This window comes from Pseudoalteromonas sp. XMcav11-Q (assembly GCF_040104525.1).
Taxonomy (GTDB): Bacteria; Pseudomonadota; Gammaproteobacteria; order Enterobacterales; family Alteromonadaceae; genus Pseudoalteromonas.
The window spans coordinates 1-115343 of sequence record NZ_JBECOX010000010.1; the positions used below are offsets into that span (position 1 = coordinate 1).

The following is a 115343-nucleotide window of genomic DNA, read 5'->3' on the forward strand; positions in this document are numbered from 1 at the left end:
GTGGTGCAGTGGTTTCTGCTATCGCTAAATCCAATTACTTTGTTAAAGCAACCCGCGCATTGGAAAAGCTCACTCAAGCCACCAAGTTAAAACGCTTAAATTACACTCGCTCGGGTACAACTGAAAAGGTACAACCAGACCGGATTAGAAAACTAGACACCAGTATCCGTGATGTAAAAAAAATCAATCATGGTCCATCAATAAGAATAACAGCTGAAAAGCATAGGACATCTTCAAGGTTAAATACTCGCCAGTGGAAACATAAAACGATGTTCGATGGGCGGCTTGTACACCAGCGTAATGACTTATTCGATATCAACAAGAAAGACCTTAATGGTTTGACGAACCTTGAACGAATGATGAAAGGACGACCTCCTATTGGTTTCGACGGTGAGCCGGTAAACCTCCACCATTTGATTCAAAAGGAGCCTGGTACAATTGCAGAGGTTGGTGGTAAACTGCATTCAGAGCGGACAAAAATACTACATATTCCTCAATACGAAAAAAGAAATGGCGCTTGGCTTAAGAGGAAGAATTATAGCTTTAGGGCTCATAACGGCAGGAAATCAACATGGCCAAGCACTCAGTTTGGTAATATCAAGAAAACTGAGGCAGAGAAGATATTTATAAAGTGGAGCTCGGAGTACTGGAAATATAGAGCCAAAGGATTTTAATTATGAAAAACTTTACACATGATGAGTTAAAGCAAAGATTAGAGTCACTAAACGAATTTGAATATCAAGGTAGTCATAGTGACTTAGAAATAAAAGAAGCTGAGTCAGTGCTCAACCTTCGTCTCCCAGAAAGTTTTAAAGACTACTTGAAAGCTTGGGGAAATATAGCGATAGGCCCGATTGAAATCTTAGGTTTAACTAAAACACCTAATTTTATAAATGCAGAATATCCGAATTTTGTTTGGTTTACTCTTAAAAAGAGGAGTAATGACCAACTCCCAAAAGAGCTTGTAGTTTTCCATAGCGTGAACAATGAGTTTCTTTACTGTATCAACTGCTCGAAACCTCTCAGTAATGGAGAGTGTGTAATTACAGTTTGGAACAATTTAGATAAAATTGTAGAGCAAGAGTATCACGTTGGGTTTAATAACTTTATTTTGGGCATATTAGAAGACGAATAGTACTTTATTGTGCGTTTAGCATATCTATTCTGACACTGGCTTTAGTTAGCCTTAAAGTACTAATTAAGTGTAAAATAGCACACTTATTTTGAGAGCTACTTCATATGCAAATGACGTAAGCTCTCAAATTTTTTTACAGCCCACGGCATCTACATTTCCTTGAGCGTTATATAAGCTCCTTCTTTTAAAAATTAGATACCTTTGGTTTACCACCTCCAGCAAGCACTAGTGAATTTATATAGAAAATTGAGAATGCCCCGCCCGGTCAATATACCGTGCAATATGGTGAGGACAAACGCGATTACCTACCAGAAGATAATCGCCCTAAAAATCCACTGTATGGACAAATCACCCCAGCGCGAGCGGCTGAAATGGTACGCAGCGGCAATACCGCACCACTGATAGAAGCCAATGGCATTGCAACCCAAGCAGGTGATTGGTTATGGGGCACACTACAAGGCGACTTTAATCAAAACCCCTCTACGTCACAAATCGTGGTAGGCACCTTGATTTCCATGATACCGATTATCGACCAAGTCATGGATTTACGAGATATCATTGCCAATGTCATGTTACTGACCGACGATGATGAAGCCAACGACACCGACGCTTGGCTTGCTTTTACCCTAACGGGTATTGGTTTAGTACCAGTTGTGGGCTCAGCAGTCAAAGGCGTGGGCAAGGTTATCTTAAAAAATACCGGAGAATCCCTTTCTGCTGCGCTTGCCGTACTACGCAAGCTCGGCAAAGGCGACCCAGTTAAATACCTAAGAGACATCAACTGGCAAGACCTAGGAAAACAATCCGCCACGGAAGTTAACAACATCGTCAAAGGCCTACGCGATTCACTCGATGACATGTCTACCAGCTGGCACTACGACCTACTACTCCCAGACGCCGCCATCGAAGGCATGCAAGCCACGGTTAAACGCCTAGACGACGTCACCCCCAAAATCGACCAGCATATGCAACAAGCCGCCCAAGAAATCGGACAGCGAGTTAATAAAGCACTGGATGAATATCAAGGCCAACCACCAATTCGAGGCGTTACCGACAAGCCCACCAAAGCCAAAGCCGATGAATTGGAGCCGCCAAAAGGGAATGAGTTGCCGGGGGGGAAGGGATTGCACCCTCTCAAAGCAGGCATGAAAGCATACAAGGTCCCCTGTTTTAAACCAAGTGATAACTTAAGGAAAAAACATAAGGGCGACTTACGTGCTTTAGAACAGAATTACGCAAGGCAGCTTAAGTATCAAGAAGCAGGCTTAAATGATTTAACCATTGGTGAATACAGAGAAAACCGCGATCGATACAAAAATATGAAGCGTAAGGGGACTGGAACTGCTCAAAATGGTTTTAGAGATAAGTTCAGATACAAACTATATAAATCTCTCAAGAAATCATACGGTAGAAACAAATCACGTACTGAAGCAAAAAAATTAGCCGCGCAAAGAACAACAGAAATTATGAACAATTTACATGCATTACATGACCCTGATATGGGCGCTGGCGGTTATGATAATGTTACTCGTCTGGGTGATAAAAGAGTTAATGAATCTATAGGTCCGCAGTGGGCTAAAGCGCCTATAGGAAGTAAAAAAGGAAGTAAAACACGCGTTGAATTAATGGATGAGCAAGTTGAAAAAGCATTTAAAGAATATGGCCCAGATGCTAAGTTAAACATTAAACTTGAGCGCTGCCCGTTAAACAAAAAGTAGAGAACCCATGATAGAAACTAATGATGACGATTTAGCCTTTTTTTTAAGCGAATTTGGCCAACCAACAACAATTGTACCCGCGACTACCGCTGATATAGAAGCGTATCGAGGGAAGCTCCCTGATCAGCTACTTGAATACTGGCAAATACTCGGCTTCAGCGGTTTTGCCGATGGTTTATTTTGGTTGACAAACCCCGCGGATTATCAAGACATCCTTGATCGATTTTTAGAAGATACCCCGTTTGAGCAAGGTGATATTTATTATGTTATAGCGCGCAATGCTTGGGGTGAACTTCAGATTTACGGCGAAAAAACAGGTGAATCCCTAGAAATCAGCCCGCACCTTAACTGGATAACAACAAGCGAAGGAAGCGAGCAAGATATTGCAGCTGGTAAGGCTAACCAAACTGCAAAAGATTTTATAGCGCTTCAAGAGCCTGAGCAACTTGATATTAAAGATAACCAAGGGAAACCACTTTTTCCTGCGACATTAAAAAAACATGGCCCACTCAATGCCGATGAAGTGTACGGCTTTGCGCCATTTTTATTTATGGGTGGCGAGAAAAAAGTCAAGAATATTGAAAAGTGCGATATTTTTGCCCATTTGAATTTAATTGCCGATATGGGTGATATGGAAATTATTGATATGGCTTCTATGGTACGTGGCGCTATTAAGCAGCACGAATAACGCTGTATGCAAATGTGATTAGTAACGGCACACATCACTTAATGAATCATCAAGATGACCGTACCCCCGGTTACGCATGATGATTCATTAGACACGTTTTTTAATATTAACTTACCAGTTAGCTAGGGCCGGATTCCACTTTGCTCATAGATTAACAAAGAATAACTCCGTCCTAGAATCACCGTTCCAAGTTGCTCCTCTTCTCAGGGCAAACACTAGTTAACTTATCAGTATTGGTTTAGTGCCAGTAGTGGGCAAGGTTATCTTAAAAAATACCGGAGAATCCCTCTCCGCTGCGCTTGCTGTACTGCGGCTTTTTACCCAAAGAAAAGTCGACAAAGGCGACCCAGTTAAATACCTAAGAGACATCAACTGGCAAGACCTAGGAAAACAATCCGCCACGGAAGTAAAAAACATCGTCAAAGGCCTGCGCGATTCACTTGATGACATGTCTAGCAGTTGGCACTACGACCTACTGCTTCCAGACGCCGCCATCGAAGGCATGCAAGCCACGGTAAAACGCCTAGACGACGTCACCCCAAAAATCGACCAGCATATGCAACAAGCCGCCCAAGAAATCGGACAGCGAGTTAATAAAGCACTGGATGAATATCAAGGCCAACCACCAATTCGAGGCGTTACCGACAAGCCCACCAAAGCCAAAGCTGATGAATTGGAGCCGCCAAAAGGGAATGAGTTGCCGGGGGCTAAAAACAATAGTTCAAATAATACAAAAACTAAGAAAGCTCGTAAGATATCGAACCGCTTGAAATACCTTGGAAAAACACCAAGTAAAACATCTCGCACCGGTAAAGAAGTCATTGCAAGAATGAAAGCGCAAGGTAAAATAAGAGAATCATTCGAAGGTACTCAATTTAAAGCAAGTAATGGTAGATGGTACCCTCTATCTCAGGCAGACATGGCTCATGACCCGACAGATGCAGTAAAGTGGTGGAATACTACGGGCCGACAATACGGCGCAAAATCAAAGGAAGTGCGAAAATGGATGTTAGATCCTGATAATTATACTCTCGACCATTACGCAATTAACCGCTCTGCTGGTGCTAAGCTTAACGATAGATATTTACCTCCTAAAAAATAAGGAAAGATAATGGAAAATTTACCCATAGACTTGCGCGATAAAATTGATGCTCTCTACATTTCTGCATACAAGGCATTAGAAGTCAAAAATGTTGACATCGCCCAAGAAAAAGCTGAGGAAGCATGGAGGTTATTACCTGAACCGAAATTTGATTGGGATGTCACTCTCAGTTTTGTTACCGGAATTTGTAAAATGTATCGAGAATTAAGCTTACACGAAAAAGCCCATAATATTATTAATGAGCTTTTAGACTCAGACTATTTAAATGACTATGATGATGGGCCATTATTTTTAAAAGGTACATTATACTTTGAGCAAGGAGAGTTTAAACAAGCATATGAATGGTTTGCTAAAGCCAATTCTATTTCACGGGGTAGATGCTTTGTAGAACAACCTAAGAAATACAAAACCTTCTTTAAAGAGTATAACCAATGAACGTACATGACCAGATAGAAGAGTATTGCGAGCAAGGCAATGACCTTTTTGATGAAGAAGATTTTCAAGGCGCAATGACACTCTGGAAAAAAGCCTTCGATTTACTCGCTGATCCAGATGAAGATTGGGAGCAAGCCGTTTGGCTTAAAGTATCTATTGGGGATAGTTATTATATGCTTGATGAATATCAACAATCCCTAGATTCAATGCTGGATGCATTAAACTACCCTGAAGCACTCGACAACCCATTTATTCACTTTAGAGCTGGCCAGTGTCATTATCAGTTAGGTGATAAAGAGCGCAGTAAAAATGCTTTACTTAAGGCCTATATGTTAGCCGGGAAAGAAATTTTTGAAGACCATGGAGAGGATGGGCTTTTTTATTACGACTTTTTAAAGTCCGAAATCAAGTTATAAACCAGTTCTACGCAAAGGACAGCACATGACAGTTAGCATATACATCGTGCAATATCTTGTTCGATATATTTACCACAAAATTCAAGAGCCTTGGCTTAAGCTCCACACAAAATATCACCCTTAAGGCGGTTCGCAGTCATCGCAGTGTTATCCAAAGCGATATCAACCTCAAGGCAGACAACAATCTTACCATCACCGCTCCCGCGGGAAGTCAAATCATTCAAAGCCAAGGCAATATCACGATTAAAGGCAGTGGCTCTGGCAACCTCACCCTTGCCAATGGTGGCAGTGAAATCAGTATTGACTCAAGTGGTAACGTCAACATCTTTGCAGACAAGTTACTGACCTTAAAAGGCAAAGCCATGACCGTGTTTGACGGCAGCATGGAGCAAGATATTGGTGGTAAACAAAGCGCCACGATGCCGAGTGTACCGCAAATTCAAGCGCTCTCTGAGAATGCTCGACTCTCACTTGCCGCCGATGGCATTGCCACCATGATGAGCAGTACCATTGAGTTGTCTTATACTTATCAAGATGGCAGCCCAATTATGGGCGCACCTTATACCATTCGATTTGCAAACGGCACAGAGTTGACTGGTACCTTAGACGACAGCGGTAAAGCAAAAATTGAGAATGCACCACCTGGTCAATATACCGTGCAATATGGTGAGGACAAACGCGATTACCTGCCAGAAGATAATCGCCCTAAAAATCCACTGTATGGAAAAATTACCCCAGCGCGAGCGGCTGAAATGGTACGCAGCGGCAATACCGCACCACTGATAGAAGCCAATGGCATTGCAACCCAAGCAGGTGATTGGTTATGGGGCACACTACAAGGCGACTTTAATCAAAACCCCTCTACGTCACAAATCGTGGTAGGCACCTTGATTTCCATGATACCGATTATCGACCAAGTCTTGGATTTACGAGATATCACCGCCAATGTCATGCTACTGACTGACGATGATGAAGCCAACGACACCGACGCTTGGCTTGCCTTTACCCTAACAGGTATTGGCTTAGTGCCAGTTGTGGGCTCAGCAGTCAAAGGCGTGGGCAAGGTTATCTTAAAAAATACTGGAGAATCGCTCTCTGCTGCGCTTGCCGTTTTACGCAAGCTCGGTAAAGGCGACCCAGTTAAATACCTAAGAGACATCAACTGGCAAGACCTAGGAAATCAATCCGCCACGGAAGTTAAAAACATCGTCAAAGGCCTGCGCGATTCACTCGATGAAATGTCTAGCAGTTGGCACTACGACCTACTACTCCCAGACGCTGCCATCGAAGGCATGCAAGCCACGGTAAAGCGCCTAGACGACGTCACCCCAAAAATCGACCAGCATATGCAACAAGCCGCCCAAGAAATCGGACAGCGAGTTAATAAAGCACTGGATGAATATCAAGGCCAATCACCAATTCGAGGCGTTACCGATAAGCCCACCAAAGCCAAAGCCGATGAATTGGAACCACCAAAAGGGAATGAGTTGCCAGGGACTGGAACAACTCAAACTGATAAAACAAAACCCAAATTAACTAACCGTAAAGACAATAAATTACAACTTATTGATGGAAAGCCCCCTCGGAACGCAGAATTTGCAGGACAAAACTACAGTTTAGATATACATAAAAATACGATCTTGAAACAAAGGCTAGATGCAATGCAGCCAAGAAAAAGGAAAATCAGGGAGTTAAAATTAAAAGAGCTTGCTGAAAAGTATCCTGATGGTGTTAACTTTACCGAAAAAGGTTTTGCGGATTTCAGACCTTATATTATGAAGTATAAAGGTTATCTTGTAGAGGTTGATATAAAAAAATTAAACCCAGACCCTACATCTGGTAGAGGAACATCAGGTTCACAGCTGGACATGAGAAACGCGAATCAATTGATGGAAAATATAGATCCAGCTTGGAAGCAACCGTCGACACATACCTGGCATCATGTAGAGAACTCCACAAAGCTGCAATTAATTCCAAGTGACTTACACTCAACAGTAGGTCACTCTGGCGGTCGAAATACTTACTCATTTTAGGAAATTAGAATGAACTTTGAAAACAGTTATCCAAAAACAAGCTTACTTGAGATTCAAGAGCTCTGTCATGAGCTTGAACTTCAGTTCCCCAAAGAATATGTTGATTTTCTTCTAAAGTTTAATGGTGGTCAGCCTACTAAAAATCAGTTTACTAAACAAAATTCTGACGGTGAATTACTTTTTGACTTTGACATTAATGTTTTATTTGGAATTGGTAAAAATGATACTAGCTTTGATTTGTTAACTATGTTCTCTATTTATTGCGATAGGATTCCTGAAGAGCTACTGCCTATTGGTAATGATGGTGTTGGTAATGTTATTTGCATTGGTGTAGATGGCGCGCAGAAAGGAGGAGTATTCATATGGTGGAAAGATAAGCAAGTTGATGAAGGTGCCGATCCCGATTATGAAAATGTAGATATACTTGCTCCATCATTTACTGACTTCTTAGCAGGCTTTAACGTTTCCTAATTTTCTAACTGAGTTGTAAAGCTAGTAGTTAGCTTTACAACCCTTCCCATCTAAATAGTAAAAAGTCGGTGATTATTGATGCAGCAACCAACCTAGACGTCACCGCCAATCAAATTGACGTCAGCGCCGAACAAAATATCACCCTTAAGGCGGGTCGCAGTCATCGCAGTGTTATCCAAAGTGATATCAAACTCAAGGCAGACAACAATCTCACCATCACCGCCCCGGCTGGAAGTCAAATCATTCAAAGCCAAGGCAATATCACAGTAAAAGGCAGTGGCTCTGGCAACCTCACCCTTGCCAATGGTGGCAGTGAAATCAGCATTGACTCAAGTGGTAACGTCAACATCTTTGCAGACAAGTTACTGACCTTAAAAGGCAAAGCCATGACCGTGTTTGACGGTAGCATGGAGCAAGATATTGGTGGTAAACAAAGCGCCACGATGCCGAGTGTACCGCAAATAGCGCAGATAGCAGCAAATCAACGCTTGTCGTTAACCGCTGATGGCGCGGCATCACTTGCTGATAAAACCATTGACCTTTCGTATTTTTATAGCGATGGCACACCAGTAGAAGACATTGATTACGAAGTCGTGATGGATAACGGCAAAATATACACCGGCCAGCTTAGTGGTGGTACCGCAGAAATCATTGATGTGCCTGCGGGAAATTATACCGTGAGTTACATCGGCGAGGACGAAGAGAAGATTATTTCGTTACGCCAAGAGCTTCGCACGGCCCTTGACCAAATGGTTGCAGAAATCCGCAAGCAAGCTGACATTCAAGAGCGCCTGATTGATGACGAAAATCTTGGGATGCAAGGACTTATCTATAGCGGTGCTTTCTTATACGGACTTTATCAGCAAGGAGAAAGCATTGTAACGGGAGTTGCAGATTTAGTAGAAGGCACAGCTGGCGCAATTTATGATGTTGGCGCAGCAACTTTCCGTATTTTGGGCCACCTTGCAACTGGCGATGTGGAAGCTATGCGGGCAGAGTTACAGCAAATTATGTCAACTGCCTCAGAGTCCATTAATGGCATCGTTGAAGCGTTTGAAACATTAGTTATTATTGCAGAAGATGAAGAAGCGCGTACTTTGCTGGCAGACTTCCCAGCGCGTTACTTTAATGCTCATTCCAGTGTTGAACGCACCAGAATGGCAGGTCGCTTGTCGTTTGAAATACTGCTTGCCCTTGCCACCTTTGGTAGTGGTGCAGTGGTTTCTGCTATCGCTAAATCCAATTACTTTGTTAAAGCAACCCGCGCATTGGAAAAGCTCACTCAAGCCACCAAGTTAAAACGCTTAAATTACACTCGCTCGGGTACAACTGAAAAAGTACAACTAGACCGGATCCCAAAGGTCGAAACCGACATTGACGACGTTAAAAGAATTGAGTCTATCGCACCCGTCTCAGTTGCATTAAAAGTTAACCCTAGGACGCATGTTCAAATATTATTGGATGACTTTTTAAGTGATGCCCCTGAGCATGTAAAGAATAATTACCGGGTTTCATTACGAGATGGAAAACCGTATATAACAAGACGAAACCAAACGGTCAGTGACCAATTGCAGTATGTTGACGGCCAAATTGTTTTCGCCTCGAATAGAATTGATACACCTAATAAAGTCTTGCAACGCTTGAAGGTTGACCACAAGTCACTCACTCCAGCGGCAAAACAAAAGCTTAGGACGCTAGAAGCACAAAGAAATCAAGCCATCGCCAAACGCGATGCCGCATTAAAGTCTGGTAATGCAGAGCACCTTAAAGCAGCATATAAAGATATGCGTGCAGCCAGTGAAGAGCTGGGTGAAGAAGCCGCCCGGATCTTCGTAGAACAAAATTACCCAGGAGCAACACCACTGAGATCAAAGTTACTCACAGATGGTAAGCAAGGACAATTTGACCAATTATATCAAACCGAAGACGGTAGACTCCTAGTTATTGAAGCCAAAGGGGGTAGCGCAACTTGGGGGAGTCGAATGGCCGGAACAAAGCGTGCTCAGCAAGGCTCAAGAGCCTATATGGATTCAATTTTTAAGAATTATGAAAAGAAACTAATAGAATATAAAGCTGATCCGAAATATGGTGACCCAAATGAGGCTAAGTTTAACGAGCAGGTTAAAGAATTGAGTAAAATGCTTGATGAGTATGAGAGCGCTATTGAAATGGAAGATTTTATTGACAACCCTATCGAATATATTGGTGTACAGCAAAAAGTCTCGGGTACAGAGGTAAAAGGAGCTATTGATGCAACCATTTTTGATATTAAAAATATTTGAAGGATAGAAAATGATTAAGAATCATTACACTTATGCACCTGACACCTATAAAAGAAGTCAAGAACTTTACAATAAATTGTCAGATAACAGGGTTATTGAGGGGATCAAGAATAAACCCCACACTGCCATTTCTAGGCTGTATAAAAAGAACTTAAAAACGCTTTTTATTGAAGCTCTTGAGCATCCAAATAGCCAAAATGCGTGGAAATATCTAGTACGTGCACAAGAACTAAGCTTAGGAATTTTTCAATCCAATGATAACCCTGGAAAGCCATTCAAACTTTGCTATGATAACCAACTAATTGAGCTCAATGGTGCACTAGACTCGGAAGAAGCCGATATATTTAACTGGCCTACCGCCATGTACCTCGCAATAATTACGCGAAATCAAGATGCGATTGATTATCTAATTCAAGTTGATGATTCAGTTTTTAAAGCGGCTAACTATGCTGAGCAATTCACTCCTTTTGATTACGCGCTAGTTGATTTGCTCAAGTCCATTTTTACGCCTGACGCAGACTTAGCCTCGGCAATTGAAAAAGCACTAATTACCAGTAATCCAGACGATTACAAATACGATGAGGCTTATCACTATGCTAGTAGACTCTACTGGCCCGTAGTTTCTGTCATTTTAGGTATATTTACCGATGATGGTGGTGTGGAGTTTAACCAAGCGATTGAAAAAGCGACGCTACTTCATAAAGAATTCTACGATACCAAAGAAGAGAAATTTGAAATTGATGGCGCACTATCCATCCCGCTAATCGCAATGGCTGCATTAGCAAAAGACATTAAAGGCTATGACTTGACCACAGAAAATGGCTATATTCTTCAGTGGCTGGTAAACCCTAATCCACCAAAATGATTAAGGTAAATTAAAAAAAGAAGTCTAATTTGCTAAACCACACACTTTAACAACATGGACGTTACAAGGCTAGGTTCAATCACCTTCCTAGCCTACACTTCTCACCAAATTTCTTCTGCTGCTTTCATGTACATTTTTAATTAGAGAAACCACGGTTGTTAATCTTTAACTACTCTACTGAGATGGTATGCAGTGGTAAGACAAAGCCATAAATAAAGACCCAAGACATATCATAACCATAGACAAGGTTATCTTAAAAAATACCGGAGAATCCTTCTGTGCTGCGCTTGCCGTACTGCGGCTTTTTACCCAAAGAAAAGTTGGTAAAGGCGACCCAGTTAAATACCTAAGAGACATCAACTGGCAAGACCTAGGAAATCAATCCGCTACGGAAGTTAAAAACATCGTCAAAGGCCTGCGCGATTCACTCGATGACATGTCTACCAGTTGGCACTACGACCTACTGCTCCCAGACGCCGCCATCGAAGGCATGCAAGCCACGGTAAAACGCCTAGACGACGTCACCCCCAAAATCGACCAGCATATGCAACAAGCCGCCCAAGAAATCGGACAGCGAGTTAATAAAGCACTGGATGAATATCAAGGCCAACCACCAATTCGAGGCGTTACCGACAAGCCCACCAAAGCCAAAGCTGATGAGTTGGAACCACCAAAAGGGAATGAGCTGCCCAGTGGTCAAAACAAGTTGTTAGCAGCTGAAAAACTAGAGATACGAGCTTCCGATTATGCGAGTTTAATTAATTCAAATAAACCTTGGTCTTGGAAAGATTTTCCAGAAGGCGATAAGCTTACTATTAAAGAAAAAAGAGCAATCAAGCAAAAGGCTATTGATAAAGGCTTGGTTCCTAATGTTTCGTTTAAATCTGGAACAAAATACCCTGACGTTGCGTCAGCTGGTTTAATTAAAGCAAAGTTAGAATTGCCAGAAGGACTATGGAAAAAATCAGATTACATTCAATTTAAGTGGCTCGATGAAAAGTTGCCTGTAGGTATGAGAGATGGTAACACTTGGCATCACTCAGAGATTCCTGGTGTTATGGAGTTGGTTCCTTTTGGTCCTCATAATATGATTAACCACCAAGGTGGAAGGTCGAAAGGCCATTGGGCATACAGCAAAAAATAGAGGTTATATATGATCACTAAACGTAATGACTCTTATGAGTTAAATAACTCAAGCATATTTGAATTGGAAAGCTTTTGCAGAGTTAAACTTCCACATTCATTTATCGAGTTTTTCCGCAACAACAATGGCGTTGCTTTTGAAGGGTTAACTTACGACATAGACAATGAGGAGCGGTTGATTGAGCGAACACTTCTTATCACAAACGATTCAAATTTGTCAGACGATATTATGCAATACGAAATAAAAGTGGTGCTCGCTCAGATTGAAGAGCGCCTAACCGACAATGAAGATTTAATGGGTGCTGAGCTACTTCCTTTTGCTCATGTTTTTGGTGGAGACTTTTTATGTTTAAACTTCAAAGATAGCGTTATTGAGCCGTCAGTTGTACTCTGGGATCATAATGAATCAGATGAATTAAGTCCTGTTTTTGTACTAGTTTCGGATAGTTTTGAAGCTTTTGTTGAACGTCTCTGCTAGGCTGAATTATAGGTAATATAAACGGTTAGTCTGCGTCCCCCTTATTAGCATTGGGTATTAGATGTCGTAATTAAGAAAGGTGCTTGTCAGAAAAGTGAACCAATTTCGGCGGAAAACCGCACTGTTCAGACCGGTTGTTTATAACTTTGTAAAACACACTGGTCGTGAAGATTCGATACGTCGCAAATATGTACGAACCTCAATTGACGATGAACTTGAGGCTGAGCTGACCTTCAGTGTTAATGGTAGTTAACACTGTATGCTCTCACCCTGGGATCGAGAGCTCCAAACTCGAAAAGATCTACAATCAATTGCAAAAAATAATAAAAAGATCTGAAAGTCTAGATCCTTAAAAACAATATCAGAAAGTGGGTTGAAGGTGGTTATATTTCATTGCCCAAGGGATTTCATAAATAAGGCGCACTAAAATGACCAAAGAGGAATGCCTAGAAGAAGACGACTATTATACTCAAGGGTTTGAAAAAGAAGGTGTCGTTTCTATATGGCTTGGAGTTGAAGCTGCGGATGAATCTATAGAAGTTGATGTTCTACAAGATCTGTGTGGCGTTGGTTATTATGACTTAGCAAATCAAGAATCTGAGTATATAGAATCAGGAATTGTCGATATTGCAGAACTTTTTACAGAAATATCTTATGCAAGTTCCTTTGAAAAAAGTGCCATAGACTCTGCTAAGTCAATCGGTATTACCAAAGCAAGGTGGCTTATTTGTCAGTTTGATTTTGATTATGACCCTAAAAAAATAACACGCTCTGTTCAAAGTGACCCTGTTTTTATCGGTTCATTTGCTTATGAGGAAGATGATTAGAATCTCAAGTGGATGTGAATCCATATCTATTTATTAAAAATAACGTGAGTATTTTCTAAGTAAGTTAACTTATCATTAAAAATATTTTTATTAGTCATGATTAACGAAGTAGTAATAGTAGTTATACGCTATCAAAGTAAAATTCGCTGGTTTAAGGGTGAACGAGAGTTATGGATATTAGATTTGGTAAAACTAAGAGACGCTTTTATAGAAAATGGATCTCAAGTTCCAGAGCTTGACGACTCTGATAGGTTTGGCCTCCATACTTTAGATGAAAATAATGTAGAAACTTTTCTGGATAAAATTCAAGGTAATGAAATAAGTTGCAGCGAACTAAGTAAGAGACTGGCATCTAGGTTCCCATCAGCTAGATCTTGGTGGGATGTTGCTGATTTATTCCCTATCATGTTTATCGACTTTGATGCTAAAAGTGTAGCCGCATTTTATCATGAGGGCGTGCAAATGGAAAAGTACATACCACAACATTGGAACGGTGAATTTATAGATTTTGCAAATGAGTACCCAGAGAATATTTTTCCTGATGATGACAAGTTCTGGGTAAAAGGCGATTCTGACTTACTTAAAGTTCTAAATGAACGAGCTAGAAAGCAATGATATTATTCGAAAGCTGTGTTCGCTGATTTTCGGAGAATATTAGTACAACACATCTAAGATAAAAGCTTTTATTAAATAGTCAGGATCACCAGCTCAACTCATAACTTCTTAGCGCTTCGCGTGTCCGAGTTAATTGAAAATACTAACATCGTTTCACTACCTTCAAAATCAGAGGCTGTAGGGGTTATTCAAAGCCACCAATAGAGGCCCAAGACATGTCAAAACCATAGACAAGGTTATCTTAAAAAATACCGGAGAATCACTCTCCGCTGCGCTTGCCGTTTTACGCAAGCTCGGCAAAGGCGACCCAGTTAAATACCTAAGAGGCATCAACTGGCAAGACCTAGGAAAACAATCCGCCACGGAAGTTAAAAACATCGTCAAAGGCCTGCGCGATTCACTCGATGAAATGTCTAGCAGTTGGCACTACGACCTACTGCTTCCAGACGCCGCCATCGAAGGCATGCAAGCCACGGTAAAGCGCCTAGACGACGTCACCCCCAAAATCGACCAGCATATGCAACAAGCCGCCCAAGAAATCGGACAGCGAGTTAATAAAGCACTGGATGAATATCAAGGCCAATCACCAATTCGAGGCGTCACCGACAAGCCCACCAAAGCCAAAGCCGATGAGTTGGAACCACCAAAAGGGAATGAGCTGCCGGGGGCTAATGTTGTCAACAGAAACACAATTATAGATCCCGATAGTGTAAATAAAATAAATGATTTAGCTAGAAAGCCTAAATTCACTTCTGATGGCAAGGTTATCCCTATTGGTGGACAACCCTCTGACGCAATTACAATTAGAAATAAAAATAACTTGGATGAAAATGGGTACTTACACCGAAAAGGAAAGAAATTACAATATGATTCGAATGGTTTCCCCATATTTGAGAGTAAATTTGATACTCACATATCGGATCATCATATAGGCTCTGGCAAAGCCACAGAACACTTTAAAGAAGCAAATAAAAATCTTGCTATACAATTAGAGAAAAACCCAAGTCTAGCCAAGACTCTAGGTTTAAATGATGAGCAAGTAGCACATATAATGAAAAAGCCACCATCAAAAGATCCTGCAGATGGTTTGACATGGCATCATCATCAAGACACTGGCAGAATGCAGCTTATTGACAGAACTACACATGATACCTTTAGACATACAGGTGGTATGTCTATTTGGGGAGGAGGATATTAATTATGTTTAAATGTGAACCATATTTGTGGAAAGAAAATAAGCCGACTTATAATCCAAGTTACCTAAAGGAGCTTGAGTTAGAACTTCAGATTAAATTTCCGGTAGAGTTTTTGAACTTCATGGAATTATACTTTGGAGATAAGCCTGTTTATTCATCTTTTGAAGTAGGAAAAGGACATTGTTCAATCGCACACTTTCTTCACTGCCAAAATTTAGTAAATGATGATTTCGAAATTTATAGTATTTCAGATCAAAGAGAAGAAATAGATGAGTTTCTATCAGATAAAATAGTACCTTTTGCTATAACTTTTGATTCAAACCTAATCGCTTTTGACTTTCGTCATAAAATAACTGAGCCTGAAGTTATATTTATTATCTCTTCGCAACTTGAAGATGGAAATAAAGCAATAAGGCATATTAGCTCAACTTTCCATGAGTTCTTAGCTATCCTAGAAAAAAATGAAGACAAACTTTGACCTAGCAAAGTAAAAGCCACGGGATATGGCTTTCTTAGCAGACCTTGGAGAGAAGCGTGTTATGGCCGATATCGTTGCGCTATCTAACCAATTACCCCATAACCAATAGCACTTTTTTAAGTCCTTTAAATACATAGATGTTGCAAGGCTAGGTTCAATCATCTTCCTAGCCTACACTCCTCACCAAATTTCTTTTGCTGCTTTCGTTTTAAAAATGACGCACTATGAAACAATAAACGTCGATTGGCCAATTCCCGAAGGTTTGGTTTATCCTAAGTGAGATGATGATGAGCGTACTAATCAATTTGATCTGTCAGATTCGAATAATAAAACTCAATCAAATCTGACAGTCGCATATGTGCCAACAACTGCCGCTCTATAGCTCTTAATATCTCAAATCTAATTGTGATAGCGGACGCTCAAACCAAACTTTTTTGGATATAGCAATTTTTAGCCAATCGGAAGCCTAGAGGAAGCTTTTAATTCTCGCAGTGATAAGCTTGAACGAATAGACGAAACCCCTGGTAATTTACGTAAGGTATTATCGATGAACTGGCTATAGTCATCCAAATCTTTTGCAACAACTTGTAATAGGAAATCAGCGTCACCTGTTGTATTGTGGCAAGAAAGTACCTGATCGCAATTTTGGATAACTGCTTCAAAAGTGGTGGTTGTTTGACTGTCATGCTCTGTACAAGTGAGCTGTACGAAGGCCAATACACCAAACCCTAGCTTACGTCTGTCTAAATTGGCTTGGTAACTTTCGATATATCCTTCCTCCTCTAAACGCTTTAACCTTCGCCAACAGGGGGACTCACTCATCGCCAGTTCGTTGGCTAACTTCGCATTCGTCAAGCGACCATCTCTTTGCATATGCCACAAAATATCATTGTCTATCTTGGTTAGCTTACTCATAGGGAGACTCTTTCTTTAAGTGGGTTATATATGAAAGAGTATTTCCTTATTTGGCAGCCTTCAAGTTAATTTAGCAAGGTAATTTCAGTTTTAACTCGTAGTATAGTCCGAGGTAACAAACTCGATACATAAGGCGGTTGGTGATGAAAGCAGTTGTTTACGAAAAATTTGGTCAAGCACCAAAAGTAATGAATGTTAAAGAGCCGGAATTGGCTGATGATGGCGTTATTATCAATGTTAGAGCTACAGGCGTGTGCCGCAGTGATTGGCATGGCTGGAAAGGTCATGACTCAGGTATTGAGTTGCCTCATGTGCCGGGACATGAATTTGCTGGCGTGGTAGAAGCGGTTGGCAAAAATGTTCGTCACTTTAAGGTGGGTGAACGTGTAACTGTGCCGTTTGTAAATGGTTGTGGAAGTTGTCCGGATTGTCATTCTGGTAACCAACAGGTTTGTTCAACCCAAACGCAACCAGGTTTTACTCATTGGGGGTCGTTTGCCGAATATGTACCGATTAATAATGCCGATACAAATTTAGTTCACTTACCTGACGATATGGATTTTGCTACAGCAGCAAGTCTTGGTTGTCGATTTGTAACTTCATTTAGAGCCGTGGTCGACCAAGGTAAAGTGAAAGCTGGGCAGTGGGTTGCTGTTCATGGCTGTGGGGGCGTTGGATTATCTGCCATCATGATCGCCAATTCCATTGGTGCAAATGTTATTGCCGTCGATATTGCTGAAGATAAACTTACGCTTGCTCGCTCTTTAGGCGCCGTTGCCGTCATTAACGCAAGTAAGGTTGACGATGTTGCTGAAGCAATTATGTCACTTACCCGAGGTGGCGCTCATGTCTCGCTAGATGCACTTGGCCACAGTGTGACTTGTGTCAATTCAATCAAATGCCTGCGCAGCTTAGGTAAACACGTCCAAGTAGGCTTGCTGCTGGGGGATCAAGCAGCTCCCAATATCCCTATGAGCAAGGTAATTGCTCAAGAGCTAGAAATCATTGGAAGTCATGGTATGCAAGCTTTCCGTTATCAAGACATGTTGGCAATGATGCTTTCTGGGAAACTGGCACCTGAAAAACTAATAGGTCAGCGCATTAATCTTGAGCAATCGATCGATGCTTTAACCACCATGGATTCATCTTCTGTACCTGGCGTAACTGTAGTTACTGAGTTTTAAGTGGCAATGTGAATAATTTAACTGCTTGAATCAGGTTGATTTCATTAATTTGGAAAACATGGCAACCAGTATGAACACAGGTTTAATGGCTCATGGTGTTATTGCCATTAATATTGTTATTTCCAAATGTTCTGATAAGAAACGTTAGCTTCTACAACCACAGCTTGTTTTAGCGACAATAACGACTTCAGTTAACTTTTAAGGTGATGTTAGTAACTTGGCTGAATGTCTGCTTTGTGGAAGTGAGCCAATGACACCAAATAACTGCGACCGTCTCAAATTCGCTCGAAACTGTCTGTCAGATAAAGTCAAAACCTATTCATCGAAACTGTAAGATCAGATATGAGCTACTACACAGGATTACATGAAAAGTTACCCGCTTCAATCGGTGACTGCCACTCTACGTGTTAAGCGGGTAAATTGAGAAGCCCTGTAGTGCTTCTTATCAATGCCCTAGTTGATCGAGTAAGTCCATTACTTCAACGCTGGCATGTTCCATTTGGTTAAGCTGTTTTACTGCGCCTTGAGAATCGCCTGCTTTAAACTTTTTCATTGCTTCTACACCAGCTCTATGGACTTCTTTATGCGGAGCTTCTAGGCGTTTAAACGCGTTGTGACCGCCAAACTTTTGGGCGCCATCGCCACTAAACCACTTGCCTAAGCGGCACATCGTATGATCGGCAAAGTCGCTGATATTTTTATGGCTATTGCCAATAATAACGTTGTATACGTCTCCTTTCCAAACGACATGATCGAGCTTTACTGTCTGGATAAAAGTTTGAGTGGTAGAAACCAAAATGGTGTCTTTCATTGAATCACAACAACTTACAATCCCTTCGTATTCATCGTTTAAGTGTCCAATACTGTCAGATAGCGTGATATTAGACGCTTGAATTTCTTCCACGGCACTCACGGTTGTGTGAGTCGTATCGATGATCTTCTTGACCAAATCGGAGACTTCGTTTGCGGATTCGTTGGTGTTGGTTGCCAGTGCGCGCACTTCATCGGCGACAACCGAAAAGCCACGGCCAGCTTCACCCGCTCGGGCGGCTTCAATAGCAGCATTAAGCGCTAGCAGATTCGTTTGATCTGAAATTTTTGAAATCGTCGTAACAAAGGTATTAATGCTATCGGCCATCTGCGATAGGCCAGAAATATTGGTGGTCATTCTGTCCATATTACCGCCGAGCTGCTCCATTCCCGTGAGTATTTTACGCAATGCGGTTTCAGATTTAGAAAAGGCGGAGTTTACTTGCTCAATTGAATGGCTTTCTTCTTCAATACTCATAAAGCTCGCAAGAACGGTTTCGCGGATCCCTTGCACTTGGTTTAACCCAGTCAATGCACACTGCAGTAGTTGATTGTCAGTATTATCATTGAGCGCAGCTTGTGAGCTTACAACTTCTTGTTTTAATGACTCATTTTCAGCAACTAATTGCGCATTCGCATGTTTTAAACTGGCAATCTCTTGTTGCGCGGCTAATAAGGCTTGTTGGGTTTCATTGTTTGTAAATAGTTTTGCAAACACGTTATTTTCCCTTGTAACTTGATATTAACGCAAGCTTAGCAATCATTGGAGAATAGTGCTACTTCTTTAGCTTTTAAAAAAGCTATAAATTTAGAGAAGTTAGCGTAGAATTGTGATTGGATTTTGGTGCGCTGAGCGTCATTGAAATTTAACCAATAAAACAGTGCTATAGTGTTATCCTCGAGCACTAGATCTGAGTGATTTACCGCGTTTATCGCCATACATATGCTCATCGGCTTCGTGGATGATGAGATCAGCTTGTTTAGCTGGGTCAACTTTGACCATTCCAATACTGACGTTAATTTTGTAATCATGTAATCCCTTTAATAATGCCGCTCTTACTTCGTCTGTATCTGGAAGCACAGCATTAATATAGGCAATAAATTCGTCACCCCCGATACGAAAGCTGTAATCTAAGCCAAAGTAATCTTTCATATTCTGCGTAAACTTAATCAAAACCTCGTCGCCAATATGATGGCCATAGTTGTCATTCACTTGCTTAAAATTATCTAAATCGAGGTAGAGTAGCCATTGATCATCAAAGCGGTGTGTTTGCAAGCCTTCAAAACATGCGCGACGACTACCCACGCCTGTCATCGCATCATGGTCAGCTTCATACCGCATCCGCTCTTCTAACAATCTTCTTCTCTCTACTTCTTTTTTTAGCTCTGTAATGCTGGCTCTTTTATTGGTGATCATGCAGTAAAAACCAAAGCTGATGAGTAAAAAGCCGATATTTTTCAAAGAAGTGTCAAAGTTAAGTAAGGGAATGGAAAAACCGTCGGTGAAATTATCAATAATATCAAGGAGTAGGCCCACACAATACACAAGTAGGGCAATGCGTAAGAACGAATTTGCGATTTCTCTGGTGATCAAATTGAACAAAGTGAAAGAAATGCCGAACCAGAACAACTCTTCGTAGCTCTCGTATTCGTAGTGACCAATATAGTACATGTAGCCACCAAAAAAGATGATGGCTATCCATATTACTAAGGGGGGTAACGCGCGTTTGATCAAAATACTTTGGCTTCTGGTGCTTCAGTTATCTTTAGTTATAGTTAATTGAGCTTCAGAAGCAAGCCACTTATGCGCTTAACTCAAGTGCTTGAGCAATCATAAATAGATGACTAACAAAAACGAGAGAAGTCAGCACCGTTCGCATTTTTTGATAGTCTTTATGATAGTCACTCCAGCGGGATGAACTGCGCTCTATAAAATATACGAGCCAATATGCGATAGCGAGATAGAGAAGCAACCATTGTGGTGCTGCAATACTAAGTAAGGGGTAAGGGATCACGACAATCACGGCCAGTATCGCTTGTTTGTAGGTTTGCTCTCCTGCACGCCATAAACTTCCGGCCATAAAAGCTAGAATCCCCAGACTGTAAAACTGAAAAGCATGAAGCACGTCACTCGATGCACCTGTCATTAGCGTCCACGCGATACAAGCCAAAAAGGGAATAAAGCCAAAGTAACCAAGTTGAATATGATTGAAGTACGGGTGCATAGTCACGCTCTGCTGTAGTTAATTGCTGGGATCATACCGTAATTATCTTATTTTTATACTCTTATGCTGAATTAGTTGATCACTTATAAGAGAGCTATCAGTTTTTCCGATTACAGTGATTCAAACAATCCATTTTATTTAATCAGCACTTCCCCTTATCTTTGTACTCAAGCCAAGGCGAACAGTAATCGCCAACATTATTTAAACTAAACAACAGTGAGGAAAGCGATGAGCACTTCATTAATCAATACTAAAATTCAACCATTCAACGCAACTGCATACCATGGTGGCGACTTCGTAGAAGTTTCTGAGCAAGACCTACTAGGTAAATGGTCAATCGTATTCTTTTACCCTGCGGATTTCACATTTGTATGTCCAACGGAGCTTGGTGACTTAGCTGACTACTACGCACAGCTACAAGAAATGGGTGTAGAAGTTTACTCTGTATCGACAGACACGCACTTCACGCATAAAGCATGGCACGATGCGTCAGACACTATTAAGAAAATTCAATTCCCAATGATTGGTGACCCGACAGGCCGTATTACTCGTAACTTCGGTGTAATGATCGAGGAAGAAGGTCTTGCACTTCGTGGTACTTTTGTTATCAACCCAGAGGGTGAAATCAAAGTTATCGAAACGCATGACCTAGGTATTGGTCGCAGTGCTAAAGAGCTAGTACGTAAAGTACAAGCTGCTCAATACATCGCATCTCACGATGGTGAAGTATGTCCAGCTTCTTGGCAGCCAGGTGAAGAAACACTAGCACCTTCACTAGACCTAGTTGGCAAAATCTAATTTGTCTGGGGAGTGCGGCATGCACTCCCATCTCAACCATCTAGATGAATCAAATTCATCGTTTTTGCGAATTTTTACTGTAGTTTCTGCAGAGGGTTACCTTATATGTTAGACAACCAAATTAAAACTCAACTACAAAGCCATTTTAGCTCTCTACAACGTCCGATTGAACTCGTCATTACCGTTGATGACAGTAAAAAATCGCAAGAGCTAAAAGGGTTAGCACAAGACTTAGCGTCATTGAGCGACAAAATTACTTTATCTGAATCAATTGAAGGTGAACGTATCCCACAAATGGTGGTGCGTGGTGTTGAAACAAAGAGCGAAATTACGTTTGCTGGTGTTCCTATGGGACATGAGTTTACCAGTTTGGTACTTGCATTATTGCATTCAGGCGGTCATGCAACTAAAGCATCGGCAGACGATCTCGAACTGATCACAAGTATAGATAACGCATTGAACTTTGAGGTTTACATCTCACTGAGTTGCCAAACTTGTCCGCAAGTAGTGCAGGCTTTGAATCTCATGGCGGCTGTTAACCCAAATATTACCACCACCATGATTGATGGTGCTTTGTTCCAAGAAGAAGTGGAGTCACGCAACATCATGGCCGTGCCAACCGTGTACTTAAATGGTGAGCAATTTAGCCAAGGCGCAGTGAGCTTAAGCGATATTTTATTAAAACTTGATAGTAAAGCTGGTGAAAAACAAGCGGCCTTACTTAACGAGAAAGACGTGTTTGATGTGCTCGTTGTAGGTGGCGGCCCTGCTGGTGCTTCAGCTGCAATCTATGCTGCTCGTAAAGGGTTAAATACAGGGGTAGTTGCGGAGCGTTTTGGCGGCCAAGTTGCCGATACTTTGGGTATTGAGAACTTTATTTCAGTGCAAAAAACTGAAGGCCCTAAGCTGGTTGCACAGTTAGAAGAGCATGTTAACCAGTATGGCGTTGATGTGATGAAGAACCAGCGTGCAGCGGCAATTAACAAAGGCGAAACCATTGATATCACGCTTGAAAGCGGTGCGGTATTAAGGGCCAAATCTTTAGTATTGGCTACAGGTGCACGATGGAGAAGCATGAATGTACCCGGCGAAACCGAGTACAAGGGTAGAGGCGTAGCATATTGTCCACATTGCGATGGTCCGTTATTTAAGGGGAAACCTGTCGCGGTTATTGGTGGCGGTAACTCGGGTATTGAAGCAGCTATCGACTTGGCAAATATTGTTGAACACGTCACGGTATTAGAATTTGCCGATACGCTTAGAGCTGACGAAGTGCTGATCAAAAAGGCGAAAAGTCTTGCTAACGTTACCATTATTAAAAACGCACAAACCACTGAAGTAGTTGGAGATGGTAGTAAAGTAACGGGTCTTAATTACATAGACAGAGTCAGCGGTGACGCTCATTCGTTGGCACTGGCTGGCATTTTTGTACAAATTGGGCTTGTACCAAATACTGAATGGTTAAAGTCGAGTGAAGTTGCTCTTAGCCGCTTTGGTGAAATCGAAATTGACAGCAAAGGTGCGACAAGTCTAGCGGGCGTTTACGCCGCAGGCGATGCAACCACCACACCGTTTAAGCAAATTATCATTGCGATGGGTGGTGGGGCGACAGCAAGCTTAGGCGCTTTTGATTACCTAATTCGGCTAGGACAAGACGACGAGCAAGCTGCTTAACTTATCGCATTACTGGAAAGAATCATTGCAACAATACACCCATGCAATGCTCCCAAGCCACACTCCAGTAGTGTGGCTTTTTTTGCTTAGACTTCGAAGATCCATCGCTGCGTAAAGCAGCTCCTACTCTAACGTGTAGAGTGCCCTGTGGGAGGAGGCTTATCCGCCGAGCAGTTACTAGCTTAGCTAATAGGATTTTGGTTGAATAAGAAACACAAGATCGCTGCGTAAAGCAGCTCCTACTCTAACGTGTAGAGTGCCCTGTGGGAGACGGTTTACCCGGCGAGAGGTTACTAGCCTAGCAGAGTGACTTATCTTCCACACAAGATCGCTGCGTAAAACAGTTCCTTCAGTCCTACTCGCTACCAACGCGTTGTAATGGCGCTGCCGATATAAACTGCTCAAAATGTTCACACCAAATAATAGCGCTCTGAAACTGGGCCAGATCGACTTGGCGATATTTACGCTGCACGAACTGCGAAAATTGGTTTATGTTAGCAATTTCCACCAGGGTGTGTTTTTGTGCTTTAAAGTCGGCTTCTGTCTCAATAAATGTTTTGGCGAGGTAAAGCCGATAATCAGGCCCTGGGGCTATCTCACCCACAAATGCAATATGATTATCCGTAAAATAAATTTCACCAGTGGCGTAGTGTAATGCGTCTGAATCTTTAAGCTCCTTCTTGAATTGGCCTTTGTATGTTGCGGCTTTACTGATCGCCAGTATTTCTGTGTGGCTAGCCGCCGGAGGTTGCGTCATTATAGGTAGAGTGTACACACCCATAATAAACCCTGTGATAAACACCACAATGAGCAATAGTAACGTAAATAGCGTCCGCAAAATCATTTCCAAGTGAGCAGCAAAGTCAAAGTATAGCCAAATTATAAGGCTCTAGTAGAAAAATTGACTGCTTAAAAAGGGTTAATTTTTTTGATAAGAATAAAGTGTTTTTATTAAATGTAATCTAGTACCCAATGTAGATAAAACTTTACACATAGTAGCTCCTTCTGATTGTTAATTATTAGGGAATAGAGTATTTCAATTGTTTTGGTTATTGTAATAGTCAAAGTAAACAGGTGTTTAGGCCAAAATTATGGTGTAAAGGTATTTTTAACTTAACCATAAAGTACTGAATGTAATTAATAATCTCAGCTATTGTTATTGATTTGTGCTTGAGTAAAATGCCTCGAATTCGAGTTGATTCTTACAATAAAATTAACTTGGATACTTTTCTATTACAAAAAATGAAGGCGAGCATGCCATGGACGTGCAAGAACTTATCAGTTGTTAAAAAATGACAGCGTTGTTTTTTACTGTCGAAACACAGTAGCGCGAACAAGATAAGTTGTGTTTATCAACGTGCGAAACCTAGGTGCACAGAACAAGGTTGAATTTCGTGTGGCAAGCATCGATAGACTCTCGCTCATTCTAATCTTAATCGAAGTGGCGGCGGCTACTTCTCTAAAACGAGTAGAAGAAAATGAAAAACTCAATGTTAACAGTCAGTATTGGCATGGCACTTGGTATGGCAGCATCGAACGCATTTGCACATGGTTATATGGATAGTCCAAAGGCAAGACAAGCAATTTGTGAAGAACAGGGGGGATTTTGGTGGCCAAAAGATGGAAGCAATATCCCGAACGCGGCATGTCGAGCAGCTTACCTAGCGTCTGAACATATGCAGTTTGTTCAAAAGCATGAGTTTGCAGCGAATGTTCCCGATTATTTTAATTTGCAAGCTGTACAGGCTGCTGTTCCTGACGGACAACTTTGTGCGGGTGGCGATAGAAATAAAGCGGGCATGAATATCGCGTCGAGTGAGTGGCAAAGGACCGCGATAACGCCAAATGCTCAAAACCAAATTAAAGTGAGATTTCGTGCAACAACGCCTCACAACCCTAGCTTTTGGCAGTTTTATCTCACCAAACCGGAGGCGGATATTCAGTCAACGCCCCTAGCGTGGCAAGATATAGAGCTAGTGCAAGAGTATGGCAATGTTGACTTCTTCGTTGCGCCAGATGGTAAACGCTATTATGAAATGCAGGTCGCGGTGCCGAGTAAATTTAGCGGAGATGCTATCTTGTATACGCGTTGGCAGCGTGATGATGTTGTAGGTGAAGGCTTTTACAATTGTAGCGACGTCACTATAGTGCGTGATATTACACCGACTGAGCCGGTAAGTTGGACGCCTGCTGGATTTTTAATTAAACCTGGCCAACAAGCCAATGTAGGCGATACGGTATGGCTACGTGTGTTTGATGGTGATGGCCAAGAATTGGTACAAGAAAAACTGTCGATAACACAAAGCAATATCACTCATTGGACTGCGCAATTTGCTAGCACACTAAATAATAATCATGCGAATACGCTGCAAATTGGCGTACAACAAAGTGACGGCAATATTGTATTTGATGCTGCGCAACTCGCTGCTAATCAGCTGTTTGTAAGTTTTCCCCAGTACACTTTTAACCTTTCAATTCTAGCTAAGCCACAAAACCGCGCCCCTGTGGTTCATACCCCTGCCGATATCACGCTAAAAGAAGTCTCAAGCACATCACTTCATGTTCATGCGTTTGATGATGACAAAGATCCGCTTACCTTTGCATGGCAGATCCCATCGCCACTGAGCTACAGCGGTAGCGGTGCAACTATCACGTTGACTGCGCCTGAGGTCCAGCAAAATACCGACTATCAAGGGCAAGTCACCGTTTCTGATGGCACATTTGAGAAAACTGTTAGCTTTACCATCACAGTGACTAACCAAACCGCACCACCAAGTGGTGACACATGGCGTGCCGATCAAGTTTATACCGCTGGCGATACCGCAGTGTATCAGGGCAAAAGCTATCGCGCTAAATGGTGGGTAAAAGGCCAAAAGCCCGATCAAAGTGATGCGTGGGAGCTGGTAGATAAGTCTGATGGCAGTAACTCATGGAGTGCTAATAAGGCATACACTGGCGGCGACAAAGTGAGTTATCTAGGCGTTGAATATCAGGCGCGCTGGTGGACGCGCGGTCAGCAACCTGGCACTGACTCAGTGTGGCGTAAGCTTTAATGTAAAGCACCTCTAACAAAGCACTGGCAGATATCGCTGCCAGTGAGATCAAGTTTTCAATGAGTTACATCATCTAACACTGAGCAAAATGTTACATCAGCTGTTGTGGTTTGATTTCAATATTAGCACTATCAGAGCTTACCCATACTTCGCCATCTTGAATGGTAATAGTGAGCTTGATACTACGATCTGCTAACTGAGCTAAAGCCTGAGTCGCACTATAATCCAAGCTGAAAATACTCAGGTTTTTAAAGTCGTATAATTTCGGCTGGTGTTTTTGCCACCAAATCGCCTGATTATTTTCGCCATAAGTATAGAGGACCACTTGCTTTGATTTATTACACGCTTTCTTAAGGCGCTTTTCGTCAGGCAGTCCTAGTTCAATCCAAAGCTCAATCTCTTCGCTGTAATTCTTAACCCATAGTTCAGGTTCATCATCAGCGCATAAGCCTTTAGTAAACTCAAGTCCCTCACACGCATTCAGTGCATAGGCAAGTAAACGGATCATTAACCGTTGTTCGTTTTCAGAAGGGTGTTGAGCTAGCGTTAAATTAAAGTCTTGGTAAACATGTCTGTCCATATCACTGAGTGATAGTTGGGCTTTAATGATGGTGGATTTGAGCGCCATAAATTTGCTTAAAAAATTTTTGCGCTAGTATAGCGGGTTGAAATAACAATTTACAGAAGGCTATTGTGGAAATAAACACAGCCTCGCAATGAGGCTGTGTTTATTTGAATTGCTTAGCGTTTTAGCTCTTAATTACAATTGCTCGATATATTCCAAAGATTGGGTAATGACTCTTTTAGTTTGCCTATTTGAGCACAGTCGATGTCTGGATTTCCCCATATGCTTAGGTATCGTAGATTGGTCAAACCGAATAGCGGTGACAGATCTGAAATGTTGCTATTGTCCAACTCTAAGCGGGTAAGTTCGGTGTAATCTTTAAGTGAACCATAGTTTGTCAGCTTGGTATTATCCAAGTCCAAATAAGTTAAGGTAGTAGGCAAGCCAAAAAGCGCGAAGTCATATACGGTTTGGCTATTTGTATTTAACTCAAAGGAGATCAATGATTGAGGCAGTGTAGCTTTAGCTGTTAGTTCACCCGTGAGTCTATAGATATCTAGACTCCGTAAAGTGTGGAGTTGAGCTAAGCTAGGATCACGTAACAACGAACTGTCAACTGAGCCACTTAGTGTTAAAGTCTCAATTCCTTCAAACTGTGTAATTCCATTTAATGATTCAATTGCTGAGCCATCGCAAGAGAGTGAGTTAACACTGCCAGCATCTTGATACCTTCGGTCTAGCATACACTCTTTAAGTGCCGCATCTGTAATTAAGCTCAAATCGACCGGCTTTATAATACAGTAAGAGTCAGAAAGATTTGTTGTTACACCATCGAGAGATTTTAATAGCTCCTGATCATCACAATAAATGGCACTACTTTGTATTTCAAGTCTTTCCAGAGTGTTTAAACTGGCAAGCATATCTGCTCTAAAAAACGTAGAAAAGTTGCTTAGTGTTAATGACTTCAACTTGGTTAATGATGCGATGTCAGAGATGTCAGCCGCTAGAGAATAGTTAATAGAGAGAGTTTCTAAGTTTTCAAATTGAGATACATGGGTGATATCTTCTAGTTCAGTAAAGCCGCTGACCTTTAACGATTTCAGGCTCGTGTTTACACCTAAAGAGTCTAGTGTTGTGATTTTGGTTTCGTTACTATAATGGTATTCTTTTAATAACTCGGCTGATTCGAGCGCAGGAAAGTTAGTCAAGTTCACCATGTTTGAATATCGGTTACTTTTTACGTTTAATGTCTTTAAGTTCGGTAAAGTTGCCTCAGTTGAAGCCTCAAATAAACTAACCTCTAGGTTAAGTGTTTCTAATGCTTGCATTTTACTTAACGTATCTAGTGCAAAGTTTGAGTAATCGTTGTAGACGGTGAGGTCGCGCATATTTTCAAGCTCAGATAATGCGCTAAAATCTGTGCTATTATCCAATTCACGAATGTACAATTCGGTTAGGTTTGGTGTGAAACTTAGCCAACCTAGATCATTAACGCTGCGTAACTGATTGAGCTTCAATGATGTTAACTTCGGCATCATTTGCAAAAACCTAAGAGAAGAAAGGTTTAACCACTCCAAAGACAAGGATTGTAGTTCCGTAAAAGTTGATAGCTTGCTGACATTATCTACGGTTAAATTGTTTAATGACAAAGAGGTCAGCTTCGTATTACCACTGATGTCCGCGATATCAAACTCAGCATTACTATAATAACTACGAAGACCTAGTTTTTCCAACTCACTAAACTTTTCTAAGAATGAGAAATCTTCAATCTGCGTTCCGTTGAGTTCAAGTGTTGTCAGATTTGTTTTAGCTTCTATTGCCGTTGAGTCAGCGGCTTCGATAATATTAAGTGTTAATGCTGTGAGGTTAGGTATAGAGTTTAAAAATGACAGCGAGCTCAGATCTTGTATATATGTCAAAGATAAACTTTGCAAGTTACTAAAGCGTTTTAGAGTATTTTTATCATCAATGTTTAGAGTACTTAGAGCCAAACGAGTGAGCTTATCACTTGGAAGTTGACTAAGCTGTATAGTTTCATATTGGTTACTTTCGTTGTCTATTTCAAGCGTATGAAGCTGTGCAAAGCCTGATAAATCTAACAAAGAAAAATCTAGGCGCTTACTATAATTGTTACTTTCTTGGGCTTCAACAATAGACAACGACTCAAGTTTATTGAGCTTACTAATTTGTTCTAAATGTGCATCATTATTTGAGCTGTTCTGGGCTGCGGCAAACGCGTTATCGAGCTTTAACGCGGTGAGCGTAGAAATTTGAGCTAACTCTTCGAGATTATCCAATTCTGCGTTTTTAATAGACACCGTAGATAAACCACTAATACCAGAGAGCCCCGCTAATGTTGCAATTGGGTAGTCTGTGCATTCAACAACCGAAATACCTACGTCTTGATGTGTATCTGATAAACATTGCGCTAGCGCTGCGTCTGAAATCGTTAAGCTTGAAAGTGGAGCGTAAGCATTTAGGTTGACAGTTAATTCTTGTGAGCTTGCGCTTCCTTTATCGTCTGTCGCAGTTAACTTAAAAGTTAACGTGGTCGCTTCATTGATGTCAGGTGCACGAAATTCGAGCGTTTCGTTATTATCGTTGATCAGCTCGACAGTTGTTCCTGCCGTTTGCTCCCACAGCAAAGTATCAATCGCACCATCTTCATCTGTTACGGTGGCAACGGCTGTGATTGAGTCTCTTTCCATTGCTGTAATTGGTGCCATGCTTGCAATTACTGGGGCTTTGTTAGTAGGTGTGATTGGTTTGTCAGTTCCAGTATCATTGCTGTCGCTGCCACTTCCACCGCCACATGCGACTAAAGTTGATGCAAGCAATGAAGTTACGATTCCTTTGTATATAGCGCTTTTAATCATCTTGATATCTTGTTTTATTGAATAGTCAGAAAGCGCAGAAGTGTACTTTATTTAGATACTAGTTTCCAATAATTACACATGTTTTCTAGCAATGGTATAGCTCTGTGCTCTAGATATGGACTTTAAAAACGAAAAATCAATAGACTAAAAGGAAGCAGTACATTTTGCTAGAGCCATTATAACTCATTGATAATTAAAACGAGAAGCGAGGCTATATAGCCTCATTGGTTGGAGAACAAAATAATAAGGACGAGTGAATAACGGAATAAGCGTGTTGTTTAATCAACGTTTGCGATTGCCGATTCAATGCGGTTCTCGCATAGAGTCGTGCCAGGCAGAGTCGCACAGTATTCGCCAGCTTGCTCGAGCCCAATGCGCTGAGAATTGCGAGCTGTAATACGAGCTGTAAGCTGTTCGATTTCAAGCGGGTCTTCAGACACAGCTTTAAATGCACTCAACCTTTCTATTTCGTCATACACTAAATCTTGATAACTTCTGAGTCTGGCGGAAAGTGCAATATAGCGGTTAGGTATTGCTGTTTGACCAGCATAGGCGAGATCATAATGGCCAGAGTCTTCATAGCTTTCGACTTCGTACTTTAAAACGTTTAAATGTTCGTCTTTAAGGTCGTCGACATAATCACCACCGTCTAGTAAGTAGCTAAATAGATTGTCGGCATATGTAATACAGGGAGTTAGGTTATCTGTTTTGCAGTGCATGGTGCCATTTTTACTGAGTCTAGCGAGTTCCGGCGTCATACCTCCATCGGTATTCACCTGAATCGTATAGACGGCATCTTTGGTTGCCTCTTGAAATACTTTGGTTTTAGTAAAAGTTTTACTGAAAAATAGAAACTTCACTTTGATTTTGGTCTGAAACCATTCGTATTTTGTGCGATCTTTAAAATGGAGCTTTGCGGTAATATAGATACGAGAACCAAGTTTGATATTGTGGATGAAGCTGTCACCACAGCGGTTTCTTACCTGAGTTGGATCTGTACTGAGCAGCTCGACAAAAGCGGGTTTGGTGGTTCGATTTTCAAAGTTATAACTTCCTTTTTCATAGGTTAACTCGACCGCTGAGGCAGCTGAATTTCTATTTTTGGTTACTTTCCTGCGCATGGAAAACTTGGCTGAGCCACCAAAAATAACTAAGTTGATACCAGCCTTTACACTACCTGTAATAGTATTGATCATGGTGTCGGAGTCAAAATCGCCACGATAAGCCAAGTCGCCCATGCTACCACCTTGAAATTGCCACTGACCATCGAGGCACGATTCAAGCGGTATGCCTAATTCCTGTTCAAATCCCTGTCCGAGTTGTTCATGCTCAGTATTTAAAGAGTAATAGGTATGTGCATTTGTATAGAAGCTTAACAGGCCACAGAGCACTATTAATATGGTTCTTAAGTGCATACATAAATTCCTGTAGATGGTTTACTGTGGAAAAGACGTGGAAGTAATAATTCAATATTCTACTGTTTATTACTTGCCACGCCTCAATTGGACTAATTGAGTCTTAGTGTTTTTACGACACACTAATTTTCAAAAGCGGTTCCATAAGTTGGCAGGGCTGATTTACATGGTAGCCAAACCATCACGCCCGCAGCAGGGTCATTTGCATCAACAAAAGAAGGCGCCCAGCCCAACTGTCTAAACCCAAGTGATACATGATTTTCTTCAACCCCAAAGTTTGCTGTTGCTTCTCGGGCATTTTCACATTTGAAGTATTGTGTCATGTTATCAGCTGGTATATTCAGATCGGCAAGCGTGTAGTTTTGTATGCAGCCGACGCCACTACCACTACAGGTATTTAGGTAATCGTTCCACGCATCTGTACAAGCTGTACCATAAGGATTATCGCGACAAACTCGAGCATATTGCTCATAAATCCATGCATTGTTGTAAGCCGCTTCTTGTACACCTTCTGCTTTTTGACGTTGTACATCCGTCATCCAACTAGCGTATTGCGCAAGTACACCACGCGCACGGTGTTCATGATTAACCGACTTTTTGAATTGATCTTCAAGCCATAAAGTACGGTAAGTGGTTTCAAAGCGAATATCTTTATTACCTGAATCTAAACGACGTACATCTTGTGAGCTGATCTCGTAAGGCGTAGCCTTGTAACGCACTACGTTGTAATCAGATAATGCATTAAACTGATTACCAAAATCGTTCTTCGCATAGTTCACTGCTTGCTCAAATAAAGTAAAGCAAGGCTCGTAGTTATCGAGCGAACAAGTGATAATATTGTTAGGGATTATGCTGAGAAGCTGTTTAGGATCACCGCCTTTTTGTAAGGCTCTGACGGTAATGCGCACACTTTTCTTAAGGTCTTCGTCGATATAATTAAGCTTACCATCGACGCTAATACCAATATTACCAGCACCGTAACTTACCCCTAAGTAACCACCAATCTCACTTTTGTGCTGCTCACTTAAGTATTCAATTTTCATGTTAATGAGTAGCTGTGCACCGTATTCAATCTCACTGATAAATCCATCGCCAGCCATGCTCATTAGCTTACTTTGGTACTCATTTGCTAGCGTATTACCTGACGGAGTCAAGGTGTAACCAATGTTGGCATCCGCTGGCATAAGTACACGTTTTTTCGGTGTTAATGATGCTTGGAAAGTATAAGTATTAGAAAATTCAGTCGAGGACATCTCTTTGGCTAAGTGACCGCCAGCTTTCACACGAATGACTGGAAAGCCAACATCAACATCAACATTACCATTGAGTTGACGGAGCACTTCGTCATAGCTGCCATTGTTTACTAGTTCAAATTGCACACGGGTATTGCCGAGAGTTTCAACAGTTTCCCCTGCGACAGTTTGAACATTCAAAAAGCGCTTTTGGTCACTGTTATAAGCCGTACCTAGTACAATGTGATCGTTCATCAATCCAGGGATTTCGCTCTGAAAAGTATTTACATTCTGTGCTTTTTGCATTAATTCCGCTTCTTTCACAAAATTGGAATCTGCGAATGCGAAAGGTGTAGTGCCGGCAATAAGTGCCGCGATAGTCTGTTTGTATAAGTTCATGTTGCCACCTATTACTTCACGTAAAGGAGGTAATCTTCTACCTCTCCGGAGTCTACTTCTTTACATGCGTCATTGCTGCCACCCAAGTAATCCATAGTGACGCGCATTTTCGTCATGCCCTTTTTGGCGCCCGTTGGCGGTGTAATTTCTACCTGAACTGCTTGCTCAGAAACACCAGCAAATAAGGTTTCTTTTGTATCGTTAAAATCACCATCTTGGTTCCAGTCAATAAACACATGCCAAGTCTCTGGGTATGTTTCTGCACTACTAAATCCTGGGGTTAACGTTAACTGGTAGCTTTTATCTGCATATATTTTCGCGGTATCGCCGACATAGTTACTGTAAAAGGTGTTGCTACTGGTATTTTCAATATTTGAAAATTTAACCGATTTGATAAACTCATAAGCACGTTCACGAGACTTCGTGGTGCAATAATTCGGTATTGCAGGAGTGATCATTACAGCACTGATCCGGTAATCAGACGGGATTTGCAAACAAGATGTCGTTGGCGATTTACCCGCAAACCAATTCTTTGGATTCGCATTGTCTTCATCTCCAAAGGTAAGGTATTTCGCATCAGTCCTGAGGGTACTATTTTTGTATAGCATTACTTTTTTAAGATTTGCTATTTTCTCATCATTTGGAATGGGAGTAGTGGGATCAAAGATATTATCAGAGACTTCAACCAATAGTCCTGGGTAGCACTTTTCCAACCATTGAAAGCGTCCTAGCGCTTGTTGTGGCGTAAGTACATCTCGAGATTCAAATAAAGTCGTATTTGCCTGCGCTGATGGTGTAATTGTGGCAGCAAAGGAGGCAATTAATGTGCTGGTTAGCATGACTTTTAACATAGTCTTATTCCTTATAATTCTAGCCATTTACGGTCATACTGATGAACGCGGCCACGAGTCTGTAACTCTCTATCGCGGCAGTAATTACCAATTGGATTACGCTTACAGTAGTCAACGGCGTCCGCCAGAATAAATGAGTTAAAGAGTGCATTATCGCGAATAGTTTCTAATGCAGTTCGATGTGAGTTATTCAACTCACTGGCATAGTAATTGAGTAGGTTATCGGCACGACGATTGTCGAGAATTGCCTGTACCCAATCATCACTCATGTTTTTGAGCGCCAATTTAGTTAGGATGCTTTTGGCAGGATAGACATCATCAGGTACTAACGGGGATAGACTTGGCCCTGAGTCAGTATAACTTTGTGTCAAGACTCGACCGACATTGTATTTATCTAAGGTATCAAACTGAGTTACGTAGTTAGTTTTGATGTAATCGATACTGTTTTTAAATACATCAAAGCATGGTGTTGGGTTTTCCATCGTACAGTTGACGAGTTGATTAGGGATCACCTTCAAAAGTTCAGTCGGATCACCACCAAGTTGTAGCGCAGAAACGGTAATTTTGATGTTACGCTTCACATCTTCGTCTACTTTTTGCAGTTTACCACTGACACTGACTTTACCCGCCCAGTCTACACCAAGCTGACCACCCCATTTGACTTTGTCTTCGTCATTTTTATATTGAAACTTGAGATTGATCATAACTTGAGAGCCGTACTCAATCGCTGATACAAACTCATTACCAATATTATTGAATTTATCTCCAGGGTTAGCATTGACCAAATCAAGCGCAGCTTGTGTAGGTTTAAACCCGGTTTGAGGATCCGCAACTAACAGCCGTTTTTTTGGTTTTAAGGAGAGAAATAGGGTGTAAGTGCCGGTGTAGTTATCTGCGGCGTTTTGTTTTGCGTAGCTTGCGCCAACCCCAACTTTTATGACAGGAACATCAAGTGCAGCGCCTAAGTTACCATCTAGCATGCTAGATAGTTGGCTATAGCTCATATCTACACCGACTACAAAATCCATTTCGGTATTACCATAGGTTTCATCAACTCGACCAAGTACACTTTGCAGTGCATAAAAGCCTTCTTTTTCGCTATGGTAAGCAGTACCGAGTGTCACTGAGTCTAAATCAGAATTATTTGCTTGGGTAGTGAACTCTGGATTAGCAACTTGATCCGCAGTAGCTGAAAAACTGCAGGCAAAAAGTCCCACTACCCCCATGGCACGTGCCAATGGAGAATATATAAATTTCATGTTGAATTCCTTACTGAGAAGTATGGCCCCTCAAAAGGAGAGGCCAGATGCAGCGATTAGTTCAGGCTGTTGATGTAGTCTGTTTTCCACTTTTCAGGAAGACGTTGAAGAATCTCTTCTTCTGACATGCGTAAGTCCTGATCTTTGTAGTTGAACTCATCTTGTGTAGCAAGATCGCCTACCGCCATACCATTGGCAAACATGGCAAAATTACGAGACTCAGCTAGTTTAGAATCTGCTGTTGGAGCAAGTTTTAGGTTATAAATCTTGTCGCGATACTTCTCTTTGGTCACGCTAGTAACCAGCACTGACCCATCCTCAGTTAAGATACGGTCACCAACTTTTAGTTCTTTCGCCCAAATAATTCCTTTATTTGACGTTGAAATTGGGTGAGTTTCAGTAGTTAAGATATCAGAGCCATCGGCGCCTTTTACGCGATACATCTTGATAGCTTCAATCCCAACCGATACATCAATAACTTGCATTGGTTCTTTAACTTGGGTATTCGAAGCAAGTGCACCTAATACCAAATCGCCTTTCGCAATGTCTTCAATAGCAAGTTGTTTTCCATCGGCCATGGTGATCATTGTGCCCGTTGCTAGACAGCTGTATCCTAGCTTCATCATAGGCAATACTTCACTATAGAAGTTACCAAAACGTGTTGATGTTTCTGAGGTTAGTGAAACTTGGAATGCAACGGCACCACCACGTCCTTTCTTAAAGTACGGATAACCTTTCACAGCAAAGGTCATATACCAGTTTGCTTCAGCGATATTAGAGAACAGTTTAGCATTACCAAAACGCCCTTCTGAACGTGGAATATTCCAGCGAATAATCGACTCTTGGTTTACTGTATCAACTTCAAACTCCAAGTAATCTGAAAATTGCTTAACGGCGTTTTCGAGCCCTTTATAGCTTTGCTTTGTCGCGCCGCCATAGATACCTTCCTGTAGATAGATATTCGTTGGTTCATCTATACCGTTTGGTAAATCGCCCACAGTTGGATAGATTTCAGTGATCTCGTGAGGAACGCGTAATTCGCCGTTGAATGGGATATTTACATCGGTAATTTCATTCGGTTCACGGTATTGATCTGCTGCGTAGTCACAGTCAGCGTGACTACGATTTAAACAAATCTTAATAACAGCGTCGTTGTTCTTATCGATAGGCGCAGTCGCATTGTATTTCGGACGTGTATCCAATGATGAGCTGATCCCTACGCTAAGTGCAGAAGCCTCACCTTTTGCAACTGGTGAAGTAGAGCCATACAGCGCTTCAAAGTGTTCCCATGAGAATGGGTATTCAGTGTACTTCATCGTCGTGCTGATAGTGCCATCTTCTTGCTCAAGTTCAACGTATGAACTAGCGTAAATGGTATCTAGATCGGGAAAATTTGCTTTCAATGACTTTAGTGAAATAGTCGAAGTTGCAAGCGTGTCTTTACCGTCTAATACATTAAATGTAGAACCTAAAGGCGCAAGCTGATTGCCGTTTGCATCTTCTAATAATAAGTCGATGTAGGTCGCTTTTGTGCCGCCAAAACGAGAGCTTTTCGCGCGTACAATCAGGTATGGTTCATTAGTATCTGATGAAATGGCTAGGTTCATATCTAAGAAGAAATGCGCTTCTTTAATGATATCCACATCCGTTTCGCTAACAGGTGGTACTGCGGACGTTGTGATGTTCATTTTTGCTGATAAGTGCTGTCCTTTTGCTACGTCTAGTGTTTTGTGTAGCTGTGGGAATTCACTCTCAATACGATTTGCCTTCATTAATCGAGACTTTGCTAATTGATAGTGCTGCGGGTTGGACATATCGAGTTTACGGATCCCGAATTGATCCGGTTGAGTTACCGCGGTGCCTTGTATCGCTGCTGGTTCAGACTTTTGCTTCGATGCAGAGGTGGCTTGTTGATCAACACTGTTGCTAGCAGCTACTGCGTTACTGACTGCTAACGCGATTGCAAGCGGCATGAGCACCTTTTTGTTTAGTTTTTTCATGTTATTTTCCTTAATTCTTATAGATTTCTACAAGGTAGTCTTCAATTTCTCCGCTCCCCGAGGTTGCGGCACTGCTATAGTCAGAGCAAGGATCGATACTGTTTACTCTGCTAAATCCGTAATACTGCAAAATTCTCATACGAGTCGTCGTGACAGGTTGTGACAACTTATTACTTGGAATGCTAAATTCACCTTCAACATAACCTTTGCCGTAGTCTTGGTTAGTTTGGTCGAAGTCCATTACTAAAAGTTCTGATTTGTTGTTTCTCCAGTCACCATCACCAAATTGACCATCATTGTTTAAATCAATCCAAATATGATAATTTTCAGCGAATGTTTCTGTGCCAGCATAGCCAGCTTCAATACGATAGGTATTATTCTGTGTGGCATAGAGTTTGATTGGATTGTTAGGATTAACAACACCAGACTGCTGCGCATTGCTAAGCGGACCATCTTGATTGAAAGTCACACTGCTGATGTGTTCATAGTCAGTGATACCTACAGCTGTGCAGTATTCAACGGGCTGAGTGGGCTTTAGTTCTAACACCATATTCTTGGTACCAGTGACTCGTTCTCCTCGAACAAGCCACCAAGGTTTGTCATAACTGATAGTCAAGCTTGCGGTATAGGTTCCAGCTGCTTGATAGGTATGATCTGTATCTTGGCCGAAACTATCATTCTGATTGTGCGTTGATCCGTCTCCGAAATCCCATACTAAAGTGACATTAGGATTCCAAGCGGCATTGTCAGGTTTTGCGGTGGTGTTATTAAAGCTGACCTTAAACGTACCGTCTGCTTGCTCGGCTACCGTGTAGCTCACTTCAGGAATAAAGCTTGTCTCGCCAATTTTTACCGTTTCACTGGCCGATTGTGTACCATCAACATGGTTAACTGTGAGTGTAATAGTGTATTCACCATCAGCTTGGTAGGTGTGCTGAGTGTCTTTTACCGAGGACGTGGCACCATCACCAAATTGCCACTGTATGGTGCTACCTTGAGGGATAACACTTTGGTTTGTGTCTACATAAACAGTGCTACCGGATTTACGAGGTGTGAATCTTGCGGTGATAGTTGTGTTAAACTGAACCTGTTTGTTCCAATTTCCTATGACTTTGTTGAATCTGTCATATGCTTTTAGCTCGACCGTATAACTTCCAGCTTGCGCATATTGATGAGTAGGCGATTTTTTACTACTGGTTGAGCCATCTCCAAATTCCCATTTCCAACGTTTAACACGTGCATCAACCGTGTTGTTATCAAAACTCATTTGATTAACACCTTGGTTGGCGGTGATTCTCAAATCAACAGGGTCATTGTTTTCAGTGAGTTTAACTGTGTAGTCTTCGACTTCGCCCCAGGACATATCTCCGCATGCAGACTTCACTAAACCAAATGACACCATAGTACGAAGGCGATAGCTTTGATTTAGCTCACCACTCAATGAGATGTCGCCAGCCAATTGCGTCTTACTGCTTCCAAAGAGTACAAGTTCCTCAGTCTTATGGAATAGGCCATCGTTGTCTTTATCTAACCAGACATAAAAATTCTTTGTTTTGTCTTGAGTATCTGGGTGTGGCGCTGCGGTCAGCGTTACATTGAGTGCTTTACCGTCTTTTACTTCGACGACATCATATGAGTAATCACTGTAATTGCTTGAGGTGGAATCATTTTTGTAACTATTTAACGAAACTGATGATAGGTAATACTTACTGTGATTGATGCCTTGTGCCGGACAATAGTCATCAAATACTTCAATGGGTAGTACAAATGTATCGGACTGGCCAGAAGGTGCGATGGCAGTCAGCTCAACGTTGTATTTGCCTGCGGTAGTGAAATTATGTTTTGGCTCAAAGGCGCTGTTTTGTGCACTTCCATCACCAAAGTTCCACTGCCATTGCCAGCCTTCGCTATTACTTGCCGAGACTTGCTGGCCATCACTACGGGTTAAGTTCTTAAAGTCAAAAGCTAAGAATTGGCGATCAAAACCAAGTTCGCTCTCAAGTCCACGGTCTACCTTTAAACTTATACCGACTTGTGCAAATGCCTTACGTATGTGGTTTTGTAATTCAGTGGCTTGCCAGTTACTACCATCTTGCTTTGTAACCCCATCTTGAGTCAGCTGATCAGTCACTGTGTGGGTTTGTCGCATTACACAATCTGCACCAGTAAGATAAGTACTATTGCTGGTCCAGCAATTTTTATTTGCGTTAGCAAATAGAATGAAGGAGTATTTTGTATTCCAAGGAGAGGGGTCACTATCTAGGTCAGCAGTAGTAAGGTAGTAAAAAGCTTTGTTAAACACCCCAGCGCCATGGTGGGACGTGACTGAGTCGTCATAGTCATCAACATGATCGATTGAGTTTCCATCTAGCGTCGGAGTTTCAAAATAACGTAGAGCATCATCTAGGCGGAATGTTTCGTGATTGCTTTTCCAGTCATTCGATCCAGAGTAAAAAAATTCAGCTGCCTCACCAGCCATATCGGAAAACGCTTCGTTGATAGCACGAGCCTGACCTGTCAACATTGACTTTGGTGTACTTGAGCCATACTCCTCAGTAAAACCATGGGCGATTTCATGGGCGACAACATCTAAGGAAACCATAGGGTAAAAGAGGTAGTCCCCATCACCAAAATAGACCTCGCCGTTTTCATAAAATGCCTGATCCATATTCAGACCATAATGGACATTCTGAATTATCTTTTTATTATAGTAGGGCTTATGTCCCAGATATGCTTCGAACATTAAACTCGTTGTTTGTCCGTGATGATGGGCATCATTCAAAGCAGAGCGAGCTCCGTGATATTCTTTATAATCATTACGAGTTGAATCTGAGCAGTTATAGCTATAAGGCGTATTAACTTGCGCTGTGCCGTGATTGTAGTTTCTGGTCTCAACGTTCTTTGCATCAAATAAGCAGCTAGTTTGCTGAGCATCGGTTTCCATTGCGACGACAAAGGTCTTTGGTGGGTAGGAAACATAATCAGCTTGTTGGTAATCTGGACGTGCAATCTTGTCATTGCCAGATGGACCGCTTCCACCTTCATACACAACCCGCTGCAATACATCGGATTGGCTGATAAGCTCGTTTGTTGTTAAATCGACAAAGGAGATGATCCTTTGAGGCTTAAAAGGAGCAGAGTTAAAATCGGTGAAAAAAGTAAGTTTAGCTGCATGTCGAGCTTTACCCCGATCATCTATATAAATAACTTCTTCTGTTGATTTACGTCGAAAAACTCTAGGGCGTTCACTGGCAAATTGCGAGATGATTGAATCTAATGCTGCGTTAAGTTGGTCATCAGACGCTGGAGTTAGTGCAGGTAAATCTTTAGCAACGTCTACAATGAGATCGCCATAAACTTGCTCAACTACGCCATTTTCGTCCGTAAGCACAACAAGGTCGTGATTCCAGATAGGTATATTTTGGTATTTTTGAGTTATGGTATGGCTTTGCCTAGTTTGATCTACTTGGCTTTGATGAAATGTAAGTGTGTGACCTGTGTATTGCGCAGCAAATGTTTTAAGCGCGAGTAGATAGTTTTGATTAGAATCATCACCAAATGTGGATTGTTTTTGTTGTAAAGTAGACGCAATTTTCTGCGTGTCATTGAATAAAGAGACGCGTTCAGCGCCGTGACAATACATACTTATCGCAGATGCTAAAACGCACAGAGACTTTAACCCTTGCATGTTAACTCCATAATTATTTTGAAGATTCCTTCCCACTAAAACGCAACTACTCAGTACATGAGATAAAAGAGCGAATGAGTGCGGCTGATTATTAGTGCTATTACTTTGAGCACAAACTCTAAGGTAATAAAGAATTTCAAATAAATAAATAACGAAAAATAAACAAAATTATAACTTTATGTTTTCGCTGGGAATTTAGGGAGCGATTTTGTTTTTTGTTATTTTTATCTAACTAATTATTATTATTGAATAAATCTAAATTCTTTGAGGCCTGAGAAAAACGTAAGAAAAGCTCACACGCTAGAGGAAGTAATCATCATTTTGTAATTTAAAGTAAATTTAAATGCTGGTGGGGTTACTGGGTGTTTCTTTATTGGGAACTTTGCGCACTATTGATGAAATAAAAAGGATAAGAAGTGTTGTTTTAGGTTGCTTGATTAAAGAGGAAATTGCTCTGGTAAAAAGTACCTAGTGACTTTGCAAAAGCTAGGTACTTTTTGTGATTTTTTATTGGACGGTTACATTGATGTAGTTGGTTACAAAGGGCACTATTTCTATGGTTCCGGTCGCATAGACTTTTTTACCCACATCTTCACCTTTTATCTTTATATAGTATTGGCCGGCTGGAATAACAATGTCAGCGTAATGGCGTGTGCCAAAGTGAATAGTATCGCCTTTGACCAACCAGCCCTCTGGTGAAACTTCGTATAGATAGCCTTCGCACCTTATTTTGCCAATTCGCGGATGTTTGCATTCATTAAACTTAAGTCTAGTTTTACCACTTGGGTTTTTTGCCGTTTTTACAAATGCCAATGAGCCATAGTCTCGAGCCGTTTTCGTTGCTTGATGAGGCCATATGTCTTCTTTTTCGACTGAGTAATCGTTACTAGAGCCACTACCGGTTGCTGAAACAACGGTACCTGAACTGCCAAAAATACCATTAATAGCACCGTCTACACCGTCATTCACGACACGGTTGATATCATTACTTTTACAAGCAGTGAGTGAGGCGAGAGAAAGCGCGATAAGCGTTACTTTTTTCATTATTTGTCCTTGAAGTTCCATTCTCAGCAGCATTTTAACTGTGTTAGCTATTTTTCAAAGCTTAATTAAATATTTAACGATTTATTAAGCAGTAAAACAACACAAGTCATACGAGCATTCTTTGCTCAAATAATGCTTCCTGTTATTTTTGAGTTAAATCGGATAAAAGTTTACCTTGTGGCGAAAAAAAGTCCAATAAAAAGCATGCTAGTTAACCTGAATTCGAGATAAAAAGTAAGTTAAACCACTAAAACCACTAAGTTCAAAAGCGTAATATCACTCTAGCCAGAAGTTATTTCTTAATACAAGGCAAATTTGTGCGTCAATAGCTGGCCTATTGCAAGCAAATTTAACGCAGTAGTAAGGGATAACGTCTGCTAGAGAACAAGTTGTTATCCCGAGTTCTGGTTAGTTAGTGACTTTGGTCACTGAGCTGTATGCGAAAAAGTATTTTAGTCTCAAAATAAAGGATGGCGTTAGTGCCTTCCTAATTGGTTAGTCACTTTGTAAGGCTTCGATCGGGTCTAGCTTTGAAGCCTTGATTGCGGGATATACACCAAATGTTAAGCCAACTAAGGCACAAATACTAAAAGAAAGAATAATAGCACTCAAAGACCAAGAAACCGCCCAGTTTGAATAAAATGCAATTATCTCTGAAAGTAAAATACCAAACACCACGCCTAATAGCCCTCCGAGTATCGAGATGGTAAAACTCTCTGTAATAAACTGAACTTGAATATTTTTCCGAGTCGCACCGATTGCGCGTAATAAGCCGATTTCTTTGGTCCGTTCAAGTACGGTTGCAAGCATGATATTCATAATCCCAATACCGCCAACAAGGAGTGATATACCTGCTACGCAAGACATAACCATATTAAAAATGGCTTGTGTTTGTTTTTGCTGAGCAAGAAGCGCTGCGGGAATGGTCAACCTATAGTCATCAATATCGCTATGACGATTGGTTAGAATGTTAGTGATAGCTTGAGATGCCAAAATTGGACTCTGAGATTTGTCGATAGCGAGTTTTAGTTCGGTAACCTCTGGTTCAAGTAATCCCTTATTGAAGCGATGAATTGCGGTCGTTAGCGGAACAAAAATACGGCTTTGCTCGCCTCCTAATGCAACGCCTTGAAACTCCTTTTTGTTCAGGTGCGGCGCTTGCAAAATGCCAACAACCTCAAACCATAAATGATTGATTTTTACTTGTTGGCCAACAGCGCTCCCGAGGGGAAAGAGCGTTTTTGCAGTATTGGCGCCGAGTAACGCAACCTGCCTATATTCTTTGCTATCTTCAGTATTTAGCAGGCGACCAGCAGCGAGTTCATAATGCGCAAGGCTAAAATAGTTTGCTGTGACGCCCGCGGCTTCCCCTTCAAACCTGCCGAATTCGCTAAATATCTGGTAGGTATCTACTAGCCGTTCAGCTGAAAAATCACTAACAAAGGGCAGGGCGTCTACAATCACTTGGCCGTCTAATAAATTAAGACCTTGCGAGTGCTTTCGTTGTTCCTTTAAGTCATTTTCTTCAATGTCTTTGGCGCTGACAATAACATTATTGATCCCCATAGAATCGATCATCTTAAGCGCTTCACGTTCAGCACCTTCACCGATGTTCAACATAGCAATAACAGCACCCACACCGAAAATCATCCCAAGTAAGGTCAATAGGGTTCTGAGCTTATGTTGCTTTAATTGCACAATAGCGTCGGTAAATAAATCCAAATATTTCATTACAGTTCCTTATTCGCGACAAGTGCAATTTGTTGCTTGGGCGATAAACCAGAAAGTACTTCAGTATGGCTTAGGTTGCTTTGGCCTAATTCCACTTTTACGCGTTTAAACTGACTACCGTCTTTAACTTGAACAAAAAACGCATTGTTATCATTAATCACGCTGTGTTTAGGCACGAGTAACGCTTCTTTATTTTCTTGGACAAATAATGTAGCAAGCACCTTATTACCAGGTTTAAAGTAGGCTGGAGTTTCATCAAGGCTCGCTATGACCTCGTAGTATTTTTGTGGATCTCCACGACGAATAGATTGTGGGTAAGGTGACACTTTGGTGACTCTACCATCAAAGCGCTCATCGCTATTGGAGAGCAGGGTAAACCTAACCTTTTGACCAATCGCAAGGCCAAGTGCTTCTTTTTCATGAACGAAAAGCTTAGCTTGCAGGGATGAGATATCTGGTAATCCCCCAATCTTTTGCCCAGGCCATAGCGCTTGCCCTGATTTGGGTTTTTCACCACGCCAATCGGCACTGAGAGTGAGTAAGCCATCATGTGGCGCGATGACTTCAAGACCTTCTAAGTTTGCGTTGTACATCGCAATTTTGCTTTCATGCTGTTTTGATTGCAGTTTTAACAGTTCCATTTCTCCAAGAGCTGAAGATGAAAACTGCTCTGTCTGCCAGCCAAAATAAGCTTCTTTTGCATTGAGGTACTCAACATTTTGCATTTGATCTAAAATGTCGAGCTTTGAACGGATCCGTTCATCGTCAACTGAAAAGGTTTCAGCAAAGTGTTTCTCTTCACTGACGATAACCTTATCGCTATCTAAATGGGACTTTCTTGTGGTTAAATCACTATCGGTGACCGTGATATCTTGTGCGACTTTGCCTTTGTCGAATTCACTAAAGCGTTTTCGTCTTTCTAATTGGCTGCCATCGAATCGTGCAATAACATCGCCTTTTTTCACCTGAGTATACTCAGGCATGATCCATGCGAGCGTCTGAGCCCCTCTCGCTGAAGTTGGGGCGGATATGACAGTTTCACTTGCGGCCTCCAATTCGCCTTCGGCATTAACGGTGATAGCAAAAGGCTTCGACTCCACAGTATATAATAGTTGCGCAGGCTGTTCAGTTGCTTCTTGGCAGCCAAGTAACCAAAGTGGGACAATGATCGCGAGTAATGTTTTTCTCATAGCTTTACCTCCGCGCCTTGACTAATTCCAGAAGAAATCACGGCAAGCGTCGGTGTGGTATAAGAGACGGTTACCTCTTTTTCTCCGCTATTTGTGTCTATAAACACTTTATCCGCACTTTGTTTTAACGCGTTTAATGGCACGGTTAAGGCGTTATCGAGTTGTGCTGTCACTATCTCTACACGAGCGGTCAATCCTGGCCGCAGCTTTTCAGTATCGACCTTATCCAGCTCAATAATGGCATCAACAATGCGACTTTTATCTTGATGTGACTTTTCCCTAAAGGCCTTTCCTATTTCAATGAGTGTCCCACCGACAACATATCCGTCGGCACTGTCTATGGTAACTTTTACTGCTTGCCCCAATTTTATCCGTCCAAAATCGGCTTCTTTAATTTGTGCTTTTACCTGCATTTGTTCAATAACCGATAGCTCAACAACTGGTTGACCAAACTGTATGGACTCACCCACACTGGGTTTTTCTCCTTCCCTGTTTGCGCGATATGCAACTAACCCATCCATTGGCGCTTTTACTTGTAAACGCTCTATGTCACGTTTTAGTTCTTTTACTTCAGCATCCATTCGTGCAACCTTGCTTCTTGCCATTTGGATACTCAGTTCTTTGTTGTTTAGATGAAAAGCGAGTTTGCCGCGGGCAAGTTCTAAATCATTGGTTGCAATGGTGAAATCGATTTGCGCCTTTTTTCGGTCGTTGTCTGAGCGTGAGTTATCTATGATCTCTGCGCGGCGTTTTGCCTTATCGAAGTTCATTTGCGCTTCAGCGAGTGCGAGTTTGTATTCTTCTTCTTGCTTCTCGACTTGAGCTTGTTTATTTTCTAGCTCTTTTTGCGCTTGACTTAGCTTCGAATTATATTCCATCAAGCGATCTCTAACGGTTTGATCGTCAAAAGAAACAACGGTTTGGCCTTTTTGAACCGTGGTATTCTCTGGCATTAACTGCTTTATCTTGTACTGCCACATACGCTTGATTGAAGGAGGGGCTATCAACGCTCGGCTTTTTGATTCTAATTCACCATTTGCTTCTACAGTGATAGTGATTGGCTGTGCCTTAACGATATGTATATCGCTGGGGGCCTGACTGCAGCCAAGTAAATAGAGTGGAATAATTATTGCCAGCAAATTAACTTTCATTTTTCTCTCCTGGCAAAGTTATGCTTCCGCTCATGCCTGGCAGCAGTGGCAAATCGGTGTTGAATGTGAATTTAGCCCGAAAATACATGCCTTGGCCCCAGTCTTGGCGCTTTTCAGGTTGTGTTGATAGCTCAGTGAGCGTACCTAGCGTTGGTGATGAGCGAAAGGCGTCAAATTTTAAATCGGCGGTTTGACCTTCCTTAATACCAAGAGCATCTACTTCATGGATCCACGCTTCTAAATACAGACCTGCTGTAGAAGGTATTTCTGCTACTTTCCAACCTGTTTGTACAGTTGCGCCAGCAAACAACTTGTTGCCGTGCCAAGGATTGTCCGCATACAAAATGGGCCCGCTATTATTGGCCGTTAGACTCATTTTTTCCAGTTGTTCTTGGTTGTGCGTGAGGCTCGCTTCTAGACGCCTTATCTCTAGCTGCTGTTTCCGAGTATTTGCCTTTGCTTCAGTTTCTGCCTTGCCTAAACTTATTTCGGCTTTATGATTTTCGATAATCGCTTTTTCTAACGTCAGCTGGTGTTGCTCGTAGTCGTAGGTGCTGATATTGGCTTTTGGCACGCTCGCATCTATCTTGGCTCTTTCGACGAGCAAAATGGTTTTTTTCAACTGAAACTGAGCTTCGAGTATCTTTTGGGCGCCGTCTTGCTCAATTCGTTTGTACTCATCTTTTGCAGCGTCAAGCGCCACTTTATCTTGGTCGATTGAGGTCGCGATAGAGCCAGAATCGTAGACGACAACAATATCCCCCTCATTGGCAACTTCCCCTTCGGGCAGCATCCACTGAATTTGCGTTTTCCAAGAGTCGCTCATCGGTGCGTGAAAGACCTGAGTTTCACCTGCTTTAATAAGGCCTGAGACGATAATTGGTTTGGCAAAAGCCTGCAAAGAGGTGAGCAGGGCGATGCTTATGATGTAGTTGTGCATTGGCTATCCTCGACTTTTTCGCCATCTTTCATTCTGATGATACGCTCGGCATATGCTGCAATATCGTCCTCGTGTGTTACCATCACAATGGTATGGCCTTGCTGGTGTAGCTGGCATAGTAACTCCATGATTTCATGTGAGGTTTTACTATCTAAGTTACCAGTTGGTTCATCGGCAAAAATGACTTTTGGCTCATTAATGAGTGCCCGTGCAATGGCAACACGTTGGCGTTGTCCGCCAGACATTTCGAAGGGTTTATGATGTGCTCTGCTATCAAGACCTACTTTTTTTAGCATGGCAAGTCCGCGACTTTTTGCCTCTGATGGGGAAGTCTCTGTGTACCTTAGCGGTAAGATGACATTTTCCAGTGCGGTTAGGCGAGTAAGTAGATGGAATGTTTGAAAGATAAAGCCAATTTTTTGATTTCTAATTTGTGATAAGGCTTCATCTTCCACGGCCTGAATTTCTTGATTAGCAAGATAGTAAGAGCCGGAGGTCGGAGAGTCCAAGCAGCCAAGTATATTCATTAAAGTAGACTTCCCAGAGCCAGAAGACCCCATCACTGCGACAAATTCACCTTCCATTACTTCTAGAGAAACTGATTTTAGTGCATGCACTTGTGTCTCTCCGCTTCCGTATACTCGGCTTAAGTTTTCGACCCGAATCATTGTAGGTTATAATCCCTTGTTTTTTATTATATTTTATTCATGGTTCAGAGGTGTTTAACCTTGTACCTAAATTTGAGTGTAACTGTTGTGCAGGATAGAGTAAACCGAGAAGGTACTAGACGAAAAGAGAATAAGGTAAAAAGTTGTTTCTGAATACAGAGAGTTGTTGAAAATGCCTAACAACATTTGCTGCTAGGCACTTTGTTCGCAAGGCTATACCAATTGGCTTAATTTGGCTCTACCCAAAACGCTCCAACCTCTTTTTTAACCACTTTGACTTGTGTTCCTGCGGTGATGGGTTGTTTACTTTTTAGTTGCCATGCAATACCAGAATAAGTATGAAAAATACGACTATCTGGATTTAAGTCCTTTTCTAGCGTAAAGCTAAGCTCAGCAAAATCACTCGTTACTTCTTTGTTGTCAGTTACATCTTGCATACGTCTTAGTGGTTTCCATAAAAACACCGCCAGTAATGTCGTGACTAGCGCATTAAACCAAAGTGCAGTTAGCCAAGTTTGGTCAAGCATACCTGCGTACATTAAGCCGCCGCTTATCACCAACGATAGACCTAAAAAGAACAATACAAAGGTCGCAAAACCAAGCACAGCAACCTCAACAATTAGGCAAGCAATTCCTAGTACTACTAAGGTTTGTGCTAAGTGCTCAAGTAAAAAGGCCATAGGCGTTACCCTTGCTTTTTATTCAATGTGTTAATAATAGACATGCCTTGTGCGACAAGCGAGCTTGCATCAGTGCCACTTTCTGGCAGCAATACCACAGAAGATTCTTTGGCTATTGCTTCTTTTGCTGCAATGGCTTTTGTTGCCAAGTCAAGCTGGATGGCCTTTTGACCTTCTTCGGTATTTGCGGCTTCACCGACTTTACGCAGGGCTTCAGCTTGTGCGTCTGCAACGGCAATGATCGCCTTTGCTTCACCTTCGGCGCTTAAGATCTGCTCTGCTTTTTCGGCTTCAGCTGCAAGTACTTGTGCTTGCTTCTTACCTTCTGCGACATTGATTGCAGCTTGACGGTCACCCTCAGATTCTAATATTTGAGCACGTTTCACACGCTCAGCCTTCATTTGTGCTTCCATTGCTTCCATTACAGAGTTTGGTGGCACAATATCTTTAATCTCGTAGCGCAGTACTTGAATGCCCCACGGATCAGAAGCTGAGTTGATGGCGGCGACGATGTTGGTGTTAAGCAAATCTCGTTCTTCAAAGGTTTTATCCAACTCCATTTTGCCCAATTCACTACGCATGGTGGTTTGCGCGAGCTGAGTTACCGCGAAGATATAATCGTCAACACCGTAAGTCGCTTTATACGGATCTAAAACCCTAAAATAGAGTACACCATCGACAATCAATGAAATATTGTCTTTGGTTATGGCTGATTGAGACGGTACATCAACTGCTTGCTCTTTTAAGCTTCTATCGGCGGCTACACGATCGATAAATGGCAGAATAAAGTTAAGGCCGGCTTCTTTAGTGGATTGATACTTGCCGAAACGTTCAATAATCCACGCACGGTTCTGCGGGACAAATTTGATACTACCTTTTAGTACCACGATAACGAAAATCAATAAAAACGCTTGAATGGTAAAAAGGTAATCAAAAACAAGTGTGACTGGATCCATGTTAGCTCTCCTACTACATAAGAATTGTTCGCATCAAATGCATGTTCCTAATATAGATGAATAACGTAAGAATAGCTATTGGTTTGTTTTCCCCTCAGTGTAACTATGATGACTGGACTTTTTGGGCTGTTTTGCATGTGGTTTGTAACCCTGATTTCAGATAATAAGTGCACCACTCACCGTTTAACTATGAGTGGTGCACTTATTATCTGAATTTGAGCTTGAATAAATTTTAACTTTATCTGTCAGGTTTGATTGTTAGGGCTTAATCAAATCTGAAAGTCGCATAAGTGCCAAACTCGGTCGTTCAACAGCAATTTCATACCTTAAATCCAAGTACGATAACGGACGTTTACGCAACTCGTATTTGGACAAAATCAGTTAGTGCTATTTCACTAGCATAATCATATTGGATTAGAAAATATATTTTGAAATCTGAAACGCTAGTTTGTTATGTCAATTACTCCATTGAGTTAACAATAAACTAACCTTCAGGAGTTAACAAAACACGATATGTTCCTGACTCTATGCTTTCCTCTGCAACCAAACAACCTTCAGGGCATACAATTTTTCCAATATATGACTTCGAGTACTATTGCGCCTAACTTCACGACTTATAGTGCGGTGGCTCACTTTTAGCCTTTTCCCTATCTCTCGATAGCTAAAACCCTCACGTAAGTAGGCCTCAACCTGGTATCTTTGCCCTTCGAACAACTGCTTGTAACTCATGGTATCTACTCTTGTTTTTTGGCGATTACAGAGCACCACCAACAGGCAGTTGACCTCTTCTCACCGTTTAACCATGAGTGGTGCACTTATTATCCGAATTCGAGCTTCAATAGAATTTAAAATTAAATTAACAAGATCCTTTTACTTTTGACACATAAATATGATATATAACAAACAGTTGTTGATCAGTTCAATATAAAATAACTTTTCGCAGAATTATGTGAAACATACAATTAAGGGACTGTAATTGAATAAAAAGTTAGCTCAGGATGCTTCCGCAAGTATCGCAGGAATCATTTATCAGTATTATTTAGCCGTTGAATGGTGCTTTAGGCTAGATACCAATCAATCGCTGTTAATTGAAAAAGACGGTGACATTGCCATGTCAGATGAAGCTAATGTCGAAGTTAAGCACTTTTCTGATCCTCTTACAGATAGTCATAAAAATATATGGAATACGTTGGCTAATTGGCTAGAACCTAGTTTCGATACATCCAAGTACCCAAAACTCATATTAATCACAACACAAAAAATTAGTACAAATAGCCAACTACTTGACTGGAAAGATAAAAGCATAACAGAAAGGATTGATATAATTGACAAAATTCTTTCTAGAACAACACTTAACGATAAGCAGGAAAAAGTTAAGTCGTATAGGCTAGAGCAAAAATTTAAGGAAGTGATATCAAAGTTTGAAATCTACGATAGCTCGTCTGCAATACCTGAAAAATATTACTCTATAGCAAATGAATACTGTAAAGCTGTACCTTCTAACAATCGAGGCCGAGTTTTAAATGGTTTACTTGGTTTATTAATATCCCCCGATATTGTCGGCAACCAATGGGAAATTTCGGAGAGATCGTTCTCAGATGAATTTGCTTTGTTAAATGAAAAGTTTAGACAAAGTACTAGAGTGTTTCCTAAAAAGCCTGATCCTGATCAATATACAGTAAACTCACCACAGGATAGCCTGTACTTACAAAAAATTAGAGACATAGAATATTTAAGTGAACTAAACCTAGCTCATAGCAGTTATTGTGAGGCCCTAACAGTGATAAATGAGGAGTTTCAGTTTGGGACTAAACTAGAGTATTTTGATTCCTACCAAGAAGAAATAATTGGGATTTTTGAAAGAAAGCAAAAAAAAGCTAGTAAAAAAGTTACTGAACCTATTCTAGATTCACAAGATTTCTACGATGAAGTAATGGGGGAAGAAGGCCCTGAGCTAGAGTCATATCCTAAGCGTCCGTATCGTTGGTTTAGAGACGGTATACTTCATATCAACATGGATGATGTTAACAAAAACTTAAAGTGGAAGCTTAAGTAATGGCCAATGCAATTCACCAGTTAAGCGTCCTCAGTCAAAGTCCATATTTGTTAGCGCCATTGCTACTAGAATTCTACCAGCATGTAGAAGTTCAACCCAAGAATATCTTGTTAAGCTATCTCGTTTTTCCTTTACTTTTTAGCCCTGTTGCACAGACAAAACTGCAACGAATAAACAGGTCAACTCTTAATACAAAGTTTGGAGACCCTACAACAGTGGAAGGGTTGGAAAAGCGATTAAATGACTTTAAAGAAATAACAAATAAAGCGATGCAAGTACTTTTAGAACAAGGCTTAATTAAAGTTAATGCTGACCTATCTATTCAATATATGAAAGAAGAATCACAAAAAAATCACTGTAAACAAGAGCATATAAAAGCCGCAAGGAATTTAGCCAAATTAGTAAACCCTTTTTTAGTTGAGGATTGCTACAGAATTTTAAGGATTAAAAAGCTATGAAGCCATATGTAGCGTATATTGGGGTTGTAGATAAAAGAGAGCAATGCCATTTTGTAGAATTTAAGACAGGCCTAAACGTTGTTACAGGTAAATCATCAACGGGTAAGAGTGCTCTTATTGAAATTTTTGATTATTGTATGGGATCTTCCGAATACACCATTCCTGTTGGAAGAATTACGGAAAGCGCAGCAATATATTTTACGATATATAAAAAAGGGAATCGTTTTTTAGTTCTTGGTAAATTACCAAAAGATAAAAAAGGGTTTTATAGAGAAGTTTCAGAAGATGAACTCCCGTTATCAAGTGATGGTCTGACTCTGACTTCTAGTTGGTTTAAACTAGGGTATTTCGTTGTTGCTGATCAATATAAAAAGAAGATTGGCGCTTTCTTTGGCTTAAATATCAATGATATTGAAACGGATAAAGATGACAAGCAATTTTTTGGTAGAAAGAAGTCCTCCCCTAGTATACGAAGCTTTACCTCATTTATGCTTCAGCACCAAAATCTTATAGCCAATAAACACGCCGTATTTTATCGATTTGATGAGAAGGAGAAACGTGAACAAGCTATTGAACACTTAAAAATCTTTTTGGGGTTTGTTGATCAACAATACTTCTTGTTAAAACAAGAGTTAGCCGAATTAGAGAAGAAAAAAAGAAGGATTGAGTTAGCTCTTCCTAAAAAAGAAAAACAACTTGAGCTAAAAATTATTAAACTGTCAAAAAGACTAAATGAATACCAAGCATTAAGTGGTAAAAGATTAGTCGATTCATCTAGTGCGGACATAATTAAGAATCCTATTCATTGGCTGGATATTATAAAAGACAAGCCACTAGAAATTGATTTAGAGTCCACTTCAAATACAAAATTAATTACAGAGCTTGATAAAAAAATAGCTGGTGAAGTAAAAGTACTTAGAAAGCTAGAAAAAGAAGCTAGAGATATCGAGTCCACAATATCGATCAGTAATAGTTACTTTGAAAGTATCAGCGATATAAACTATCCCGAAAAAATAACTGAATCAGTTATAGAATGTCCATTTTGTTTAACAGAAACTAACTTACTATCTAGTGAAGCAGACAAACTCACAAATGCTATTAATTGGCTTAATGAAGAAATTACCATCCAAAAACCGCAACAATATGATTATCGCCCTAGATTGGAGTCGTTAAAGTCAGAGCTAACAACTCAACGTAGGCACATTAAAGATATTCGAGTTGAAAAAGCTAGTCTTATTGCTTCTAACCGTGAATTGGAAAAACGTCAAAACTTAAGAGATCAAATTGTCAAAGCAAAGGTGTCTATTGAAATATATCTTGAAGAGATTATAAGTGAAGGACATATTGAGCAAGCCGATGGTGAACTTGAGCAATTGAAGACGAAAATCTCTAAATTGAAAGGAACACTGAGCCAATATTCGATAGTACAAAAAATGCGTAACGCCGAAATGTTACTAAACGAAACAATGAATACCATTGGTCAAAACTTAGATTTTGAAGAGTTTTACAAGAACCCACTTAATCTAAACTTCTCACTAGAAACTTTTGATATTTGGCTAATAGCCAAAAAAGAAAGAGTGTTCTTAAGGTCGATGGGAAGTGGGGCTAACTGGCTATATTGTCACCTGTCACTCTTTTTGTCGTTTCAAAAATTATTTTGTTCACTAGGACAGGAATGCTCCATTCCTCCAGTGTTGTTTATAGACCAACCAACGCAAGTTTACTTCCCAAATGTAACAAACGATACAGATGAAAGTAGGTTTGACGTTAATAAATTAGCTTCAGCGGAACGTAAGAATAAAGTAGATGAAGATATCAAAAGTGTTGAAAACTTCTTCAATGAAATAATCTCTTTCTGTGAAAGAACTGAGGTAGAAACAGGGTTTAAGCCACAAATAATAGTAACGGATCATGCTGATGAACTTAATTTGGCTAGAGGACGAAATTTTGAAGATTATGTAAGAGCGAGATGGAGAAATAGAGGGTTTATTGCTTAATAGAGGAATTACATGCTTGATATTTATTATTTTATTAAAAGTCAATTTATTATGGTTTGTTTGAATTAGGTTTTAATAAATATTAGGGTATATTGGTTTTAAAGATAACTTACTATTTTAGTTATATTTGCATACTAAATAGCTTCAGGATGAACAATGTATAAGCTAAGACGAAAAGATGTAGCACTTTCGGGATTCAATAAGTTCTTGAATGAAAATTGGAATAGTTCATTTGAACTCCAAAAAGAAGTTGTATTCGATCTCACTTCTATTCGTCAAATATCCCCTCTAACAGCAAGTCAATTGTTTTCTTGGATTTCGACTCTACTTGACAAACAAATTAAAGTTGACTTAAAGGTCAGTGAAAAAGGCCCACTGTTGAGCTTTTTAGTTTTTAGTGGCTTTTTTAGTAAAATTAGTAAAGATATAAACTTTAATTGTGAGGCTTACGAGTATTCCAACTTTGAAGAAAAGAATAAAAACAAAAATAAGTCAATTATAGATTTTTCAAGTTTTAGTAGTATAGATGAATTTAAAAACTTTCTCAGGAAAGAAACTTCTGACCTAGAAGGAGAGCTTTCAAGTGGAGCTATTAACGAATTTAGACTTGATACCAAAAGGAATTTAAAACGTATCATTTTAAAGGAGTTAGGAGAGAATACTTTCTATCATAGTCAAGGGTCACCTGCGTATATGATGGTGGTAAAAAAAGAAAGAGAAATTTTAACTGAATCTAGCTCTTTACCCAAAAAACTCGCAGCGCAATTTAAATCCTCAAGCTCTAATTTTTTTTATGAGTTGTCAATTTCTGATATAGGAATCGGTATATGTGAGTCACTTGAAGAAGACTATTTTAGAAACTTTCCTAACAAAAGCAGTGAAAAAATCAATAAAAAAATATTAGAGTATGCGTTTGAAAAATACTCCTCCAAAAAAGATCGCAAAAAGCTTGATAGAGTTTTTCCAAGATATGAAGAGTTTCCAGATTTAATACTACCAAGTGGATTATATTTCGTTCATGAATCAGTTAGAGAAAGTGGAGGAATAATATTCGTTCAATGTAATTCTACTTATCTATGCTATTCATATATAAATGGTAAAAAGGAAGTTATTGAATTATCTGAAGATGAAGAAGAATTTGAATCATCTAAAATTGGCACTTCATTCCAAATTTATATTCCAGATAAGTTTATTCCACTAAACAAAACTACGAGTTCTAGTTCTGTCAAAATGCTTAATAGCTCTAAAACAGATAAAATTATCTCTTGGAACTATTTATACGATTCAAGCTTGAGTGGTGAAAAGAATACTGAAAACTTCATTAATTCTATTGAAAAGCAAATAGATGAAAGGCAAGCAACAGAAAACAATAATATAGTAATTGACTTGAAAAACTTCAAAAACCAAACCAAATATTGCGTAAAAATTATTATTTTCTGTATGTATCACTCTTCGGAAAATGCGCCAGTAATTTTGATTAATGTACCTAATGAATCGCTTTTGTCTGAGTTTTATTTATTGAGTAACTTAGAAAAGCAAGCTGACAGGGGGTTGCTTAAAAAGCTTTTGAATCAAGTGTTTTGGGTTAATGAAAGTGGTTCAGGAACCATAAGTTTAAAAGGCATCCACATCACAAATGAAGTTGATGAAAAGCACTTATTTGATGCTATTGAAGTTTATAATGAAGACAATATTAGAAGTCAATTACAATGTACTTTTAATAGTACTGCAAAAGTTTGGCTTCCATATCCGTCAGAGGTATTTTTAAGAGGATACTATTCGCTACAAGAAGTTTTAAACAAGAGAAATTTCTGTTTTAGCGCGTCAGATATTATTTCTAACAAAAATTTTAAGTTCAATTTTATAATTCAAACAACCAAAAGCTTGGAGTTACTTTCTAAATCAATCCTTTTAAAGAAACAAATACCAGTAAATAACCTTTTAACGGTTACATCTAGTAGTTCTATGATAAATGTTGTATCGAAAGTTGTAAAAAATCGCGATATCTCAGGTATTTTAGTGTTAACTGATGTAAGTGTAACAGGAAGTTCGGTAAAGCGGATTGTTAGCTCAATTCCCTTAATTTCGAACATATACTCCATATCTCTAATTTCTAATGAAACAGTTGAAGATGATTATACCTTTTTAAGGCATAAATTTGAGGTATATAAAGACAAGCCCGACGAATGGAGAATTGATGATGTACTGGATATCGATAAAGAAAGCAATTCTATTAAACAAAAAGAACCGCATCGATATGAACAAGTAACTACGGATATACTAGAAAGATGGTGTAAAGATAAAGCTTTAATTTCTGGTCATTTAACCAATGGTGCCACTTGCTATATTTCTTATCTTAAAACTGAATTGGTGTTACAAAGAGAAGAAAGGCGTCTTCAGGAAAAAGTTGTATCTGATATTGAAGACATAATTTCGAAATATACAACTAACAAATTAAAGTTTACTTTTATACACCCTGAATTAAACTCTGCTGCTGGAGATTTATGTGGAAAAATTGCCCTAAAAATCAATAGCGTTGATGTGTCTGTGGAGACCTTTAATAAGTTTGATTTGCCAACAGAGTCTAGAGAGAATAATGAGCACAATATTGTAGTGTATATTGATATGGCGGTTACAACTAGTTCGACCTATAAAGCTGCATTAAATTGGGCATACAGTTATGGGGCTAGAAGTCTTCGGTGCTATATATTAGTAGATCGCTCGTACTCTATGGAGTTTGATTTTATTTCGGGTATAGAAACCTATAAAGATGTACAAGTTCAACATTTTCCAATCATAAAGTTTAATGCCCCTGCATATAATCATAATTGCCCAGCATGCCTTTTAAAGGAAAAAATTGATACTATTTTGGATCAAAATAAAAATGACAAAATGTTTAAAATTGCAAATTTTTGGAGCGAGGAACTACACACGATAGACGTCTACTCGCTAAATTATATTGAAAGGGTAAGTTGCAATCTAGTAACCAAAGAAGTTGCGTTTCTTCGTCATCTAATTGGAAATTATGTTAATTATGGTGATAACAGAGCTAGTACATTAGAGCAAATTAAAGAGCTTTTGACACAAATATCACAAGATAAAGCGCTAATGTCTTCTCTAGTACATATGCTTTGGTTAGAAGGACTAATATTTGGAAAAGATAGCAGTACTTTACGCCAAAATAATCACTACCTTTCAGTGTCAACGTTGTTAATTAGTGAATTACTGCAATCATTCATTGTAGATCAAAGTATTGAGTTAGATATACGAAGTAAAGCGTTTTGGTTTATGGCATCGTTTGACTTCAAAACTTTGGTAGATATTGCGACTTCTTCCCCCCATATCCTTGTTAAAGACATCGAATTATATGAAACATATTCACTAATATGTTGTATTTTTCAAGAACAACATCTTTTAGAAAAAATTGAAGCTTCACTAGAGGGACCTTTTAGATACATCAATAGCGAAGATGATTGGAAAAGGTCTAGCTATCGAGAAACCTATACTGATGTTAAGTCGTATATATTAAGTAATCACATGGTTAAGAGTAATACTAGTGATAGGCGTTTTTTTACATCTGTTGAGAAGTTATCACTATTATTCAAAGAAAAAAATCAGAGTCATCCCAATAGTATGATTCTATTTAGGTCGTGGGCAGAAGTTTTTAACCTTAAAGATCTTAAAGCAAACCTTAATTATAGAGAAGAGTTTTCACTATACTTTCATGATGTGATTAAACATATAAAAGTATTTATTGAATCGTTTGATCTTAAAGGCGATGAATATAATTATCTAACGAGTGGAGAATACATAAAAGATTTCCGGTTTATTGAAAGTGAATTAAATTCACTTGCTGAGCAGTGTATAGAAGGGGCTTTATCCGATATAAATTGTCTTAAAATACTAAGAAATGTTGTTCAACCAAAAAGAGAGCGATTTGCGAACCACATTATTTATCTTAAAAAAGAGAACAAACTGCCTGAGCTTTTGGAAAAGTGTTCCTGCGATATTAAAGCAAGTTTAGATAAGATCATAACTGATGTTTCAACTAAATATGCTGATAAAAATATTGATTGTAAGCCAAGGTTACCGAATATTAGAAGTATTAGAACCTACACGCCTAGCATAATTGTACTGGACTCCTTTAGAACTGTTATTGAAAACGCATTTAAATACGGCTTACCAAATAGTAGCCTAAACATAAAGGTTACAAGGAGTAAGCACAATACGTCTTTAACTTTTACTTCTTCTTCAGAATCTGACATCGAATATAAATTGGGTCATGGTTTGCAGAGATCTCAAAGTATACTTATGAAATTCGATGCAGAATTAAATATTAAAAATGATCTTATTGACGCTCACGTTAGGATTGTACTACCTAACCAACATTAGTAATGGAACTATAGATGAATAATAAACTTGAATTAGATAAAAAGGTAATTTTTTATATAGACGATGTAGAAAGGCACATTGAGCGTTTTCGCTCTACTTGCGAATCTTGGTGGAATTCTTCAGAGTTCATTGTGAAATCAAATAGCATTTTTGGAGCAATAACAGACAAAAATAAATCTGAATTCATCAGAAGTACAATACAAGAAATGGAGAAGTACAGTGATTCTCTAGCATGTGTTCTATTGGATTTAGATTACAGTGGTGATGAAACTGATGGGCTTGATGATAATAATGAAATTAAGTCCCAAAGGGACCTTCGTGTAGGGATGGATATTGGTAGAATAATAAGGAAAAAATGGCCTTTATTGCCAATATTCATAGCATCACATTTTTCAGAGGAAAAAACTGTAATATCTCAAGGATTAATGTATGACTTTGATTACTTCGAGATCCCAACATTTTATTCTGATATGAAAGATGAAAGTACTTTTATTGGATACTTAAAAAGATCACAGGACAAACGAGAAGCTATACTTCTAAATTTACCAAATATACCAGTTTCTTATTTATCGAACACACATCAATATTTTCAAAAAGCAAAAGCGTCAATTCCATATGAGGAACTAGTATTTGTAGCAATGCCTTTCAATGAGACTATAGTTAAAGCAGATATTTATAAATCAATTTCTACGGCTACAGACTTTTTATCACTACAGGCATATAGAGTTGATGAAGATATATTTACTGATGGAATTATGAAAAATATTGTTAGCCATATATACGAAGCTCGAATTGTAATAGCAGATATAACAGGTATGAACCCTAATGTAATGTTTGAATTGGGACTGGCTATGTCGTCAAACAAAGACTGTGTGATAATTCAAAACAGAGCCGATAAAAATGATATCCCATTTGATCTTAAAGATATTCCAATCATTCGATATAACGAAAATGAAGTGTTTGAGTTCATAGATCAATTAAAAAGAAGGTTACGTTCTCTTTTGTAAATTGTGACATAATAACAATGTAATAGGCATTTATTTAGTGAGCTAAGTGGATGATTGCCTAGAATTTTTTTCATGTTTTAGTTCATGAATAAATAGAAAGTATTGGCTTTAACCATATGCTGGTTAAGGCTTATGACTAAATTTTTAATTCATCAGCTCCACTAGCGTTGCTAGATAAATCAAAAAATAACGTCTCATTGCTCTCAAAAAAGTTATAGGCTACCGCCTATATTAAAGATCCTAATGGTAGTTTCCGCAAACTCAACTTAATTGTTAGTGGGTTACGCGCGAATTCAACCCCGAAGTGCACCACTCGCTAAATTGCCGCATTGCATAATTCATTAAACACAACGACAGGCTGTTTGTAACCTAGGCACTTTCTAGATCTGGCGTTTAGCGTATGTTCAACATTGGACACCTGCTTATCCGTTACCGTTCTTAAATCCGTTCCTTTACGTATGTACTGGCGCAATAAACCGTTGAAGTTTTCATTCAACCCGCGCTCCCATGCGGAATACGGATTCGCAAAATAAATATCAGTGTTGAGCTTATCTGCAACTAGCTCGTGGTCACAGAACTCGCTGCCATTATCAGCGGTTATCGTATACACATGACGGCGATATCGCCACAGTATGCCTATCATGGCTCTGCTTACGTCTGCCCCGCTCTTTGCTGGCACTTTACGTATTAAATAAAGCTTGCTTTGGCGTTCAACTAGGCTGACTATTGCACCCGTTCCATGCTTACCCAGTACGGTATCAGCTTCCCAGTCATCGAACCGCCTTTTCTTGTCAACAATCGCTGGGCGGTGCTCAATGCCCACCCGGTTCGGGATAATGCTACGCTTCGCACGACGACCTTTGCGATATCGTCGATGGCCTTGTCGCAAGTGCCTAAACAATTTGCCGCCGCTCAATTTATCCCGTTGCACATAGCCGTAAATCCACGCGTGACTCACTGAGAGCCCAATAATCCGGCCCACGCCTGCAATTTGCTCGGGACTCCACTTTTGTTCTAATCCGAACTCAACAAAGGTGATGGTCAGCTTAGATAGACACGACTTTGCGGCTTCAACACGCCTTTTGAGTGTCTTTACCTGTGCGACTTCGGGTAGATAGTGATTTTCCCGGATCCTATTTCATCTGACTTCTCGGCTAATAGTTCTATGACTGACTTTCAGGCGTTTGCCTATCTCACGATAACTAAAACCCTCGCGTAAGTAGGCTTCTATCTGGTATCTTTGTCCTTCGATCAACTGCTTGTAACTCATGGTAAATGCTTCTGTTTGTTTGGTGACGATAGAGTACCACCAACAGGCAGTTGATCTCTTCTCATCGTTTAACCATGAGTGGTGCACTTATTATCTGAAATCAGGCTTAATATAGGATTACAATATGCAATATGGCATTCTTGTGAGTTGGCTAAAGGTATGGATTTTACAATCGTAAAATCCTGAACTAAGTTTAGAGAGGGAGATATTAGGCTCAGGAATCCTTTTGTTTACCAGATAATTGAATGATGTATATGAATTTTCTGAGGTACCTATTTGTCGTTTCTTGCTTAGCTGTCACTGCTAATGTTGATGCAACAACGATTCAGATATTTTTGGATGATGAAGAAGACCTCGCTATTTTGACGCACAAAGCTAAACCTGAAAATATTGCTGGCGCAACCAACAAAATACTATTTGAACAGTTAAACCTCTCAAACATTGAGTTTCTCGGCGCAAGTTATAAACGGACGTTACGCTCAATGCTAAAGCAAGATAAATCAGCTATTTGCACTCTTAACAAAGTAAAAACTATTTATCGCGAAAAAACTTTCTGTTCAGCTTGCCAGTAAATTTTTATATCAGTAGACGTTTATATCAACATGCTGATTCACCTCCGCTATCTAAAGAAGTGCTTGATGAAGAAGGTTATGTAGTTTCACTTATGCAACTTTTTAACGTATACAGAAACAAGCTGATAGTAACCGCTGACGACCTGTCATATGGGCCTTTTTTAGATAAGCAATTAGCACAGGTGGATAGCGCTAATAAAGTGGTGAGAGGTGGAAGTAATCATTATGAAACTGTACATCGGATGTTCGAGTTGAACCGTGTGGATTTTCTGCTTGGTTACCCTGTTGAAGTGATGCGATACGCGAAAGCCAATCAAGATAAATATGAGTGCTATCTAATCGCGGATTCACCTCGGTTTACTTTAGGTCATGTGATGTGTAATAAGACTCAAGTAAGCAGGCAGGTGTTAGAGAGAATAAACCAGATACTACTCAGTAATTATGGTACCAAAGAGTTTTTATTGGCCCATATAAATTATTTACCCGTTCAGGAGCATCGATCTATTCAGGAAGTTATAGAGCGCTACATAGATCAACTCGACTCAAACTAATCCACTAAGAATGCTCCTGATCCTGTGTCGGGCGGTACAGCTATCACCACCCCCCAAACCTTGGCCAAAACTCGATGTCATCATGACTTAACACATGATAGCCTGAGTGTTGAGCGGCTGTTGCACATGCATGATTCGGTAAAATACGTAGTAGGTCACCATGTTTCACGTCCGGTAAGGTGAAGCCAGGTTCGCATTCAATAACGCCATGTTCTTGATTCGCTGAGGTTACTTTGAGTCCAGGCAGTAAATTACCTTCTTGGTCACACACAAGGCCGTAGCCGCAATCAAACGCTTGACTCGCGGTACCTCTGTCTCTTGAAAGCGCCATCCAGCCTGCATCTATAAAGAGCTTATTTTCACTACGCTTGATACCAGTGACACGTGTTAGCACGCTTAGTGCAATATCTTCGATATCACATATGCCGATACCAGCCATAACAAGGTCGAAGAATGTGTAGACCCCAGCTCGCACTTCTGTGATCCCATCTAGGTTTTGCGTTGACAGCGCTGTTGGCGTAGAGCCAATACTCAGCACTGTTGTGGCTATTTGGGCTTCTTCCAACATCGAGGCGGCAGCCACAACCGCTGAGCGCTCTTTCTCTGCAAACTGTATTAGCTGCTCTAGGGTGTTACAGGCGTATGAGCCGCCTGCATGTGTAAGCAAGCCCTGATATAAACCACCGCTTTCCAGTATGGTTGCGATTGTCACGATTTCTTTGTTTTTAGGACTAAGTCCTGCCCGATGTCCGTCACAGTCGATTTCTATCAGACAACTAATTTTACAGCCATTTTCCGCGCAAAATTGAGAGACAAACATAGCTTGTTCCATGCTGTCTAGTAGTATGGTTAAATTGACACCTTGATTGATAAGGACAAGAACGCGTTGTAACTTATCCTCTGTTATCCCCACCGCATAAGTGATATTGGTGTAACCTTCCGCTGCAAACGTTTCTGCTTCTTTTAGGGTGGAAACCGTACATCCCGCTTGTTTGTCGGCCAAAATATAGTTTGCGGCTGCAGTAGATTTTACCGTTTTCAAATGTGGGCGAAGAGCCACATTAAAAGCATCAAGATGCTTTTCCATGCGCGAAAGGTTATGTAAAAAAGCAATTTTATCAACAACTAAACATGGTGTTTGTAAAGATCCTAATGATGTAAACATAGCTCAATCATACTCCTATAAGTTCTATTGCCTGTCGATTGCTTGGGGACCAGACGCGTTCACAAGCGTGTGTTTTGTTTAGCCAGATAAAGTCCGTGTGTTCATCTTCAGCAAGTACCACGCTGATCCCTGACGGTACTTGGACACTAAAAACATGCTCAGTGTTCATGGTAACACCCGGCTCATAGCGATGGCGCCACTGTGGTCTTATCGTGTATTGATTCGTTTTATTATGCGAGTGGATGGTGATCCCAAGCGCCGCGGCGTCAATGCTGGTTTCTTCTTTTAACTCTCTATAAGCGGTAGCCATTGGAGTTTCACCGGGATCAACTCCCCCAGTTACCGATTGCCAAAAGTGTTTGTCGTCTGCCCTTTGTAATAGCAAAAACTCATTATGCTCGTTGTATATTACGACTAACACCGAAATGGGTTTACGTAGTGCCGACATGGTTTACATCAAATCAGGAACATGTACTTTGAGTTTAACTAGTTGAATCGCGCTCGGCAATTGGTCTAAAGCGAATTTTGGACAAAAAAAAGCAGGCCATACTGGCCTGCATAAAAACTCCAATAGCAACAAGCTGTGCCAAGGAAATCCCAATAATGCCAACATCCTAGTCGGCAAGCTCTACTTCTCGGGAGTTCAATTGTGACTTTAGGCACGCCTAGTTACGCAGGTAAAAAGGTGCAGCCCCAAAGGAACGAGACCAATGCTAATGTAATGTTTAGTACTTGTAAACTATAAATTGAAAAAAATAGTTTAAATGGGCTTTTTTTGCTCACTTTGAAATGTAAAAGCTTCTAAAATGATGAAATTGTAATCGTTGTAACTATTTGTTATTTATCTAATTGATAAATTTTGTACCTTTAATGGGCTGGTGGTTGTTGCAATTTTGTATCCTTTCTGTATGTTAACGAGTTGTACAACATGTAACCTAGGAAAGGAAAAATGAAATTAACATCAGCAATTATCGCAACGTCATTATTGGCAACCAGTGTCGCAGTAAACGCGGCTATACCTTATAAAAATGAACAGTACCAATTTACCCAACCAAGTGGTGAGGTGATCACACTTATCCTTAATGGTAATACGTACTTTGCTCAGCAGCGTACACTTGACGGCGAGCTTGTAGTGTATGACGCCTCGCTTAAAGGCATGGCTTACGCTCAGGTTTCGGCCGATGGTGAGCGACTTATATCAACAGGTAAGTTAGTTACTGAACAAGAAAAACTGGGAATAAAAAGTCGCTCAGTTTCAACTGAGCGGCAAGGATTATCATCCGCTGCTATTGCAAAAAAAGTAAAAGCGGCACAACAAGTAATGTTGGGTCAAAACCAAACACCTGTCGACTTGGTACATACGCATCAGTTTGAACGCAATAACAATGAAACGGCGTTGAATGCTGAGATCAGTGGTCAAGTAAAAGGGTTAACCATCATCATTGATTTCCCTGATGAGCGCGGCACTATCACAAAAGCGCAAGTTGAGCGTTTTTTAAATGACCAAAATTACAATGAATTTGGTAACGCGCAGTCAGTAAGAGGGTATTTTTCGTCGGTCTCTGGAGGCAAGCTCGATTATACCAATACGGTAACGGCTTATTACACCGCAAAGAAAAACAAAGCGTATTACGCGGATAGCGCATTAAGCTCAACAGTACGCTCGCAAGAACTCATAAAAGAAGCGCTAAATTGGCTTGAATTTCAACAGGGATTTGATTTTAGTTCGCTGACTACAAATAGTAGCGGGCAGATCCGTGGGTTAAATATTTTTTATGCTGGCAACTCTGATAGTGCATGGTCTAAAGGCTTATGGCCACATATGGCAAGGCTCAGTCCACGTTTTTGTGCTGATGGCGTGTGTACCGATCGCTATCAAATCACTGATATGGGAAATAGCCTTGCAATTGGCACCTTTGTCCATGAATCTGGTCACTTGATCACAAATTGGCCCGATCTTTATGATTATGATGGCAGCTCAGAGGGCTCTGTCGCAAGTTTTGGTGTTATGGGGTTTGGCGCGATTGGCGCTTCCAACCGTTTTAAGCCGACGCCACCTGTTGCACACTTTAGAGCCATAGCTGGTTGGGATACGGTAACTGAACTTAACCCAGCCGTAAATGCCAATGCCCCAACAGGAAGGCTCAGCCATATTTCAGGCGCTAATAGCTCATATAAATGGACCAACCCAAGTAACGCGAATGAAGCTTTTTACATTGAGGCTATTCATCAATCTGGACAAAACTCAGAGCAACTCGATTCAGGTTTGGCTATTTGGCACGTTGATTCCGCGGGCAATAACTCGAATGAATGGTATCCGTATATCCAAATGGAGCATGGTGACGCCAAGCGAGATCCTGAAAATGGCCGAAACCGTGGGGATAATGGCGATTTATTTGATGTGGCAGGAGAGTTTAGCGCCACACTGCCGAATGCGTTGAGTAGCAAAGGGACGAATGCGCTATGGTGGAATGGAAGCGACTCGGGCTTGTCCATCAGCAATATTTCTGATCCCGCTGCAGAGATCCAATTTACCGTAAGCGGTAGTACAACCCCACCACCAGCGGGAGATGTTTACACTGGATACTTAACGGACAAGCAACAAGCCATACAACCTGACGGCAGTTGGTTTCAGTACAGCGGTGGCACAATCGCACTTACGTTAGAGGGGCCGGCGAACGCAGACTTCGATTTGAAACTCGAAGCTTGGCAAGGTGGTGCATGGCAACAAGTTGCCATTTCGGAGACGCCGACCTCACAAGAGTCAATTAACTATACGGCAAATTCAGGTTACTACCGCATCTTGGTTTATTCATACAGCGGTGCGGGTGATTACCGTCTGACGGTACAGAAGTAGTTAACCAAAGCGCTGCACTGGTTAGTCAATACAATTGATATAATGCCAAGTCGCGTTGCTTGTGTGGTAAGCGCGCGGCTTGTTTTTACTTTGGTGGATACTCTAGTGCACCAAATTCCACTTTCTTATCTATAATTCATACTTTATTACCAAAATTATGATAATAATGCGGTCATGCATATTGTTTGTTATGGAATAGCTTATGAATTTTTTTCGAAAGCCAAATCAAGAAGTTGAAAATTTGACCGCTGAACTCAAGCGTGCTCGGGCATTACTTTCTGCGATTGATGAAGCGGTCGCAAAGATTGAATTTACACCCGATGGTCAAATAGCAGCAGTCAATCAACATTTTCTTGCTGTCGTGGGTTACACTGAGACTGAAGTGATAGGGCGGCACCATCGTATTTTTTGCCATAAAGACTATGTAAGTTCTTCGGAATATCGCAGTTTTTGGGCAAGCCTTCAACATGGCCAGGCTCAGTATGGTAACTTTGAACGCTTTACCAAAAAAGGTGATGTAGTTTGGCTTGATGCTACCTATTTCCCAGTTGAAGAGAATGGCAAAGTCACCCGTATTGTTAAAATTGCGAATGACATCACAGCAGAAAAACTCACCATCAAAGCACAAGAAGCGATAGCTAAAGCGCTAAACAAATCCATGGCAACCATAGAGTTTACACCCGAGGGCGTTATTTTAGATGCGAATCAAAATTTCACGGCAACAGTGGGTTATAAACTCAGTGAGATTAAAGGTCAGCATCATCGAATGTTCTGTGACGACAGCTTTTATAAAGAACAGCCACATTTTTGGCAAGAGCTAGCAAAAGGACAGCACAAAAGTGGTCGCTTTCATCGCTTGGGTAAACATGGCGAAGATATTTGGATTGAAGCAACGTATAACCCTATTTTTGATGAACACGGCAAAGTCATTAAAGTGATAAAGTTTGCGACGAATATCACGGCGCGGGTGCAAAAAGCGCATCGAGTCGCACAAGCTGCCGAAGTTGCGCAGGTGACATCTGAGCAAACCGAGCAAATAGCGGCCCGTGCGAGTTTGCTGCTGCAAGAGTCTGTCAGTACCTCTGGACTTATTTCTAATCAAGTGCGAAGTGCAATGGCCGCAATAGCACAGCTTAATGAACAGTCAAAAGGGATTTCGGCAATTGTGTCCACCATCAGCGCGATTGCGGAGCAAACCAATTTGTTAGCTCTCAATGCAGCGATAGAAGCCGCCAGAGCGGGCGAGCAGGGAAGAGGATTTGCGGTGGTAGCCGATGAAGTAAGAAGTTTAGCAGCACGTACTTCGCAGTCGACCAACGAAATCAATGATGTAGTAAATCAGAATGAAGTGTTAACTAAAGAAGCCACGGCACTGATGAATACGGTGTCCGAAAGTACTGAGCTTGGTCTTGCACAAATCGATGAAGTAAATACAGTGATGAATGAAATAAAGCAAGGCGCAGAAAACCTCACAAATACGGTTAAAGGATTGTCAGAATAACCTAAAGATCGCCGCGTAAAGCGGCTCCCACCAAGGGTTTAATTATGTTGTAGGAACGGGTTCACCCCACGCTCTTTTCCCCAATGATCGCCGCGTAAAGCACCTCCCACCAAGGGCTCGAATATGTTGTGGGAACGGGTTCACCCCACGCTCTTTTCCCAAATGATCGCCGCGTAAAGCACCTCCCACCAAGGGCTCGAATATGTTGTGGGAACGGGTTCACCCCGCACTCTTTTCCCAAATAATCGCCGCGTAAAGTGGCTCCCACCAAGGGTTTAAGTATGTTGTGGGAGCGGGTTCACCCCGCGCTCTTTTCCCAAATAATCGCCGCGTAAAGCGGCTCCCACCAAGGGTTTAAGTATGTTGTAGGAGCGGATTCACCCCGCGATCTTTTCATCAAGATCGGCGCATAGAGCACCTCCCACAGCGACATAATGTGAATGCTTTATTTTTCAGCGATTTGCCATACTGCAACTGAGCCGGAAATTTCATTACCGATCACCAATAAGGCTTCGCCAGTTGCACTTTTGTCGGCAGGAATAAATGCCATGCCCTCTGGGGCTAAGTCGCCACTGATTTCGGCATCTTCAACTAATCCGCGGTTGTAAAAATAATCTTCAAACTTAACATCGTAAGGATTGGTGATATCGTAAACCATGATACTACCCATACGCTCTAAGCCAACGAATGCAAAAGTGCGTTCACCAATTTGACCAAGCGCTAGTGCTTCCGGCTCTGGGCCTTTTGCATCAGATCGCGTATCGCCTTCATTGGTGTCTTCATCATTGTTAAATTGTGCGCCATGCACGGAGGCTGTGATCCGCTCGATTTGATCGCCAGAGTCGAACACCACAAGGCCGTTGCTATCCCAAATGGTGAATGAACGTGCACCATAGGTGTACAGCGCTTCATATTGGCCGTCATTATTTTCATCGCCTTTCACCGTTGTAACTTTAAGGCGACCAATGTCGTCATCGTCATTATTGAGATAAGCAAAGTTGCTTGCTAAGGTAAGATCTTCGGCACGGCTCTCATCAATGTACGCTAAACAACCATCATCTTTATCGTAATCTAGGCCACCTTTTGCGGTGCAGTCGGCTTCATCGGCAGCATCAAAAAAATATTCTCTACCATCACCTTCATTGGCAGAGACAATAAAGTTCGCGCCTTTCCACGTGTAGCTAGAGATAGTATCTGGCTGATACATGCCGTAAAGACCGGGGTACTTTTTAAAATTGATCTTTTTATCTTTATCCGAGGCATCCATGGTGTAATTTGACCAGTCTTTGAATCCCAAACCGACTAAATTAAGGCTATTGTCACTGAGATCTACGATAGCGAGTGCGTTGTTTTCTTGAATTGAAACATAGGCGAAGCGGTTGTCTTTAGAGATGGTGACATATTCCGGTTCTAAATCCATCGCAACTGTCGTATTAATAAGTTTGCCATTGATAGTGCGACCAGTTGGATTGGCGAAGACAATGCCTTGTGCTTCTAGCTCAGCTTGCTTGGTGTTAAATGCGCTAAAGTTTAATTGTGTTGCTGTATTTGCAACTACGCCGTTTGTAATGTTGATTATGCTGATGCTACCTTCAGGATCAACGCTGTAGTCACCTGCGGGTTCCCCTTCATTTGCGACCACGACTTTGCTGCCATCATGAGTAAAGGTAACCATATCAGGTAGTGCACCTGCCGTTACATTTTTAACAAAGGCCGGAGTTGCACCTGAGATATCATAAAAAGCGATTTGTCCTGCGCCACCCGTAGTCTTGGCAGCCATTGCAACTGCCAATAGTTGGTTGTTTTCGTCAACTGCAATACTGTTTGCGTCGCCGGGGGTATTGTCGTTTAAGTTGATTGTCATGGTTGATGTTAAATTTGTAGTGGTAATAACACCTTCATTATTTTTGACCAGAGCGGCCGTATCAAAGCTGGTTGCTGGAATAACTTCAACCACAGCGGCACTGCCTGAACTATTAATGGCATATATCCATTTTTTGGATGCTTGGTAAGCGACAATTTCAGCGGCGCCTTCAGGGCTTTCTGCATTAAGCACTGCGCGTCCCACAAGACTTATTTCAAGCATGCTATTGGCGTTAGTGCCATTGGTTCCGTCTTGTCCGTTTGCTCCATCTTGGCCGTCGGAGCCATTTGTACCATTTTGACCATCGTTACCATCTTGTCCGGCAACGCCTTGTTGCCCTTGCGAGCCTGTTGCGCCATCGTCACCATCAAGTGAACAGCCAGTGAGAAGAGCAAGCAAAGAGAGCGCGATAAGTGAGTGCTTAAACATAAAATATCCTGATTATTATTGTTAAAGCAGCTACTTAATCACAAAAATATGACTCTTATATGGCAATGAGGTTTCACAATTATTGTGAGAAATTCATTGATATCACTGAGCTGGAAGTAATGCCATTCAAGCGTTAGTACCATCGGTATCAAAGGGTGATCAGGCAAAAGTTGGTATTGCGGTTGGTGCAATTAGGTACAGACAAAAAATATACAATAATTTTGCAAGTTTGATGAACTTTTATTCAAAGCTGTTCGTAAGGGTTAGCTATGGGTGACAAAAGTCATTCTTTTTAACCGAGTCTACAGGATGAGTATAATGAAAAAGTTTATAGTAAGTGCCAGCTTCATGCTTCTTATGGCATGCAGCGATAATGACGATAACGATACTGTTACACCTCCGCCACCGCCGCCAGCCCAAGAGTTTTCAGCGACTAAGACCTTTGAATTGATGTTATCAGGAAAGCAAGAAGTGCCGATGAATACGTCAATGCAAACCGCTTCCGCAACAGTTGAGCTTGATGAAAATCTGATGCAACTCAGAGCAACACTCGACTACAGCAACGTCGAAGGTTTTAGTGCTGCACATATTCACGATGGTGATTTGGGGGCGAATGGCGATGTGGCATTCGCCTTTGAAGCATCAGATGACAATAAAGTGAGTATTCCGATCACAGATCTGTCTGAGGATCTAATTGAGGATATGTTGGATGGTGATTGGTATATTAATCTACACACCGAAGCCTTTCCAAACGGCGAGTTACGCGCTCAGATTGTGCCTGACACGGTAAGCGTGATCACGTTCAAATTAGATGGCTCACAACAGGTGCCAATGAATGAAAGTAGTGCCATGGGGTATGGTTATGCGTCATACGACAGCACCGACGGCGAGCTTTACCTTCGCGCGGTGACTATGGGCGTTGATGGTGCCACTGCTGCACATATTCACACTGGCCGCATTGGTATGAACGGCGATGTGCTTGTGGTGTTAGAGCAGGACGACGAAGTAATGACAGATTGGGTAACTCCCGATGACACGATGATCGACGAAGCGACGTTGAATGTTTTGCTCTCGGGTGGACACTACGTCAATGTTCACACGCCAGAGCTAACAAATGGTGAGATCCGCGGCCAAATCCTGACGGACAATTACGCAGTTGCTACATTTGACTTATCCGGCAAACAGGAAGTGCCAGCAGTAGCAACAATGGCATCCGGTGATGGCTATGCCCTTGTTAACACTGATAACTATGAAGTAGAGCTCAGAGTTGTCACTAGCGGTGTTGAGGATGCAACGGCGGCACATATTCATACCGGTCGGATCGGCATGAATGGTGATGTTTTAGTTGGCCTTGAGCAAAGCACCGATGATATGAATGTATGGATGACGCCAGACAACACCATGATCAATGCTGAGATTTTTGCAGTGCTCGCGTCGGGTGGTCACTATGTTAATGTGCATACACCAGCAAATGCGAGTGGTGAACTACGTGGCCAGATCCTCACTGACAACTACACTTTGGTAGCGTTTCCATTGAGTGGCGAGCAAGAAGTCCCAGCCGTTACAACCACAGCTACTGGTAGTGGATATGCTTTGGTAAATCGAAACGGCTTCGACCTTGAATTACAAGTCCTCACCTCAGGTGTTGCCGATGCAACGGCTGCGCATATACATACTGGTATTGCTGGTGAAAACGGCCCTGTTTTACTAACGTTAATGCAAGATAGTAGTGATGCCAATCGCTGGATGGCTCCGGCCAATGCTGCATTGACAGCGGAAATATTTGCGATTCTGGCTGGCGGTGGTCACTACGTGAATGTGCATACACCAGCAAATCCAAGTGGTGAGTTAAGAGGTCAAATAGTTAATTAAACGCTTAGGTAATTATCTCGCATCTAAGAGTCTGTTAACTGCAGGCTCTTTTTCTTTATATTCAAATTACACAACCATTATCCAGTCAGGGGAGTTATATTTAGTTAAAAATATGTAATCAAAAAATCATGATTTGTTCCCGTAATCGTAATACAAAGCGTCTAGCGTAAGCCTTCTTTAAAATAATAATGGTATTACAATGAATAAGATAAGCGTTTGTTCTGCGATCGTAGCTGCATTATTACTGAGTGCATGTGATGATGATTCTGTGGAGGTTGTGCAGGTTGAAAAGCCGGTGATCACAACGGAGACTGAAATAAAAGTCGTTGAAGTTCCGGTAATTGTGGAAGTGCCTGCAGGTAGCGCAAGTGCCATGCAAGTGGGCACACGGCCTGATTTCTTGATTCAAGATATGGAAGACAGTGCACTCAAAACTAAGCTTGAGCAGTGTGCTAACGGACCTTTTTATAAAACAGACTTTTCAATTGGACACCGTGGTGCGCCAATGCAGTTTCCTGAACACACCAAAGAATCTTATATTGCGGCAGCTAAAATGGGTGCTGGGATTTTAGAGTGTGACGTTGCTTTTACCGAAGACAAAGAGCTGGTTTGTCGCCATTCACAATGTGATTTACACACTACAACAAATATTTTAGCAACGGATTTAGGCCAAAAATGTACAACCCCATTTGTACCAGGCGATCCTGAAAATGGAATTGCAGCCCAAGCTATGTGTTGTACCAGCGACATTACTTTGGCTGAGTTTAAGACATTAAAAGGTAAAATGGATGCCGCGAACTCAATGGCTACAACTGTAGCGGAATATATGGATGGCACGGCAAATTGGCGCACCGATTTATATTCGAGCCGTGGCACTTTAATGACCCATGCCCAGAGTATTGAGTTATTTAAAAGTTTAGGCGTGAAAATGACGCCAGAGCTGAAGACTCCGTCTGTCGCCATGCCTTTTGACGGTTTTACACAAGAAGCCTACGCACAAAAAATGATTGACGAATATAAAGCCGCAAATGTAGATCCAAAAAATGTCTGGGCGCAGTCATTTAATCGTGACGATGTCGTCTATTGGATAAAAGAAAATCCAGAGTTTGGTGCACAGGCAGTGTATTTGGACGACAGATACGAAGCGCAAGCAGTAGACAATGAAACCATGGTATCAGCAGAGCAAATCGTGCATAACCCAGAGCTACTTTCACCAACGATGGAAGAGCTTGCAGCTGATGGTGTTAACATTATCGCACCGCCACTTTGGATGTTATTAACCGAAGAAGGGGGGAAAATCGTTCCCTCACCATATGCCAAAGCTGCAAAAGCAGCAGGGCTTGGGATCATCACTTGGACACTAGAGCGCTCTGGTCACCTAGCCAGCGGCGGTGGTTGGTACTATCAAAGCATCAACGGCAGTCTGTCAGGTGAGGCGATGATAGATAACGATGGCGATACCTTTAAAGTGCTAGATGTATTGGTCAAAGAGGTTGGCGTAATCGGCGTATTCTCTGATTGGCCAGCAACGACCACTTACTACGCAAGCTGCATGGGCATGCCTGCCAGTATTTAAGCGGTGTTTATTGTGGTAGGAGCGGGTTTATCCCGCGATCTTTTTTCTAATTATCGCCGCATAAAGCGGCTCCCACCAAGGATTTGAATATGTGGTAGGAGCGGGTTTATCCCGCGATCTTTTTTCTAATTATCGCCGCATAAAGCGGCTCCCACCAAGGGTTTGAGTATATGGTAGGAGCGGATTTACTCCGCGATCTTGTTTCTAATTATCGCCGCATAAAGCGGCTCCCACCAAGGATTTGAATATGTGGTAGGAGCGGGTTTACCCCGCGATCTTTTTTCTAATTATCGCCGCATAAAGCGGCTCCCACCAAGGGTTTGAGTATATGGTAGGAGCGGATTCACTCCGCGATCTTGTCTCTAATAATTGCCGCCTAAAGCGGCTCCCACCACGGGTTTGAGTATATGGTAGGAGCGGGTTTACCCCGCGATCTTTTTTCTAATTATCGCCGCATAAAGCGGCTCCCACCAAGGATTTGAATATGTGGTAGGAGCGGGTTTACCCCGCGATCTTTTGATTTGGCTCTCACTGTTATTATGTCAACTCCATTTGTTCCTAATTCTATGCTAGAAGAATCTCAACCCCTGCACTAGTCTTTATTGTGAACGCTTTAATAAAGGCTAGAATCATGAAGTTAAACTCTATCCGTATCCTCATGACCACTATATTCGGTGGCATTATTGTTTTTGTCGTCATCGTTACCTTATTGGTTGTTAACATGTACAACGCCTTGCTTGATTTTGAGCAAATGGCGGACAACCGATATAAAGCTTATCAACTGGCCGACGAATTAAGACAAAGCTCCGACGATTTAACGCGATTGGGCAGAACTTATGCGGTAACTGGTAACGACAAATACGAAAAGATGTATATGGATGTATTAGCGATCCGTAATGGTGAAAAGCCAAGGCCTGAAGGCTACCATAAAATTTATTGGGATTTGGTGCTTAACTATGGTGAGAAACCAAAACCAGACGGTCAGCGAGAAGTATTACTCGATGCTATGAAAGCGGCGGGCTTTAGCCAAAAAGAGCTCAACTACTTAAGTGAGGCACAAGCCAATTCCGATGGCCTTGTTGCATTAGAAGTTGAAGCCATGAACGCCGTAAAAGGTAAGTTTAAAGATAGTGCCGGTAATTACACCATCCAAGGCGAGCCCGATTTGAACAAAGCGGTTAAGCTTACCCACAGTGATGATTATCATCGCTATAAAGCCAACATCATGAAGCCAGTTGAATCGTTTTTTACTGAACTTGAAAGCCGCACCAAACAAAATGTTGTGCGAGCTCACAGTGCTGTAGAGTCTTATGTTTTGTGGGCTATGATGATGTTAGTGATAACCGTATGCTTCAGTTTATTTGGCGTGTACTTAGTTCGTCGTCGTATCGTGAAACCGATAGAGTTACTTGGTAGGACTTTTGAAGAGATAGGTAGTTCAAACGATCTTAGAAAAACGGTAGACGAAAGCGGTGCAACTGAGATTAAAGCGGTGGCCAATATCGTAAATCGTATGCTCAGTAGCTTTAAAAATACAGTAACGAACATCGGCTCAGCGGGTGGCGCGATGTCGCAATCTTCCAAAGAAGTGGCGCACTTTATTCGCAGTAACAAAGAGATAAGCGAAGAACAAAACGCCCGTCTTGAAACCATTGCTACGGCTGCGGAAGAAATGACCGCGACACTCAATGAGGTCACGTCCAGTACCGTGAGTACCGCAGATTATGCGAATCAGGTTGAACTTGAAGCACAGCGGGGGATGGAAGTGATGTCGCAAACCAGCCAGCAATTTAGTGAGTTGTCAGTGCGCTTTGACGAAACTGCTAATATTATCTCTGAGTTGACTGAGCAAAGTGACCAAGTGTCAAATGTAGTGAGCGTTATCCAGGCTATTGCGGAGCAAACTAACCTGCTTGCATTAAATGCTGCTATCGAAGCGGCAAGGGCGGGAGAGCAAGGCCGCGGTTTTGCTGTTGTTGCAGATGAAGTAAGAACCCTTGCACAAAGAACCCAAAAATCCACAGAAGAAATTCGCGATATCATCAACCAGCTGCAAACCAAAGCGGGGAGTGCGAATACCGCCATTCAGCAAAGTCAGCGCCAAGTGCAAGCGACGGAAGAGCAGGTGATGGTATCTTCCGAAGTGCTCGACAGCATCTTTGAAGCTGTAAGCAAAATCAAAGATTTGACTCAGGGGGTTGCTACCGCCTCACAGGAGCAGTTATCGGTAACCGAAGACATTAACACCAATATCAATGGCCTGAGTGATATTTCTAAAGAAGCGATTAAGCGGATGAATGAGTTTATGGCCATTGTTGAGCAGTTAGAGCAAACCAGCCACCGTCTCAACGATAATGCGAGGGAGTTTACTGTTTAGCACGTAGGAAGCACTTTACACGGTGGTCTCTTCTTTACTGATCGCCGCCTACAGCGCCTCCCACTAAGGGGTTAAGTATTTTGTATGAACGGATTCACCCCGCGATCTTGTCTCTAATGAATACGCATAAAGCATTTCCCACTAAGGGTTTAAATATGTGGTAGGGGCCGTTTTATGCGGCGATCTCTTCATGAGCAAGACTAAGAGAAATCAATAAACCTACAACGTCCCTTAAATGTGATCTAAATCAAAAATGCAAATGAGATTAATTATCAATATTTTTGACTTTTGTTCAGTTTCCATTTAGAGTACTCGCCAAAATTTACTTTAATGCAATAAATTTTGGGATATTAACAATGACAAACACGCCTTTTAAACGTGGTGTACTCTCTGCTTTGGTGCTTTCTGCCCTTAGTCCTGTTGCTTTTGCAGATTCAGTAAAAGCGCAGCCAGATATGGAACGCATCGTTGTAACTGCAACCGGCTTTGAGCAAAAAATACCAGAAGCACCAGCGAGTATTTCAGTGATCACGGCTGAGGATATTCAAGCTCAGTCCTATACGACTTTGCTTGATGCCGTGAAGTACCAAGAGGGCGTGGATATTGGCACAACTCGAGATAAAACCGGCCAAGGCAGTGTGAGCATGCGTGGTTTAACAGGTGAATATACGCTGCTACTTATTGACGGTAAGCGTCAAAACAATCACGGTGATATCTACCCAAATAACTTTGGTGGTAACGCGTTTAACCATATTCCACCTAAAAGTGCCATTGAGCGAATTGAAGTCATTAGGGGACCTGCCTCTACACTTTACGGCGCAGATGCGATGGGCGGCGTAATCAACATTATTACTAAAAAGTCAGTAGATGAATGGACTGGCAGCATCGATTTTGGCCGAAGCCTACAAACAAACGACCAGTTTGGTGATGACATTACCACAGATTTCAGTATCTATGGGCCTTTAGTTAAAGGTTTACTCAACTTTTCTGCTCGCGGTAGTATTTATGAGCGTCAAGCATCGAACCCTGAGTTTTCACCTGCAACCGATCCAAATGGTGAGCTGCATCATCGTGAACTCGGTTTTGGTAGTGGTGGTAGAACGGTTGACAATACCAATACACAACTTGGTGCGACGTTTGTGTTCACACCAAACGACAACCACACAGTTACTTTTGATTATGATATCTCAAATCAAGAGTACGATAATACACCAAACTACGACGTTGAGTCGGGCAAAATTACCTATCCACTTGGCACCAAAGACAACATCGAATCAATCTGGCAAGACAGTCGTGGTAAGGTAAATCCACGTGCAGGTTATGCGGCGGATCAAGAATTTGACAGAAGCTGGTGGTCACTAACGCATCAAGGTACTTTTGGTGATATTGAAACCTTTGTGTCATTGGCGTTTGTTGATACCGATAACAATGGCCGTACTATGCCGCTTTCTGTTGCAGAGCGTAAACTACTACAAGCCATGTACGATGGCAGTGGTAAATATGCCGATATGGAAGAAGCAGAACGTAAAGCGCTTGCTGAAAGCACATTCTTACCACGTCCAAAGCGTACACTTAACAGTAACCAATATACGTTAGACGCGCGAGTGGATATTCCAGTTGACAACTTACTTGGCGATCACGTGTTTGTTGTGGGCGGTCAGTGGGTTGACGGTGAATTACAAGATGGCGTATTTGGTATGGAGTCTGGCGTTGATCAAGGCGTTCAGGAACACCAAATGTACTCTCTATTTGTAGAAGATAACTGGAGCCTGAGCGATCCTCTAACAGTTACAGTGGGTGTCCGTCATGATAACCACGATGTATTTGGTAGCCAACTTTCTCCGCGTCTATACGGTGTGTATGAGCTGTCTGACGATTGGACAGTAAAAGGCGGGATCAGCACCGGTTATAAAACGCCACAAACGACTGACTTATACAATGGTATTACCGGCTTTGGTGGTCAAGGTACGTCGCCGTTTGCTGGTAACCCAGATCTTGAACCAGAAACTAGTGTAAACAACGAAGTTGCATTGTATTGGACGCACCCAACAGAGAACCACAATTTTAATATCACTTACTTCTCAACAGAGTTTGACGATAAGATCGCCCGTGGTGATACCATCAAGAGCTGCTCTGCAACCAATGGTGTAAAACCATGCGTGAATTTGGGCGTATACGACGAGCTTGGTTACGATACTTACAGCCAAAAAATCAATATCGACAAAGTTGAGATCCAAGGTATTGAACTTGCAGGTCGTTACCAGTTCACTGATGCAGTTTCACTTTACGCGAACTACACTTGGACAGACAGCGAGCAAAAGAGTGGCCCTCAAGAAGGTCAACCACTAACCAATACCGCTGAACACATGGCAAATGCCACGGTAAACTGGCAAGTAACAGACGAGTTCTCACTAACGCTAAATGCTGAAATGCGCTCTGATCGTTACCGTGGCTGGGACAATAACCTAGACAAAGCCATGTACTACAAAAACTACAACCTACTGCACTTAGGTGCTAAATACACCTTTAACGACAATGTTACTGTATTTGCGCGTATCAATAACTTATTGGATGAAGACTTTACGTCTTATAGCACAGATTACAGCGACTTAAACGGCGATGGTAAATACGAATACCTAAGCGGCCGTGGTGTGGTAAGCGAAGTGGTATTTAGTGATGACTACAATGTAAAAGACAAAGCCCGCAATATTTGGTTTGGTGTCAACGTGACGTTTTAATACCCATGTAAAGCATTACTAGATTACAAAAGTCAAAAGAGGTGCAATTTGCACCTCTTTTTATTGCCACTTGGGTAAGAGCCGCCTCACGCGGCGATCATTTCTCCGCCTTTTAGCTCGCTCGTAGCAGCGGCTTTACGCCGCGACAGACATCTGTGTTAGCAGAATAAATCCGCTTACTATCTTGTGTAGGAGCCGCTTTACGCCGTGATATTTTCAACAATATCGTGGGGTGAACCCACTCCCATCACACAACACTGCCGCTAGATAATTGCCCAAATATCACCGCTGGTAGGAGCCGCTTTACGCGGCGATCTTTTCAACAAGACTGCGCGCTCACTCCCTCAACCTCAATCCAACGCGTTCAATGCTCGATAGGTATCATAGGCAAACTGGTCCGTCATACCGCTAATAAAATCCTGAATAAGGCGGCAGCGATAATAAAACTCAAAAATCGGCTCGGCTTGCTCAGCCTCACTAAGCTGCGCGACCGTCTCGCGGTATACCGCAACATACTTTTTGGAAATTCGATTAATCAATCGCGACTCTATCGCAAAGTCATGGCCGCCATTTAATGCTGCGTTAAATTCATCAGCGTTTAAGTCAAGCACTCGCTGATATTCATTCAATATGCTGCTGGTGATCTTGTAGCCTTGAAGCTCCAACTGCTCGACTTCTTTATTCGAAAACACCTTGTTGGCCGCCACCGTTTTCAATGACTTTACAATGGCATGAAAGTGGCTGTTATCCTCCAGTAACGAAGCATTAAAACTCCCTTCGTAAATCGCTTTAATGTTATCGATAAAACGCGTTTTGGCATGTTCTGCAAGCGGGTGCAACAACCCCACGCGGAGCCAAATAAAAAACTCATTATCAAAATTCGCCATATGCTTGCTGGCTTTGTCATTGGCATAGTGCAGTTTTTTACTCATAAGCTCTAATAGCTTGTCATCGGTGATCCCAAACCCTGCCGCGATATTTTGATATTCCTCTATTAAACAGCCCGTTAACTCATCTACGCTAATAATGCCTTTTTCTACAGCGTCTTCCATATCGGCAAGGCAATAAGCAATATCGTCAGCCGCTTCCATGATATAAGTAACCGGGTGTCGATTACCCACTTGGATCTGTAACTTGTCGCACAGCTCACTAACAAACCCACTTTCACTAAAATAGTATCCCGCTTTCTTTTGCAAATAAGACTTATCAATGGCTACGGTTGATTTAGGTGTAGTCGCGCAGCGGGTATATTTCATCACAGTGGCACATTGTGAATAGGTAAGGTTAAGCCGAGAAAGTGTATGAATAACGCGAATGGCTTGGGCGTTACCCTCAAAACTACAAATATCGAGCAGTAACTCCATTTCTTGATTCAGCACCGCCAGATCCGACGCTTTGCTCTCCTTTGAGCCATACCTAAGCGCCGCTCGAGCACTTTTTGCAAACTGTTGATGCTGGCTCAAATAGCGTTTAAACCAATCATTGATAGCGGCCTCGCCAAAGTGACCAAACGCAGGGTTACCAATATCGTGCATTAAGCAGGCCATTTCAGACAGAGTGACCAAACACTCAGACAAATCCACCTGCTGGCCGTTTTTATCTCCATATTGCAGCAAATCTTGCCTACCTTGCTGCACCAGCGCATCAACAATTTTTTTAGCAATGTAACGGCCGTTTTGTTGCACCTCCAGAGAGTGCGTTAAGCGCGAACGCACCGCCGCATTACGCTCAAGCGGAAACACCTGGGTTTTTTGTTGCAGCCGTCTAAGCGCAGCACTGTTGATAATACGCCCACGATCGCTTTCAAGACTACTCGCCTCACTACCACCGGTATTATAAGAACGCTCGTTTGTTATTTTATTCTTGAAGTGCATGCGACTTTCCTGTTGAGACCCAAGCTACATTTCCAATGTAGGTGAATGTGGAAAAGTTGTAAACCGAATCGGCACCTCGCATAGCCAGCCTACAAGCAAACCTTCATATAAGGTAAGGTAGCGCAGGATCTCTACACCGAATTAACAACAGGCAAAACACCGACTAAGCCAGTAAAGTGATAAAAAGAGACTGTAATGCTTTGTATCAGGCTAGCTTATCTATAGTTGTTATTTCTACGGGCTTGGTTTAACCCTAGTTTTAATGGTCTGGCAAAAGATATCTAACACTTTGGTGGTAACCACTACAGCTTTTCGAACAAGTCTTATGCACTTTTTGATACACACTCTCCTAGAGACCTAGTTGCTAAGTTAAATAGAGATAACCAAGTAGTACAGCTGCCACAATTTCCTAATTTAAAAATTGCCTGCGGCCACTTTAAAACTGGTGAAAGTAGCGAAATGTCCTTCATGCCAGCTCCATCGGGATGTGGAAAAGTTGACCTTGAAAAACACTTCTTAGCTCATGCTCGTGGTCACTCTATGAACGGTGGTAAATACCCGATCTTAGATGGGGATTTGCTATTACTCGAGCGTATCACGGCGAACAATGCAGACTCGATTACAAATACCATGATCGCCATAGAACGATACCTATTATAGTGGCAAGAAATCCAGAGTATGAAGTAATGAAAGCCAATGAGGAGTTTGTGACGTTTGCGTGATTGAGAGAAGTGTAGAGACTCTCTGAGAATTAGCGCAGCGTAGATATGAGCTATTAGCGTCAAAGAGGAGCTGGTTAACAACCAGAGAGGTTTCTCTATCAACATAACGGGTGATAGGTTATAGCTTGAACTCTATGTAGATGGATTGTAAATTGATTTATCGATAAAAACTTTGGTTGTATTTCACAACTTTAGTAACTAGGACACGCAAACAAATGGATGGCTCAGCGTCACAACAACGCAACACAGTAAAAGAAGCGGCTTTATTTTCATTTAATAAATTTGTTGCTTTTACCGTTTTTATAACCAGTATCGTTATTGGTGCTTATGCAACTGATCTTGTTGAGATAGTGAAGGCCTACGTGCTTTATTCTGGTAGTAGCTTGATTCGCTTTATACCAATTTTGGTGCTTAGTGTGGTGATGATAAGTTATTTGTATTATCAATTTGAGCGAGCTGGACTAAGCACTTTTAGGAGATTCATAAAGTCAATTTCAACTGTGTTTGTATGCGCAACATTTTTTTCAGCCGGGATGTTTCTAAAAGATCCTTGGATATCACTTTCCATGTTCAACGATGAGTACGATGGCCCCGTCAAAACTTTTCAACACTACGCGGGGTTTGAAGTAAAGAAGGATAAATGTGAAAAGCGCGGTAAAAATCTTACTTGCTCCTTTTACGCTATTAATCTGCTTCCTCGTGATAATGCTTTTAGGATTAGAAATAAAAGTTATGCGATTGACCACAAAGATAGTCAAGCTAGATTACTTGCATACTATGTAGGTGAAAAGCGATATGGTAGTTATAACTCTGATTACTTTACTGTACCTGTAGGAAGTAAGCGAATGTTTAAAATGGAGTTTGAGCTCTCATCGGATGAAAAAATGGTATTTGCTCCGTACTTGTCAGTAGTACTGGATGCAGAACATCATGAAGAAAAGCATCTCAACTTTAGATCTATGGATGTTGTGGACTATGTTCAGTAGTCCGTGATTTTGCAAAGGTGAATTATGAACCAAGCCCTTAAATTTTTACTGTCTATCGTAATCGTCATCGTGACTTTTGTCGTGTCAGCAACCTTAGCTGGGATGTTGGCTGAATATGTGGGCTGGTGGAAAAAGCCGGTGATAGGCGGTGTAGCAGCGGCTTGCGTGGTGCTGTCGGGTTATTTGAGTGCGCCAGTGTATAAGCTGTATTCTGCGGCGGTATGGCTGTTGATTGGTGCAGCTGTAGCTTGGGTGATGTCGAGTGTGTTTATGTATGCTGAGGATGCCGACACCTCAGTGCCTTTGTATGTAACCTACGCAAGTGGTGTGTTTGCTTTGGCGCTTTGCTGGGGTTGGGAGCGTCGAAAGGTTGTGTGAGGGATTGGTTCTCTGTAATGGGGTGCAAGAGATCGCCGCGTAAAGCGGCTCCCACCAGCGGTGACTAGTGTGGTGGGAGTGGATTTATTCCGCGATGTTTTGTGTAGAGATCGCCGCACGAAGCGGCTCATACTTGAAGTGGTTTTTACCAGTGGGATCTAGTATGGTGGGAGCGGATTTATTCCACGATGTTTTTTGTTGAGATCGCCGCGTAAAGCGGCTCCCACCAGCGGGGGCTAGTGTGGGAGCGGATTTATTCCGCGATGTTTTGTGTAGAGATCCCCGAATAAAGCGGCTCCTACCTACTTATTCAATTGTTAAAGGAATATTCAATATGACTCCAAGTGCGTTACGCAAAGCAGTTAATGCCTTTTCTCAAGATACTCAGCATCAACCGGATTATTATTTTGTTGAAGGCTATGTGATAGGCAAAGTTGCCATTAATGATATTGCTGAAATACACGAGTGGTTGCCTGAGCTCTTTGGTGATTACACGGCTATTTACCGTGCTCAGTTAGAGGCCTTAATGTATTTGCATGAACAGTGTGTCTCAAGCTTGGATGGAAAAACTTATAAGTTGCCAAAAGAGTGTGCGCTATCTAAGCAAGACTTTGCAGCATCATTAGTAGAAGGGGCTCCGTTACCGAGCTTTTGTCTTGGTCTGCTTAAGGCCTTGGATAAAGTATCTTTTGAGAACTTGTCACTAGAGCAAAAAGGTGCGGTAAATGAATTACAACAACAGCTCACCGGATTTACTAGCTTAGATGCAGCAAAGGCGGCGTTTTCACACGCTGAGCCTACGATGCCTTTTGAGCGCGAGGCTCATGACGTAAAGCGTTATTTGGCTGGCGCGATTATGGAGTTAGGGGATACTTTAATTTGGGACCCTGAGCTAGACAACGAGCTCGGAGCGTTTGAATTTGAAGAAGATTTTGATGAAGAACAAGAAGAAATAAGAAACTCACTGATTGAGAACTTACTCAAATTGACTCACATTGATTCAATCCCTTTACTTGACCAGTTTATCCTTAATGAAGAACAAGACTTTATTACGCCTGATTATATTGAGGAAAATCAAGGCAATTTTTGGCTTATCCACGAAACCAGACCTTATATGTTTATTCGTTACCATAAAGCATGGATTTACTTTTGGGCAGACAGAGTACAAGAGGCGGTTGATGAGCTAGACGTGCTGCAGCGACTTAATCCAAACGATAATCAAGCCTGTCGATACCTGTATGTGAACGGTTTAGTCATCTTAAAACAGTGGGATAAACTACAAGCTTGCCTTGATGAATATGAAGAAGAGAGTATTTTTATGCTATCTGCAGAGGCGCTGATGCATTTTGCGCAGGGTGGCGAGAGCAAAGCTTTGAATGAGCTAAAAGCGACAATCAAAGGGTACAATAAGCACTTTATCAAGATGCTTACAGGTCAAGAAAAGACTAAGCAAAAAGAGATATATGGCTACACATTGGGTTCAAAAGAAGAAGTCTTAAGTTATATAGATTGTGGTGGCAAAAAAGCCTGGTTAAGCGTGGAAGGAAGCCTCTTTTGGCTGCGTAAAAAATCATAGCGGACTTTGGATAAATTAAGCAAGTAGAGATGCAAAGCTAAGAGCTGTTCACCGGTGAAGTTGGCCTTCACCGGGGTTATCGACAAGGTTTTCTCGCCTCAAAATAGTTCACTTAATTAAGCGAATTAGTATTAGAAGTCATATCGGATAGAGGCTGCAAAGCTTCGTCCCGCACTTTCAAGTCCATCTAAGCTTTCTGTCATACCGTGGCCTGCAAGATTGCCGTGTTGGTAGTAAGTTTTATCAAATAGATTACGGATAGCTAAATTTACGGCAGTATTATCACCCAATTTAACTTGTGCTAACCAGTCAATCGTGCCGTATCCAGGAGTTTGGTATTTACCTGTGTTCACTTTGGTCATTTTTTTAGCAAAATTAAGGATAAGATCTGAACTCACCATATCATTTTGATACTTGAAGCCTAGGTTCCCTGACAGCGGATTAATGGAACTGATATATTCATCTGTCTCATCATTTTTACCATCTTGATATGTTGCGCTAAATGAAACAGACAATGTATCGGTAGCATAGTAAGTGGTGGAGAACTCAGCTCCTTTGATCGTAACTGAATCAATGTTCTGGTATTGGAATTTGTCATGGTTATAGGCAAAGTTTCCTTCATCATCCAATATGGTTTCACGGCTTATAAGTTCTGTGGACAAGAAGTTATCAAACTTATTGTGGAACAGTGCAGTTGAAATAGTGAAGTCACCAATATGGCCACGTAATCCAAGTTCTAAGGTGTCACTTTCTTCTGGACTTAAGTCCTCTGCCGGTAAGATTTCATATAAATATTCTGCAGAAGCCTGATTGTAGTGTTCAATATAGGCTAGATCATAAGGCGGTACTTTGAACCCTTGGCCGTACTGAGCAAAAACAGAAAGCATGTTGTTTAGATAATACAAACCACCTAAATTAAACGATAAATGTTGATCGTCTATTTTCGCAAATTCTGTACCGTCGGTCTTTAAGGTACCGCTTGGGTCCATGCTGTAATAATCGAAACGTAGGCCTGGCGTAACTATAAGTTTGTCATCTAGTAGCTTTATTTCGTCATTGATGAATAGGCCAGCGCGAAGTGTATCATTTTTCGGGAATTTATTGGTAATGTCATCTTTGATGACTTCGCCTTCCACTTCTCGGTATTCACGTACTGTGCGTAGGCTCTCAGTGGTTTCTATATCAACACCGTAACCAAGAGTATGTTGCTTATCGAGTGCTTTACTCGCGTGAGAAATAAAACCATACGTAGTTTGCTCATAAGTACCGGTTTTCCACATGTCGCGTTTTTCGATAACACCAAACATAGGCGCGTTAATATCGAGTAAAGCATACTCTTGATCGTCTTGAACACTGTTTGTGTAATACAAATTAAACTGTGCTGTGTCCCAAACGCTATTGCCCGTATCGTTGTGATAACTCAGGCGGAACGAATCTGTGTGCTTTTCGGTCTCTGTACTTTCCGTCGCGATGTTGTAGCCATATTTAGCTAGACCACGGAAATATGCCAATAGACCATCGGCAAGGTCGCCACTTACATCTTGGCGCCACAGATCAGCAGAAACATTGACATAATCTTTGTCGTTGAAGTTGTATTTTAATTTGTAAAGTAAGCTTTGAGAGTCTATATCAAAGGGAGCGCGGGTGTTGTGCTTATTTTGCTCCTCTTTACCATCTCTGGCTGTTAGGCTCAGTAAGTGGTCAAAATTGCCATGCTGGCCTGCTAGCGTTGCACTTAGATTAGTTTGTTCACTGAGGTCGCTATAGCCTATCCTTACACGTGCGCCAAGATGCTCATTGTCGTTAAGATAATCACTGGCATCTTTGGTGGTAAATACCACAATACCCCCCAACGCATCGGAACCATAGAGAGATGAGCTGGCTCCTTTCGCAACTTCAACTTGTTTTATCGTATCAGTATCAATAAAACCTCGGCCCACTATATCGTTGAGTCCATCCGCGCCATAGCCTTCATTCATGCGCATACCGTCTTTTATGATCAATACTCTATCGCCGCCCATTGCTCGAACCTGAATATTTTGTGCACCACCTATACGACCCGTAATCTTTATACTTGGATCATACTGAAAAAGCTGATTTACATCGGTGATTACTTGTTCTTCGATGTCTTGGCTAGACATTACGGAGATACTAGCTGCTACGTCTTTAAGTGGCTTCTCACTACGAGATCCACTAACAACGATAACTTCTAAATCATCTGCGGAAACGGCGTTATCGGCTAACGCAACCGTTGATCCAGAAGCAATAATTGAGGCGATAAGTAGTCGCAAATAGTGTGTTTTTGCAAAGCGCATGATGAGATTCCTATGAATATTTTATTGCTGAGCTGCTACTAAAATTTGCGAAGATCATACCTCTATTATCAAAAAGATCAATCTAAATAATAATAATTTCCATTTGCGTTGTTGTAAGTTATTACATTTTCAAGTACATTGTCGCGATAATTTATAGAGGGGAATTATTGTGAATATACAAGCAATAGAAATGCTAATGGCCAATGTATCTGAGCTGCTAATGACGCCAGTTATTATTGTAATATCAGTACTTTTTGTTTACGCATTTTTTGCACTTGGACGCTTTGTATCCGAATTTTTAATTCGTAGGAAAAGTCGTTTGTCATACCAACGTGGAATAGATAATAAGTCGTTACAAAGCTACAACGGCTTTCATGTTCATAACTATTTTATTGCGAATCCAAGCGCATCTGAAGATGAGTTAGAGGTGTTTGCGTTAAAGCAGCTCGAAACGCTTCGAATTGTTACGCGGGTTGCTCCAATGCTAGGTCTTATCGCGACAATGATCCCAATGGGGCCGGCGTTAAAGGCGCTCGCAGACGGTAACATTCAGGGGATCAGCGAAAACTTAATTATTGCGTTTGCTGCGGTAATATGGGGACTTGTTATTTCTACACTTACTTTTTGGCCCGCTTCGGTTAAGAAACGTTGGTGTGCTCAGGAGTTGATCAACATTCGAAAACTGAGAGGGGAATAATTTCCATGCGCTTTTTAGATGAAGACGAAGAATTAAACCCTATTGTGAGTGCCGTAAATTTGGTTGATGTTTTTTTGGTGATTATCGCGGCGTTACTGATTTCTATTGCGCAAAATCCACTCAGTCCATTTACATCAGAAAATGTCACTGTGGTAAAAAACGCCGGTGAACCCAACATGGAAGTGATCGTGAAAGAAGGCAAGGAAATTAAGCAATATAAATCTAATGGAGAAATAGGCTCTGGAGAAGGCATGAGAGCCGGGGTCGCATATAAAATGGCAGACGGTAGTTTTGTCTATATTCCAGAGAATGAAAAGAAAACTGAAAACAATGCGAAGGAGACAAACAGATGACCCGACTATTCGCGCTGCTCATTTTAGCTTTGTCTTCTTTCCAAAGTTTTGCACAGCAACAGCCTGAAGTGTTGATTATGATGTCAGGACATGCTTCTAAATCAAAAGGAGAGTTATTGCTCTCGCTGGCCGAAGATCAGCCTTTTAAACTGACTAACTTTAGCACTCGTGGCAAATCAGAAGATGAGATCCGAGCCGCTTGGCAAAGTGCTAAGTTGATTTTACTGGATGGTATTAATCCTATGCTGTCACAGTATATGTTTGCAGATTACACATCATATTTGACAGATTATCCAGAGGTTCCAGTGATCTCTTTAGGGGATCTTGAAAACATGAAAATGAATCAAGGGTTATCCCCGTCGCAGCATACAACATTGGGCGCATACTACAATAATGCAGGTAGCCAAAACTACCGTAACATGATGTTGTACATATCGACTAAGGTATTTGGGTTATCGAGTGAAGCGCCAGAGCCGGTAAAGGTAGTGCCAAATGTAGGTCTATATCATCCTGATTTTAAATCTAGCGTTACAGCTAATCAAAGCGAATTCTTTAACTGGTTGGATGTTGAAGACAATCAGCCGGTTATCGCGATTGCTATTCACCGCTCTGTAATTGACTACGAGCAACAGCAAGTCGTGGATGCCTTAATCCATGGATTACAAAAGAAAGGAGCAAAGGCGCTCGCCTTTTTCTTTGAAGGTAATGACGAGTCATTGACTTACCCTGAGCTATTAACGGATGAGAATGGGGCGAGAGTTGATTTGCTCATTAATTACCGCTCACTTCACTACGTAGAAAAGCGTCGTGCTGAGTTTGCTCAAATTGGGGTGCCAGTTATTCATGCAATGAATTACACCGAAGGTGATGAAGCTGCTTTTAACCAAGATCATGCTGGCATTTCTCCTTCGTTAACGCCATTTTTCTTAGTAATGCCTGAGGATACAGGGAGTGTAGATCCGAGCATCATCGCTGCGAATGATAAAGGTGTGAAGGTGGTAATGCAGGCGCAGCTTGATGCGCTGGTTGAGCGGGCATTTAATCACGCGAATTTAGCGCATATTAAAAATCGTGAGAAAAAAATCGCTACATTTATCTGGAATTACCCTCCCGGAGAAAAAAATATAGGTGCTGCATTTTTAGATGTTCCAAGCTCAATTGTGAATATTGCCGATGCAATGAAAGCCAAGGGTTACGATGTGAAGCAAGCTCATCCAGAGCAAATTATTGAGCAAGCTGGCAAACTTTTACGTCCTTATTATCGTGGAGAAGATGCTGAAGCACTGGTTGATGTTGGTCTTGCTGATTATATGTCTTTATCCACTTATCAGCGTTGGTTTGACTCTTTGCCACAACACGTTACAGCGCCAATTGTGGAAAAATTTGGCAAGCCAAGCGAAAGTACCATGGTGCGTGAACACAATGGTGAACCTATGTTTGTTATTCCACGGATGGACTTAGGCAACATGATAATTTTGCCTCAAGGGGTTCGCGGCAGTAACGCAAAAGAGCATTCAGCAGCCTATCACAGCACAAAGTCCGTTATTAACCATGGTTATTTGGCAATGTATTTGTATGCTAGAGAGACGTTTGGTGCGGACGCGGTAATTCACTTAGGCACGCACGGCTCACAAGAGTGGTTAAGTGGTAAAGAGCGCGGATTATCTGTGTATGATGCGCCGAATTTGGCAATTGGGAACATTCCGGTGTTCTATCCATATATTATTGATAATGTTGGTGAAGCGATGCAAGCTAAGCGTCGAGGCCGAGCGACTATGATAAGTCATCTTACTCCAGGGTTTGCCAAAGCAGGGCTTTATACGGACGTTGCTGAACTTAGTGAGCTTATTACAAATTATCTGATGCTTGCTGAAGGCTTGACGCGTGAGAATACACGGGCAGAAATCATTACCCTCGCAACTAAGTTGAATATGCTGAAAGACTTAGGACTTGACGAAAAGGCTTTATCTCAAGCGTTCGATGCACATATTAGTAAGTTGCAAGATCATCTTAATACCTTAGCGCAGATGAGCCAACCTTTAGGGATCCATATTTTTGGCGAACTACCGGAAGAGGCGCATCTATACAGCACAATCTTACAAATGCTTGGGGACGACTTTACTCACCTTGCGGGTGAGTATGAACGTGAGCATGGTTTAGCTTTCGCAAAAGAGCAACAAATTGATGAGCGTAACGTTGTAAAGCTTGAAGCACTTGAGGGTTTTCAGTTATTGCAGAGCGTGTTGGGTGGGCAACAACAACTAGAGTTACCTGACACCCTTAAAGGACCAATTGACTTAGCAAAGACCTATTGGGATAACTTCCATCAAATCGCTGAACTAGAGGGCTTACTGAATGGATTATCAGGACAATACATACCTGTAAGTCACGGTGGCGATCCTATTCGCAATCCTGCAGCTGTGCCCACAGGTCGTAATCTGCTTGGTTTTAATCCCGCAAAAGTACCATCAAAAGAAGCCTATGAAGCAGGAGTTAACATGCTAGAGCAAACTGTTGCTGATTATCAGGCAAAACATGGGCGATATCCTCAAAAGCTCGCATTTTCTCTTTGGTCCCTAGAGACTATGCGCCATCAAGGGGCGTTAGAAGCACAAATTTTACACGCGATGGGTATAAAGCCTAAATGGAACCCACAGGGTAATATTATTGGTACGGAAGTGATCCCATATTCTGAATTGGGGCGTCCGCGAATTGATGTGGTGATATCGGCAACAGGTCTTTATCGCGACGCATTTCCTAACGTAATGCTGTGGTTGGCCGAAGCCATTGATAAAGTGGCGAAGATGAAAGAAGAAAACAACTTTGTTTATCGCCATGCTAGTAATTTAAAACAGCAGCTTATAGAGGAAGGAAAATCTGAGGATGATGCTGATTACCTTTCATCGGTACGGATCTTTTCGAATGAAACAGGTGCTTACGGTACTGGCTTGGCGGGAATGAGCCTTGCTTCAGATACGTGGGACGATGACAGTAAGCTTGCGAATCTTTACTTAGACCGGATGGGGTTCGGTTATGGCAAAGATGAATCTCGCTGGAGTGAGAATCTTTCAGAAACAGGACTCTATGCCAAGGTGTTATCGGGTACAGATGGCGTTGTATTTTCTCGTTCGACTAATCTATATGCTTTGATGACTAATGATGATCCATTTCAATATTTTGGTGGAATTGGTTTAGCTGTTCGCAGTCTGGACGGTAAAACTCCAAAGATGTATGTAGCGAACTTACGTCGAAAAGGACATGAGAAAACCCAAACATTAGATCAGTTTGTGAGCAATGAAATGCGCAGTCGGTATTTCCATCCTCGCTGGATACAGGCAATGCAAGACGCGGGGTATGCTGGGGCAACGGCAATACTTGATCGAATGAACAACATGTGGGGTTGGGAAGTGATGACACCCGAAGCGGTCAGGGACGATCAATGGCAAGAGTTCTTTGACGTGTATGTTGATGATAAGTATGACATGAAGATGCGAGAGTTCTTTGATCAGCATAATGCCGAAGCATTAGCACAGATCCTTGAGCGTATGCTTGAAGCGGTTAGAAAAGGGTATTGGAAAGCCTCTCCTGAGACATTGAAAAAGATGCTAGATACTTACACCGAAATTGCAAATCAACATGATGTAGTGACCGATAATAAAAAGTTCACTGAGTATGTTGAACAACAAAATGCGGGGTTTGGTTTAGTACCCTTGATGCCTGGGCAAGCTGTGCCTAACGTTGATATGACAGCAAGTAAAGCTAATATGGAGCAAGTGACTGGTCAAAAGTTAGAACAAGTCGCTCAAGGCAAAGAAGTTGAAACTGATTATACCTTGTGGTGGCTACTGGCAGGAATTTTCTTTGCGGGTATGCTGCAGCCCTTGGTTCGACCTATGTTGACTTCAAAAACATACACTTGATAGCGCTACAAATAAGGCAATATTTGTAAACACCAGTAGAAACACAGCAAGTCGAGATAGGCTTGTTGTGTTCTCACTGTAATTTACCTATTTGCAATAAACTTACTTGTTTTGATTGGCCTTGTGGGCTAATAAATGTGAGTTATTTTCGAATGTAAAAAACTGTAAAAACAAAAATATATTTTAAATTCCATTAAAAAAAATATGTTGTAAATGCTATTCCTCGCTCTTACATTCTATTCCGAAAGTTTATTACTAGAGCTATAAAAATTAGTTATATTTTATAGTTGATAAAATAATAAAAATCATTATCATTCGCAATCTTGTTGTTTTGGATGTAAGTAAAAATGATTCGCTTTATTGTTCCTTTTGTTTCTTCAGTAATTATCTTCCCCGGTTATGCAGCCAACGCGGACTCTAAATCCATTGAAGTGATAGAAATTGTTGCAAACAAAGCTGAAAAATCTTTGTTAGAGCTTTCCGGTAGTGCGGCTGTACTAAGTGATGATGATATTGAACAGCTTGTAGCAACACAGTTGAGCGATTTGTTTAAAACGGAGCCAGGTGTGGCGATCACAGGTTATAGCGGTCGTCCTCAAAATATTACCATTCGCGGTATGTCAGGTAATCGCGTACTGGTGTTGCAAAATGGTAGTAGAGCTGCGGATGGTTATGGCGCAAGTGACATCAACGATCTGGTTGGGCGATTTAATTTTGATTTGGAAGACGTCAAATCTATTGAAGTGGCAAAGGGACCAGCCTCAACATTTTTTGGGGCTGGTGCACTAGCTGGTGTGGTTAAAGTGAATACCAAACAAGCAAGTGATTATCTAAGAAGTGAAGATAACTATTTAGCAATTAAGAGCTTGTACAACGGTACCAACTCGGAGGTTAAAAACACACTCACTGGTGCAACTGGATTTCTTGGGTTACCTGTTTTACTAAAAGTCAGTGACTGGCGTGCTGAAGAGCAGCAAAACTTTCCCGAGTCACGCGCTCCGCTAGACGTTAAAGGTCAAAGCGCAAAATTTAGTAGTCAGTACGAATCAGGTTTGGGCCTTTTTACATATGATTTTAGCTGGTTGACACAGCAGACAGAAAACAAAATCAAACCGGAAACCGTGCCCCAACATGACGGTGCGTGGCAAGTTGAGTCTCAAAAACAACGTGAACTCCAACAAACCCATAGCCACAGCGTTAAATGGCAATCTGTGAATACATCTCTCATCTTTGATGATGCGCTTGGACAAATGTTCTGGCGCAAAACACAGCACGAAAACGATACTGAGCAACTAATCAGCCGTCAATTTTTTGAAGTTCAGACTCGATATAGGCAGCTGCTTTCGGAAGACCGTTTTTCTCAGACCAGTGTTGGTGGCGTATTAGATTTTGCTAAGTCTTTTGGCAATCATGAACTGATGTATGGCATTAGTGCAGAACAGGTTGAGCATGAGCGTCCTAAAGTCGATACCGTGATTGAGAATGGTACGCGGAAAGTGACGATTGACGCACCGTTTAATGCAGCTAAAACAGTGATACTTGGTGCTTATGTTGGTGACGATTGGCAGATTAATAGTAATTTTAGGGCGTTAATTGGTTTGCGTTACGACCATAATGCATTATCTGCTGAAGGTGACGAAGACACGAGCTCAAATGAAGTCACAGCTAGCGCACAAATCAGATATGAAAATAGTTATGGTTTTAATGCTTACGGAGCATATGCACAGGGCTACCGAGCTGCACCATACGATAAAGTATATGGCAATATTCCTCATTTATTTGCCTTTCCTCCGTTTGAAATTGTTGCCAATACTCAGTTGAGAGCAGAAACCAGTGATAGCTTGGAACTAGGGTTTTCGCAAACAATTGATAAATTGCATTTTGCCAGCAGTATTTATTACACCCGCTACGACGATTTTATCGATTGGGTGAACATCCGCTTAAGATTAAACGATGGAGTAATGGAGCGCCAGTTTGTCAATATCGATGAAGCGTATACGTTCGGTGCAGAAGCAGAGGTAACTTATCAATTAGAGTCACTAATGTTTGGCGCAAATATAGGCTGGATGAACGGAAAGAATAAAGACAAGCAAGAATACCTAAGAAATCTTATTCCGTTCGAATATACATTTTATGCCAATTATGAGTTCAGTGACTTTTTAATCAACCTGCAATGGTATGGACAAAGCCAGATGACTGACTTACCTACGTGCCAAGACCCATTTTTAAATGTAGAAATACCTTGTCAGTCAACAGGAAGTTGGCACAGCCTAGACTTATCCGTAAGTTACACACTATCAAAAAATTGGAAATTCAATACCGCGATAAACAATGTGCTAGATAAGCATTATACCCGATATCAAGATGTTGCTGGTCAATCCAATTCCGACTTCGACTATTCACAACCAGGTAGAAACTTTAGAGCATCTATCCAGTATAAATTTTAAAGGGTGACCGTCTTGAAAAAACCATTATTACTATTGCTACTGTGGCACCTAGGTGCGACCGCGGCAGAGCTTCAGTTTGTTACTGGTCGTGCTATTAACTCACAACAAGCTGAACAGTTACTTGAAACCAAGTTAGCAAGAAAATATCAATTTTCTTACCGTCGTAAAGGTCAGTTTGGCAATTATTATAGCTTTATGCCTACTTATGACGCTTTGCCAATATTTAATATCGTGGATAGTGTTGCAACGGATCAACAAGGACTAGCATTTCGATTGTATGTTTCTCGTTTTTCGACGTTAAACGTGGATGAAGGCACGGTCTCTGTTGCTCCTTCTATTGAGCAGGTTGGTGCATTAATTGATAAACAAGTTGACCATTTTTCGATAGAAGAAATTAAGCGAGGGTGGTGGCTTGAGCAGCAAGGTTTAAGATTTGTTTGGAACGTATTAGTAAGTGAAACCTTGCAAGGTGAAATCGTTACTCAGCATTATTTTATTGATGCTGATGCCACTAAAATCCTTGGTCAACGCGGTGCTATTCCTGCCTACCAAAGTGAAGTTGAGCCTGAATACTCAGGTCGAATCAAGCAGTCATGGTTATTTGATCCAGACCCAAAAACTAGCTTAATGAGTGAAGACATTGAGCAACAGTTTACACCGCAGACTGAATTTGCGGATGCAGCATTTAGACTTGTTGAGCTTAAAGATTTAACGCTAATTGGCAACCAGCTAGCACTGACGGGGCCTTATGCTCGAGTAACTGACTTTGCAGAACCACACGAAGTTGTGGAAATGTTGCCTGTAGCTGGTGTAGCAAAAAATAATCATAGCTCTGCCAGCTTTTTACAACAAATGGCCTATTTTCACGTCGATTCTGCTCAGCGTCATTTGCAGGAATTGGGTTTTACTGGCGATAAGTTGATCCACTATGCGCCGATCACCATTGATGCACAAGGTTCTTATAATGACCAGTCGGCATATTCATTTCACCAAAAACGGATTTTATTAGGAGTTGGGGGGCATGCTGACGCGCAGGATGCTGATGTAATATGGCATGAATATGGACACAGTGTTACTAACTTCATCAATCCCTATGACGACGGTGCGGATAGCGGTGCAATTGGGGAAGGGTATGCCGATTTTCTCGCCGCAAGTCATAGTTACCGAGATCCGCAAGGCTACGAGTTTGAGCCGGATGTTATGTTTAACTGGGATGCTCGTTTTGGACAACGTAGACCAAGAACGTTAAATGATAGTAAAGCTAGGTATAATCCAAATTATCACTACCCAGCCCATATTCATGTTGCAGGTTCCCTAGGTGATCAGCTTTGGTCCACACCATTATTTCAATCCTTCAAAGAAGCTGAAGCGCATTATGGTGTGAAAGGCATGAATGACATGGAGAAGATTGTTATTGAAGCTATGTTTGGCCTAGGGGCGGGGATCACTATGCCCAATTTAGCGCTGTCTACACTCGATATGGCAAAGCGCCTGTACCCCAATGAACACTATGCCGACATTTTACAACGGCATTTTAGTCATCATAACTTGTTGCCAAAATTATTGGTAATTGAACAAGCCAAGGTCATTGATACTCTCACCTCAGATCCCTCTGTGGTCGTGAATATCAAAAATATCAGCCCTTACTCGCTTAAAGATGTCCAGTTCGCGTCGACTGAGGACTCAACAATAAAAATCGCAACTCAACAGGTTGGCGATATTAAGGCTGGAGATTCGATAACACACACTTTTTCCATCACCTTCGATGATGCGTTTGAATTGAGCTGTGGGATGAGTGCTTTTGTTCCGGTATTGGAGAAGTATTCGACGGGGATCCCGGTATTGAATCAAAGCCTACAGCAACTAGAAGTTACCTTAGGCCAGCCAAATCAATTTGTTGTAAAAGGTGAGGGAGGCATACTTAAAGACGCAACTGGAGAGCCTAGTGGAGTTGTGCACAGTAAGGGGATCACCAACTTTTACCTTGATGTAGAGCAGCAATCTCTGCAGGTTAGCGATGACCTTAAATTTGAATTACAGCTTGAACACAATGATTTGAGCCAAGTAAGTATAAAGTTAATTAGCCCTGCGGGTGTTGCCGTAGTCATTTGGGATCAAAGCTACTACCCACATTCAAAATTTGAATTTAGTCTGCCTTCTGATGTTGCAAACGTAGATTTCTCGCCACTTGAAGGCCAGTCATTCAACGGTCAGTGGCAGCTTCAGATTGTAGACCACAAGCCTGATTTCTCCGAACTAATTAATACGCCTACGCTTAAAGCTTGGCAGCTTTCACAAGTTACCGATTATCACTGTCATTCTGCATCTGACGATAAAGAACATACAGATGACCAAGATAATCATCTAGAAAAAATAAATGACAACACGAGTGGCAGCCTATATTGGCTAAATATTGGTTTAATTTTAATTGGGCTTAGGCGACTCAAAATACACACTAGGAGTAAACATGACATTTAAATTGAAACCGCTTGTGCTTGCGCTTTCGGTTGTAGGTCTCAGTGCCTGCGGTGGGGGGAGTGGTGACACTAAAACAAATACTGAAAATGAGACAACGGTAGACCCAATTAGTTATTCGGTTTCGATCAGCGTTGATAACGCAGTAACCGGTACTTTATGCGCAGATAGCAACGAAAACTTAGTGTGTGACAGTGTCGAGGTGCAAACTTCAATTACAGATGGAACCGCAACATTAACAAGTGAAGATGTTGCAATCCTTAACCAGAGCTACATTGTGACAGAAGGCAATGTGATGATACTCAGTGCGCCAGCTGCAGTTGCAAATGACGCTAGTATCGTAATGACACCTGCAACGACTCTGGTTTACGCGAATATGATACAAGGCGTAAGTAGAGAGCGAGCAATTGAGGCTATTGTTTCTACACTTAACGATGGCTTATCACTGTCTTTGTCAGCGGATACTTTATTGACAGCGCAAAGCGCAGACTTAGCAAACTTCAATACTGAATTTGTAAAATTGTGGCAGGCTGCGCAACAGCAAAGTGAAAATAAGGGGGCTATTCTTGCGGGCTTTGCGATTCAACTTGCAGATATTATTACCGCGATAAAAAACAATAGTCATTTTAATCAGCTAGATAGTTTTGTTGCGAATGCATTAAACTGGTCCGTAGGGTTCCCTATGACTGACACTGGGGTCACTGCATTCGCTAACCTAGATGGCTTTTACAATACCGCTTCTGTTGCGGACTTTCCAGGTCAAGACGCAGATTATGGCCTTGATCTTACACAAAATAATGATGCGGATGGTGCTGCGGGTTTTAGTTATGTAAAACTCAGTAGTACCGGTGAAATGCTTGCAGCTGATGCTGAACAATGGAGCTGTGTAAAAGACTTACAAACAGGGCTAATTTGGGAAATAAAAGATGCAAACGCAGGTATTCGCCACAAAGACACGTTGTTTGCATTTAAACCTAGCGACCGCGAATCGATTTTTCCTGCTGAAGTGGCTGAAGCCAGTTGTGATAATGCAGAAGGTGTATGCACAGTATCGCAATATGAAAGTTACATAAACAATCTAAACAACGGTGTCGGGTTGTGTGGACACTCTGGCTGGAAGTTACCTAAATTCAACGAGCTGTATAGCTTAGTGCACTTTGCGAGCACAGATAAGAATGACGGCGATGTTTTACTTGGAGTAGACGTTAATTACTTCCCAGAAACACATGCCGGAGATATATGGACAGCAACGCCATCGATAGAATGGCACACTTCTATGTACTATGCCCCTCACATGTGGGCGCTTGGGTTTAACGGTGGTTATATTGGTGCAACGACTTCTTATGAATACTGTGATAGTGCGCAAGAATGTGAATATCCAAGTGTATTACCTGTGAGGCTTGTAACTTTAGGAGCAGAAAAATGAGATATTTATTAGTCACTTTGTCTTTATCAATGTGCTTTACTGTACAGGCTATTGAGCAAGCGTGTTCACAAACTATCGAACGCTCTTCACCTAGCGTAGGTTTTATCGATAATAAAGATGGTACAGTAACTGATAGAGCAACACAGCTTACTTGGATGCGCTGTAGTATTGGGCAAACTTTTAATGCACAAACTTCAAGTTGTGATGGAATGCCAACCGCTATGTACTGGCAAGATGCCCTTAAAACAGCAGAAAAGATCCGGACTTCTCCAGGTCATGCAATTTATCAATACGCGGGTATTAAGAATTGGCGTTTGCCTAATATCAAGGAGCTTAACTCAATCCGTGAAGTTGCCTGTGTTAACCCTGCGGTAAACCAAACGGTTTTTCCTAATATTTTTGCTATCGCTGAAGCAGAAGGCGGGTATGCATACGTTTGGTCAGCTACGCCCTTAGCGTCTGAAGCTGGGGTAATGTATATGGACTTAAATGGTGGAAGTTTAGCGTCTACTTTTGGCTTGGAAGACTATGAGAGACAAATTTTACTCGTAGCCGACAAAGTGACAGAGTAGGCTTCAGTACTTGTCGTTCGGTGTTGTTTGGTTTTTGTTCTTGGAATGTCCTAGTCTCAGTGCTTGGCTTGCTGTGAGTAGGCTAGATGCAAAGGTTGAGCAGCAAAGAGCGACAAGATGAGCTCTTTATTTTCACTATGTTACCGTCATGCTGATATAGATTAACGAGGCGCAACAGCTATGTAAACTGGTGCAAAAAGCTTGAAAGAGCAACAGACCTCAATATGATAAGCCAATGCGTCAAGAGTACTTATACCTAGGTTGAATAAGACTATTGATGCATTGGTATCAAGCTTAGTGTAGGTTAATACCAATTGAATTAATTCTCTAATCAATTTGAAGGGTGAAATAGCATATTAGCTTCGTTAAAAATTTTTCATTTAGAACAACTAAATAGCAAAATTTTTGCCTTGCTACTAAAGCTATTTCCCCGCTTCAAGATAGATCATTTACTTAATACAACTGGTATAAATCGTTTTAAAACGGTTCAATCATCCACTTTGCGGATAACTGGTCCGGTTCGCCATGGCGATTTAACTCAGGTTGGTTTTGCGCTTGGTTAAACCAAATATATTGCTGCCAAAATTGATTTTTGATATTCCAGACACCACCTTGATAAATCAATGCGTAGAGTGCTTGCTTAGGAGAGTCTACGAGCTTGAGATAGCCGGCGCTTTTGCTGCTGTAACTTAAAAACAGTGAAGGGGCCTGAGTGGCTCTAAAATAGTGCTGACCCTGTGCATTGGTTACCTGAATTAAATCGAGAGGCTCAGTTGGACTAAAGGTAATTCGGGTGTCATTGTTCAGGGGTTGTGCTGCTAAATACTGATTATTTACGGGCGACTTTATCGTGATTTGTGTGCCTGTGTCTGCACTTAACTGCGGATATGTCCAGCCGCTTGGTGGCGTTTGCCAGGTTAGAGATTTCCAGCGCCAGTTGTAGGGAATATCTAAGTGTGGGTCGTTAAGATCTTCAAAACCAGGTTCGGCTTCGATATTAAAAAGACATTGGTTTCGCTCTGCATCTAGCTGTGCAACACGCTCTGTTTGGCTAGTTGTGCCTACATTTAGCTCCGTCATACAGGCTTCAAGTGACTTCCCTTTTCCTGACTCATTAGGGGCCAGTACATAAGTATGGTCACGTTTACTTTCGTCCTCATACCAAGCCAGCATTGCGGCCTCGTCAAACGACAACCAGTTTTGTACTAGTCGCTGTGCTTCTTGCTCGGCTACGCTACGTCTTTGTGCTTTTGGTATTGCCATTGTGCGAATAAACGCAGCCCAGAGATCTTTACTGGCCTCCAGCGCGACAATCGCAACCGGTTTCATGCTACTAATACGATAAGACTGCCAACCAGATTCTAAGCGTGTATTCGCTCGCCAAATTACATCGCCACTGGCGAAGTTGAGCACATCTTTGGTGTCGTGCGAATGCTGCTCGGCGCCTTCAGAGCAAAGGTAAGCTTTTACTTGCCAAACCTTTTCGTAGTTATCTTGTGGGAGCCTTACCGTGTGTTCTGAACTAAATGAGTCTTGAAATAGGTGAACGGCACGGCCAAACAAAAAGTAATTATGATCTACTTCCGCGAGGGCTGCGTGACCACCACCATCCCACACTTTGAGGCGCTTCTCCTCAGCCATGGCTGCATCAATAAAATGTTGAACAAAACGTTTTTGCGCGCGATAAGCTGCATCTACACCACCTTGGCCTGCAATATCATCATAGCGGCGCATAAAGTGATCTAGCTGAATGTCAGCCGGTTCTTGCGAGACTGCGCTAAAACAGTTTGGGCCGGTAGGATCGGTACTGGCGTTGGTGACGTTAAATCCAGCAATATCAACCCAACGCTCACCGACGATAGCTGAGTTCACACTGTCGTATCTTGGTTCATAGAGTGGGTTATTGTTTAACTGGGACTGAAGTCGAGTAATTTCATCTTGTGCGGTATGTAGCGCGATGTTTTTTGCCAGACCATAGCGCCAAGCGTGTCTGGGGTCGTTGGGATCTGGTTCGATAATATGTTCGGCATCCAGCACCTCTAGTGCTGCGGTGCGGGTTAACCATTCATGTCCCATGGGCATGATCCCTTGTCCACCAAATTGGGTGAATGCTTGAACTGTGCTGCTTAATGCAAGTCCTAGTGAAATTGTAAGAGGCTTTATTTTCATATCTACTCCTTGAAAACTAAAAGCAAAAATAGAGTTTTTACTCAATGCAGGGGCAAAGATTATAGTTTGTGAAATAAATGTTTCAATTGATTTTTGTTTGTAACTAATAGGTTTTTTATCACCTGATTTGTTTGGTGAGTGTTTGCCTCTTACATGGCTTAAAAAAGATAAAAGTAATTTTTATTTAATGTCAGGTTGTTACAGTTTGTTTTGTTCGTGTCTTATGTTCTGTAATGACGTGAAATATGCACATTTTCTTGCTGGTGCTACAGTTACTCTACTTAGCTGGGAATCAATTTAAGCGAAAGTTAGCGCACACTTGAGTATCTTTTGTTAACAAGTGTGTTGTTTTGTGCCGTGGTTACTATATCTAAAGGATATAAATATGAACTATTCACTTCACCCCTCTGTCGGTGTCGCAAGACTCGGTAATAGCGATGGTCAGTTTTATTTAGCACCAGACAAAATAGGTGGTTTACCGTTTGAATCCGATGAATGGGGCAATAAGATAGACAGCCCTGTCAGTCAGTTTAAAGACGCAGAAGGCCGGATCCGCAGACAGGGCCAACCCTTTAAAATCATTGATGAAAATAACAATGAGCTTACGTTATCGAGCGATAACGTTAAATCTATTAGTTGGACTGTACACATCGCGAATAAAAAGGCGGCATGGTATGAGTTTAATGAATTACAAGGCAACTTACTCTATGGTCAAGATAATAGTTATAGCAATCGCAACACGCCTTGGCGTAATGCGGATGCAACGGATCGCCGAAGCTTAATTATTGATCCAGGTCCAAGAACGATATCTGGCGCAAATGCAAAGGCTGAATTTGACGCCTCCAGTGCGCCTGCAGGATATCCGGTTAGTTTCCCTCCTAAACCGTGCCAAGGCACTGAAATAAAGTCGCTCGGAGATATTTTAACCGATAACGAAGGCCGCCTAGTGGTACTTGGCGGTAAAGGGAATGCGGGTGGTAACCTGCCTCTTGAATCTTACGGTGGGGCGGACACATGGCATGATGATATTGCGGACGGGACTGTGTATTGCACGGTTACGTTTGACGATGGTAAAACTTTGCAACTCTCTGCTTGGGTAATTGTTGGCTCTCCGGATTTTGCACCGGAAATCGTTAATATCTCCAACCTCAGTGATACTATGTTTGACGTTGCGGTGCGTGAACAAAACTTATGTCCTGAGCTATACAGCAATGGTGAATATCAGTCTTCTTATCAGGCAAATTATTACCAAGATATTGAGCCGATTATCCAGCGTATTAGCCGTTATCAGTGGGTATCAAATGTCCAATCTATGTCGGCATTTGTTTCCAATATTTTTGATTTTAAAGACAACTCTGAAGATAATAAAGCCAATCGTCAGGCTTACTTTAAGTACTTTAGGCAGCCAGTTGACCCAGCCACAGTGCAGCAAACTCCGCCAAACGAGCAAACCAATCAGCAACTCTTCGAGTATGGTATTGAGGGTAATTTACCACTGATGCCAATGAACTCTGGTAGTAACTCGGTGAGCAACGCTGAAGACAATATTGTCGATAAGTTTCTGACGTTAACGCAGACTCAATATTTCTTACTGAGTCAGTGGGCTGCTGGTAACTTTTCAAGTGCTAAACCTTCAGCGCCACAGAGCGCAGTCGATGAGTTTGGCGTATTTTATGCGGATCAAGGTAGCGTGGGTAATTGCGTTGGCTTACCTATGTGTCCAGGGATTGAGGTAACGTGGAGTTTACAAAATCCAGCAGTGTACGCGGCGCCTTATATCATTAAAGATCAAAGCATGGGTAATGGCTTTCCGAGCGGCTTGGATGCTGAGCGTGATGAGTGCGAAGGCGGTGGATGTCAGCCTGGAGATTTAACCAAGCGCATGGCATGCCCGTGGCAAGCAGACTTTTTCAACTGTACTATTCAAAATGTGAACTTTACCGAGCCAACGGTGAATAAAGTGAACGTCGGCACGGAAGACGATCCGCAAATGATGCCAGCTGCCCCAACTTACTATAGTTACTGGTGGCCACCACAAAGCCCTTGGGATGTATTGACGAATCAATTTGATGATCAATCACTTACCCATCTGCCTGCAGGCCAGCAAGTCAACTATGCACGTGGTATCAATAGTTTTGTGCAAATGGTTGAGCATTGGTCGGCACTTGGTTTTATCCGCAATCAAAATAGTGATGAACCGAATTTCCCTTACTTTACGGAAATCGAACGTAATCACCAACTGTTTGCCTATAAGGATGTGCCTGTCTCTGATATTACTGGGAATTGCCAAGACGACGGAACCGATATTCCGGTGTTTTATATTCCTGATGACCTTAAAGATCACCTGTCTTGCGGGTGTTCTAAGGCCAAAGCAATATTAAAAGGGCTTGAAGAAAAAATGGCTAAGCCAATTACGCAAAAACGAGCTGCGAAAAAAGTGCCTCGCAGTGGTACTCGAACAAGACGGTAATGGATATGAATGGTACTCACGAATGTGATGTGCTAGTAATTGGTGCTGGCCCTGCCGGGGCTAGCACCGCGTTAAACTTGCTCAATCACACAGACCTATCAGTCATTTTAATCGAGCAGTCTGATTTACAAAAATTAAGAATTGGCGAAAGTGTATCTGCAAGTGTGTTTTCGGTATTGGACTATTTGCAGATAGATAGAGCGGATTTCGGTCCGCACTGTTTTACTCCAACTCAAGGTAATAGTGCATTTTGGGGAAGTGAGAAATCTGCTAATCGTCACGCGATTTTTGCACCAGACAGAGCAACCTATCAAATTAATCGTGAGATATTTGATCTAACCTTGCTCGAAAGCACAATCCAGCGCGGTGGAACGGTGTTCCCGCGCACTAAAAGCAAAGCAATTACTCAGTTACAAGACGGTCGTTACTCAGTGGTGGTGAGTCATCCTGACTATGGTCAGTTCACCATTGTTTGCAAGTATCTAGTTGATGCGTCAGGGCGTAATTCGTCTATTGGCAAATCTCTAGGAGCGGCTGTTCAGCAATATGACAGACTTACTGGGGTTGGTGCCTTCTTTAAAGTAAAGCGGGGGGCGCTTGAGCAACTTCAACTAATTGAAAGTGATGAATGTGGCTGGTGGTACAGTGCGGCGCTTTCTAACGATATGTTAGTTGTAACGTATTTTAGTGATTTTGAATTGCTCTCAAAGCAGCGCTTAAATCGTTTGGCACAGTGGCAAGCGCACTTAGGTAGCAGTAAATATATGTCAAGGCGGGTAGATGATGCAAAGATGGTCGACGAAAACCTATGGATCCGACCTGCCGGGAGCCATTTTAACAGTTTTGCTCATCTCAAAAATTATTTACCAGTGGGGGATGCGGCTTGTGCGTTTGACCCTATTTCCTCTATGGGATTAGGGTTTGCCATGACATCGGGATGCCAAGCAGCAGCCATTATCGGCAATACCAAAACATCTCAAGCGTTTATCCACAGTAGCAAGATGTATCAACAAGACTTAGCGCGTCAGTTTGATCAGTACTTAGCGCTAAAGCAGCAGTTTTATAATAAGGAAAAACGTTGGTGTGATGCGCCTTTTTGGTTCAAGCGGCAGCAACTTATCAACCAGGTTGCTTAGCTGAAACTAACCGAAGAATAACAACTGCTAGCACACAAGTTGTTATTCTGATCTCGGGTTAGCTCATATTAAAGCAAGCTTAAAATGTGTTTGGCGTTTTGTCGGGCAAGACAGCCCTTGACGGGATCGGTTGAAAACGTTTTAGCCGATATCTCCATAGGCTCCCCTTCATGAAGTACATCACCGCTATAGACTTTAACTCGACAGGTCGTTTTGTTTTGCTCTTCTGAATAAACAAGCTCCACTTTTTCGGCCTTCATAATTAAGTTTTTGTAGGGGTATCCCGCATCGGTAAATACTTTTTCAGTTTGTACCTGCTCGGATGTTGATGCGAGTGCTGCTAGAGGAAATGCAAGAATAATTGCGTATTTCATGATAAAGACTCCTTCCGTCTCTGATTTCACTGCTAAGTATTGTGTGCATTCATAAAACTGACAAACTAGAAATTCTGACCTATAGTTAAGTTTTAATTAAGTAAGATGGCGAATGAAATCACCTCCACTCAAAGGACTTTGGTATTTTAAAACGGCGGCGGAATTAGGCAGTTTTAAGCAGGCGGCGGAAGCCTTATTTGTGACTCAAGCCGCCGTGAGCCAACAGATAAGAACCCTTGAGCAACAGCTTGGATGTATGTTGTTTGAACGACAAACAAGAAAGGTATTGCTAACTCAGCAAGGACAAGACTTGTTGCCTTACTTACACAAGGCCTTTGGGCAAATGGAAATGGGTCTATCGACGTTAAAATCAGATCCTAACCCAAACACTATTAACCTGTCGGTTTTGCCTTCATTTGCTACTTGTTGGCTGTTGCCAAGATTGGCGAGCTTCAACAAAGCATTACCAGACTACCAGCTACGTATTGATCCAACCGAGCAACTCGCCGATTTTAACCACGACGATATTGATATTGGGATCCGCTTTGGATTTGGTAACTATCCGGGACTGAAAAGCGAGCTCATCGCGGAGGATGAGTTAGTCCTTGCCTACCGTCCTGGATTAATTGACCCAAATAAACCGTTGCGAGAACAGCTATCTAAACTCAATTTTATCTATGATGAAGGCCGGGATAATGAGCATGCGTGGCTTGAACTAAACAAACAACTGGATTTGAGTGGTCATACATTCAGTAATCTCAAAATTGATAATGCGGCGTTGGTACAGCAAGCAACGGTGGCAGGGCAGGGGTTTTCTTTGTTACGTCGACGTTTAGTGAATCAATCTTTAGAGCTAGGCCAATTAGAAATCTATCCCGACTTTGCATGGTTATGTGAATATCGGTATTACTTGGTCGCACCAGAGCGCCATTTTGAGTGGCCTAAATTAAAGGCGTTTCGAGATTGGATTGTGGCTGAGCTTAGCGCATGTTGAAATTGCGATCTTATATGTTCTTGGTTAACTTTAGCTTGAGCCATAAGACGGCGAGTTGAGTACTGCAAAAAATAAAGCGGATAGGATAAACAGGCCAAGCCACTGTTAAATACGCACCAGTGGCTAGGCTGAGTTATAAGCTGCTATTTTAGGTCAAATCGGTCAGCATTCATTACTTTGGTCCATACCTCAACAAAGTCGCGGACAAACTTCTCTTTGCTATCATCTTGTGCGTACACTTCGGCGTAAGCGCGCAAAATAGAATTAGAACCAAAGACGAGATCAACGCGAGTCGCGGTCCATTTTACCGTGTCCGTATCACGTGTTTTTATCTCATATAGGTTCTCTCCACTTGGCTCCCAGCGATATGCCATATCGGTCAAGTTGACGAAAAAGTCATTACTCAAAGTGCCAACGTTATCGGTAAATACGCCATGCGATGTTTGCCCGTGATTGGTGCCTAGCACGCGCATTCCGCCGATCAGTACGGTCATTTCCTTGGCTGTGAGGCCCAACAGTTGAGCTTTATCAAGTAGCATTTCTTCTGGTTTTACGCTGTAGTGCTGTTTTTGCCAATTGCGAAAACCGTCATGTACAGGCTCTAATACATCAAATGACTCAATGTCGGTTTGCTCGTCTGTGGCATCGCCTCGCCCAGCGGCAAAAGGCACTTGGATTGATACACCGGCATTTTTAGCCGCTTGTTCAACGGCAGCGCAGCCACCCAATACGATTAGATCGGCCATGCTTACGGTAGGCGTAAAATTACTTTGCACGGTTTCTAATGCCGCAAGTACTTTCGCTAGACGCTCTGGCTCATTTCCAAGCCAATCTTTTTGCGGGGCTAGGCGGATCCTCGCACCATTTGCACCCCCTCTAAAATCGGAATATCTAAACGTTCTAGCACTATCCCACGCGGTGGCTACTAATTCTGAAAGCGTCACATTGGTTGCTAGAATTTGTTGCTTGAGTGCGCTAATTTCACTGTCGTTTAGGGTGTAGTTAACGCTGGGGACGGGGTCTTGCCATAGCAGGTCTTCGTTAGGGACTTCTGGGCCTAGATAACGGCTTTTTGGGCCAAGGTCGCGATGCGTAAGCTTAAACCACGCTCTTGCAAAAACATCGTTAAAATAGTCGGGATCGGCATAAAACTTCTCTGAAATTTTACGATAAGCAGGGTCCATTTTCAGCGCCATATCGGCATCTGTCATCATCGGCATGCAGCGTTTGGATGCGTCTTCAGCATCAACCGGCTTATCTTCTTCTTTTATATTAATAGGCTGCCATTGCCATGCACCCGCAGGGCTTTTGGTCTGCTCCCACTCGTACGTGAACAGCAAGTAGAAGTAGCCATTGTCCCATTGAGTTGGGTTCGTCGTCCAAGCGCCTTCAATACCACTAGTTACTGCATCAGAGCCAATGCCACGCGAGTTATGATTCATCCAACCAAAACCTTGTTCATGCAAGTCCGCGCCTTCTGGTGCCGGGCCTAATTCATCGGCATTGCCATTTCCGTGCGCTTTTCCCACAGTGTGTCCGCCAGCGGTTAGGGCAACGGTTTCTTCATCGTTCATTGCCATTCGAGCGAAGGTAACACGCATATCTTCAGCTGTTTTTAACGGATCGGGATTACCATCTACGCCCTCAGGATTAACGTAGATAAGACCCATCATCACAGCGGCAAGCGGGTTTTCTAAATCGCGTTCACCGCTATAGCGGCTGTTTGAATTATTGGAGGGAGCCAGCCACTCTTTTTCGCTGCCCCAGTAGGTGTCTTTTTCTGGATGCCAGATATCTTCTCGGCCACCGGCAAAACCAAAGGTTTTGAATCCCATCGACTCATAAGCAACGTTGCCCGCCAGCACGATTAAATCGGCCCAAGAAATACGATTGCCATACTTTCTTTTAATCGGCCAAAGTAAACGCCGGGCTTTATCTAAGTTTCCGTTGTCCGGCCAGCTGTTTAGCGGAGCAAAGCGCTGATTACCCGTGTTTGCACCACCGCGACCATCCGCAACACGATAACTGCCCGCAGCGTGCCATGCCATTCTGATCATTAATCCTCCATAGTGTCCCCAATCTGCGGGCCACCATGGCTGCGAGTCTGTCATAAGTTGCTCGAGATCTTTCTTCAGGGCGGGGTAATCGAGGCTGTTAAATGCGCTTTTGTAATCAAAATCGGCATCCATCGGATCGGTTTTCGTATCGTGCTGATGCAATATGTCTAAGTTCAGGCTATTTGGCCACCACTGGTGCTCGCTATGCCCTGACGACGTATTTGCACCATGTGCAAAAGGACAAATCGATGGTGTGTTTTGCTTCTTATCCATGGGAGATCCTTGTTTGTTCGATGACGGAAGATTGCTAGGGCCTGTTTATCTTTCAAGTTTGTTTCTGCAGCAGTTTGATTGATGTATACATAGGGCAAGTTGTACGCCGCGAGCAAAATACGCTCAGAGGAACAAAAATCAAACAGCAAAGGTCAACAGGCCCTAGATAAAGGTAGTCCCGATAAGTGCTTTTTACCAGATTTAGGTGGCCTTAAAAGCCAATATTGAATACCAAGAGAGTGGCGACATTTGTGACTCTCTGGGTAGTGAACACGCCAAATCTGACTGATTACATGATTTTTAATTAGACGCTTGAATATTCAATAAAAGTAAATAAATTTTGCGCAAATCGTCTAGAATTGTTTGTTGGAACGATTTAATTGTGTTATCAGTATAAAAAGGCGCAATAAATAACCTATTTCATTTCCTATAGTGATAATAAGAAACTTTCTATCGTCAGCGTCTAACTATAATTTGGAACGTTACAAAGGAAACCGTTATGACAATAACAAAACAAAAAACGACTTTGGCGTTGGCAATAGCCAGCTTGTGTGGTTTGGGCGCTATGGTGTGGACGGCCCCAGTGTTTGCCGAGGAAGCAGCGTCGGAACCCGTTGAAAAGATTATGGTAACGGGGTCACGTATCGCGCGGGCAAACCTAAGTAAACCCGGCGCGGTAACCACAATATCTAGATCGGATATTGAGCAAACCGGGTTTAAAAATATTGGTGATATGCTGCAAAATCTAACGGTTTCCGCCAGTGCTCCTAATGCTTCTCAAAATGAAAATACGTCTGGCGTGACAAACTTCGACTTACGCGGTCTAGGTGCGCAGCGCACGTTGGTCTTGCTAAATGGCCGCCGCTTACCAAACGGGGGAAATGGCGCGGATGCTGCGGTTGACCTAAGTGCTATACCTACAGCGATTATTGAACGTGTTGAAATTCTATTGGATGGTGCCTCTTCTATTTACGGCTCTGATGCGGTGTCTGGTGTCGTAAACATTATTACTCGCCAAACGGGCGATATTTTTGAGGTCAGTGGCTCAATTGGCCAATCCGCTGAAGGTGATGCTGATACGACTTCTTTGGAACTCGTAACAGGGATTGTTGGCGATAAAGGGCGTTTTATGGTGAGTGCCAGCTACGATGAAAAACAAGAAGTGTATGCTGGCGACAGAGACTTTAGCCGCTATGATTTAACACTTAATCCCGATGGCAGTTACGGCCAAGGCGGTAGTTCCGCAATGCCATGGAGTAACCTAAAAGTCACGGATGAAAACGGTAAGGAAATATTTGTTACCCGAGGCCCAGAATATGGCGAGTGGCGTGAAACTATCTCCGATGCATCACTTGCACAAAATGATTTATACAACTACCAAGAGCCTAGCTTGCTACAAACGCCTTTTGAACGCTATAGCATGAGTGCGTTTGGCGAGTATGATCTTGGCAATTTGAAGTTTTCGGATGACGTGGTATTCAATTTCGAGGCGCTTTATTCACATCGAAAATCCACTACCAATGGTGCGCCTCAGCCACTAGTTCCAGTTTGGGGTGGGTATTTAGATTTCACTTACTCTCCTGATAACTATTACAACCAACAATTTGGTCCGAAAGACAAAGATGGTAATCCTTATGCCATCAATGACTGGCGTCGCAGAATGGTAGAAACCAATGGCCGTATGAACCATGTGGAAAACAGCCAATACCGTATCGTGATGGCGCTTTCTGGTGATTTTAATGCAGATTGGAGCTGGGAGTTGGCCTACAATTTTGGTCGCAACTCAAACAAACGACTAAAAACCGGCATATTCAATTGGCCAGCGGCTAAAAATGCGGTTGGTCCTACCCACTTTGATGAGCAAGGTGTGCTGCGCTGCGGTGCTACACCGGATGCGCTAATTGCAGGTTGTGTGCCGCTTAATATCTTTGGCCAACCCGGTACCGACTCCGAAATTTCCGAGGACATGCTAAATTATCTCTCTGGTGATTGGCCGGGGATCCAACAGGGTCATAACCAGATTAAAATCGCCAGCGCGAACCTAAGTGGCGTAGTGGCGAGTTTGCCTGCGGGCGATCTAGGTGTGTCTTTTGGTATCGAAAATCAAAAAGTTGAGGCGCGTAATCAAACAGATGCCGTTTCTATTAATATTTTAGTCACGGATGGATTAGGTAGACCAACTGGCGGCGAGTATTCGCTCAATGAAGCCTACCTAGAAGCTGTCGTACCACTACTATCAGACCACGATTGGGCGCAGAGCCTAGAGTTAAATCTCGCGACTCGATATTCAGACTTTGATACGTTTGGTTCGACCACCAATTCAAAAGTGGGCGTATTTTGGGCGTTGAATGAGCAGTTGAGTTTTAGAGGGACTTGGTCACAAGCATTTAGAGCGCCTAATGTGGTGGAACTTTATAAAGGAAGGTTACCTGGTTTTGAAAATGGCGACGATCCTTGTGCCGTAGCAAATCCAAACCAAAACTGTGTCAGCACAGGCGTTCCCGCTGATGGCAGTTACCGAGAAACGATCGGACAGATCAGAACTAATACTGGCGGTAACACCGAACTTGAACCAGAAACCGCGACGAGCAAAACACTTGGGGTGATTTATCAGCCGAGCTGGCTTACTAACGGTTCAATCACCTTAGATTTTTATGACATCCAATTAAAAGATGCCATTGGTAACATTAGCGCGGTGACTAAATTGAGTGAATGTATGAATAATGGTTTGTACTGCGACTCTGTACATCGTGTTCAATCTGGTGAGTTTCAGGGGGTGATCACCGGTGTTGATGTGTTTAATGAAAACCTCAATGCGTTAAACCGTCAAGGGGTGGACGCGGAAGTTCGTTTTGACATCGGGCAGTTTTCATTTGGTGATTTGAGTACCGCACTAAACTGGTCATTTGTGAGTAAACATGAAGTCATTGAACCAGGCCTTGTAACCAAAGACAGAGCCGGACAGCGCGTTAATGGCCAGATGGCGGTGCCTGAGCACAGAGTTAACTTTGCACTTAATTGGCAGCATGACGACTTTAGCGCAAGTTGGCAAAGTTACTATATCGATTCAATGTTAGAAGAAGTATCGGTTAAACAAGGCGACCAAATCGTTAACTTTACCAATACCGTTGATAGCACGCTGACACATAATGCTCAAGTAACCTACCATTTAGACTCTGTTGATACTCAAATTACGCTGGGCGTTAACAATCTACTGGATGAAGCGCCGCCTTTCGCGACCGGCAATGGAAATAACGCAGATCCCATTCATTCGTCTTTATATTTGGGTCGTGAGTACTACCTAAGATTTAAGACAGAGTTTTAACTTCACATTGTTTCCCTGTGAGAGTAAGACAAAGCGGGCTATGTAAGCCCGCTTTTTTAGTTCGCAGTTTGGTGCGAAGTTTGTTCAGACGAAGTTGCGCTTGTGGTTTGCGCTGCGGCGTTGATCCGTGACACTGCCTTCCAACAAATCAAGGCCATTAGTGCTATTAGTCCAATCACAATCGCGAAGTCTACTTTAGTTTGTAGCGGTAACAAGTTGTATTGGTTACCGAAGTAGGTCAAATTCATCACCAAACTTAAACAATAGCAAATCCCACTTAGTCCTAATAACACCTTGCTAAAGGACAAAACATCTTTGGCAAATTGGCTACTTATCAGGGCGAAGAAAAAGGCTATAAACATAGAGGACTTGACGGTTTCTAATTTGTCGGCATGCGTCGCAGGAAGTAAAGTGGTTAATGTAAAGCCAACAGCAACCGCTAAAATCACCCCAATAAAACTGCCGCTGGTCAGTCTTTTGACAAACATTAGGCTTTTAGGACTTTGTTTTTTCTGCTTTGCTCGTTTGTCAATCCACATCAAATTGCCAGTAACAATTAAGTAGGCGGTTGCAAGACCAAGGCATAAAAACGCCAGTCGCATGCCATATCCAGCAAAATCACCAAAGTGCAGACTTGCAATGGTAGAGAGTCCCGCTCGTACTGCATTATCATAGTTGTTTTCTGTGAGGTAAACTTGCGAGCTGTCACTTAGCTTATATTGAATTTCTTTAATATTAGAGAAAGCATCATTGCTTTTTGCTGTAAAGCCTACCACCGCATTCTTGTCACCAAAGTGGCTAATTTCAACCATAGTAAAGGTAACATCCCCAAGCTTAGCCTGTGCTTGAGCTCTTAGTTGATCAATGCCTTGCATGGGTTGTATTTGGTTTATGGCCTCAATTTTTGGCTCGTTAAATCCAGCAGCTTGCAGTAATGCAGTTTGGTTGCCACTATAGAGCAGCACGGCGTATGAAATCTGGTAGATAATCACGAGGTTGAAAACAAGCCCTGTGAAGGCGTACATAATGTGAAAAGGTAGGCCCATTGTGCCAATCAGGTTATGAGCATCCAGCCATTTGTCTTTTTTACCTTCGGCGCGATATTGAAAGAAGTTTTTAGCAATTTTACGCCAATGGATCACAACGCCACTTAGTATAGCAACGAAGAAAAATAACGTAATCACTCCAACAAAATAGAGTCCAGGTCTACCTAACCCCAAATCGAAATGGAGTTCAAAAAGCAACGTAGAAAACTCAAACTTATCGGCGTCAGCAAGTACCTCACCAGATTGCGGTGATATCAATAGGTGTTGATCCTGATGATCCTCCCCCGTGATCGGGTGGGGCTGATCTAAATGGGTTGCAAAATATACTTCAATAAACGGATTATGCGGCGTAGGCTCTCGCATAAAAAAGCCATGATCGGTATCAACATCGTATTGTTGTTGAATAGAGTTTATGGCGTTGTCATAAGAAATTGTGGTTATTGACTCGTTTGATTGTACAGCCAGAGGTGCACGCTCCCAACCCCGAATATTATCTCTAAATAGGCTAAGTGAGCCTGTGATAAAAACGATGAATAATACCGTTGAAATAATGAGTCCAATCCAGGCGTGCGCTTCGGTTAATGATTTTAGTGTTTGGTTTTTCATTGTTTATCTCATTAACAATAATGCTGTATTTAGTAGCAGCGAAGGGATAAAAATAGCAAATAACGGCTTGCAGGCTGCTTTTGCACTTGGAAATGCGTAGCTCCATACGATAAAACCCGCCCAGATAGGAAATGCTAAGATCAGACCCAGCATGAGTTTTGCCGATTCAGAAAATGGTAGTAACAAGTTGAGGTTTAGCACCAAAGAAATAGACAGTAATAATCCCAATGAAAATCCAAGTAAGGTTTTAGGCCACATAACTTATTCCCCCTACAAATAGAGATAACAAGAAGACTAATGCTGAACTGAGATAGAAACGTCTTATTGAATACCCACTTAACAAAGTTACTGAAACTAAACTAAACATCAAGATAACAAGTGCTGCTAACATCGCAGAGATAACAGGATATTGCACAGTTAAAATACCAAGTCCGGACAAAATTAGTAGAGTGGCTAAAGGATATGCTGCGAGTCTACTAATAGATGAAGCCAAAAATCGTTGTTTAGGGCTTGCCAAGTAGAGTAACACTGCGGCAAACCAAAACGGTATAATTGAGAAAAAGCTCATGATGGTGATAATCATTATTGTTTGCAATTGATTGTAATGATTATAGGTATGTTCTTCAAGGCTTGAGTAATAATTGTCACAAATTAGATAAATTAATGATATGGCAAAAGCAGGGCTGCGCTGTGAGGCTTCAGGAAGTCACAGTTTGATCCCTGCTCTGTAGCACTTTTAGCTAAGTGTAAAGGTGCCTTGCATAATGGCGAAATGACCCGGGAAAGAACAGAAGAACTTGTAGCTGTCACCTTGCTTTAACTGCTCAGTAGAGAAGGTCACTGTGGTTTGCTCGCCACCGCCAATCACCTTTGATACGGCTAAAACGCGACTGTCGTTTGGCTTTACATAGCTATTATTTGCACCTGCCGACATACCATCGGTTGCAACGGCTTGAACATCTGCTGCTTTGCTCAACACCCAGTTGTGGCCCATGGTGGTGGCTGGCAGTTTGCCCGTATGCTTTAACGTGACTGAAATTTCTTTACAGCTAGATGGCGCACTGAGTGATTTTTTAGAAAACTGCATCATGTCGTTGGCTTCGATGCTGAGTTCACATTCGTTTGCCGATGCAGTATGAGAAAACAGAAAGACACCTAGGCTAAGCAAAGTGATGGAAAGAGAGGTTTTCATATTTAACTCCTTAATTAAAAATCATTCTCATTATTATCTTTGCCGGGATGAATGTAAATGGATGCAGATCAATAAAACGGTTCTTTGCGTGAAGTGACTGAAATTAAAGAGTGAAAAGCAAAATGAAAGCTCAACAGGCCCAGATATTCAGGGCATCAATGCAATGGAAAGCCGTCAAGCAGCCAAAACAAGAGGGTAGTTCTTTTAAAACCATTGTCTTATGGCTGATGTCGTTGGTGTAATCATGATCAGTCAAGACATCAGCTAATCCGACTTATTGCTAATTTGTTTATGAAGCAGTGATAGTGCAGTTATCCACCCTGCGCACCTTTTGCAGTGCCGAAAAGAGCCTAGCTTTGTCGTTTGCAAAGAGCTGTTCGGTGTTTATTATTTGGTTAAACAAGCCTGCCTGTTCATCCGTGAGGTTACCGTGCTTGGCAAGATGCTGGGTCAGTGTTTCAAGAATGGCTGCACCAAGCTGATTTAATGTGCTTCTTAGCTGATCCAAATTGGCGTCTTCGTTTGGTACGCCTTCAGCTAGCCATTGTGCCCGGTATCTGTATTGAATCGCCTTTGCAGCATCCATTTGTGCTTGGAAAAACGCCTCAACGCTTGCACTATCCAGACATTGCTGGCGGGCTTGCTCTAGCGCTTTTGAGAGCACAGTGGCCTCACGGGATAAGTCTTCAATTGGCCTGTGTTGTTGTGCTTTAAACAGTGCTACAGGCTGCATCTGAGCAAGGCGTTGGTTGATATGTGAGAATAACTCCTCAGCAGAGTCTGTTCGCGTTTTGACCAATGTATTTGCCTTTTCAACGACCTGCGCCAGCGCGCTGCGAGCTTCATCTTCGCTTATCGGCTGAGATCGTTTTTCCATTTTCATCAGACCAAACAGCGTACGGTTATCCGCGTTATCCTGAACGCTTACTTCGCGCAGTGTCAGCTCTGGGTAAACCACTTTAAGTGCGCAGCTACCTACGGCAACGGTGTTTTGGTCAAATTGTCCATTTGCAAGTAAGCGAGCCGCTTCGTTGGTGCCTTTGGGTACGGGCTTGGTTTGTACCTGATGAGCATTGAGCCAATGACCAATTTGGTTCAGGGCTGCCGGGTGGGATGCTGCATGCGTAATTTTAGCTGTCTTGTTCAATCCAAAAACACACATTTCGATGGGCATATGCACAGCGGCACTCAGCTCCGTTACCTTGTAGTTACGCATCGCATTGACAATGGCTGGGACCAGTTGTCCTTCAATAGTGGAGTTGGCCAGCGCGCTAAAGGCCCAGCTCTGCGCTTGTGCGGCATTGGCATAAGTATGCTCCGGGGTGCCCGAGTAAAAACGCTCATACTCCTGCGACTGGCGGTTGGCGAGTAGGTCAAGTGCGGCATGATTAAAACTCCCCGGCCCGGCTTGTATATAAACAGACTCGGCCTGAGTTGTCAGCGTAAACAGCAGCGCGGATAACACCAGTAAGCGAAACATAAATGACAATTTCAAGGGCTTTTCCAAAGGTTCTACAGGCAAAAAACGCATCCTAACAGAACCTCTACGCGCTGTCCTGCAAGCGGAGTGATCTATTGATAACTCACAGCGTACTTTATGTGCCTGCTTAATCGCCTTTTAGCATCAATAAGTGCTTTTGTTGTTACCGCCAGCCAGACGCTTATGAAACGAAAAAAGAATCATACCAAGCACGTTAAAAAGCGGATGAAACTGTGTCAGTGACAGGGCGGGAACGGCGGTCTATGCTTGAAATGACTGCAATTAAAGGGTGATTTCAAAGATGAAAAAATACTGGCTGCTGCCATTGTTGTTTACTCCACTATTTGTCAATGCGGCGACATCTTCTACCGTAACATTGGCTTCCGATTATTTATTTAACGGCGTGAGTCAAACTAAGGAAGACGAAGCGCTGCAAGTTAGTCTCGATTGGTTTGGAAAAAGTGGTTGGTATGCTGGAGGCTGGGTATCTCAAGTAGATTTTGGCGATGGTACGGATTTAGAAGGAGATCTGTATGGTGGCTACAAATTTACGCTAACTGAAAAATTAAAGCTTGATGTTGGTCTCTCGCAATATACCTATCATGGTGATGA

The 115343-nt window shown here is 41.9% G+C and carries 85 protein-coding genes and 2 pseudogenes (1 of these 87 running past the window's edge); 51 read left to right on the forward strand and 36 right to left on the reverse strand.

All coding sequences use genetic code 11. The annotated features are described in order from the left end of the window. From ABMY45_RS15895 to ABMY45_RS15980, 18 genes and pseudogenes are all read left to right on the forward strand, one after another. A partial coding sequence (locus tag ABMY45_RS15895; protein WP_349289147.1) for an HNH/ENDO VII family nuclease occupies positions 1-674 on the forward strand: 674 nt, incomplete at its 5' end. 2 nt (positions 675-676) lie between these two features. Continuing rightward, on the forward strand, positions 677-1135 hold the full coding sequence (locus ABMY45_RS15900) for an SMI1/KNR4 family protein (RefSeq protein ID WP_039491845.1): 459 nt from the start codon (positions 677-679) through the stop codon (positions 1133-1135). Between the two features lie 275 nt (positions 1136-1410). Further along, the gene (locus ABMY45_RS15905) at positions 1411-2853 is read left to right on the forward strand and encodes a polymorphic toxin type 15 domain-containing protein (protein WP_349289148.1); all 1443 of its coding nucleotides are present in this window, start codon (positions 1411-1413) and stop codon (positions 2851-2853) included. 7 nt (positions 2854-2860) lie between these two features. After that, entirely contained in the window at positions 2861-3541 is a 681-nt protein-coding gene (locus ABMY45_RS15910) for a GAD-like domain-containing protein (RefSeq protein ID WP_286124432.1), read from the forward strand. Between the two features lie 448 nt (positions 3542-3989). Next, complete coding sequence (locus ABMY45_RS15915) at positions 3990-4643, forward strand: GH-E family nuclease (RefSeq protein WP_349289209.1); 654 nt, start codon at positions 3990-3992, stop codon at positions 4641-4643. A gap of 9 nt (positions 4644-4652) precedes the next feature. Beyond that, positions 4653-5078, forward strand: a complete 426-nt coding sequence (locus tag ABMY45_RS15920; protein ID WP_349289149.1) for a hypothetical protein — start codon at positions 4653-4655, stop codon at positions 5076-5078. Next, a complete protein-coding gene (locus ABMY45_RS15925) occupies positions 5075-5494 on the forward strand; it encodes a hypothetical protein (RefSeq protein ID WP_039491886.1) in 420 nt (139 codons plus the stop codon). The genes ABMY45_RS15920 and ABMY45_RS15925 overlap by 4 nt, the downstream gene beginning before the upstream one ends. Positions 5495-6732: 1238 nt before the next feature. Further along, a complete protein-coding gene (locus ABMY45_RS15930; RefSeq protein WP_349289210.1) occupies positions 6733-7527 on the forward strand; it encodes an HNH endonuclease in 795 nt (264 codons plus the stop codon). Between the two features lie 9 nt (positions 7528-7536). Further along, positions 7537-7998 (forward strand): SMI1/KNR4 family protein, encoded by a 462-nt coding sequence (locus tag ABMY45_RS15935; RefSeq protein WP_102058210.1) that lies wholly within the window; start codon positions 7537-7539, stop codon positions 7996-7998. A 68-nt stretch (positions 7999-8066) separates the two neighbouring features. After that, positions 8067-10280, forward strand: a complete 2214-nt coding sequence (locus ABMY45_RS15940) for a hypothetical protein (RefSeq protein ID WP_349289150.1) — start codon at positions 8067-8069, stop codon at positions 10278-10280. A gap of 10 nt (positions 10281-10290) precedes the next feature. Continuing rightward, a complete protein-coding gene (locus ABMY45_RS15945) occupies positions 10291-11145 on the forward strand; it encodes an immunity 49 family protein (protein WP_211865392.1) in 855 nt (284 codons plus the stop codon). Between the two features lie 436 nt (positions 11146-11581). Then, the gene (locus ABMY45_RS15950) at positions 11582-12289 is read left to right on the forward strand and encodes an HNH endonuclease (protein WP_349289151.1); all 708 of its coding nucleotides are present in this window, start codon (positions 11582-11584) and stop codon (positions 12287-12289) included. Positions 12290-12298: 9 nt separating this feature from the next. Further along, a complete protein-coding gene (locus ABMY45_RS15955) occupies positions 12299-12766 on the forward strand; it encodes an SMI1/KNR4 family protein (protein ID WP_349289152.1) in 468 nt (155 codons plus the stop codon). 48 nt (positions 12767-12814) lie between these two features. Then, positions 12815-13019, forward strand: a pseudogene (locus ABMY45_RS15960) (ISAs1 family transposase); the annotation flags it as partial. A 175-nt stretch (positions 13020-13194) separates the two neighbouring features. Next, positions 13195-13593 carry an immunity 22 family protein gene (locus ABMY45_RS15965; protein WP_206471177.1) on the forward strand — a complete coding sequence of 133 codons (399 nt, stop codon included), beginning with the start codon at positions 13195-13197 and terminating at the stop codon, positions 13591-13593. Positions 13594-13689: 96 nt separating this feature from the next. Continuing rightward, positions 13690-14208, forward strand: coding sequence for a group-specific protein (locus ABMY45_RS15970; RefSeq protein ID WP_206471176.1), 519 nt, complete (start codon positions 13690-13692; stop codon positions 14206-14208). Positions 14209-14617: 409 nt separating this feature from the next. Further along, complete coding sequence (locus ABMY45_RS15975) at positions 14618-15406, forward strand: HNH endonuclease (RefSeq protein WP_349289153.1); 789 nt, start codon at positions 14618-14620, stop codon at positions 15404-15406. Between the two features lie 2 nt (positions 15407-15408). Further along, a complete protein-coding gene (locus ABMY45_RS15980) occupies positions 15409-15882 on the forward strand; it encodes an SMI1/KNR4 family protein (RefSeq protein WP_349289154.1) in 474 nt (157 codons plus the stop codon). 450 nt (positions 15883-16332) lie between these two features. Here ABMY45_RS15980 and ABMY45_RS15985 read toward each other — a convergent pair whose 3' ends face one another. Beyond that, positions 16333-16797: an Lrp/AsnC family transcriptional regulator gene (locus ABMY45_RS15985; RefSeq protein ID WP_125254462.1), complete on the reverse strand. Its 465-nt coding sequence runs from the start codon at positions 16795-16797 to the stop codon at positions 16333-16335. A gap of 143 nt (positions 16798-16940) precedes the next feature. On the opposite strand from ABMY45_RS15985, the gene ABMY45_RS15990 reads away from it, so the two are divergent. Continuing rightward, positions 16941-17981, forward strand: a complete 1041-nt coding sequence (locus tag ABMY45_RS15990) for a zinc-dependent alcohol dehydrogenase family protein (protein ID WP_125254461.1) — start codon at positions 16941-16943, stop codon at positions 17979-17981. 445 nt (positions 17982-18426) lie between these two features. Here the strand turns inward: ABMY45_RS15990 and ABMY45_RS15995 are convergent, their stop codons facing one another. The 3 genes from ABMY45_RS15995 to ABMY45_RS16005 all read right to left on the reverse strand — a co-directional run bounded on the left by ABMY45_RS15995 (position 18427) and on the right by ABMY45_RS16005 (position 21016). Beyond that, on the reverse strand, positions 18427-19509 hold the full coding sequence (locus ABMY45_RS15995) for a methyl-accepting chemotaxis protein (protein ID WP_349289155.1): 1083 nt from the start codon (positions 19507-19509) through the stop codon (positions 18427-18429). Between the two features lie 174 nt (positions 19510-19683). Beyond that, positions 19684-20463 carry a GGDEF domain-containing protein gene (locus ABMY45_RS16000; RefSeq protein WP_349289156.1) on the reverse strand — a complete coding sequence of 260 codons (780 nt, stop codon included), beginning with the start codon at positions 20461-20463 and terminating at the stop codon, positions 19684-19686. Positions 20464-20593: 130 nt separating this feature from the next. Then, a complete protein-coding gene (locus tag ABMY45_RS16005) occupies positions 20594-21016 on the reverse strand; it encodes a DUF3429 domain-containing protein (RefSeq protein WP_174170642.1) in 423 nt (140 codons plus the stop codon). A 228-nt stretch (positions 21017-21244) separates the two neighbouring features. On the opposite strand from ABMY45_RS16005, the gene ahpC reads away from it, so the two are divergent. Further along, positions 21245-21814: an alkyl hydroperoxide reductase subunit C gene (gene ahpC / locus ABMY45_RS16010; protein WP_010377859.1), complete on the forward strand. Its 570-nt coding sequence runs from the start codon at positions 21245-21247 to the stop codon at positions 21812-21814. Positions 21815-21919: 105 nt separating this feature from the next. After that, positions 21920-23488, forward strand: coding sequence for an alkyl hydroperoxide reductase subunit F (ahpF, locus tag ABMY45_RS16015; protein ID WP_227387793.1), 1569 nt, complete (start codon positions 21920-21922; stop codon positions 23486-23488). A 355-nt stretch (positions 23489-23843) separates the two neighbouring features. Here ahpF and ABMY45_RS16020 read toward each other — a convergent pair whose 3' ends face one another. Continuing rightward, positions 23844-24332 (reverse strand): DM13 domain-containing protein, encoded by a 489-nt coding sequence (locus ABMY45_RS16020; RefSeq protein ID WP_349289211.1) that lies wholly within the window; start codon positions 24330-24332, stop codon positions 23844-23846. A 634-nt stretch (positions 24333-24966) separates the two neighbouring features. Here ABMY45_RS16020 and ABMY45_RS16025 point away from each other — a divergent pair. Continuing rightward, positions 24967-26541, forward strand: a complete 1575-nt coding sequence (locus ABMY45_RS16025) for a lytic polysaccharide monooxygenase (RefSeq protein WP_349289157.1) — start codon at positions 24967-24969, stop codon at positions 26539-26541. A 91-nt stretch (positions 26542-26632) separates the two neighbouring features. Here the strand turns inward: ABMY45_RS16025 and ABMY45_RS16030 are convergent, their stop codons facing one another. From ABMY45_RS16030 to ABMY45_RS16110, 17 genes are all read right to left on the reverse strand, one after another. After that, complete coding sequence (locus tag ABMY45_RS16030; RefSeq protein WP_010607423.1) at positions 26633-27169, reverse strand: YaeQ family protein; 537 nt, start codon at positions 27167-27169, stop codon at positions 26633-26635. A gap of 128 nt (positions 27170-27297) precedes the next feature. Beyond that, positions 27298-29982: a hypothetical protein gene (locus tag ABMY45_RS16035; RefSeq protein ID WP_349289158.1), complete on the reverse strand. Its 2685-nt coding sequence runs from the start codon at positions 29980-29982 to the stop codon at positions 27298-27300. A 278-nt stretch (positions 29983-30260) separates the two neighbouring features. After that, complete coding sequence (locus ABMY45_RS16040) at positions 30261-31397, reverse strand: hypothetical protein (protein WP_102058518.1); 1137 nt, start codon at positions 31395-31397, stop codon at positions 30261-30263. Positions 31398-31519: 122 nt separating this feature from the next. Next, positions 31520-33028 carry a hypothetical protein gene (locus ABMY45_RS16045; RefSeq protein ID WP_174170648.1) on the reverse strand — a complete coding sequence of 503 codons (1509 nt, stop codon included), beginning with the start codon at positions 33026-33028 and terminating at the stop codon, positions 31520-31522. An 11-nt stretch (positions 33029-33039) separates the two neighbouring features. Next, the gene (locus ABMY45_RS16050; protein WP_102058520.1) at positions 33040-33879 is read right to left on the reverse strand and encodes a GEVED domain-containing protein; all 840 of its coding nucleotides are present in this window, start codon (positions 33877-33879) and stop codon (positions 33040-33042) included. A gap of 11 nt (positions 33880-33890) precedes the next feature. Further along, positions 33891-35138, reverse strand: coding sequence for an internalin (locus ABMY45_RS16055; RefSeq protein ID WP_206471169.1), 1248 nt, complete (start codon positions 35136-35138; stop codon positions 33891-33893). A 56-nt stretch (positions 35139-35194) separates the two neighbouring features. After that, complete coding sequence (locus ABMY45_RS16060) at positions 35195-37138, reverse strand: Hint domain-containing protein (RefSeq protein WP_010607429.1); 1944 nt, start codon at positions 37136-37138, stop codon at positions 35195-35197. A 10-nt stretch (positions 37139-37148) separates the two neighbouring features. Next, a complete protein-coding gene (locus ABMY45_RS16065; protein ID WP_211865897.1) occupies positions 37149-40826 on the reverse strand; it encodes a PKD domain-containing protein in 3678 nt (1225 codons plus the stop codon). A gap of 507 nt (positions 40827-41333) precedes the next feature. Beyond that, positions 41334-41870 carry a hypothetical protein gene (locus ABMY45_RS16070; protein WP_102058524.1) on the reverse strand — a complete coding sequence of 179 codons (537 nt, stop codon included), beginning with the start codon at positions 41868-41870 and terminating at the stop codon, positions 41334-41336. Positions 41871-42365: 495 nt separating this feature from the next. Further along, entirely contained in the window at positions 42366-43601 is a 1236-nt protein-coding gene (locus tag ABMY45_RS16075; protein WP_174170652.1) for an ABC transporter permease, read from the reverse strand. Beyond that, positions 43601-44791, reverse strand: coding sequence for an HlyD family efflux transporter periplasmic adaptor subunit (locus tag ABMY45_RS16080; protein ID WP_174170653.1), 1191 nt, complete (start codon positions 44789-44791; stop codon positions 43601-43603). Before ABMY45_RS16080 ends, ABMY45_RS16075 begins: the two co-directional genes overlap by 1 nt. Further along, complete coding sequence (locus ABMY45_RS16085) at positions 44788-45942, reverse strand: HlyD family efflux transporter periplasmic adaptor subunit (RefSeq protein ID WP_174170654.1); 1155 nt, start codon at positions 45940-45942, stop codon at positions 44788-44790. Before ABMY45_RS16085 ends, ABMY45_RS16080 begins: the two co-directional genes overlap by 4 nt. Next, complete coding sequence (locus tag ABMY45_RS16090; RefSeq protein ID WP_227387797.1) at positions 45932-46882, reverse strand: HlyD family efflux transporter periplasmic adaptor subunit; 951 nt, start codon at positions 46880-46882, stop codon at positions 45932-45934. The genes ABMY45_RS16085 and ABMY45_RS16090 overlap by 11 nt, the downstream gene beginning before the upstream one ends. Further along, positions 46864-47550 (reverse strand): ABC transporter ATP-binding protein, encoded by a 687-nt coding sequence (locus tag ABMY45_RS16095; RefSeq protein WP_010607436.1) that lies wholly within the window; start codon positions 47548-47550, stop codon positions 46864-46866. The genes ABMY45_RS16090 and ABMY45_RS16095 overlap by 19 nt, the downstream gene beginning before the upstream one ends. A gap of 227 nt (positions 47551-47777) precedes the next feature. Beyond that, entirely contained in the window at positions 47778-48230 is a 453-nt protein-coding gene (locus ABMY45_RS16100) for a hypothetical protein (protein ID WP_010607437.1), read from the reverse strand. A 5-nt stretch (positions 48231-48235) separates the two neighbouring features. After that, a complete protein-coding gene (locus ABMY45_RS16105) occupies positions 48236-49186 on the reverse strand; it encodes an SPFH domain-containing protein (protein WP_349289159.1) in 951 nt (316 codons plus the stop codon). Between the two features lie 525 nt (positions 49187-49711). Next, positions 49712-49915, reverse strand: a complete 204-nt coding sequence (locus tag ABMY45_RS16110) for a helix-turn-helix domain-containing protein (RefSeq protein ID WP_039491801.1) — start codon at positions 49913-49915, stop codon at positions 49712-49714. Positions 49916-50162: 247 nt separating this feature from the next. Here ABMY45_RS16110 and ABMY45_RS16115 point away from each other — a divergent pair, with 247 nt between their 5' ends. The 5 genes from ABMY45_RS16115 to ABMY45_RS16135 all read left to right on the forward strand — a co-directional run bounded on the left by ABMY45_RS16115 (position 50163) and on the right by ABMY45_RS16135 (position 59096). Then, positions 50163-51242 carry a hypothetical protein gene (locus ABMY45_RS16115; RefSeq protein ID WP_039491799.1) on the forward strand — a complete coding sequence of 360 codons (1080 nt, stop codon included), beginning with the start codon at positions 50163-50165 and terminating at the stop codon, positions 51240-51242. Further along, positions 51242-51700, forward strand: coding sequence for a three component ABC system middle component (locus ABMY45_RS16120; RefSeq protein WP_039491797.1), 459 nt, complete (start codon positions 51242-51244; stop codon positions 51698-51700). The genes ABMY45_RS16115 and ABMY45_RS16120 overlap by 1 nt, the downstream gene beginning before the upstream one ends. Next, the gene (locus ABMY45_RS16125) at positions 51697-53697 is read left to right on the forward strand and encodes a DUF3732 domain-containing protein (RefSeq protein ID WP_039491795.1); all 2001 of its coding nucleotides are present in this window, start codon (positions 51697-51699) and stop codon (positions 53695-53697) included. The genes ABMY45_RS16120 and ABMY45_RS16125 overlap by 4 nt, the downstream gene beginning before the upstream one ends. Positions 53698-53853: 156 nt before the next feature. Further along, positions 53854-58089, forward strand: coding sequence for a hypothetical protein (locus ABMY45_RS16130; RefSeq protein ID WP_349289160.1), 4236 nt, complete (start codon positions 53854-53856; stop codon positions 58087-58089). A gap of 14 nt (positions 58090-58103) precedes the next feature. Then, positions 58104-59096 (forward strand): hypothetical protein, encoded by a 993-nt coding sequence (locus tag ABMY45_RS16135; protein WP_052258180.1) that lies wholly within the window; start codon positions 58104-58106, stop codon positions 59094-59096. 316 nt (positions 59097-59412) lie between these two features. Here the strand turns inward: ABMY45_RS16135 and ABMY45_RS16140 are convergent. Then, a pseudogene (locus ABMY45_RS16140) lies at positions 59413-60366 on the reverse strand (IS30 family transposase). Positions 60367-60620: 254 nt separating this feature from the next. On the opposite strand from ABMY45_RS16140, the gene ABMY45_RS16145 reads away from it, so the two are divergent. Both ABMY45_RS16145 and ABMY45_RS16150 read left to right on the forward strand, forming a co-directional pair. Beyond that, on the forward strand, positions 60621-60938 hold the full coding sequence (locus ABMY45_RS16145) for a hypothetical protein (RefSeq protein ID WP_349289161.1): 318 nt from the start codon (positions 60621-60623) through the stop codon (positions 60936-60938). Beyond that, entirely contained in the window at positions 60929-61489 is a 561-nt protein-coding gene (locus ABMY45_RS16150) for a hypothetical protein (RefSeq protein ID WP_349289162.1), read from the forward strand. Before ABMY45_RS16145 ends, ABMY45_RS16150 begins: the two co-directional genes overlap by 10 nt. Before the next feature lie 43 nt (positions 61490-61532). On the opposite strand, the gene ABMY45_RS16155 is transcribed toward ABMY45_RS16150, so the two are convergent. Together ABMY45_RS16155 and nudB are read right to left on the reverse strand one after the other, a co-directional pair. Beyond that, positions 61533-62654, reverse strand: coding sequence for an alanine racemase (locus ABMY45_RS16155; protein WP_010607439.1), 1122 nt, complete (start codon positions 62652-62654; stop codon positions 61533-61535). A 7-nt stretch (positions 62655-62661) separates the two neighbouring features. Further along, positions 62662-63102: a dihydroneopterin triphosphate diphosphatase gene (gene nudB, locus ABMY45_RS16160; protein ID WP_010607440.1), complete on the reverse strand. Its 441-nt coding sequence runs from the start codon at positions 63100-63102 to the stop codon at positions 62662-62664. Between the two features lie 501 nt (positions 63103-63603). Between nudB and ABMY45_RS16165 the strand changes: the two genes are divergently transcribed. Both ABMY45_RS16165 and ABMY45_RS16170 read left to right on the forward strand, forming a co-directional pair. Continuing rightward, positions 63604-65511, forward strand: coding sequence for a M6 family metalloprotease domain-containing protein (locus tag ABMY45_RS16165; protein ID WP_349289163.1), 1908 nt, complete (start codon positions 63604-63606; stop codon positions 65509-65511). A gap of 202 nt (positions 65512-65713) precedes the next feature. Next, the gene (locus tag ABMY45_RS16170; protein ID WP_349289164.1) at positions 65714-67012 is read left to right on the forward strand and encodes a PAS domain-containing methyl-accepting chemotaxis protein; all 1299 of its coding nucleotides are present in this window, start codon (positions 65714-65716) and stop codon (positions 67010-67012) included. Positions 67013-67457: 445 nt separating this feature from the next. Here the strand turns inward: ABMY45_RS16170 and ABMY45_RS16175 are convergent, their stop codons facing one another. Continuing rightward, positions 67458-69305 carry a choice-of-anchor I family protein gene (locus ABMY45_RS16175; RefSeq protein WP_349289165.1) on the reverse strand — a complete coding sequence of 616 codons (1848 nt, stop codon included), beginning with the start codon at positions 69303-69305 and terminating at the stop codon, positions 67458-67460. A gap of 318 nt (positions 69306-69623) precedes the next feature. On the opposite strand from ABMY45_RS16175, the gene ABMY45_RS16180 reads away from it, so the two are divergent. The 4 genes from ABMY45_RS16180 to ABMY45_RS16195 all read left to right on the forward strand — a co-directional run bounded on the left by ABMY45_RS16180 (position 69624) and on the right by ABMY45_RS16195 (position 77868). Next, positions 69624-71177, forward strand: coding sequence for a CHRD domain-containing protein (locus ABMY45_RS16180; RefSeq protein ID WP_206471151.1), 1554 nt, complete (start codon positions 69624-69626; stop codon positions 71175-71177). A gap of 199 nt (positions 71178-71376) precedes the next feature. After that, the gene (locus tag ABMY45_RS16185; RefSeq protein WP_349289166.1) at positions 71377-72753 is read left to right on the forward strand and encodes a glycerophosphodiester phosphodiesterase family protein; all 1377 of its coding nucleotides are present in this window, start codon (positions 71377-71379) and stop codon (positions 72751-72753) included. Positions 72754-73384: 631 nt separating this feature from the next. Next, entirely contained in the window at positions 73385-75130 is a 1746-nt protein-coding gene (locus tag ABMY45_RS16190) for a methyl-accepting chemotaxis protein (protein ID WP_174170663.1), read from the forward strand. A 356-nt stretch (positions 75131-75486) separates the two neighbouring features. Then, positions 75487-77868, forward strand: coding sequence for a TonB-dependent receptor (locus ABMY45_RS16195; protein WP_174170664.1), 2382 nt, complete (start codon positions 75487-75489; stop codon positions 77866-77868). Positions 77869-78218: 350 nt separating this feature from the next. Here the strand turns inward: ABMY45_RS16195 and dgt are convergent, their stop codons facing one another. Continuing rightward, on the reverse strand, positions 78219-79742 hold the full coding sequence (dgt, locus tag ABMY45_RS16200; RefSeq protein ID WP_206471148.1) for a dGTPase: 1524 nt from the start codon (positions 79740-79742) through the stop codon (positions 78219-78221). A gap of 468 nt (positions 79743-80210) precedes the next feature. Here dgt and ABMY45_RS16205 point away from each other — a divergent pair, with 468 nt between their 5' ends. From ABMY45_RS16205 to ABMY45_RS16220, 4 genes are all read left to right on the forward strand, one after another. Further along, the gene (locus tag ABMY45_RS16205) at positions 80211-80402 is read left to right on the forward strand and encodes a hypothetical protein (RefSeq protein ID WP_349289167.1); all 192 of its coding nucleotides are present in this window, start codon (positions 80211-80213) and stop codon (positions 80400-80402) included. Positions 80403-80679: 277 nt separating this feature from the next. Next, complete coding sequence (locus ABMY45_RS16210; protein WP_206471146.1) at positions 80680-81450, forward strand: hypothetical protein; 771 nt, start codon at positions 80680-80682, stop codon at positions 81448-81450. A gap of 24 nt (positions 81451-81474) precedes the next feature. After that, a complete protein-coding gene (locus ABMY45_RS16215) occupies positions 81475-81828 on the forward strand; it encodes a hypothetical protein (protein WP_206471145.1) in 354 nt (117 codons plus the stop codon). Between the two features lie 334 nt (positions 81829-82162). Continuing rightward, a complete protein-coding gene (locus tag ABMY45_RS16220; RefSeq protein WP_206471144.1) occupies positions 82163-83404 on the forward strand; it encodes a hypothetical protein in 1242 nt (413 codons plus the stop codon). A 131-nt stretch (positions 83405-83535) separates the two neighbouring features. Here ABMY45_RS16220 and ABMY45_RS16225 read toward each other — a convergent pair whose 3' ends face one another. After that, positions 83536-85719 carry a TonB-dependent hemoglobin/transferrin/lactoferrin family receptor gene (locus ABMY45_RS16225; protein ID WP_174170669.1) on the reverse strand — a complete coding sequence of 728 codons (2184 nt, stop codon included), beginning with the start codon at positions 85717-85719 and terminating at the stop codon, positions 83536-83538. Between the two features lie 169 nt (positions 85720-85888). Here ABMY45_RS16225 and ABMY45_RS16230 point away from each other — a divergent pair, with 169 nt between their 5' ends. The 7 genes from ABMY45_RS16230 (at position 85889) to ABMY45_RS16260 (ending at position 97609) form a co-directional block, all read left to right on the forward strand. Next, positions 85889-86416 (forward strand): MotA/TolQ/ExbB proton channel family protein, encoded by a 528-nt coding sequence (locus tag ABMY45_RS16230; protein WP_130165272.1) that lies wholly within the window; start codon positions 85889-85891, stop codon positions 86414-86416. A 5-nt stretch (positions 86417-86421) separates the two neighbouring features. Further along, positions 86422-86769, forward strand: coding sequence for a DUF2149 domain-containing protein (locus ABMY45_RS16235; RefSeq protein ID WP_010607457.1), 348 nt, complete (start codon positions 86422-86424; stop codon positions 86767-86769). Beyond that, on the forward strand, positions 86766-90689 hold the full coding sequence (gene cobN, locus ABMY45_RS16240) for a cobaltochelatase subunit CobN (RefSeq protein ID WP_227387807.1): 3924 nt from the start codon (positions 86766-86768) through the stop codon (positions 90687-90689). The genes ABMY45_RS16235 and cobN overlap by 4 nt, the downstream gene beginning before the upstream one ends. Before the next feature lie 347 nt (positions 90690-91036). Continuing rightward, complete coding sequence (locus ABMY45_RS16245; protein ID WP_206471142.1) at positions 91037-93136, forward strand: TonB-dependent receptor; 2100 nt, start codon at positions 91037-91039, stop codon at positions 93134-93136. Between the two features lie 12 nt (positions 93137-93148). Continuing rightward, entirely contained in the window at positions 93149-95614 is a 2466-nt protein-coding gene (locus ABMY45_RS16250; RefSeq protein WP_349289168.1) for a proprotein convertase P-domain-containing protein, read from the forward strand. Further along, complete coding sequence (locus ABMY45_RS16255) at positions 95604-97037, forward strand: DUF1566 domain-containing protein (protein WP_206471140.1); 1434 nt, start codon at positions 95604-95606, stop codon at positions 97035-97037. The genes ABMY45_RS16250 and ABMY45_RS16255 overlap by 11 nt, the downstream gene beginning before the upstream one ends. Beyond that, on the forward strand, positions 97034-97609 hold the full coding sequence (locus tag ABMY45_RS16260) for a DUF1566 domain-containing protein (protein ID WP_010607462.1): 576 nt from the start codon (positions 97034-97036) through the stop codon (positions 97607-97609). Before ABMY45_RS16255 ends, ABMY45_RS16260 begins: the two co-directional genes overlap by 4 nt. A 477-nt stretch (positions 97610-98086) precedes the next feature. Here ABMY45_RS16260 and ABMY45_RS16265 read toward each other — a convergent pair whose 3' ends face one another. Further along, on the reverse strand, positions 98087-99778 hold the full coding sequence (locus ABMY45_RS16265; protein ID WP_349289169.1) for a hemolysin D: 1692 nt from the start codon (positions 99776-99778) through the stop codon (positions 98087-98089). 385 nt (positions 99779-100163) lie between these two features. On the opposite strand from ABMY45_RS16265, the gene lodA reads away from it, so the two are divergent. Together lodA and lodB are read left to right on the forward strand one after the other, a co-directional pair. Next, positions 100164-102248 carry a CTQ-dependent lysine 6-oxidase LodA gene (gene lodA, locus ABMY45_RS16270; protein WP_349289170.1) on the forward strand — a complete coding sequence of 695 codons (2085 nt, stop codon included), beginning with the start codon at positions 100164-100166 and terminating at the stop codon, positions 102246-102248. 5 nt (positions 102249-102253) lie between these two features. After that, positions 102254-103384 (forward strand): lysine-epsilon-oxidase maturase LodB, encoded by a 1131-nt coding sequence (gene lodB / locus ABMY45_RS16275; RefSeq protein ID WP_349289171.1) that lies wholly within the window; start codon positions 102254-102256, stop codon positions 103382-103384. Positions 103385-103452: 68 nt separating this feature from the next. Here lodB and ABMY45_RS16280 read toward each other — a convergent pair whose 3' ends face one another. Then, positions 103453-103758, reverse strand: a complete 306-nt coding sequence (locus ABMY45_RS16280; RefSeq protein WP_010375339.1) for a hypothetical protein — start codon at positions 103756-103758, stop codon at positions 103453-103455. Between the two features lie 112 nt (positions 103759-103870). On the opposite strand from ABMY45_RS16280, the gene ABMY45_RS16285 reads away from it, so the two are divergent. Further along, on the forward strand, positions 103871-104752 hold the full coding sequence (locus ABMY45_RS16285) for a LysR substrate-binding domain-containing protein (protein WP_010607467.1): 882 nt from the start codon (positions 103871-103873) through the stop codon (positions 104750-104752). A gap of 143 nt (positions 104753-104895) precedes the next feature. On the opposite strand, the gene katG is transcribed toward ABMY45_RS16285, so the two are convergent. Beyond that, the gene (gene katG, locus ABMY45_RS16290) at positions 104896-107082 is read right to left on the reverse strand and encodes a catalase/peroxidase HPI (protein WP_349289172.1); all 2187 of its coding nucleotides are present in this window, start codon (positions 107080-107082) and stop codon (positions 104896-104898) included. A gap of 499 nt (positions 107083-107581) precedes the next feature. Here katG and ABMY45_RS16295 point away from each other — a divergent pair, with 499 nt between their 5' ends. Then, entirely contained in the window at positions 107582-110407 is a 2826-nt protein-coding gene (locus ABMY45_RS16295) for a TonB-dependent receptor (protein ID WP_235367862.1), read from the forward strand. Between the two features lie 56 nt (positions 110408-110463). Here the strand turns inward: ABMY45_RS16295 and ABMY45_RS16300 are convergent, their stop codons facing one another. The 5 genes from ABMY45_RS16300 to aroQ form a co-directional block, all read right to left on the reverse strand. Beyond that, complete coding sequence (locus ABMY45_RS16300; protein ID WP_174170678.1) at positions 110464-112059, reverse strand: PepSY-associated TM helix domain-containing protein; 1596 nt, start codon at positions 112057-112059, stop codon at positions 110464-110466. Positions 112060-112062: 3 nt separating this feature from the next. Next, the gene (locus tag ABMY45_RS16305; protein ID WP_010607471.1) at positions 112063-112317 is read right to left on the reverse strand and encodes a hypothetical protein; all 255 of its coding nucleotides are present in this window, start codon (positions 112315-112317) and stop codon (positions 112063-112065) included. Then, a complete protein-coding gene (locus ABMY45_RS16310; protein ID WP_157782821.1) occupies positions 112307-112642 on the reverse strand; it encodes a hypothetical protein in 336 nt (111 codons plus the stop codon). The genes ABMY45_RS16305 and ABMY45_RS16310 overlap by 11 nt, the downstream gene beginning before the upstream one ends. 153 nt (positions 112643-112795) lie before the next feature. Continuing rightward, positions 112796-113251 carry an azurin gene (gene azu / locus ABMY45_RS16315; RefSeq protein WP_010607472.1) on the reverse strand — a complete coding sequence of 152 codons (456 nt, stop codon included), beginning with the start codon at positions 113249-113251 and terminating at the stop codon, positions 112796-112798. 289 nt (positions 113252-113540) lie between these two features. Then, complete coding sequence (gene aroQ, locus ABMY45_RS16320) at positions 113541-114746, reverse strand: gamma subclass chorismate mutase AroQ (RefSeq protein ID WP_227387814.1); 1206 nt, start codon at positions 114744-114746, stop codon at positions 113541-113543. Positions 114747-115032: 286 nt separating this feature from the next. Between aroQ and ABMY45_RS16325 the strand changes: the two genes are divergently transcribed. After that, a protein-coding gene (locus ABMY45_RS16325; protein ID WP_206471134.1) for a TorF family putative porin crosses the window boundary here: on the forward strand, positions 115033-115343 show its 5' portion. It continues 364 nt past the right edge of the window; 311 of the gene's 675 nt are visible here — the first part of the coding sequence; its start codon is at positions 115033-115035; its stop codon lies beyond the right edge, outside the window.

Excerpts from the sequence above, each read along its gene's own strand:
- ABMY45_RS15900 (WP_039491845.1), top strand. The coding sequence starts at position 677 with ATGAAAAACTTTACACATGATGAGTTAAAGCAAAGATTAGAGTCACTA.
- ABMY45_RS15910 (WP_286124432.1), top strand. The coding sequence starts at position 2,861 with ATGATAGAAACTAATGATGACGATTTAGCCTTTTTTTTAAGCGAATTT.
- ABMY45_RS15915 (WP_349289209.1), top strand. The coding sequence starts at position 3,990 with ATGTCTAGCAGTTGGCACTACGACCTACTGCTTCCAGACGCCGCCATC.
- ABMY45_RS15920 (WP_349289149.1), top strand. The coding sequence starts at position 4,653 with ATGGAAAATTTACCCATAGACTTGCGCGATAAAATTGATGCTCTCTAC.
- ABMY45_RS15925 (WP_039491886.1), top strand. The coding sequence starts at position 5,075 with ATGAACGTACATGACCAGATAGAAGAGTATTGCGAGCAAGGCAATGAC.
- ABMY45_RS15930 (WP_349289210.1), top strand. The coding sequence starts at position 6,733 with ATGTCTAGCAGTTGGCACTACGACCTACTACTCCCAGACGCTGCCATC.
- ABMY45_RS15935 (WP_102058210.1), top strand. The coding sequence starts at position 7,537 with ATGAACTTTGAAAACAGTTATCCAAAAACAAGCTTACTTGAGATTCAA.
- ABMY45_RS15945 (WP_211865392.1), top strand. The coding sequence starts at position 10,291 with ATGATTAAGAATCATTACACTTATGCACCTGACACCTATAAAAGAAGT.
- ABMY45_RS15950 (WP_349289151.1), top strand. The coding sequence starts at position 11,582 with ATGTCTACCAGTTGGCACTACGACCTACTGCTCCCAGACGCCGCCATC.
- ABMY45_RS15955 (WP_349289152.1), top strand. The coding sequence starts at position 12,299 with ATGATCACTAAACGTAATGACTCTTATGAGTTAAATAACTCAAGCATA.
- ABMY45_RS15965 (WP_206471177.1), top strand. The coding sequence starts at position 13,195 with ATGACCAAAGAGGAATGCCTAGAAGAAGACGACTATTATACTCAAGGG.
- ABMY45_RS15970 (WP_206471176.1), top strand. The coding sequence starts at position 13,690 with ATGATTAACGAAGTAGTAATAGTAGTTATACGCTATCAAAGTAAAATT.
- ABMY45_RS15975 (WP_349289153.1), top strand. The coding sequence starts at position 14,618 with ATGTCTAGCAGTTGGCACTACGACCTACTGCTTCCAGACGCCGCCATC.
- ABMY45_RS15980 (WP_349289154.1), top strand. The coding sequence starts at position 15,409 with ATGTTTAAATGTGAACCATATTTGTGGAAAGAAAATAAGCCGACTTAT.
- ABMY45_RS15985 (WP_125254462.1), bottom strand. The coding sequence starts at position 16,797 with ATGAGTAAGCTAACCAAGATAGACAATGATATTTTGTGGCATATGCAA.
- ABMY45_RS15990 (WP_125254461.1), top strand. The coding sequence starts at position 16,941 with ATGAAAGCAGTTGTTTACGAAAAATTTGGTCAAGCACCAAAAGTAATG.
- ABMY45_RS16000 (WP_349289156.1), bottom strand. The coding sequence starts at position 20,463 with ATGTACTATATTGGTCACTACGAATACGAGAGCTACGAAGAGTTGTTC.
- ABMY45_RS16005 (WP_174170642.1), bottom strand. The coding sequence starts at position 21,016 with ATGCACCCGTACTTCAATCATATTCAACTTGGTTACTTTGGCTTTATT.
- ahpC (WP_010377859.1), top strand. The coding sequence starts at position 21,245 with ATGAGCACTTCATTAATCAATACTAAAATTCAACCATTCAACGCAACT.
- ahpF (WP_227387793.1), top strand. The coding sequence starts at position 21,920 with ATGTTAGACAACCAAATTAAAACTCAACTACAAAGCCATTTTAGCTCT.
- ABMY45_RS16020 (WP_349289211.1), bottom strand. The coding sequence starts at position 24,332 with ATGATTTTGCGGACGCTATTTACGTTACTATTGCTCATTGTGGTGTTT.
- ABMY45_RS16025 (WP_349289157.1), top strand. The coding sequence starts at position 24,967 with ATGAAAAACTCAATGTTAACAGTCAGTATTGGCATGGCACTTGGTATG.
- ABMY45_RS16030 (WP_010607423.1), bottom strand. The coding sequence starts at position 27,169 with ATGGCGCTCAAATCCACCATCATTAAAGCCCAACTATCACTCAGTGAT.
- ABMY45_RS16035 (WP_349289158.1), bottom strand. The coding sequence starts at position 29,982 with ATGATTAAAAGCGCTATATACAAAGGAATCGTAACTTCATTGCTTGCA.
- ABMY45_RS16040 (WP_102058518.1), bottom strand. The coding sequence starts at position 31,397 with ATGCACTTAAGAACCATATTAATAGTGCTCTGTGGCCTGTTAAGCTTC.
- ABMY45_RS16045 (WP_174170648.1), bottom strand. The coding sequence starts at position 33,028 with ATGAACTTATACAAACAGACTATCGCGGCACTTATTGCCGGCACTACA.
- ABMY45_RS16050 (WP_102058520.1), bottom strand. The coding sequence starts at position 33,879 with ATGTTAAAAGTCATGCTAACCAGCACATTAATTGCCTCCTTTGCTGCC.
- ABMY45_RS16055 (WP_206471169.1), bottom strand. The coding sequence starts at position 35,138 with ATGAAATTTATATATTCTCCATTGGCACGTGCCATGGGGGTAGTGGGA.
- ABMY45_RS16060 (WP_010607429.1), bottom strand. The coding sequence starts at position 37,138 with ATGAAAAAACTAAACAAAAAGGTGCTCATGCCGCTTGCAATCGCGTTA.
- ABMY45_RS16065 (WP_211865897.1), bottom strand. The coding sequence starts at position 40,826 with ATGCAAGGGTTAAAGTCTCTGTGCGTTTTAGCATCTGCGATAAGTATG.
- ABMY45_RS16070 (WP_102058524.1), bottom strand. The coding sequence starts at position 41,870 with ATGAAAAAAGTAACGCTTATCGCGCTTTCTCTCGCCTCACTCACTGCT.
- ABMY45_RS16075 (WP_174170652.1), bottom strand. The coding sequence starts at position 43,601 with ATGAAATATTTGGATTTATTTACCGACGCTATTGTGCAATTAAAGCAA.
- ABMY45_RS16080 (WP_174170653.1), bottom strand. The coding sequence starts at position 44,791 with ATGAGAAAAACATTACTCGCGATCATTGTCCCACTTTGGTTACTTGGC.
- ABMY45_RS16085 (WP_174170654.1), bottom strand. The coding sequence starts at position 45,942 with ATGAAAGTTAATTTGCTGGCAATAATTATTCCACTCTATTTACTTGGC.
- ABMY45_RS16090 (WP_227387797.1), bottom strand. The coding sequence starts at position 46,882 with ATGCACAACTACATCATAAGCATCGCCCTGCTCACCTCTTTGCAGGCT.
- ABMY45_RS16095 (WP_010607436.1), bottom strand. The coding sequence starts at position 47,550 with ATGATTCGGGTCGAAAACTTAAGCCGAGTATACGGAAGCGGAGAGACA.
- ABMY45_RS16100 (WP_010607437.1), bottom strand. The coding sequence starts at position 48,230 with ATGGCCTTTTTACTTGAGCACTTAGCACAAACCTTAGTAGTACTAGGA.
- ABMY45_RS16105 (WP_349289159.1), bottom strand. The coding sequence starts at position 49,186 with ATGGATCCAGTCACACTTGTTTTTGATTACCTTTTTACCATTCAAGCG.
- ABMY45_RS16110 (WP_039491801.1), bottom strand. The coding sequence starts at position 49,915 with ATGAGTTACAAGCAGTTGTTCGAAGGGCAAAGATACCAGGTTGAGGCC.
- ABMY45_RS16120 (WP_039491797.1), top strand. The coding sequence starts at position 51,242 with ATGGCCAATGCAATTCACCAGTTAAGCGTCCTCAGTCAAAGTCCATAT.
- ABMY45_RS16125 (WP_039491795.1), top strand. The coding sequence starts at position 51,697 with ATGAAGCCATATGTAGCGTATATTGGGGTTGTAGATAAAAGAGAGCAA.
- ABMY45_RS16130 (WP_349289160.1), top strand. The coding sequence starts at position 53,854 with ATGTATAAGCTAAGACGAAAAGATGTAGCACTTTCGGGATTCAATAAG.
- ABMY45_RS16135 (WP_052258180.1), top strand. The coding sequence starts at position 58,104 with ATGAATAATAAACTTGAATTAGATAAAAAGGTAATTTTTTATATAGAC.
- ABMY45_RS16145 (WP_349289161.1), top strand. The coding sequence starts at position 60,621 with ATGAATTTTCTGAGGTACCTATTTGTCGTTTCTTGCTTAGCTGTCACT.
- ABMY45_RS16155 (WP_010607439.1), bottom strand. The coding sequence starts at position 62,654 with ATGTTTACATCATTAGGATCTTTACAAACACCATGTTTAGTTGTTGAT.
- nudB (WP_010607440.1), bottom strand. The coding sequence starts at position 63,102 with ATGTCGGCACTACGTAAACCCATTTCGGTGTTAGTCGTAATATACAAC.
- ABMY45_RS16165 (WP_349289163.1), top strand. The coding sequence starts at position 63,604 with ATGAAATTAACATCAGCAATTATCGCAACGTCATTATTGGCAACCAGT.
- ABMY45_RS16170 (WP_349289164.1), top strand. The coding sequence starts at position 65,714 with ATGAATTTTTTTCGAAAGCCAAATCAAGAAGTTGAAAATTTGACCGCT.
- ABMY45_RS16175 (WP_349289165.1), bottom strand. The coding sequence starts at position 69,305 with ATGTTTAAGCACTCACTTATCGCGCTCTCTTTGCTTGCTCTTCTCACT.
- ABMY45_RS16180 (WP_206471151.1), top strand. The coding sequence starts at position 69,624 with ATGAAAAAGTTTATAGTAAGTGCCAGCTTCATGCTTCTTATGGCATGC.
- ABMY45_RS16185 (WP_349289166.1), top strand. The coding sequence starts at position 71,377 with ATGAATAAGATAAGCGTTTGTTCTGCGATCGTAGCTGCATTATTACTG.
- ABMY45_RS16190 (WP_174170663.1), top strand. The coding sequence starts at position 73,385 with ATGAAGTTAAACTCTATCCGTATCCTCATGACCACTATATTCGGTGGC.
- ABMY45_RS16195 (WP_174170664.1), top strand. The coding sequence starts at position 75,487 with ATGACAAACACGCCTTTTAAACGTGGTGTACTCTCTGCTTTGGTGCTT.
- dgt (WP_206471148.1), bottom strand. The coding sequence starts at position 79,742 with ATGCACTTCAAGAATAAAATAACAAACGAGCGTTCTTATAATACCGGT.
- ABMY45_RS16205 (WP_349289167.1), top strand. The coding sequence starts at position 80,211 with ATGCCAGCTCCATCGGGATGTGGAAAAGTTGACCTTGAAAAACACTTC.
- ABMY45_RS16210 (WP_206471146.1), top strand. The coding sequence starts at position 80,680 with ATGGATGGCTCAGCGTCACAACAACGCAACACAGTAAAAGAAGCGGCT.
- ABMY45_RS16215 (WP_206471145.1), top strand. The coding sequence starts at position 81,475 with ATGAACCAAGCCCTTAAATTTTTACTGTCTATCGTAATCGTCATCGTG.
- ABMY45_RS16220 (WP_206471144.1), top strand. The coding sequence starts at position 82,163 with ATGACTCCAAGTGCGTTACGCAAAGCAGTTAATGCCTTTTCTCAAGAT.
- ABMY45_RS16225 (WP_174170669.1), bottom strand. The coding sequence starts at position 85,719 with ATGCGCTTTGCAAAAACACACTATTTGCGACTACTTATCGCCTCAATT.
- ABMY45_RS16235 (WP_010607457.1), top strand. The coding sequence starts at position 86,422 with ATGCGCTTTTTAGATGAAGACGAAGAATTAAACCCTATTGTGAGTGCC.
- cobN (WP_227387807.1), top strand. The coding sequence starts at position 86,766 with ATGACCCGACTATTCGCGCTGCTCATTTTAGCTTTGTCTTCTTTCCAA.
- ABMY45_RS16245 (WP_206471142.1), top strand. The coding sequence starts at position 91,037 with ATGATTCGCTTTATTGTTCCTTTTGTTTCTTCAGTAATTATCTTCCCC.
- ABMY45_RS16255 (WP_206471140.1), top strand. The coding sequence starts at position 95,604 with ATGACATTTAAATTGAAACCGCTTGTGCTTGCGCTTTCGGTTGTAGGT.
- ABMY45_RS16260 (WP_010607462.1), top strand. The coding sequence starts at position 97,034 with ATGAGATATTTATTAGTCACTTTGTCTTTATCAATGTGCTTTACTGTA.
- ABMY45_RS16265 (WP_349289169.1), bottom strand. The coding sequence starts at position 99,778 with ATGAAAATAAAGCCTCTTACAATTTCACTAGGACTTGCATTAAGCAGC.
- lodA (WP_349289170.1), top strand. The coding sequence starts at position 100,164 with ATGAACTATTCACTTCACCCCTCTGTCGGTGTCGCAAGACTCGGTAAT.
- lodB (WP_349289171.1), top strand. The coding sequence starts at position 102,254 with ATGAATGGTACTCACGAATGTGATGTGCTAGTAATTGGTGCTGGCCCT.
- ABMY45_RS16280 (WP_010375339.1), bottom strand. The coding sequence starts at position 103,758 with ATGAAATACGCAATTATTCTTGCATTTCCTCTAGCAGCACTCGCATCA.
- ABMY45_RS16285 (WP_010607467.1), top strand. The coding sequence starts at position 103,871 with ATGAAATCACCTCCACTCAAAGGACTTTGGTATTTTAAAACGGCGGCG.
- katG (WP_349289172.1), bottom strand. The coding sequence starts at position 107,082 with ATGGATAAGAAGCAAAACACACCATCGATTTGTCCTTTTGCACATGGT.
- ABMY45_RS16295 (WP_235367862.1), top strand. The coding sequence starts at position 107,582 with ATGACAATAACAAAACAAAAAACGACTTTGGCGTTGGCAATAGCCAGC.
- ABMY45_RS16300 (WP_174170678.1), bottom strand. The coding sequence starts at position 112,059 with ATGAAAAACCAAACACTAAAATCATTAACCGAAGCGCACGCCTGGATT.
- ABMY45_RS16305 (WP_010607471.1), bottom strand. The coding sequence starts at position 112,317 with ATGTGGCCTAAAACCTTACTTGGATTTTCATTGGGATTATTACTGTCT.
- ABMY45_RS16310 (WP_157782821.1), bottom strand. The coding sequence starts at position 112,642 with ATGATTATCACCATCATGAGCTTTTTCTCAATTATACCGTTTTGGTTT.
- azu (WP_010607472.1), bottom strand. The coding sequence starts at position 113,251 with ATGAAAACCTCTCTTTCCATCACTTTGCTTAGCCTAGGTGTCTTTCTG.